The sequence below is a fragment of the Rhizobium sp. N731 genome (assembly GCF_001664145.1).
In the GTDB taxonomy this organism is placed as follows: domain Bacteria; phylum Pseudomonadota; class Alphaproteobacteria; order Rhizobiales; family Rhizobiaceae; genus Rhizobium; species Rhizobium esperanzae.
In genome coordinates this window covers 4,140,625-4,255,514 of the sequence record NZ_CP013601.1, presented here as the reverse complement: position 1 = coordinate 4,255,514, position 114,890 = coordinate 4,140,625, and the positions used below count along the sequence as shown (strand labels likewise).

Here is a 114,890-nt window from a genome sequence, read left to right as displayed (position 1 = left end):
CCAGGCGAACGAGATCGCCTCGCGAAGGAAGGGCGACGCTCGAGGTCTTGATCCGGATCGGCGGCAGGGCAACGCCGTCGAGCGAAACGGCGACGGTGCAGACCGCGCCACCGAATTCCACCTCGACAACCCGTCCGCCGTAGTCGCGATCGCTTTCATCGGCAACGACGCGGATCTGCTCGGGCCGCAGCATGATTTCCGCCTTGCCCTGACGGCTGCCTTCGACGGCGACATGGCCGAGGGCGCAGTCGGCAAGGCCGTTCCTTATAATGGCCGGAAGCAGCACGGCATCGCCGAGGAACAGCGCCGTCTCGCGATCCCTGGGATGCAGATACAGGGTTTGCGGTGATCCCGCCTGGATCAGTCGCCCTTCCCTGAGAACCGCGACCTGATCGGCAAAACTCAGTGCCTCTTCCTGATCGTGCGTTACGAGAACGGCGGTAATGCCGGCCGCCTGCAGGACACGCGCGACAGCCTTGCGCATGTTTTCCCGCAAGCCGGTGTCGAGCGCCGAGAAAGGTTCGTCGAGCAGCATCAGCCGCGGCTTGCGGCCGAGCGCGCGGGCGAGCGCCACGCGCTGCTGTTGGCCCCCGGAAAGCTGATGCGGGCGCCGCGCCAGCATGCCGCGGTCGAGCTCGACCATATCGAGCAGTTCGGCGATGCGCTGGTCACGATCGGCAGCACCCCGTTCGAAGCCGAAGCCGATATTCTCAGCCACGCTCAAGTGCGGGAACAGCGCGCCATCCTGGGAGACGATGCCGATGCCCCGTTTGTGAGCCGGCACCGCCGCCGGGCCATCGGCCAGCACGTCGCCATCCAATGTCACCCTGCCGGCATCGGCTTGCTCGAAGCCCGCGATGATGCGCAGCAGGGTCGTCTTGCCCGAGCCGGACGGCCCGATGACGGCGGTGCGGCTGCCGGCCTGGACATCGAGCGAAATATCCTTCAGCGCCTGGACGGGCCCGTAGCGCTTGCTGATGTTTTCGATCGTAAGCAGCGTCATTAGCCGGCGGTCCGTTTCGATTGCGTAAAAAGCGTCAGGGTGAGCGGTAGCGACAGCACGACCATCATGAAGGCGTAAGGGGCGGCCGAGACATAATCGATCTCGCTCGTCAGCGACCAGAATTTCGTCGCCAGCGTATCGACGCCGTTTGGCGAGAGCATCAGCGTCGCCGTGAGTTCGTTAGTAATGCCAAGTGCGGTCAAGGCGATGCTGGCAGCGGCGCCCGGTGCGGCAAGCCGCATGGTGATCTGCCGCACCGCCTGACCCGGGGTGCGGCCGAGGCCCATCGCGGCGCGCTCCAGCTCCACTGGCGCCTGAGCGATGCTGGCGCGTAAGCCGACCATGGCACGGGGCAGGAAAAGCATCACATAAGCGACGACCAGCGTTGCGAAGGTCTGATAGAGCGGCAGCACGAGACGCACGGTGATCGTCACCAGCGCCAGCGCCACGACGACGCCGGGCAGCGAGCCGACATAATAGTGGCAGGCTTCGAGCACGCGCTGGAAACGGCCGGGCGCGCGCACGGAGAGCCAGGCCATGGGGGCTGCGGCAATCGTCGCCAGCACGCCGCCGGCAAGAGCGAGCGCCATCGTCTGCAGGAAGGCACTGCCGACCTCGATGCGCCAGATCTCGCTGCCGCCGAGATAGAGCCAGCGGCCGAGTGTCATCAACGGCACGCCGAGCGTCAGCACCGCCAGGACGACAGGCAGCAAGATGGCCGGCACCACGAACCAGCCGAGACGCCGGCGATCGGCCGGACGCGGCGAGCCAGGGCCGACGCGGGCATAACGTTCGTTGCCACGCAGCAGCACTTCGAGGCCGAGCAGGAAAAGACAGCAGGCAACGAGCACGCCGCCGAGCATGTTGGAGGCCGGGCTGTTGTAGGAGGATTGGAACTGGTCGACGATCGCGGTTGCGAAAGTATCGAACCGAATCATGACAAACAGGCCGTATTCCGACAGCAGATGCAGCGCAATCAGCAGCGAGCCGCCGCAAATGGCAAACCTCAACTGCGGCAGCACGGTGCGGAAGAAGACGCGCCAGGGGTCGAGGCCAAGGGAGGCGGCGGCATCCTCGATGGCCGGATCGAGACGGCGTAGCGCTGCGGCAACCGGCAGATAAAGGAATGGATAGTAGGCGATGATAGAAACGAAGACGCCGCTCTGCAGCCCGCGCATGCCGGGAATGAGGCTGACCCAGGCATAGCTGTGCACGAAGGCCGGCACCGCGAGCGGCGCGATCGCCAGCCAGGCCCAGAGCCTCGCGAACGGGATATCCGTTCGTTCGGTCAGCCAGGCAAGCGTCACGGCCAGGGCGATCGACAGTGGAATGGTGGCCGATTCCAGGAGAACCGTATTGATGAGGAGTTCGCCGACACGTGGCCGGAAGACGAGCGTTTTCACCGTTTCCCAGCCGACATCGTAAGTGATCCAGCCGATGAAGCCGAGCGGCACGAGACTGAAGATCGCGATGACGGTCGCGAGAAGCATCACGGGCGCGTGCGGCATGCGCCGGCGCGGCAATAGCATTCGCGGAGCCTTCGGCGCGACCGGCGCCTGATTGCCGGCTACGAAAAATCTGTTGTCCTGCAGCAAGGCCGGTGCCTTCATACGCTGAAAAAGGAAGGCAACCGTCTTGGAAAGACAGTTGCCCGATCCCGTCATGCCCTAAGGTTTTCTTGAGCCAAAAGCAATAGTTTTGGCTGCTGCAAGCCTGCGGCAGAAAGCCCGAAGCCTCTCCCGCGTAAGTGCTACAATACGTAGAAAGCCTAAATCAGACCTGCCGCCGTCATCAATTCCACGACCTTCTTGCTGTCCAGCGTCGAAGCTTCGACCTTCGGCGCATTGAGGTCGGCAAGCGGAACGAGCTTGTCGTTGGAAGGAGCGTCCTTGCCGACGGCATATTCATAGGACGTGCCGTTCTTCAGGACCGTCTGGCCTGCTTTGCTGGTGACGAATTTCAGGAAAGCCTGCGCTTCCTTCATGTGCTGTGTGGACTTCAGGACGCCGCCGCCCGAAACGCTGACGAAAGCGCCCGGATCCTGGTTCTTGAAGTAATGCATGCCGACATTCTTGCTGTTCTCGCCGGTCTTCGCCTGATCGCCGAACCAGTAGTAGTGATAGATGACCGCGCCTTCGACTTCTCCAGCATTGACGGCCTTCATCGCGACGCTGTTACCCTTGTACGGCGTCGCGTTGTCCTTGAGGCCCTTCAGCCATGCCTTGGTGGCGTCTTCGCCCTTCAGTTGCAGCAGGGCGGCGACGATCGCCTGGAAGTCGGCGCCGGCTGGCGCTGCACCCCAGCGGCCCTTCCAGGCGGGATCGGCGAGGTCGAGAAGCGACTTCGGCAGCTTGTCTTCGCTGAGCTTCGTTTTGTCATAGGCAAAGACCGTCGTGCGGGCGGCAATGCCGGTCCACATGCCGTCGGCAGGACGATACTGCTCCGGAACCTGATCCAGTGTTTCCTTTTCGACCGGGGCGAAGAGGCCGGCGCCGTCGACCAGCGTCATGGCGGGCGAATTCTCGGTCAGGAAAACATCGGCGGGGGATGCGTCGCCTTCCTGAATGATCTGGTTGGCGAACTGCATGTCGCTGCCCTGGCGCATGGTCACCTTGATGCCTGTCTCCTTGGTGAAGGCATCGATCCATTCGCGGCCCAGGCTTTCGTGCTGCGCATTGTAGACGACGAGACCTTCATCCTGCGCATTGGCGCCGCCTGCGAGCACCGTGGCGGAGAGAAGCGACGCGGCGAGCGTCAGCACATGGGAAAAACGGTTAAAAGCAATAGTCATGATGGCCTCCATGGCGATGTCACCCAGACGGGATAAGAGGCGTATATTTTTCTTGACTGGCTATTTCAAGTTTCGTCGCCGAGAAAAAAGCATCACGATATCTTGACCCGATAATTCAGATCGCCAGGAATAAACTCGATGGTGCCAAAAAGGCGACGCTCTGCCAGCGTCGCCCTCGTTTGCTGACAAAGTCTGCTCCGTCGTGCTCGGCTTTGTGCCGAGCATCTAGCCACCGCAGTTTCTTTTCAGAAAATCGTCTATTTTCAGATGTTTAATTGCCGTCGCAGATCCTCGGGCACAAGGCCGAGGATGACGTCGCGGTTTTTGAGTGGTTTGTCAGCAGCCAAAAGGCGATGCTCTGCCAGCGTCGCCTTTCCAGCGATTTTGCTCATTCGACGTCGAACTTGACGCCTTGCGCGAGCGGCAGTGTGCTGCCGTAATTGATCGTGTTGGTGGCGCGGCGCATATAGGCCTTCCAGGCATCGGAGCCGGATTCGCGTCCGCCGCCGGTCTCTTTTTCACCGCCGAATGCGCCGCCGATTTCGGCGCCCGAAGGCCCGAGGTTGACGTTGGCAATGCCACAATCCGAGCCTCGCGCCGAGACGAAAGTTTCGGCCTCGCGCATGTCGTTGGTGAAGATCGACGACGACAATCCCTGCGGCACGGCATTGTGCAGCGTCAGCACCGCGTCGAAATCGCTGTATTTCATGACGTAGAGAATGGGCGCGAAGGTCTCGTGCTCGACCGGGCCGGTCTGATCCGGCATTTCGACGAGCGCCGGGCGAACGTAGAAGGCATCGGCCGAACCATTGTCGACGCGTTCGCCGCCGGTCACCTTGCCGCCGGCCGATGCCGCCTGACCAAGGGCTGCCTGCATCTTCTCGAAAGCCTGGCCGTCGATCAGCGGGCCCACCAGTGTGCCTGTTTCGAGCGGATTGCCGATGGTAACGGAGCCATAGGCCTTCTGCAGGCGCGGCACCAGCTGGTCGTAGACGCTTTCATGGACGAAGAGACGGCGCAGTGTCGTGCAGCGCTGGCCGGCCGTTCCCATGGCGGAGAAGGCGACGCCACGCAGCGTCAGGTCCAGATCGGCGCTCGGGCAGACGATGGCGGCATTGTTGCCGCCGAGTTCGAGAATGGCGCGGGCAAAACGCTGCGACAAGCGCGGGCCGACGGCGCGGCCCATGGCGGTCGAGCCCGTGGCGGAAACGAGCGGGATCTTCGGGTGGTCGACCAGCACCTCGCCGACTTCGCGGCCGCCGATGATCAGGGTCGACAGATTGGCTGGCGCCTTGCCGCCCTCGGCGACGAAGCGCTTCAGGGCCTTTTCGAACAGCGCCTGCACCGCAAGGGCGGTCAACGGCGTCTTTTCCGAAGGCTTCCAGACGGTGGAGTTGCCGCAGACCATCGCCAGCGCCGCATTCCAAGACCAGACGGCGACCGGGAAGTTGAAGGCGGAAATGATGCCGATCGCGCCGAGCGGGTGCCAGCTTTCCATCATCCGGTGTTCGGAGCGTTCGGTGGCGATCGTCAGGCCATAGAGCTGGCGCGACAGGCCGACGGCGAAATCGCAGATGTCGATCATCTCCTGAACCTCGCCGAGGCCTTCGGAGGTGATCTTGCCGACTTCGATCGAGACGAGGCGGCCGAGCGCCGTCTTGGCGCTACGCAGCTCCTCGCCGAGCAGGCGGATCAGTTCGCCGCGCTTTGGCGCCGGCACGGAACGCCATTCGAGGAACGCCTTGTGCGCCTCTTCGATCGCCGCTTTCGTTTCGGAAACGGAATGTTCTCTGAGCCTGCCGATTTCCTTGCCGGTGACGGGCGAGGAGACAGACAGCGTGCCGCCTTGATAGCGGCCGGCATCGACGCCGAGTTCGGCGAGCAGCTTGGCGGTTTCGGTGGCGAGATCGAGGACGGCGATGGTCATTGTCGTGTTTCCAATCTTATTGTTCTCAGAAGCGGGCATCGGCGAAATGGGCGACCTGAGCGCCGGCTTCGTACCATAGTTCCTTGAGCGCACGGAAGCTCGGCTCGGTGGGTGACGTCAGCGGCAGCGGCAGATCGGCCTCGGCAAGCCGGCCGAGAATATGGTCGGCCAATGTGCGGCCGAAGACCGTGCCGGGGGCTATGCCGCGGCCATTATAGCCCGAAAAGCCGATGACGTTCGGGGCGAATTTGTGGAAGCGCGGCAGCGCATTGTCGGTCATGCCGATCTGGCCATACCATTCGCATTCGAATTCGACATCGCCGATAATGGGAAAGAGCCGCTTCAGCGCACGTTTGGCCCAGCCCTTATGTACGGCAAGGCCGGTATTGCGCAGCGCTCCGACGCTGCCGAAAACAAGGCGTCCAGCCTGATCCATGCGGAAGGAGGAGAGAATATCCTTGGTGTCCCATGCGCCTTCCCGCCCCGGCAGGATCGACTGACGCAGATTGTGGCCGAGCGGCACGGTGGCGAAATTGAAATAGGGCAGATAGACCTGCTCGTTGCGCACCTGCTCGAAGGGGCCGGTGCTGTAGGCATCGGTCGCGACGATGATCCAGTCCGCGCTGACTTCGCCGCTTTCCGTCTTCACGGTCCAGCGGCTACCGCGACGCTCGGTTGCGATGACGGGGCTCGATGTATGGATGGCGACGCCCGCCTTGACGGCGGCATGGGCGAGGCCGCGCGCATAGGCAAGCGGCTGCAGCGTTCCGGCGCGCAGATCGAGCAGTGAGCAGGCATAGGCCTCGCTGCCGGTGCGCTTGGCCGTTTCAGCCGCATCGAGCAGCACGACGGGCGCGCCGCGGGCAGACCATTGCGCCGCACGCTCCTCGATCTCCTTCAGCCCGTCGGCGCCGACGGCGCAGTGCAGCGTGCCGTTACGCTCGAGTTCGCAGGCGATCCCATGTTTGTCGATCAATTCCATGACGAGCTTCGGCGCGTTGCCGAGCAATTCGAGCAGGCGTTCACCATGGACGGGCCCGAGTATGCCGGGCAGGTCGTTGGGCATCACCCACATGCCGGCATTGATCAGGCCAACATTGCGCCCAGCACCCCCGAAGCCGATCTCCTTCGCCTCCAGCAGCACCACCTTCGACCCGGCTTCGGCTAGATGCAGGCCGGAGGACAGGCCGGCATAGCCGCCGCCGACGATGACGACGTCTGCCGACACCGCGCCTTGGAGAGGCGAGGTCGCCGGTGGTTCGCCGGCGGTCTTTTCCCAGAGGCCGTGGGAGCGCGGATCATTCAGCATGGCATAGTCCGACCGGATTGAAACCGGACTACTCTAGCGCATAAGAACAGGTGTTGAAGCGGCGATTTCACGCAACGGTCCTCAGCTGCAGGCCCGCGACCCCGAGCGCCTCCATCGCGGCCTCCAGCGATGCGGCCTGCCGTTCCGCATAAAGCGCCAGTTCGTCCTGAACGGTTGCTCCAAGTGCGGTCTCGAAGGCATCGCGGTTCGAGCGCGTCGCATAATTCTGCTGCTGGTCGGTGCCGAGATTCGACTGGAAAATGCCGGCCGCGCTGACGGGCAGGAAGTCTTCGTAGACGATCGGCGCAAAGGCGAGGTAGCCCTTGGCAACAAGCGCTTCGGCATCGCGCGGCAGTGTCCCGGCGACCGAGGCGGCGATGCCCGCAGGCGTGGCGGAATAACGGAAGAAGGCGAGATCCTGCCTGCGCAGTTCATCCCAGCTGTCCGGCAGCGCCTTGAAGCGCTCGGCCAGTTCCTGGTCATAGGCGCCGGCTTTGGCGCCGCCGGCGCCGACCTGAACTTCGCCGCGAACCGAGGCAAGCAGCCGGTCGTAGAGCGCCCGGCCCTTGGCCGTCAACGCCACGCCCCGCTGCTCGATCTCGCCGAAGCGGGCGGTGTGCGTGCCCTGGACCGCACCTTCATCACCTGAGAAGACGATCGCCTCCTCCAGCGCCTTGAAGCTCGTCTGCCGCAGCAGGATGTCGCACTGCCGGCGCGGCGGCCCTTCGATGACGGCTTTCGGGGTAATGCCGCGTTCCGGCATGCGGGCCTGCACCGCATCGATATCGAGCGTGCGCGGCGTCAAGTGGTTGATGTGCGGGCCCTTGAAGCTGACGACGTCGGCGATCAGCCGATGGGTATCGTGCAGGCGCTTGTAGGTTTCGGCGTTGACGGTGGCTTCGCCGTGCCAGCGAAAGGTTTCGACCGCCTCGGCAACGAATTCGCTCGCTTCCGCTTCCGTGAGACCGCCATTCTGCTCATGACGCTCGATCAGCGCGATGGCGCGCGGCGTATAGATGCGTCGCGCTGCCAGAATGGCTTCGGCTTCCCCGCGCAGGCTTTCATCCTCGATCAGTTCCAGGCGCAGCAGCGAGGTGAAGACGCGGAACGGATTGATGTTCAGCGCCGCCTCGTCGATCGGCCGGAAGCAGGTGGAATGAACCGGCACGCCGGCAACCGAAAGATCGTAATAACCGACCGCCTGCATGCCCATGACGGCAAACAGCCGGCGGATGGTGAAAAGCTCTTCCGCCGTTCCGAGGCGGATGGCGCCGTGGCGCTCGATATCGATGCGCTCCAGTTCGCCGGCGTTGGCGAGGCGTTCGCGCAGAGCGGGATCCTTTTCGAGGCAGCCGGCATTCACATCCGCCACCAGTTCGATCAGCGTGCCGTATTGCGGCACCTCCGTCCGATACATCTGCGACATCGCCTCGGTGAAAAGCGATCGGATATGGTCTGTGGAAACGAAGGCGTGCGGCATCTTGGAAAAACTCCGGCTCATTCCGTTTTTGCAGGATGAAACTCTTTACAATCACGGGAAACCCGAAAATATCGACATTTCGGAAATAGCTCATTCTGAAACGGAATGATCATGCTCGCTTCAAGACGTTTTCTGCCGTCGATTTCACATCTCGCCGCCTTCGAGGCGGTCGCCCGCACCGGCAGCGTGACGGCGGCGGCGCGCGAACTCGATCTGACGCAGAGCGCCGTCAGCCGCCAGGTCAGCGCACTGGAGGAGCAGCTTGGCGTCGAGCTCTTCCTGCGCGAACGCCAGACCATGCGGCTGACGCTCGCCGGCGACGGCTATTCCCGCGAGATTCGCGAGGCGCTGCGGCGCATCTCGAGCGCTTCCTTGAACCTGCGCGCCAATCCGCATGGCGGCACGCTCAATCTCGCCATCCTGCCGACCTTCGGCACGCGCTGGCTGGCGCCACGCCTGGGCCGCTTTCTTAGCACCAATCCCGGCGTGACCATCAATCTGGCGACCCGGCTTTCGCCCTTCGACTTCCGGCTCGATTCAATCGACGCCGCGATCCATTTCGGCCACGCGCACTGGCCCGGCGCGGAACTGACCTTGCTGATGTCGGAACGCACGGTGCCGGCCTGCAGTCCCGATTTCCTGAAGCAGCACAGGATTTCGCGCCCAGAGGATCTGCTTGCCGTTCCGCTTCTGCATCTGACGACGCGCCCCGATGCCTGGGAACAATGGTTCGCCGGCAATGGCGTTTCCTTCGAAAGCGTGCACGGCATGCTCTTCGATCAGTTCGCCACCGCAGCGCAAGCGGCGATCGCCGGTCTCGGTGTCGCCCTGTTGCCGACATTCCTGATGCAGGAAGAACTCAGGCGCGGCGATCTCGTTGCCGCCGTCGACCGGGAGATGGAGAGCCGGGAGCGCTATTATCTTGCGTGTCCCAGCGAGCGCGCCGATTATGCCCCGCTCGCCGCCTTTCGCGACTGGATCGTCGCGGAAGCGACGGCCGGAGCGACCACGTGAGGAACGGCTTGCATCCGCATGGCGCTTTCGACCATTATGCGGGCCAAACAACGTTGCAGGAAATTTCCATGAAGCCGATCTTCGTCCAGCTCCAATGCGCCCCCGGCAAGACCTATGAGGTCGCCGACGCCATCTACCAGACCGAGCTGGTCTCGGAGCTCTATTCCACAAGCGGCGATTACGACCTGCTGTTGAAGGTCTATATCGAGGAAGGCCAGGATATCGGCAAGTTCATCAACGACAATATCGCCAATATTCCAGGCATCGTCCGGTCGCTGACGACGCTCACCTTCAAAGCCTTCTGAACTCCCGTCAGACACGATTAACCCTGTTGCGAAGAATCGCTTCCGCAGGACGTTGCTGAACCCACGCCTTAACGCCTGAGATATCTGGTCGTTGCTATAAATCCGCGCCAACACGAGTTTGGCACGCGCAGCGATAGGTGGAAAATGGCGATCATCGAGGCAGATAGTGGGCGCGAGAATCCGCAGCCGCAAACGGCTCCGCTGATCGTCCATGTCGTGCGCCAGTTCCTGCCCAATCGCGGCGGCCTGGAAGACGTCGTCGCCAATCTCAGCCGCCAGACCCTCCGGCGTGGCTATCGTGTCCGCGTCGTTACGCTGAACTCGCTGTTCACCGCGCCTGAAGATAAGCTGCCGGCTTGCGAGAATATCGACGGCATCGAGGTGGTGCGCATCCCGTGGTCCGGCAGCAGTCGCTATCCGTTGGCGCCGCAGGTTTTTCGTCATCTCGGCGACGCCGATCTCGTGCACGTCCATGCCATCGACTTCTTCTTCGATGCGCTCGCCTGGGGCCGGCTGCTGCACGGCAAGCCGATGATCGTCACCACCCATGGCGGTTTCTTCCACACCCGGAAATACGCGGCGATCAAGAAGATATGGTTCCGCACGCTGACCCGCGCCTCGGCGAGGGCCTATCGCCGCGTGGTCTGCTGCAGCGCCTCCGATCTCAAGCAGTTTTCCGAGATCGTGCCGGACAGCGTGCTGATCGAGAATGGCGCCGATATCGGCAAATTCGCCGACACCGCCTCACGCCTGGCAAGGCGCCGCGTCGTCACCATCGGTCGATTTTCGGTGAACAAGCGGCTGGACCACCTGCTCGACGCGATGGCCGTTCTGAAGAGCCGCGATTCGGAATGGCATCTCGATATTGTCGGAGCCGAATCCGACCGGAATCGGGTGGATATCGAAGGCAAGATCGAAAGCCGGGACCTGACCGGCCGCGTCACCCTGCATGTGTCGCCAGACAATGATACTATCCGCCGCATCATCACCGCAGCCTCGCTCTTCGCCTCCGCCTCGGAATATGAAGGTTTCGGCCTGGTCGCGCTGGAGGCGATGAGCGCCGGCCTGCTGCCGGTGCTGAACGCCAACGATGCCTTTCAAACACTCGCCGACCGACATGCCGTCATCAGGCTTGCCGATTTCACCAGTCCGGAAACTGCCGCGACGGCCATGGAATCGGCTTATGCCGACCTTGGGTGCCGACCGCACGCCCTTCGCTCGGAGCTCCTTGACGCTGCGCGCGGCTATTCCTGGGATATCGTCGCCGGGCGTTACATCGATCTCTACAGATCGCTTGATATCGCCACTGCGGAAAGACTCTGATCCTGCCTAATCGAACACCCGCTTACGCTCTCGCCAGGCGAATGATCTCGTCGAGGACGAATTTGCGCGATTGCGGCGGCGTCAGATTGTGGTCCGCATCCGGCAGCATGAGCAGCCGCACGTTCGGGTAGCGGGAGAGCCTGGCGCCGCGCGGGCCGAAATGGAAATAGACATGATCGAGACCGACGTCGCCTTCGCTGTAGATCAGCGTCAGCGGCACCTTGCGCCTGCCGAACAGCGCGAAGGACTGTCGGACCTCGCGGGCGATATGGCGCCGGTCGGGAAGCAGTTCGAGCAGCGGCGCGACGAAGGGCGACAGTCGCCGGCCGCCGGCGATGACGATATTGCGCAGCGCCGACACCACGTCCACCTGACCGCGCAGCAGCCGCTTCAGCGTGTCGAGCCGCGCCAAGCGCTGACCGTAATCGTCGAGGCTGCGGGGAACGGAGACGACATGCTCGCGGCGCACCGGCACCTTCGGATCCCAGTAATAGACGAAGGGATTGATCGAGACGACCGCCTTCAGCCGCTCGTCGGCGACGCCGGCGCGGAAGGCGACATAGCCGCCGCTGCAGCGGCCAGCGACCATGACGGGGCCGGCAACGACGCTTTCGAGCAGATCGAGCGCGGCGATCGCGTCGTCGGTCTGCGTCATCGAATAAAGCACCTGCTCCGGCGCATCCGGCCGCGGCGGGCTGTCGCCGACATTGGCGGAATCGAAGCGCAGCGACACGACACCGTGGCGCGCGAGTTCGCGCGCCATGTCTACCGTCGTCCGCCCCCAGCCGGCATGCCGGTCATAGGCGGTCGACAGGAAGAGCACGGCATTGCCCTTGATCTCGCCGAGCGGCCGGCTGACGACACCGACCAGATGATCGTGACTTCCGAAACGCACCGGCGTTTCCAAGAAGCCTTCGCCGGCAAGCGGCGTGGTTTCGATCGCTGCCGGCGAATGAGCGGCCGATATCTCCGCGGTCGCCGTCTTCAGCCAATCCGTCAGAAACTCGACGACATCAATGGGTGTCTTGGCGAAGAGCGGATTGGTGACGAGCTCGTCATAGCCGTCGAACACTTTCTGCTCGACATTGGCGCCAAGCGCCTGCAGCGCATCGGCAAAGCCGGTATCCTCGGCCCTGACCGGACGTTCGAGGATCAGGTAGCGGGACGCCGCGAGCCCCTGCGGCGCGGCGATGTTGAGCTTGCCGAGCTCGGCGGCGATCTCTTCCGGCATGACAAGCCCGGCGATCTGCACCTTTGCAGCCTGCACGTGCTGCTGGCCGAGGCCGAGATCGGCGTCGATGATCTTCGACCACATGTTGAGTTCACGCATATAGGCGCGGCCGCTCAGCACCGGTGCCAGCATGACGAGGCTGTCGACGCCCTCGATCGAGGAGCCGATGCGCTGGGCAAGGGTTGCGCCAAGACCTTGGCCGATCAGGATGATGCGGTCGCAGCCGGTCAGCGATTTCAGCTTGGCGGCCGCCGCGCGGATCGAGTTTTCCCAGGTTTCCAGCCTTGCCGGCAGCGCACCGAAATCGAGCGCATCGCCGGTGCCGCGGTAATCGAAGCGCAGGCTGGGTACGCCGATATCGGAGAAATGTTCGGCCGCGACGCGGAAGAACTTGCGGCTGCACATTTCCTCGAAGCCCCAGGGGCTGACGAAGAGCACCGCGGCCGAGCGTTTCCCGGCTTCAGGATTTTCCGGCATGAACAGCCCGATCGTGCCATCGAAGACCACGGGCAGGGCGGCGTTGCGGCCGGCACCTTCAGCCGATTCGAGCGAAAGTTCGCCGGGCGCGACCTTGGCGCGGTCGGGATCGCCGGGGCGCCCCGGCGCAATGAAGTCGATCACGCGGCCGACCGGCCGCCGCAGCGCCGACGGCATCTTTTCGACAATGGAGCGCACGACCTCGACATCCTCGACGGGCACCGCGCGCAGCACGCGGAGTGCGGCGAAATGTGCGAGCGTGCCGGCGATGATCGCGAAGATAAGACCGATCGGGCCATGGACGAATTCCAGCACTGAAATCGCCGCGCAGGCGCACAAGACGGAGGCGAGCGTCACCTTCGTCAGGCTTGCGTAGAGACCCGAAAGCTGGGACCCGAATCCTGTCTGTCTGATCATCATCACCGACATCGCAACGAACACGAGAATGCGCACGATTGCGGCCCCCTCGGCGGCAAGCCTAGGTACGATCAGTAAACAACCCGCTACCATGAGGAGGCCACCTATCACACTGATGTTCAGGCGGGAGCGGGCCTTGTCCATCGACAGCAGATAGAGGCTGAGGATCTGCATAAAGGTGTAGGCGGGAGCGACGAGCGCGAGCAGCGCAACCACCGTGCCGCTGCGGCGGAAGGCTTCCCCGAACACGACGAGCACCAGTTCGCTGGAGATCGCGGCCAGCCCGAGGCTCATCGGCAGCACGATATAGGCCATGCTGCGGGTGACGGCGGCGAAGACCTCGACCGGCAAGGTCGAATCGTCGCTGCTGTGCCGCCGTTCGGAATAATAGGGCAGCAGGCTGCCGGTCATCTGGATCGGCAGTTGCAGCGCGATGTTGGCGATCGACAGGCCGACGGCATAATAGCCGACCATCTCCACAGACCAGAACTGCTGCAGGAAGAGCAGTTCGAGCCGGTTGAGGAAAATGGAATCGATGATGAACTGGATCGACAGGATGATGGAGGAGGAGGCGAGGTACTTGAGTGAAACCCCGCACCAGTCGCGCCGTGCAAGAAGGATCGGCATTGTGGCGAAAAACAGCACGAGCTGGCCGAGCGCATAACCGACGAGAACGCCTTCGACCCCGTAGAGGACGGCGCCGACGGCGACGCCGGCGAGCTGTAGGGTAGAGACGGCGACGGTCAGTTTGAAGAAGCTGCCCAGCCTCTTTTCGCCGATCAGGTAGAATTTGACGAAAGATCCGATCGCCTGGACGAAGAACAGCACGCCAGTGACGAGCGCGACGGAAGGCGCGGTTTTCGCCCAGTGCATCTCCTCGGACGTCAGGAAGAACAGGGCGTAGAGCGCCAGCAGCAGCACCGTCGAAAACATCATGAAGCTGACGAGGATGGCGGCAAAGCCTCTCCGGCGTCCCGCGTCATAGCCCTCCGCCGAAAGCTGCGGCAGGGTCTTCAGCAGCGTGATGCTGGAGCCGAGCTCGGCGATGGAGGCGCCCGTCATCACCAGCCACAGCGAGAAGGCGACGATGCCGTTGGCCTCCGGTCCAAGCAGGCGCGCGGTGATGATCGAGGAGACGAAGCCCGTCAGCAGCAGCAGCATGCCTGCCGCCGCGTTCATCACCGAATTTGCGATAATACCCTTCGACATCTGTCCATCCGCAGGATCAGCCTAAAGCGCGTCGCGATCTTTCAGATTCGCTCCTCGCGCTTTAGGTTTTTGTTTTTACGCATGTCGTTATCGCAAAACCGCTGCACACTTTTGCGCAACATGCTTTGCAGCCGCATGCCCGTCATCACTAATGCGAAAATGTTAAAATAAAGCGGAGTGGCAACCTCACCTTAGCTGGCCTGCATCGCCGCCAGCTTCTGGAGCGCCTTCTCATAACTGTTCTCTGCGAGGTAGCGCAGCAGGAACTCCCGTGCCTTCCCGGCCTTCTCCCGTGCTCGCTCGGGCGCACGGAAGATATCGCCGAGATGCGTGGCCGCGATTTCAGGGGAGGGATCCGCCCAGACCGCGCCCGGCAGCCCCGCAAATTCTGGATGAGAATCGACGACGGGAATGAGGGGAGAGGCGACCAGCCAGCTGTTCTCAGGATCGCAGAAATCTTCCGTGCCCGACCAGGCGGTTGAAATGACCGGGGTGCAATGCATGATCGCCTCGGCTACCGTCAGCCCGAAACCTTCCGAGCGATGCAACGAGAGATAGGCATTGGAAGAGCGGATAAGGCCGTTGATCTCGGCGTTCGAGAGCTTGTCGGTGATGATCCTGATGCGGGGATCGCCGGCGATCGAAGCGATCAGTTCGCGCAAGCTCTCATCCTTGTCGATGTTGCCGCTGGCCTTCATCAACAGGAAGGCGCTCGGGCGTTCAGCGCTGAATAGCCTGAAGGCTTCGATGACGGCTTGCGGGTTCTTCCGGTTGATCGAGGAACCGGCGCTGAAGATGAAGCTGACGAGAAAGGCGTCCTTGTCGATGCCGAATTTCTCCCGCATGCCCTCTGCCGCCGGCTTCTCGGTTACGGGATGCGGAACCACGATGACGGGCGCCGCCGTCAGCGGTGCAATCGTCCGCCTGGTGAATTCCGAGGGCACGAAGACGGCATTCATGTAACGCAACCCGTTGCGCCACTCCGCCGGCACGACTTCAAGCTCCCAGGCGAAATAACCGATGTTGAAGGCACGGGTGAATTTGGTGACACCCATCTTCAGGATGGCGCGCGGCAGCATCGGCGGATTGAGATGCCAGATACGGCTTCCCGGCGGTTCGGTCGAAAGGTGCGACGACGCCCAGCCGGCAAAGGATTTTTCGTCCGGGTGCGTGCTGACGTCTGAGAGCGAAATCGCCCGTCCCGCTTGGGAAAGCGCCCCGGCACAGAGCCTTGCCGATTCACCGACACCAACGGGCATCGAGAGATAGCCGACGATTTCGACCGGCTTGCGCGGGTTGAAGGCGAGGCGCGACCGCGGGATCAACTGCTGCAGGATATGGGCGCGTAGATAGCGGTATACCGTTCTCAAATTACGATCTTTCGGTGAGCTTGCATCGTTCCCTGCGAGCCTCAGCCCGTGAGCCCGATGCGGCGCGAACTGCCTAGACTTCTGATTTCGCCCGTCGGCGGAACATCGCTCTCAGTGCCGGAAAGCGCGGAGAGCTTCACGCGCCGCACCCGGCCGGGAGCAAGGTGGAACCAGTCGTCGTCGGCCCTGTAGCCTTCGACGTCGATATGCAACGATTGCGCCAGCCGGTCGGTCCTGAGATCGATGACCCAGCTGTCGCCGTCTCTGCCGAGTGACGCCTCGATGCTGGCGTCGTGCAGTGCTTTTCCGCGTCCGCAGGGGAAATGGAAGCTCTCGGCGAGAACGGCGTCATCGGCGAGGGATCGCAGGCGCGCCACACTTGCATCATGCGCCGGCGGGCCGAAACGGAAGGCATAGGTCGTATCGAAGAAGGCGCCGAACAGCGCGGTCGAGGCAAGACGTTCCGCGCTTCTTGCCGCCAGCTTGAAAGCCATGTTGCCGCTGACGACCTGCTGTTTTCCATCACGCAGGCAGACGACCTCGAGTTCCAGATCGAGGTCGGTGTCCGTCTCGTTGACGACATGCACGTCGAGACCGTTGGTTCCCTCATCGGTGAAGACCGCCTGAACCGGCCGGAAGGCACGTCGCATCGCATACCAGACAGGTTTCGGCTCGCCGGTGGAATCGATCACGCCCCAGCCGGGGCCGGGCAGCAGGTCCTGCAGCGTCCAGACCAGCCCTCCGTTGCAGCCGGAGCCCTTGCGCCGCCATTCGGCGAAGGTCTCTTCGATCACCTCGCCGGTCACGGCACGGGAAAAGTCGAGATAGCGTTCCTGATCTTCGCGGCGCAGCCGGGCCGGGTCGAAATCGTAGAGAAGTTCGAGATAAAAGTCGCGAACATCATCGAAATCCCACGATGCGCTGCGGTCGCGGGGCACCCGCGCCTTCCACTGCGCGCTATGGACGGCGGGCACGTCGAGATGGCGCTGCAGCGTCCTTTGCTGCGGCACATGCGCAAACGCGAGGCTTTCGGAGGCAAAGCGCACATCGGCGCGGCGGGCATCGGCAATCGGCCGCATATAGGCGCCGACGCCGTAATAATGCGCAATGCCGGCATTGGGCGAAAAGGGCATCGCTCCGCCGTAGGGCGAATTCGGCACATAGGGCACGTCGGGACGCATGCGAGCGGCGATCGCCGGGATGATTTCGTCGGTCACCGGTCCACTCCAGAATTCCATGGGCAGGCCGAGCATTGCCGCCTGCTGATGGATCTCGCTGCCGCCGCAGAGAACGGCAAGGGAAGGCGACGCCTGGACGCCGTACAGGAATTCCTCGATCTCGGCATGCACATGGCCGAGAAAGGCCTTGTCGTTGCGCGGATAGTCGAAATTGGCGAACATGAAATCCTGCCACACGAGCAGGCCGAGCTCGTCGCAGAGCGCAAAGAAATCGGGCGTCTCGTAAACCATGGTGCCGCCGATGCGGATCATGTTCATGCCGGCTTGGCAGGCAAGCTGCAGGAACGGCTCATAATCCGCCCGCCCGCCCGGCAGCCGCGCAATATCGGCGGTCGTCCAGACCGCGCCGCGGCAGAAGACTCGTTCGCCGTTGATAAGGAGCGCGAAGTCTTCGCCATCTGCACCGCGGTCGACGTCGATGCGCCGGAAGCCGGTGCTACCGAGCGAATATTCTTCGCCGTCGGAAACCAGCGTCAGATCATAGAGGCGCGGAGTGCCGTGTGTATGCGGCCACCAGGGCTCGATGTCGGACAGCTTGAGGATAGCCGAGTAATGATTTTCGCCGATCTTCTCGAAGGGCTGTTCCATGCCGCCGCAGCGCAGCAGCATTGCTGGGCCCTCGGCATTGTTATGCAAGGAGACGCTCAGCCGGCCGACGCCGCTCTCTTCCAGGACCGCGCCGATGGAGACATTATCGATCGATATGGTATCGCGTTGCGCCAGTGAAATTGGCCGCCACGGCCCGACCGCATGGATATCCGGGCACCAGCCCGGCATATGGCCGAGCAGTGTCGTGCGGAAATTCTTCAGGCCCGCCGGCGTGATCATCTGCGGCCGCCAGCGCGCCCGCGGGCCGGGTTCGGACAGCCGGGGGCCGAGCGCCCGGAAGCAGAGCGCCAGCTCGTCGCCGCCCGAAAGCGTCACCGGGAGCTCATGCGCCGTGAACATGCTTTCGGAAAAGAGGATTTCCTGACCGTTGAGGAAGACATTGCAAATCGTGGCCAGCCCGCCGAAACGCAGGATGGCTTCGCCGGGCTCGGCATCAAAAAGCCGGCACAGGTACCAAGCGTCCTTCATATTCAGCGGTTCGGGATTTTCCCGGTCGAAGAGCCCGGCTTTTTCAAGCGCTGCCGCAACGGTGCCGGGAACGGGTGCAGGAATAAATTGCGCGGAAAGAGGAATATCGTGCGGTACGGCGCAGGCGCCCGGCTCCGTCAGGATCAGGTTCCAGCCTTCGGAAAGCATGCTTTCCCGGGCTCCGATGCTTGCCAAACGCCCCCGCATTGTCTGATCTCCGGCCTCAGATTCGCTCCGCAAGCGATGCCATCATGGAATCCCATGCATCGGCGGCCGGATCAAGGGCTGCCTGCAGCGGCTCGAACTTCCTGCGGGCGATAGCGCGGGCAAGCTGGAACTGCACGGATTTCGCCGCGTCGGAAATGCGCCGGGCATCCTCGGCGGCCGCCGCGAATTCGGTTGAGGACAGCCAGGTCAGATAATCAGCCGCCAGCTCGAAATTGGCGCCCGCCTGACGGAGCGTGTTGAAGGCATATTTGTGGAAGAAACCGAACGGCCGCTCCGCCACCGCTTCCACCTGTTGCGGGAAGACGCGGGCGAAGGCGCGGATCGGGTTTTGGCGGGGGCGCCTGGCGAAGTGAAAACCGGCAAGCCGCCGCGCGGTCGCGCGAAGATGCGCTTCGTCGGCGGGCTTTTCCGGAAGCCGCGCAAATTCCGTATAGGGCAGAAACGGCGGATCGCTTTCCGTCAGCTGCAGCTGGAACAGCCCGTCGAAATCCTCGCCCCCGAGCTGGAAATAGCCTGCATTGTGAAAATATTCGACGCGCTTTGCCGCAACATCAAGCCGGTTGATCGCAACCGTCGTCTTGCCGTGCTCCTGCCGGTAGGCGGTGCCGCGCGTATCCGGCATATAGAAGGAATCCATCTCGATCAGGCAGAGACGACCGCGCGCGGTCTGCACTTCGACATGCCGTTCGACGCGGTCGTAGATCGCAAGCTCGGTCGCGCGGATGCCGTAGAGCGCTTCGAGATCTTCGAGCGGCACTTTGAAGAAGGTGAACTGGTCGCCCTCGAAATCCTGCGCCAGGGTAAAACCCAGCATCGCCTCGGGGGCGACGCCCGATGTCGCCAGCACTTCGATCCAGAGATCGACATAGCAGTTGGTTTCCGGCCATGCACGTTCGCCGGAATGCAGCGCGTGCTGCCGGTAGGTTTCCGGGCTGATTCCCGGGAAGACCGATGTCATCGCCGTCATCAGCCCCATAGCGTTTTCCGTACGCTGACTGGCCATTCCTTTACGTCGAGGCCATGGTGGTGGAAGAGGGCGAGCGCGATACGCTCCAGGCCGAAGCCGACGCAGGCGGTATGCGCGACGCTGCCGTCTTCGAGGTTGAGGCCCCACTTCAGACCGAAGGAGTCCTGATGGTAATTGAAGCTCATGCAGGCGGTCGGCTTGGCTACTGAGGTAATCGGGATCAGCAGCTCGAATTTCAGGTTCTGGTCACGCTGATTGTTGACCATCATCTTGCCGGCACGGCCGAAGAACGGATCGTTGGCAACGTCGATGGTCACGTCGAGGCCGACCTGCTTCATCATCTCGACGCCGCGGTCCATCCAGCGCTGGCGGAAATCGGTGACGTGCTGCTCCGTTCCCATGCAGACATATTCGCGCATGCGGAACAGCTGCTGGCGGGCCGGATCCTTCGACGGTTCATGGCGGAAGCAGTAGGACTGCAGATCGAACAGGCCGCCCGTCTTCGGCAGGTTGCCGCGCTTGGCGACCGTTGGATAAAGCGGGTAGCAGGCGGCTGGCGTCAGCACGATATCGGTCGCTTGCTGGTCCTTGGTCCAGTCCTCGCCGACCTCCATGCATTCAAGCAGGCTCATATGATCGAGCTCGCTGCCGCAGAAGCTGTGCACCGTGCCGGCAAGCTGCGGAAAGCTCTTCATGTAACCGCTCTTTTCGAAGAGCGCACGGTTCATGCCGGGCGGGAAACGCATCGCCTCGGCGACGTCGGCACCGCCGAACCTGTCGATCAGCCGTTCGAAGGCGGTGATGACATCTTCGAACTGGCCGCTGCGGCCATAGAGACCGTCAACGCCGGTATCGATCAGCAGACCGGACTCGAAGAGCCGGTCGAGAAACGAGGTCTGCATATCCATGGCTTTACCCCAGTAGGCTAGTGTCCTGCTTATGGACGAGAAGCATGCTCGACGTGTTGCCGAGGATGCGGTCGTTCGAGATCATGAGCTGTGCGGAATGGGCGTCGCGCAGATGGCGTCCGAGGCTGAAGGGCGTGCCGTTCTTGTAGCCCATGATGCCACAGATCAGCATGGCGTGGTTGACGATCTCCAGGATCGTCTCGGAAGAAGCGATCTTGACGTTGTTCATCGCCACGGCAAAACCCATCGACGACAGCCGGTCCGGATCTGATTTGGCGTCTTCATAGGCCTTGAGCCCGGCCACCACATTGGATTTCACCATCTGTAGCAGGTTCGAGACCTCGGCGAGGCGCAGTGCGCCCGGCGGCTGGGCATCGGGGGCTTTGCGGGCAGCGGCGCGGACGAATGTCTGTGCGCGGGCGACCGCGTCGACCGCGATGCCGTACCAGACGCCGCTCCAGAGCAGATGTGAGGAAGCGAGCATGGATTGCGCGGCGATCTCGGCGAAAGGCTTCGGCAGAATTTGCCGAGCCGGCGCTTCGCCTTTGAAGAGGAAACCGTCGGAACAGGTGCCGCGCATGCCGAGCGTGTTCCAGGCATGCGTTTTTTCGAGCGTATACTGATCCTTGAGGAAGGCCGTCAGCACCTGATCGGAAGAGGCTGCCTGCGGATGGCTGCGCGAAGTGATGAGGATGGCGTCGGCATGCGAGCCGTAGGAAATGACGGTCGCATCCTTTTCGAGGCGGCAGGTATCGCCGTCGACCTCGATCGCACAAATGCTGTTGCGAAGGTTGCCGCCGATGCCACCCTCGGTCGTGGCCGATGCGATCAGCAACTGTTCGGCTGCGATGCGGCGCATGAAGCCGCAATGCCACTCGTTTTCGGCGCCGTGCTCGACGAGGCTCGACAGCTTGATATGGTGCATGGCGAAGACCATGGCGCTTGCGGCACAGGCCTGGCCCAGCATCGAGCACAATTCGGCGATTTCGGTGATCGAGGCCGATTCACCGCCGAGTTGGCGCGGCACCTGGATGCCGAGCAGCCTTTCGGCCTTCATCGCATCCACGGCTTCCTGGGGAAAGCGGCCTTCGACGTCGACGGCATCCGCATGTCTCGCCGCAACTTCGGCGACACGGGCGACCCTTGCGACAAGACCGTCCTCTATGATCTTGACGGAGAAGTTCATTAGGCGACCTTCCGACCATCCTGGATGATATCGACCGTCTTGGCGATGGCCGAGATGCTCGCGAAGGATTTGCGGTTCAGCAGATTGTCGGGAAATTCGATGTCGAAGGCCTCTTCGATGCCGAGCATGAGCTGCACCGAGGCAAAGGACGTCAGACCTGCCGCATAAAGATCGGCGTCGTCGGCGATCTGGTCGACCGACGTATGAAGTTTGCCGAATTTGGCTACGAGGTCGCGGATTGTCTTATTCATCCCATCACTCCAAGATTCTCATGATCCCGAACCGGCGTTCATCGCCTTGTCATGAGCGTTCTTTTAGTGCGGAAAACAGAACATTCCGCTAATTTGTTGGGTTAAAGATGATTGTTCCTCATAGTTAGGATTTTAGCGATCCTTCCGAAGGGGCGCGAATATTTATTTTATATCAACTGGCTAAGATCAATTCGGCGATAATGCTCGACACAGCTTCCGGCGCCGCGAGTACAGAAATGATACGGAAAGCCGCTAAGCCTCGTCAGTGGGCGGATAGCAATGCTCGCCGTCGCGGTAATCCGAAACGGAATAACAGCCGTCGCCCGTCGGCCGGATGCTGCTTCCGCTGACGACGGCCTTGCCGTGACCGCCCGGAATATCGAGGATGTAGGTCGGCTGGCAAAGACCGGAAATCCGTCCGCGCAGCGCCGCCACGATCCTCTGCCCCTCCTCGATCGTCAGCCTGAAATGGCTAGTGCCCGGCGCGAGATCGGGATGATGCAGGTAATAAGGTTTGACACGGGTCTCGACGAAAGCCTTCATCAGTTCGGCAAGAATTGCGGGATCGTCGTTGACACCCTTGAGTAGCACCGATTGGCTGACCATGGCGATTCCGGCATCGATAAGGCGCGCGCATGCCGCACGCGCTTCCGCCGTCAATTCTGTGACATGGTTGGCGTGCAGCGCCACATAGACTGTCTTGCCACTCGCTTTCAGCGCGGCGATGAGCGCCGCGTCGATTTTCTCCGGATCGACGACGGGAACGCGCGTGTGGAAACGCACGATCTTCACATGCGAGATATCAGCGAGCGCCTCCATGATCTCGCGGAGCCGGCGCGGCGAAAGCACCAGCGGGTCGCCGCCGGTCAGGATGACCTCCCAGATCTCCTGATGGCTCCTGATGTAATCGAAGGCTGCCTCCATCGCCGCCGCATCGAGCGTGCCGAGGCCCTGCGGCCCGACCATTTCGCGGCGGAAGCAGAAGCGGCAATAGACCGGGCAGACATGCACGGCTTTCAGCAGCACCCGGTCGGGATAACGGTGCACGATGCCTTCGACCGGGCTGTGAGCGTGATCGCCGATCGGATCGGCACGTTCTTCCGGCGCGACGATGAGTTCGGCGGTGTCAGGCACGAATTGCCGGGCGATCGGGTCGTTGGGATGGTTGCGATCGATCAGTGTGGCGATGGCAGGCGTCAGGGCAATTGCGTAACGGGCGGCCACCGCCTCGAGCGCTGCGCGGTCGGCAGGCGCGGCAAGCCCGGCCTTCACCAGATCGTCGACGTTTTTGACCGGTTTGACTGCATTCATCTTCCGTACTCCGCGACCGGCGCCCACAGCACCTGATCGATGCGCGACGCTCCCGTCGCCAGCATCACCAGCCGGTCGAAGCCGAGCGCGATGCCGCTTGCCTCGGGCATCAGCGACAGTGCCGAAAGGAAATCCTCGTCGATCGGATAGATCTCGCCGTAGATACGCGCCTTCTCGGCCATCTCGATCTCGAAGCGCCGCCGCTGTTCGCTTGCGTTGGTGAGCTCGCCGAAACCGTTGGCAAGCTCGACGCCGCAGGCATAGAGCTCGAAACGCTCGGCAACCCGGGGGTCGCGCGCCGAGGGACGCGCAAGTGCGGCCTCAGAGACAGGATATTCGTCGAGAATGGTGATGCGGCCGAAACCGAGATGCGGCTCGATCTTTTCGACCAGCACCCGGCTGAACAGATCGGCCCAGCCGTCGTCTTCGGCGACACGCATGCCGACGCGCTTGAGCTCGGCCGCCAGATGATCGCGATCGGTCGATCCGTCAGCAGCGACGGAAGCGAGAAGATCGATGCCGGCATGACGCTCGAAGGCTTCGGCGACACTGATCCGCTCCGGTCCCGCGAAGGGATCGCTCTCGGCGCCGCGATAGGCGAACACCGGCGTCTTTATCGTTTCTGCCGCCAGCGCCAGGATCCGCACGCAATCCATCATCAGGCTCTCGTAGCTTTCGCCGGCCCGATACCATTCGAGCATGGTGAATTCGGGATGGTGCAACGGCCCGCGTTCGCGGTTGCGGTAGACATGGGCAAAACAGGCGATGCGCTTCTCGCCGGCCGCAAGCAGCTTCTTGCAGGCGAATTCCGGCGAGGTGTGCAGGTAGAACGGCGCCGTCTGACCGTCCGTCGTTATCGCCTGCGTCGCGAAGGCATGCAGATGCGCTTCGTTGCCGGGCGAAACCTGCAGCACCGCCGTATCGACCTCGATGAAATCCTCGCGCGCGAAAAACCCGCGCAATGCCGCCTGAATCGCATTGCGCCCGATCAGGAACGGGCGGCGATCGGCGTGCACGGACGGGGTCCACCAGGGGGACACTTTGGCCGAAAAGTTCATTCCAAGCTTTCTTCGCCGGAGAAGTCGGTATGGGGGTGGCTATTTCCCGGATTTTAGGTTAGTTGCGCCCCCAAAGAAAAACATTTGCGTCTTGGGGCGTCTCGACAGTCCTCTACGACGCCGAAAGCCGAGTTACAAGGAAGTCTTATGGTCAAGGTCATCGCCTCTTCGGTCCGCAAGGGCAACGTTCTCGACGTGGACGGCAAGCTCTACGTCGTTCTCACCGCCCAGAACTTTCATCCGGGCAAGGGCACGCCGGTCACTCAGGTCGACATGCGCCGCATCGTCGACGGCGTGAAGGTCTCCGAGCGCTGGCGCACCACCGAACAGGTCGAGCGCGCCTTCGTCGAAGACGTCAACTTCCAGTACCTCTATGAAGATGGCGAAGGCTTCCACTTCATGAACCCGGCGACCTACGACCAGGTGGTCGTCAGCCAGGAAACCATGGGCGACCAGAAGGCTTATCTCCAGGAAGGCATGACCTGCATCCTGTCGATCCACGAAGGCATTCCGCTGGCGCTCGAACTGCCGCGCCACGTCACGCTCGAAATCGTCGAGACGGAACCGGTCGTCAAGGGCCAGACGGCGTCCTCTTCCTACAAGCCGGCCATGCTCTCCAACGGCATCCGTACCTCGGTGCCGCCGCATATCGATGCCGGCACCCGCGTCGTCATCGCGACGGAAGACAATTCCTACGTCGAACGCGCCAAGGATTGATCTCGGCAAGGGCTGCTTCTAGCAGCTACTTCTCGACGCATGCATGAATACGGGGCCGCCGTCTCGGCGGTTCCGAAGTCGAAGCAGCCTCGACCGGTATCGCGGCTACATCTGTCCCGCACATCCACCATCTGATATTGTCGGCTCATCCAACAGCGCTTTTGGAGGGGACCGATGGCGAATGTTGCCGCACTGGTTGGAACCTGGCGAATGATCTCCTGGACCCGAAAGGTCGTGGCGTCAGGTGAAGTGACCGACGCCATGGGGGCCGATCCCATCGGATATATCGCCTATCATGCCGATGGACGCATGATGGCGCTGGTCGTGAACCGTCATCGGACCGCGCTCAAGGGGCCGCGGCCCGCGGACGATGAAAAGATCGCGCTTTTCGATTCCATGCTGGCCTATTCCGCTTCCTACACGCTGGAGGACGATAGGGTTATCCACCATGTCGATGCGAGCTGGAATCCGGCTTGGGGCACAACCGACCTCATCCGTCCCTACATCCTCGACGGCGATAGGCTGGTGATCAGCGACGCGCCGGGAACAGACCCGACGACCGGCGAAGAAGTGATCTACCGGTTAGAATTTCGGAAAGTTTGAAGACGCCCAACGAGGTGCGCTCTCAGAGGTGCGGGTTGCGCGGCCGGTATTTCTTGACGAGCTTCTGATTGATCTCGGCTGCCCCCGGCATGTTGGCGCTGAGATAAACCGGCGCATTGCCTGACTTGGAAAGCTCCGAGGCGACTTCGGCAAAGATCGCGTTGATGATGGTCACCCCGACCGCCGTCGAGACGGGCCCGACCCGAAGTCCCGTTCCTTCAAGATCGACAACGGCATCACCCGGCGGCAGTCCGTTGTCGAGCACCACGTCGGCGACGTCGGCGAGCCGGCGGCGGCCATTGGCGATCGCTGACGAATAGGCGATCGAGGTGATGGCGATCACCTTCGCGCCGATGTCGCGGGCGTAGTCGGCGGCCTCGATCGGAGCGGCGTTCACGCCGGAATTCGATGCAATGATAATGACATCGCCTGGCTGCATGCCGTAACGCTCCAGCATCGGCCGCACCAGGCCCTGGGTCCGTTCATAGACCGAGCTGATCACCGCACCTTCGTGCAGCATGGCCGATCCGACAAGCACCGGCACAGTGAAGGCGAGCCCGCCGGCGCGATAGTGCACTTCTTCCGCCAGCATATGCGAATGGCCGGTCCCGAAGACATAAACGCGCTTGTCGCCGCGGGCTGCATCGAGGATCACCGACGCTGCCTGCGCCATCGCCTCGGCAAGCGCCTGCTTCAACGTCTCCAGCCGACCGATCAGATTGGAGAAATAGGCATCGGTGATATCAGTCATCCTACGTCTCCTTGAGGGTCAGGCCGCTTCGCCGGCAAGCCAGGTGGCGGTAACAGTCAGCGCGTCGGTGAGATGGACGAGATCGGCGCGCGCGCCCGGCGAGAGATGGCCGCGATCGGCAAGCCGGAGGAAACGTGCGGGATAAAGGGTCGCCATGCGCAAGGCCTCGGCGAGCGTTAGGTCGAGATAGGTGACGCCGTAACGGATCGTCGAGATCATGTCGACGTCGGAGCCGGCGAGCGTGCCGTCGGACAGCACCAGCTTCGAGCAGAAGCCGCCCCTTTCGCGCCGGACGGTGCGCCCGTTCAGCGTGAACGAATCCTTCTCGGAACCGACGAGCGACATCGCGTCGGTGACAAAGAACAGTTTGCCTTCACCGCGCTTGGCGCGCAGCGCCGTGCGCAAGGCCTTCGGATCGACGTGATGACCGTCGGCGATGATGCCGCACCAGGTGGAGGGATGATCGATCGCGGCGCCGACCAGGCCTGGCGCACGGTGCCCCAGCTGACTCATGGCGTTGAAGAGATGCGTGACGCCGCGCGCTCCGGCATCGAAACGTTCCTCCGCCGCCTCGCTAGAACAATCGGAGTGACCGATGCTGACGGTGACGCCCGCTTCCGCAAGTTCGCACACCTGAGCAACCGTCACCTGCTCGGCGGCAATAGTGACAAGCAGCGTGCCGATCGCCTCACGCGCCCGGATGAAGGCCTTGACGTCGCGGTCCTCGACCGGCCGCATCAATTCGGCCAGATGCGCGCCCTTGCGGGCCGGCGCCAGATGCGGGCCTTCGAGATGCAGGCCGGCAACGCCGCGGTTTTCCTTCACAGCCTCCTTCGCCGCCTCGATGGCGGCGTTGGTTGCCTCCGACGTATCGGTGATCAAGGTCGGCAGCAGCGACGTCGTGCCGTAGGGCCGATGCCCGCCGGCAATGATGTCCATCGACGTTGGCGACGGCTCATCGTTCAGCATTCGGCCGCCGCCGCCATTGACCTGCGCATCGATGAAGCCGGCCGACAGGACGCCGCCTTCCAGTTTGACCGTCTCGCCACCCGGCAGGTCGTTTCCTGCGACGATCGCCTCGACGCGGCCGCCCGCGACAATGAGCGCCCTGTCGTCATGGAAGCGCTCGCCATCGAAGATGCGGGCGCCAACGAAGATCTTGCGGGCCATCAGACCGTCTCCGTCACCTTGAGCAGGTTTGCCGGCCGGTCGGGGTCGAAGCCCTTGCGGCGCGTCACCGACTCGATCAGCCGGTAATAGACGAGCAGCGACACCAGGGGATCGATGAGGCCGTTGCCGGTCGTCGGCACCCGAAGATTGATCCCGGAGAGCGGCTGCGTGGAGAAGCCGACGGTGGTGGCGCCGAGCTTCTGCAGGCGTTCCAGCGCCTTGCCGTTATTGGCGAAGGCCGCGTCGTCAGGCGCGAAGGCGACGATCGGAAAGCCCGGCTGCACCAGCCGCATCGGGCCATGCATCAGTTCCGCCAGCGAAAAGGCCTCGGCGTGCAGACCGGAGGTCTCCTTGGCCTTCAGCGCCGCCTCGAGCGCGATCGCGAAGGCCGGACCGCGGCCGGCGGTATAGAGCGAGGTTGCATGGAACAGCACCTCCTCGGCTGCCGCCGTATCGATGCCGGCCGTCGCCGAAAGCGCCTCCGGCAGTTTTTCCAGCGCTGCCTGCAGGTCGGATGCGCCGCCGATCGCAGCCGTCACGCCGGAAAGGGCGGCGACGGAGGCGATGAAGGATTTCGTCGCCGCCACGCTCTTTTCGGCGCCGGCATTGAGGCCGAGGACGATGTCGGCCTGTTTGGCAAGCGGGCTGTCGGTGACGTTGACGACGGCGATCGTCGTTGCGCCGCCCTTCTTCGCCGCCTCCTGTAGGGCGACGATGTCGGGGCTCGCGCCCGACTGCGAGACGGTGAAATGCACGCCGCCCTTCAGGTGCAGGGCGGCACCGTAGACGGAAGCGATCGACGGGCCGACCGAGGCGACCGGAACGCCGCAGGTGATCTCGAACAGATATTTGAAGAAGGTGGCGGCGTGGTCCGAGGAACCTCGCGCCGCCGTCGTCACCACGCTCGGGCGGGCGGACGAAAACAGCCGGGCGATCTCGGCAAAGACCGGTTTTTCCTTTTCGAGAAGCGTGGCCACCACCTCGGGTGATTGGCCGGCTTCCTGCAGCATCAGCGACTGGTTCTCACTCATGGTCATCTCCAATTCTCAATTCGGCAACGAAATCATAGGCATCGCCGCGATAATGCGAGCGCGTGTATTCGACGACGCGCTGGTCTTCCAGGCGCGAGACACGTTCGATCAGAAGCGCCGGCGCGCCTGTTTCGACGTTCAGCATCGCGGCATAGGAGGCATCGAGCGTGACGGCGGTCAGCCGCTGCAGCGCACGCACCGGCCGATGGCCGCTCGCCGCCAGCGCATCGTAGAGCGATCCTTCGCCGCCGGCGTTCTCTCCCAGAAACTTGACCGGCACGACGGCGCGCTCGATCGCCAGCGGCAGGCCATCGGCGAGGCGCAGCCGGTCGAGCCTCAGCACCGGTTCGTCGCCGCCGAGGCCGAGCAGGAAGGATTCCTCCGGCGACGGCGTGTTGACCTCCCGCGACAAGATGCGTGCGGCCGGCAGACGCCCGCGCGAGCGCATGTCGGCGGAGAAGGAGGAAAGCCGCCAGAGCGACTGTTCCATGCGCTCCACCTTGCCGGATACGAAAGTACCGCTTCCATGGCGCGATTCCAGTGCGCCCGCCGCCAGCAGGTCGCGATAAGCGGTGCGCACGGTGACGCGGCCGAGCTTGAGAGCCTCGGCAAGGTCGCGCTCGCCGGGCAGCGCCGTGCCGGCTTTCAGCAAGCCCTCCTGAATGAGGCTGGTCAGCGCTTGCGCCAGCCGCTTGTAGAGCGGCCCGGCCAGCGCTTCGCCGCGCAGGCCGCGTCTATTGAGTTCAGCTACTAGACTGGTTCTATCCATGGACACGCAATAGAACCTATATAGAACCAATCGGCAAGCCTGAATCGCAAGACGCAGAAGAAAAAACCCTCTCCGGCAATCCGAAGAGGGTTCATAGCGGTCAAATTTGACAGCCGTGCGTCTCAGAGCATGCGCGCAAAAGTGTGGGGCGGTTTTGCGATAACGACATGCATAAAAGCAAAACCTAAAGCACGAGGAGCGAATCTGAAAGATCGCGAGAACGTTCAGCTCTTGCTGAAGATATAATCCGTTTCCTGGCGCAGCACCTCGCCCGGACGCAGGACCGCATTCGGGAAGCCCTCGTGGTTGATCGCATCCGGCCAGACCTGCGTCTCCAGGCAGAAGCCGGCGAACGGGCCGTATTTGCGCCCGCCGAGGCCGGGAGCCCCTGTATTGAGCTTGAAGCCGGCATAGAACTGCACGCCGGGCTCGGTGCTGCGCACTTCCAGCGACACGCCGGAATAGAGGCTGCGGGCGAGTGCCACAGTCCGCTTGGCGGTGCGTTCGCGGGACAGGCAGAAATTATGGTCGTAGAGCACCTGTTCGCTGCCGACGAAACGCTTCATCGGGGCCATCTCACGGAAATCGAATTCGGTGCCGGCAACGGGCCGGATTTCGCCGGTCGGCACTTGCTTCTCGTCGGTCGGAAGATAGTGATCGGCGGCGATCATGATGTCGTGGCCCAGCGCATCGTCGCGGCCGTCGAGATTGAAGTAGGCGTGCTGGCAGACATTGGCGAGCGTCGGCTGATCGCTCGTTGATTCGTAGGTGATCGACAGTTCGCCGTTGCCGTGCACCCGGAACGTCGCCTGGATGGTGCAATTGCCGGGATAGCCGGCGCGGCCGTCGGGATCGACGATCTTCATCACCAGGCGGTCGGCCTCATGCTCGACGATCGTCCAATTGCGCTTGGCGATATTGTCGCTGCCGCCATGTAGATGTGTGACGCCGTTTTCGTTCGGCTCGAGCTGATAGTCCTTGCCATCGAGCGTGAACCTGCCGCCGCCGACGCGGTTGGCGCAGCGGCCGGGCGTCGCGCCGAAATAGGCCGAATAGAGGGGATAGCTGTCGAAATCCTCGAAGCCGAGTTGAAGCGGCGCCTCATGGCCTGCTAGGCGCAGATCCTGGATGACGGCGCCCCAGGTGATGATCCTGGCCGTCAGCCCGCCGCCCTTGATGACGACGCGATAGACGGTTTCGCCCGCCTTCGTCTGCCCGAAAACTTCCCGCTCCAACTTCTCCGACATGATCGACCGTCCGTTCCTTTGCGCGTCCGATAAAGACGCGCGGCGCTATAGGGTTCCGGACCGGAACCTGCCCGCATTTGTTCCAAATCGCAACCGGGCAGGTCAGAAAGAAATGCCGTTCAGAGATCCATGCCGATCTCTTCGACGTCATAGGGCGTTGTCTGGTAAATCTCGTTGATCCAGTTGCCGAACAAGAGATGCGCGTGGCTGCGCCAGCGGTTCTGCGGGGCAAGCGTCGGATCATTATGCGGGAAGTAATTGTGCGGCATCTTGATCGGCACGCCGGCATCGACGTCGCGGAAATACTCGTCGGAAAGCGAGGTGGAATCATATTCGACATGGTTGAACATGTAGAGCCGCCGGCCCCTCTTCTCGTGCACGAGGCACACGCCCATCTCGCTGGATTCCATCAGGATTTCCAAGCTTGCGGATTTCTCTATGTCTTCGCGGCGCACCTCGGTCCACCGCGACACCGGCACCTCGAAATTGTCGGAAAAGCCGTTCAGATAGATGGAAGCTGGCTTCAGGTTCCGGTGGCGGTAGACGCCAAAGGCCTTTTCCTTCAGCTCATATTTCGGAACGCCGTGGAAGTGATAGATCGCCGCCATGGCGCCCCAGCAGACGTTCATCGTCGAATGGACGTTGGTCTCGGTCCAATTGAAAATCTCCTGCATCTCTGCCCAATAGGTCACGTCCTCATAGGGCAGAAGCTCGATCGGCGCTCCGGTGATGATGAAGCCGTCGAACTTGCGCTGCTTCACCTCTTCCCAGGTCTGGTAGAAGGCGAGCAGGTGATCTTCGGATGTGTTCTTGGCCTTGTGGCCGCCAATGCGGATGAGCGACAACTCCACCTGCAGCGGCGAAGCGCCGACGAGACGGGCCATCTGCAGTTCGGTCTTGATCTTGTTGGGCATCAGGTTGAGCAGGCCGATCTGCAACGGTCTTATATCCTGACGGATCGCCATCGTCTCGGTCATCACCCGCACACCTTCCTGAACCAGGGTTTCGAAAGCGGGCAGCGTATCGGGGATCTTGATGGGCATCTGCGGTCAACTCGATCAAAAATAAAAAACCGGCGGCGAAAAAATCGCTACCGGTCCGCACGCGGCCCTTTAGCGACTTTTTTAACGTGGCTGCAAGCCGGCCGGCCAAATCACCACGGAGTGCCTTAATTAGTCCCAGTTGAGCCGCGAATCAACTCCGAATGCATGCGGGAGCGGCACGTCAAGAATCATCACACTTTAATGACTGATAGAATCTGTTGATAGACCGGTAACGCCACCATGTTAATAATGACAGTATGGGCGGTGTTGGAAAAGCGTGATGGCAGATAAGATCGAAGGGAGGCCGGGCATCCGGAAGCAGGATAGAGTAGGGTATGATTTCAGCCTGACATATCGCCTCGGGGTGATGTTCTCAGCATTCTGGAATTCGCAAGTGCGTGGCAAGGTGCTGTTTCTGGCGACCGTGCTGATCCTCGTCATCCTGGCGACGGCCTATGGCCAGGTCATCCTCAACGAGTGGAACGCCCCCTTCTACGATTCGCTCGAGCGCCGCGATCTCGGCGAGTTCTTCCACCAGCTCGAAATCTTCGCAATGATTGCCGGCACGCTGCTGCTGCTCAACGTGCTGCAGGCCTGGCTGAACCAGATGACGGCGCTCTATATGCGCGAGGGCCTGTCGCGTGATCTCGTCGACCAGTGGCTGAAGCGCAAGCGGGCGCTGCGGCTCGCCTCGAGCGGCCTGATCGGCGTCAATCCGGACCAGCGCCTGCACGAAGATTCCCGTAACCTCGCCGAAAGCACGACGGGACTCGTGCTCGGCCTCTTGCAGTCGACCATCCTTCTGGTGAGCTTCATCGGCGTGCTCTGGGAGCTGTCGAGCGGCTTCATCTTTCGCATCAGCGGCCACAGCTTCTCCATACCGGGCTATATGGTCTGGGCGGCGATTTTCTATGCCGCTTCCGCCTCAGTGCTGAGCCAGGTCGTCGGCCGCAAGCTGGTCAAGCTCAATGCCGACCGGTTCTCGAAGGAGGCCGAGCTGCGTTTCACGCTGATGCATGCCAATGAGAACATGCCGGCCATCACCGTCGCCCGCGGTGAGGAGAACGAGCGCCGGCGCATCAATACCGACATCAGCTCGGTACTGAGGGTCGTCAAGCGGCTCGCCATGGCCAATACCAATCTCACCTGGGTTTCGGCCGGCTACGGCTGGCTGGTGATCGTCATTCCGATCATCGTTGCCGCACCCGCCTATTTTTCCGGCGGCCTCACCCTCGGCCAGCTGATGATGTCGGTCGGCGCCTTCAACCAGGTCAATACCGCCTTGCGCTGGTATGTCGCCAATTTCGGCCCGATCGCCGAATGGCGTGCCACGCTGATGCGCGTCACCGACTTCCGCCAGGCGCTGCTCGACATGGACGAGGACTTTGGCGTGAAAGGCAGCATCGCCTATGAAAACACCGCCGCCGACAGGCTGACGCTGAAGGATGTGGTGATCAATGCCAAGATTGGCGAAGACATCGAGGAATGCGGCGGTTTTCGCCTGCGTGAAACCGATATCGTGATCAAGGCCGGCGAAAAAATCATGATCAACGGTGATCATAGCGTCAACCGCAAGCTGCTGTTTCAGGCCTTGGCCGGGCTCTGGCCGTGCGGCAGCGGCACGATGGGTCTGCCGCCGATCGACGACATGCTGTTCGTTCCGCAGATCGCCTATATTCCGGGCGGCACGCTGCGCGAGGCGCTTGCCTTCCCCGAAAGCCCCGATGCCTACGAGCAGGCTGCCGTCGAGGCGGCCCTTGAAAAGGCCGGCCTGCACTCTCTGATCGCAAGGCTCGATACCCGCGCCCGCTGGGACAAGCTGCTCGACGGTGATGAACAGAAGGCGATCGGCTTCGCCCGCCTGCTGCTGGTGCGCCCGCGATGGATCATCTTCGACGAAGTGCTCGAGGGCATGGAGCCGGAATGGCAGGAAACTATGTGCAGCGTGCTGACTTCGATGCCGGAAACCGGCATGATCTATATCGGCCGCTCTGAAACCTATCTGGAGGCGCTGCAGCCGCGGGTGCTGCATCTGCAGGCTCTGCCTTCGAGATCCGAAGAGCCGCAGCAGCAGGTCGTCCAGACCGGCGCCAGCGCCAGTGCCGGCGCAGCCGCCGTGCCCGCGCCGGCGCTTTAGAGCTGCCCCAATCGTCTGGCTGAATCTTTGCCCGCACAGATGAGGCGAGCGGTTGAGTGCGAGAGTCTCAGCCTTCCAGCTCTTCCCGCAGTATTTCGAGCTCCAGCCACTCCTCTTCCATCTTGGTCAGGCTGGAACGCAGCTTTTCCATCTCGCCTGCAAGCCGGTTGAAGGCAGCGGGGTCGCGTGTGAAGAGACTGGGGTCGGCCATGACCAGTTCGCGCTTGGCGATCTCGGTCTCGGCCTTGGCCATCTCCTTCGGCAGATTGTCAAGCGCGAATTTCTGTTTGAAGGAAAGCTTGCCCTTCGAGACTGCGCCGGAAGCGGTTGTCTCCTGCGTCTTCGGTTTTTCTGCCGCCTTCTCGGCTTTCCTGCGCTCTTCGAGTGCGCCCTTGCGCTGCGCCAACATGTCCGTGTAGCCGCCGGCATATTCGATCCATCGGCCGTCGGGCGCATCCGGCACGGCGGGCGCGATCGTCGAGGTTACGGTGCGGTCGAGGAAGTCACGATCGTGGCTGACGAGGATGACGGTGCCGGGAAAGCTGGCGACGATCTCCTGCAGGAGGTCGAGCGTCTCGATATCGAGATCGTTTGTGGGTTCGTCGAGAATCAGGAGGTTTGCCGGGCGCGAGAGGATGCGCGCCAACATCAGCCGGGCGCGCTCGCCGCCGGAGAGGCTCCTGATCGGCGTGCGCGCCTGTTCCGGTTGGAACAGGAATTCCTTCATGTATCCGGTGACATGGCGCTGCTCGCCGTTGACGAGCAGGTTTTCGCCGCGCCCGTCGGTCAGGTAGTTTGCAAGCGTATCCTCGGGATCGAGGTCCTCGCGCTTCTGGTCGAGGGTGGCGATCTCCAGGTTGGTGCCGAGTTTTACCGTGCCGCTATCCGGCGAAAGCTGGCCGGTCAGCATTTTCAGGAGTGTTGTCTTGCCGGCGCCGTTCGGCCCGACGAGACCGATGCAATCGCCGCGATGCACGCGGATCGAGAATGGTGTGACGATGGCCCGGTCGCCGAAGCTCTTGGTGATCTTCTCGGCCTCGATGACCAGCTTGCCGGATTCCTGCGCGTCCGAAACCGTCGCCTGCACCGTGCCTTGCGGTCCCTTGTGGCCACGATATTGCGAACGCATCGACTGCAACTCGCCGAGGCGGCGCATATTGCGTTTGCGCCGGGCCGTGACGCCGTAGCGCAGCCAGTGTTCCTCGCGCTCGATCGCCTTGCCGAGCTTGTGCTGCTCCAGCTCCTCAGCCTCCAGCACTTGGTCGCGCCAAGCCTCGAAATGCGCGAATCCCCTGTCGAGGCGGCGCGAGGCGCCGCGGTCGAGCCAGACGGTCGCGGTCGAAACCTTCTCCAGGAAACGCCGGTCGTGCGAGATCAGCACAAGGGCGCTGCGGGTCTTCTGCAGCTCGCCTTCCAGCCATTCGATCGTCGGCAGGTCCAGATGGTTGGTCGGCTCGTCGAGCAGGAGAATGTCGGGCTCCGGTGCCAGCACGCGGGCAAGGGCGGCCCGGCGCGATTCGCCGCCGGAAAGGGTGCCCGGATCTTCCTCGCCGGTCAGGCCGAGATGCGACAGAAGATAGGTGACGCGATAGGGGTCGTCGCCCGGTCCCAGCCCGGCCTCGGCATAGGCCTGGACCGTGCTGAAGCCGGCAAAATCCGGCGCCTGTTCGAGATAGCGCACCGTCGATGACGGATGACGGAAGACTTCGCCGGACTGCGCCTCGACCAGGCCGGCGGCAATCTTCAGCAGTGTCGATTTTCCCGAGCCGTTGCGGCCGACGAGGCAGATCTTGTCGCCGGGCTCGACCTGCAGCGCTGCACCCGCCAGAAGCGGTGCGCCGCCGAAGCTAAGGAAGATATCGTCGAGTTTGAGGATGGGAGGGGCCAAAAATCAGACTCCGGAAAGATCATAGGGGCGGGCAAGCACGATCGCCCGGCCGCTCTCGAGCGAAAAGCGAACCTTGCCTTCCGCGACGTTGGAAATGGTGCGCGATGAGCCGAACGGCAGGTGGAAATCCGTGAGCGGATAACGCGCATTCTCGATCGAAAGTCCGGTCAGCGGACCAAATCCGGGCACGGAAAACAGGCTGCCTTTGGGAAGATCGAGCTCGATCGTGCCGGGAACCAGCGGCACTGCCTCTTCCTTGCCCGAGGTCAGCAGAACGTCGAAACCCTTTTCCGCCAGGCCGACAGCCGACAGCAGATGCTGAAGCGCATGGTCGGAGCGGTCGCCGCCGAGCGCGCCGGCGAGGATCAGCCGCCGCGCCCCACGCGCGATCGCTTCCGACACGGCGATTTCGCCGTCCGTTGCCGCCTTGGCTGCGGGATAGGGCTGCTTCGGCACATCGAGAAAACCCGCTTCGAGATCGGGGGGCGTCGAATCGAAATCGCCGACCCAGAGCTCAGGCATGACACCAAGCGCCATCGCATGCCGCATGCCGCCATCGGCCGCGATGAAGCGGCTGCCGCCGATCGCCTGGCGCAGGCGTTCCGTCAGGCTGAGTTCGCCGCCGAGCAGAATGGTGAAGGTGGATTGGCTCATGGGCATTGCCCTTAGCGCAAACGGGGGGGCGAGGGGAAGGGGCACCGACGGACGGCGCTTTCGCCTCAACCGGGCGTGTCCTTGTCGCGCGACAGAAAGATCGCCTCGTAGCCACCGATGAAACGTTCGAACAGCGTCGCGAAACGCTCTATATCCTCGCGTGGCCAATTGGAGACGATCTCGGAGATGATGGCTATTTTCTGCGCGTGGATCTCGGCAAGCAGCGCCTGGCCAGCGTCGGTGATGACAACGACGATCCGCCGCGCATCAGCCTGTGAGGCCTCGCGCCGCAACACATTGCGCCCGACCATTTCGGCCACGACCCGGCTGGCGCGCGACGGATCGATGCGCAGCATCTCTGCGATCATGCCGACAGTGACCTCGCCGGGCGGCTCAGCCCGCCGCACGGCGTCCAGCACGTCGAGATGGGAAAGCTCAAGGCCCGGTGCGGCACTCTGGATCGCCAGCCTGCCGATCAGCCGCCGCCCGGTCATCAGACGCATGCGCGCCATGCTCCTGCCAATGCGAGGCAGATTCTCATCGTCCGGCTCGGCCCGACTGTTGGACAGAATCTTCGTCAGCGTCTCATTCATGATGGAACCATAACAGAGCGGAGGTCAAAATTGAATATGCCGGGGTCACTTATGTGTCATTGACAATTACATGCTGATAGCACATAAAATAATTCGAACCCGGAAGTACGCCTCATGGACATGCAACCCGCGCCTGCGCCGCTCGTGACGGATCCTCGTCGCCGGCTTATCCTCTTCTTCTTTCTGATGACCGCCATGTTCATGGCGACGCTTGATAATCAGATCGTCTCCACGGCGCTGCCGACGATCGTCGGTGAGTTCGGCCATCTCGAGCGTTTCGGCTGGATCGGCTCGGCCTACCTGCTGGCGCTCAGCGCCGTCATGCCGCTCTACGGCAAGCTCGGAGATCTCTTCGGCCGCAAATATGTGATGATGACGGCGATCGCAATCTTCACCATCGGCTCCGCGGTCTGTGGCCTCGCCGTCTCGATGAACGCGCTGATCGCCGCCCGCGTGCTGCAGGGCCTCGGGGGTGGCGGCATCATGGTATCGATCTTTGCCGTCAACGCCGATCTCTTCGAGCCGCGCGAGCGGGCGCGCTATCAAAGCTATTCCAGCCTCGTGCTGATGGCTTCAGGCGCGATCGGACCCGTGCTCGGGGGAACGATGAGCGATCTCTTCGGCTGGCGTTCGATCTTCCTCGTCAACGTGCCGATCGGTTTCATCGTGCTCACCGGCCTTGCCTTCATGCTGCCCTACCGCAAGCCGTATCGGCGCCCGAAGATTGATTATGCCGGCGCGCTCCTGATCGCGCTGACGACGACGAGCATCGTGCTTGCCACAGACAGCAGCGAATTGTTCGGCTCGTTGATCTCACCACAGAGCATGGGGATTGTCGCCTTCGGCGCCGTCTGCGCCGTCGCCTGGGTGTTCGTCGAGCGCCGTGCACCGGAGCCGATCGTTCCCCTGCAGCTCTTCCGCAATTCGACCTTCAGCCTGCTGCTGGTAATATCGGTGATGGGCGGCGCCATCGCCATCGGCATGGTCAACTATCTCGCTCTCTTCCTGCAGACGACGACCGGCCTTTCGCCATCGGCCGCCGGCCTTCTCTTCATTCTGCTGACCGGTGGTCTCGTCTGCGGATCGCTGTCGGCCGGGCGTATCATCTCGATGACCGGCCGCTACAAACCCTTCGCCATCGCAAGCCTCGCCTGCAGCGCCATTGCCTTCGCGCTGATGTCGCAGGTCCATGCGGGAACTCCGATCGCTTTCATCGGCGCGATCATGATGCTGCATGGCATCGGCATCGGCCTTGCGCAGCAGGTCCCCGTCATCGGCGTGCAGAATGCCGCCCCCGCCCGCGAAGTCGGCGCCGCGACCGGCTCGGTCACGCTCTCGCGCATGGGCGGTGCCTCGATCGCCATATCAATTTATGGAGCGATCATCGCCTCCGGGCTCGGCAAGGTCGGCGCTCCCATTCCCGGTGTTGCCGATATCGAACAGCTGACGCCGAAGATGATGGCTGCCCTTCCCGAAGCGAGCCGCCAGGCCGTCGCGGATGTCTATGCCGCCGCCTTCTCGCCCCTTTTCATGACTTCCTGCGCCATTGCCCTGATCGGCCTTGCTGCCGCAATGACGCTGAAGCCCGTGCAGCTGCCGCGCACCGGGGAAACGAAGCGACCGCAATCGGCGGCGGCGGAAGCGGCGGAATAGTGGGCGGCATACGGGAATATTTCACCAGCAGACGTTCCATTATCGCGTAAATAAATTAAAAGTTGCGATTTTCTCGGAGAGCTGCCGTTTTCCAGCCTGTTGCTTCAATCACGCCGTTCTTTTTCCGTGCCGCCGACAAATCTATGCCTGGTGACGGAATTTTCGCCATAATTTCATCCGAGCGAAGGGAACCTCGATGCCTGAGGCTTGCTAAAATGCAACGGCGCCACAATTAAACAGAGTCTCGCTATGCAACCGATGCGTAAATCAGTTACAGCAACGACGTGTATCGGCCTAGCATGCGGCGCGAGATCAGGGGTGCGCACCTGTTGAGTTCCCCTTGCCAAGGCCGGTCCCCATCTGCGGCAAACCGGCAAAACAGCGACATGATGCGGAGAACCAGACTGGACAGCTTGACGACGTGGAAATCGCCCGCGCTTTCCAGTGATGCCATCTCTGCGGCGCGCCGCTTCGCCCGTCGCCTCACGCTGCTTTCAACCGTGGCAATGGCGCTGAACGGGTGTCAGTCGCTAATCGAACAGTCCTACCAGCCGAGCATCTCGCCTTCCTCCAATCCCCAGATCGTCGACGAGGTGCAGAAGAACGATCCGCGCGCGGCGATGGGCGCCCGCGAGCATCCGCGTATCGTGGCAAGCTACGGCGGCGAATATAAGGATGCCAGGACCGAGCGCCTCGTCGCCCGCATCGCCGGCGCGCTGACGGCGGTGTCGGAGAATCCGAGCCAGTCCTACCGCATCACCATCCTGAACTCGCCTGCGATCAACGCCTTTGCGCTGCCGGGCGGGTATCTCTACGTCACCCGCGGCCTGCTCGCTCTTGCCAACGACGCCTCGGAAGTCGCCGCTGTGTTGTCGCACGAAATGGGCCACGTGACAGCGAACCACGGTATCGAGCGGCAGAAGCGCGAAGAAGCCGAAGTCATCGCCAGCCGCGTCGTCGCCGAGGTCCTTTCGAGCGACATCGCCGGCAAGCAGGCGCTTGCCCGGGGCAAGCTCAGGCTTGCCGCCTTCTCCCGCCAGCAGGAGCTGCAGGCCGATGTCATCGGCGTGCGCATGCTCGGCGAAGCCGGCTACGACCCCTATGCCGCCGCCCGTTTCCTCGATTCCATGGCGGCCTACAGCCGCTTCATGTCGGTCGACCCGGAAGCCGACCAAAGCCTCGACTTCCTCTCGAGCCATCCGAACTCCGCCCAGCGCATCGAGCTGGCCCGCACCCATGCGCGCGCCTTTGGCCAGGAAGGGACGGTCGGCGACAAGGGCCGCGATTATTATCTCGACGGCATTGACGGCCTGCTCTACGGCGACAGCCCGGAAGAAGGTTACGTACGCGGCCAGACTTTCCTACATGGCGGCCTCGGCATCCGCTTCGACGTGCCGGTGGACTTCAAGATCGACAATAAGGTCGAAGCCGTGATGGCCACCGGCCCCAACGACATCGCCGTCCGCTTCGATGGCGTCGCCGACAACCAGAACCAGAGCCTCACAAACTACATCTCCAGCGGCTGGGTGACCGGTCTCGACCCATCGACCATTCAGCAGATCACCGTCAACGGTATGGAAGCAGCCACCGCGCGCGCAAGTGCCGACCGCTGGGATTTCGATGTCACCGTCATCCGCAATAATGCGCAGATCTTCCGTTTCCTGACCGCCGTGCCGAAAGGCAGCGACGCCCTCGAACCGACGGCCAATGTTCTGCGCGCCAGTTTCCGGCGCATGACACCGGCCGAAGCTGCCTCGCTGAAGCCGCTGCGCATTCGCGTCGTCACCGTCCGGCCCGGCGAGAACATCTCGACGCTTGCCGCCCGCATGATGGGCACCGACCGCAAGCTCGATCTCTTCAAGCTCATCAATGCCCTGCCGACGGGTGCGGCCGTTTCCCCTGGCGATCGCGTCAAAATCATCGCCGAATAAAAAAAGCCCGGCTTGCGCCGGGCCAGTCGGTGCTGCTGGAGGGTTAAGAAGTTCAAGCGTAGGCCGCCATATGGGGGTCGGCGCTGACCAGTGCGCTGCGAAGCTTTTCCATCGCCCGGCTTTCGATCTGGCGCACGCGCTCCTTGGAAATGCCGAGATCGGCGCCGAGTTCTTCGAGCGTGGCGCCGTCTTCCGCCAGGCGCCGGGCGCTGATGATCTTCATCTCGCGTTCGTTGAGATGTTTCAGCGCCGAGGCGAGCCAGACGCGGCGGCGCTCGCCGTCGATCATATTGGAAACCTGCTCGTCCGGCAGCGGATCGTCGCTGACGAGGAAATCCATCTTCTCCGCACTCTCGGAATCGCCGGAGACGGAAGGCGCCTGCAGCGAAGCGTCGTTGCCTGAAAGCCTGGCATCCATGGTCTGCACATCGGCGAGGCTGACGCCGAGAGCCGCGGCGATTTCCTGATGAATGGATTGCAGCGTCAGCTGCGTATCGCCTCTGGCGAGTTTGGCGCGCAGGCGGCGCAGATTGAAGAATAGCGCCTTCTGCGCCGAACTGGTGCCGCCGCGCACGATGGACCAGTTGCGCAGGATATAATCCTGGATCGACGCCCTGATCCACCAGCTGGCATAGGTCGAAAAGCGCACGTCGCGTTCCGGTTCGAAACGCGCGGCGGCTTCCAGCAGGCCGACATAGCCCTCTTGCACGAGGTCGCTCATCGGCAGGCCGAAATTGCGGAACTTACCGGCCATGGAGATAACCAGGCGCATATGCGCCATGGCGATTTGGTTGCGCGCACCGCGATCGTCGTGATCTTTCCAGCGGGTGGCGAGATCGTGCTCTTCCTGACGGGCGAGATAGGGGGCGGCCATCGCGATTTTGATCATGCGCCGATCTGCAGACATGTTCTTCATTTCGATCTCCCAAAACAGGCCTTCGCCCTCAAAATGAACAATAAAACTCACCTCCCGGAACATCGCTGTCCGGATTGAATGGGGTTCCGAATGCAAAAGGGCCTCACCCTGGACTTTTCAGGGAAAGGCCCTAGTTCTCATCATGTGCCGCTAAGACGGCTGGGTCGGACCTGTTTCTTCACGTTGCCGAACGGGCAATATTGAAAAGGCATGAGCCGCTCCTCACCGAATATTGACGGAATAGCAGTTCGCCCGACGAGCCAGCGCCCGACGAGCAGTCCGCAATTACGTGTAGTAAACGCGTCAGTCGGGAAAAAGTTCCAATAAAAAACCCGGCGCGAAGGCCGGGTTTTTTCATGGGAGAGACAGGCTTGCCTTAAGCGGCTTCGTCCTGCGAATCGTCTTCTTCGATCGCCTTGCCGCGCTTCGGACCCTTGTTGAGGTTGGTCTCGACGAGGCGGACAGCTTCGGTTTCCGACATCTTGTTGACAGCGGCGATTTCGCGCGCCATGCGATCGAGCGCTGCTTCGTAGAGCTGGCGCTCGGAATAGGACTGCTCGGGCTGGTTTTCTGCACGATAGAGATCACGCACGACTTCAGCGATGGAAATCAGATCGCCGGAATTGATCTTGGCATCATATTCCTGGGCGCGGCGAGACCACATGGTGCGCTTGACGCGCGCCTTGCCCTGCACAACCTTCAACGCACGATCGACGAAATCCGTTTCCGAAAGCTTGCGCATTCCGATGCTCATCGCCTTGGCGACCGGAACCTTCAGGCGCATCTTGTCCTTTTCGAAATCGATAACGAAAAGTTCAAGCTTCATGCCGGCAACTTCTTGCTCTTCGATAGCGGTGATGGTACCGACGCCATGAGCGGGGTAGACGATCGATTCACCGGTCTTGAAGCCGTGACGTGCTGTAGAAGGTTTTTTCTGCTGAGTCGTCATTCTATTCAAAAACTCCCTGTTACGCTTCCGGCGGCGGCCGGAGCCGGGTCAGTCAGGCCCGGTTGAGACGGTTGCATCCGTCGGGTGACTTCACTCTGGTCCCATCAGGCAAAAGCAAGGACTTCTTGCGCGCGATCTGGGGGACCCGGCGCTCAAAGCGTTGATATGTCACGGAAACCGCGTACGGATTGGTTTTGCTTTCGTGATGGTTTTGGGCATGCGTCATGCCACAAATGGAACAGTAGGCGAAACCTATCACAAAAATATGAGGAAATCAATAATTTGCTTCGTCTGAGTCATGCGGGCAACACAGATCACCCATATGCCAGACGCAGGATTTAAAACGTTTCACCGCATGGCCGCTCAAATCCGGCGGCCGAATCGCGCAACCGTCTTAGTCGCCGGAACCGGGTTTTTCGGAGAAGTATTTCTCGAATTTTCCGGTCTGGCCATCCATTTCCTTGGCCTCCGGCAACGGGTCCTTCTTGACCGTGATATTCGGCCAGATGCTGGCGTACTCGGTATTGATCTTCAGCCATTTGTCGAGGCCCGGCTCGGTATCCGGCTTGATCGCCTCGGCGGGACATTCCGGTTCGCAGACGCCGCAATCGATGCATTCGTCGGGATGGATGACGAGAAAATTCTCGCCTTCATAAAAGCAGTCGACGGGGCAGACTTCCACGCAATCGGTGTATTTGCACTTGATGCAATTGTCGGTCACGACATAGGTCATGAAGAACTCCAGGATTTCATGCGGATGGGGCCGGGCAACCTGGAACGTCGCGCCTATCCCCTTGCCGGGCGAAAAGCGTGGACAGGCTTGGCAGGCAAGCACGCTTCCGGCAAGTTGTCAGTGACCTATCGGCTTTAGCGCCGGATTTCAAGGATAAACGATCTGCAAAAGCCGCCACCACAGACAGAGTTTTCTAATCCTCGTCCGACATCAGCCTGTCGATTGCGCGTCTTTCCTTCTTGGTCGGACGGCCGGTACCGGTCGCACGGGTCGCTTGCTCAAACGGCGTGAGGCGTTTTGTCTCATCCGGCGGTGGGGATTGGTCGTCGTAGAGCAGGCGAGCCTCCTCATAAGGACCCCGCCGCTCCCCGGCGAGACGCACGACGAGGACGACGTCGCGCCGCTCCAGCGTCAGTTCGACGCGGTCGCCCGGCTTGACCATCTGGCTCGGGTGACTGCAGCGCTCGCCGTTGATGCGCACGTGCCCCGACTGGACATGGCTCTGGGCCAGCGAGCGCGACTTCACCATGCGCGTGAAGAACAGCCACTTGTCGATGCGCTGGCGCGAACCGCTTGCCGGCTGTGTCTCCCCGCCCATGATTACTTCTTCATCTGTTCCTTGAGAGCTGCGAGCTTGGCGAAGGGCGAATCCGGATCGATCGGCTTCTCCTTGCGCGGCGGCTTGGCCTCGAAGCGCAGCGGCTGGGCGCCGCGATTGTTGTTGCGGTCGTTACGGTCATTGCGATCGTTACGCTCGCCGCGGTCCTTCCGGTCGCCACGATCCTGACGATCACCGCGCGGCTGGTCCTTGCGCTCGCCCCTTGCCTGCTGCGGCCTGCCGCCGTCGCGGCCGCCACCGTCCTTGCCGCGGCCGTGGCGGTTGTCGCGCCCGTCGCCGCCACGGTTGCCCTCGCCGCCTTCACCACCGTTCGGGCGGCGATTGCGCTCGCCGCGCTCCTGGTTCTGGCCGCCCCGGCGTTCGCCATGGCCGCCGCGTGCTTGGCGATGATTGTCATTGCGGCCGCCGAGACGCCACAAAAGAACCGGCTTCGGTTCCGCCGGCTCGCCAGCTTCCCCGGAAGCGGCAGCCTCTGTCGAAGCGGTTGCCTCCGTCTCTTCGGCCGCCGCGTTGCCGTCGCTCGCTTCTGTCGCGGGGACGTCGGCCGCCGTCGAAGCTGGCTCGGCTGCGGATGGCTCGGAAGCAGCCTCTTCGGTCGCTCCGTCGGCATCGTCGTGATCGGCTTTTTCCGCCGCTTCTTCCGCGGATGTTTCCGCGGAGGCGGCGGGGGCTGAAGCTGCGTCCTGCGCCGCAAGATGGGCCGACGCCTCTTCCGCCTTCACGGCATCGGCGCGATAGCCGAGGCCCTTGAGGATCTCTTCCATGTCCTCGAGCGTCGCCCCGAGAATCGACAGCATCGCCGTCGTCGTCGTGAAACGGCGACCGTCATATGCGCCTTCCGGACGATTGCTCTGACCGGGCTTCCATTGCAGCAGCGGACGGATGATATCGGCGAGCCGCTCCAGAATGTCGATGCGCACGGCGCGCTTGCCGAGGAAACGGAAGCCGGCGAGCTTGTAGAACATCCGCTCGAAGCTCGGATCGGTGACGACCGAGGTGCGCCCGGCGGCCAGCACGGGAATGAGATCGCCGTAGCCTGGCTTGTCGAGACCGTCGTTCTTCAACGCCCAGAGCAGCGTGATCAGTTCGGCAGGTGCCGGCTTCAGAAGGGCCGGAACGAAGATATGATAGGCACCGAAACGTGCGCCGTAGCGGCGCATGGAGGCGCGAGCCTCCTGATCCAGCGACTTCACCTCCTCGGTGACGTCACGGCGGAAGAGCACGCCGAGATTTTCGACCAGCTGGAAGGCAAGGCCCTTGGCAAGACCCTGCAGGTCTTCGGCGCGCGACAGATCGTCCAGCGGCTTCAACACCGTGCTGATGTGATGATTGACGAAACGTTCGATACGGGCGGCGACGTGATCGCGGGCATTGCCCGTCAACTGCTCGTCGGCAAGCAAAATCACACGCGGACGCATGACGTGGTCGCTGCCGGAAAGCCGCGCCACCGGATCGCCGAGCCAACGGATCAAGCCATCCGAACCGATCGCCAGATCGCTATTGCCCGCGGCATGCAGCCGGGCCGCACGGGCCTCGAACTCGAGCGCGAGCGCCTTCTGCGACGCAGCCTGAACCGCCTTGGCATCCGGCCCATCCGTTCCCGCCACCGGGGTGAAACGGAATCCACTCAACTGCCCTACATGATGTCCTTCAACGAAGACATCGCCATTCACACTGATTTCAGCTTCCAGCATCGCATTCTCTCTCAGGCGCTTCATGAGCACAGATGTCCTGCGATCAACAAAGCGTTTCGTCAACCTTTCATGTAACGCATCGGACAATCGATCTTCGATTTCCCGCGTCTTTTCCTGCCAATGTGTCGGATCGGCAAGCCAGCCGGGCCGATTCGAAACGTAGGTCCAGGTCCTTATCTGCGCGATTCGCGCCGAAAGCGTGTCAATTTCCCCATCAGTTCGATCCGAGCGATGAACCTGCTCCGCAAGAAACTGCTCATTTACCGTGCCATAGCGCACGAGATCGGAAAAGAGGGTCGAAATAAGATCGGCATGTTGGGCCGGAGTGATACGCCGGTAGTCGGGCAGCGCGCAAGCCTCCCAGAGTTTTTCGACACGGGCTGGCCTGTCGGCGAGGTCCATTACCTCGGGGTAGCGCGAAAGTTGCTCGAGCGCCTGCTGGTCGACCGCCGGCAGCGCCCGCGTCAGCCCGGGCACGCGCGGCCCGGCCTCCAGGCTGGCGCGCAGCGACTGAATCGAGGAGAAGTCCATCTCCGTCGTGCGCCACTGCAGAACCTTGACGTTGTCGAATTCATGTCCCTCGATGCGCTGCACCAGTTCCTCGTCGAAGGGCGAGACCTGTCCGGTGACGCCGAAGGTGCCGTCCCGCACGTGCCGCCCGGCGCGGCCGGCGATCTGGCCGAGTTCGGCCGGATTGAGGTTGCGGAACTGGTAGCCGTCGAATTTCCGGTCCTGGGCGAAGGCGACGTGATCGACGTCGAGGTTGAGGCCCATGCCGATCGCATCGGTCGCCACCAGATATTCGACGTCGCCCGCCTGATAGAGCGCGACCTGCGCATTGCGGGTGCGCGGGCTGAGCGCCCCCAGCACGACCGCCGCGCCGCCGCGCTGCCGGCGGATGAGCTCGGCGATGGCATAGACCTCATCGGCGGAAAAGGCGACGATGGCGGAACGCTGCGGCAGCCGGGTGATCTTCTTCTGCCCGGCGTAAAGGAGATGCGAAAGCCGCGGCCGCTCGACGATCGTAATCCCGGGCAGGATGTGCTGCAGAATCGGCCGCATCGTCCCTGCACCCAGCAGCAGCGTTTCATCACGGCCGCGAAGGTGCAGGATGCGGTCGGTGAAGATATGGCCGCGCTCGAGATCGCCGGCGAGCTGCACCTCGTCGATCGCGACAAAGGCGGCTTTGGTCTCCCGCGGCATCGCCTCGACCGTGCAAACGGAAAAACGCGCATTGGGCGGCGAAATCTTTTCTTCGCCGGTGACCAGCGCCACGTTCTGCAAACCGACCTTCTCCACCACCCGCGTATAGACCTCGCGGGCCAGGAGCCTGAGCGGCAGGCCGATCACGCCGGTCCCGTGTGCGACCATGCGCTCGATGGCATAATGGGTCTTACCGGTATTGGTTGGTCCAAGCACCGCGGTCACACCGCGCCCGCTCAGAATCATCGGCTGCGAAGTCAGAGTCATGGTCCATGCAAGTGAGGCAAGCGCGCCCCGGGAAAAGTTTTGCCCTCTCGATGAGGCACAGAACACATGGACAGCTGCCGCCGCAAACGCAAGGGCAGATTTCAAAATGCGCCGGGGATTGCGACCCTTGCGAGTCGTCCAGGCGGTCCGAATTTCCGATTTGGAACAGCGTGAGAACGAATCAGAGACGAATCGCTGACTCCTGCTGATTCAGCTTTTGTTCACGGCTAAGTATTGATTTTGAATCACTTTTTCCTACTAAATGCTGAATCGCGGGACTCTCTCCTGTTCGCATTTTTGTCGCCGTGCCGGAGGTCTGTCATGCGCTTTTCGTCAAGTGAAAAATCCGCCGAAATTAACCCTTTGATCAAATCCGGAACGAATCGGCGACGAATCGCCGACTGTGCTGTTTTCCCCTTTCGTTCACGGCCATATTTGGTGGCGTCGTGATGGTCCGCCGCTAGATGCGGGGCAGCGGAAAGGTCTCGTCACGTCGGTGTTAATCTTCCGGCGAGCAAATTCACACAGCGTTAAGCCTGGCCCGCTTGCGCCGCTGGACCGATCAAAAACGGAACGAATCACCGACGAATCGAAGACATCCAGGCCTTCCCGCTTTGTTCACCGCAACCTATTGTATATAAACGCCTTTTTAACCATACGAGCGATTTGTCGGGGGTGACGGTTCACAAACCATGAATCGCCTTGCGTCCTAATTCACGCGCCCAACCGGGAACAAAAATCGCCAATGCGTGTTTCTTGTCCATCCAGATTGCGGATGAAATGAAGGAAAAACACCATGCTTGGCACGATACTTCTCGTTATCCTCATTCTGCTCTTGATCGGAGCCTTGCCAAATTGGGGTTATAGCCGTGGCTGGGGCTATGGACCTTCCGGCGGTTTGGGGCTAGTTCTCGTCATTATCATTATCCTTGTACTAATGGGCCGCATCTAAAGCCCGACAACCTGGGGAGTTACGACATGATGAAGAAGATTGTTCTTATTGGCGCGCTCGTGGGCGCTCTCGCATCCTGCACGGCGACCGAGCAGGGCACGGCGATCGGCGCCGGCACCGGTGCGGTCATCGGCGGCGCCGTCACCAACAGCTGGGGTGGTGCCGCTGTCGGCGCCGTTGCCGGCGGCCTGACCGGCGCTCTCATCGGCCAGTCGGTCGAACGCCGCGGCTACTGCATCTATCGCGATCGCTACGGCCGCCGCTACGAGGCTCGTTGCCGCTACTGACCGGCAAACGCATATCGGACTTCCCAACGGGCGCTTCGGCGCCCGTTTTTCTTTGCCGGCGGGTCCGTCAACGGGACGTTGACGATCGCGAGAGAGGCGAGGAACGTAGGCAGCGCAACATACCCTTTCTCCCCAGCGGGGAGAAGGTGCCGGCAGGCGGATGAGGGGGCTACACGGAACATCCCTCCCCCTATGGAAATCCCGGATGGGTGGGTGATTGGAAAGACCGGCGGCGCCGGCCCCCTCATCCGCCCTACGGGCCCTTCTCCACGAGGGGAGAAGAGGGAATCGAGAGGCCACGTGCTATCCCTTCGCCCCGTTTACGTGAAAAGGACGGGCCGAGACCAATGGTTCGGCCCTGTTGTTTCGAGTAAGGGGCTAGGTGGCTTTGCTCGGAGGATCTGCTGTCTTAAACGAAGAACTGCCCGCCATTGGCCGTCAGCGTCGAACCGGTGATGAAGCCGGCATCGTCGGAGACGAGGAAGGTGACGCAGCGCGCGATTTCTTCCGGTTCGCCGAGCCGGCCGACCGGGATCTGCGGAATGATGCGTTCATTCAGCACTTTCTCCGGCACGGCAAGCACCATTTCCGTCCCGATATAACCGGGGCAGATGGCATTGACCGTGATGTTTTTCGCCGCCCCTTCCTGGGCAAGCGCCTTGGTAAAGCCGAGATCGCCCGCTTTGGCCGCCGAATAGTTCGCCTGGCCCATCTGGCCCTTCTGGCCGTTGATCGAGGAGATATTGACGATGCGGCCGAAGCTGCGGTCGCGCATGCCGCTCCAGACCTGATGCGTCATGTTGAACAGGCCGGTCAGGTTGGTGTTGATCACCTCGTGCCACTGTTGCGGCGTCATCTTGTGGAACATCGCGTCGCGGGTGATGCCGGCATTGTTGACGAGGATTTCGACCGGCCCGATCTCTCGTTCGACCTTGGTGATCCCTTCACCGCAGGCAGCGTAGTCCGAAACATCCCATTTGAATACCGCAACGCCGGTGACGTCGTGGAAGGCATGAGCCTTCTCGTCATTACCGGCATAAGTGGCCGCAACCCTGTAGCCGGCATTTTTCAGCGCCATGGATATCGCCGCGCCGATGCCGCGTGTACCTCCGGTGACCAGAGCCACTCTGCTCATGTTCCGCTCCCCCTCTGTGTTTTCGCCACTCGTGGCGGCATTTCAATCAATGACGGATCGTATGCTATTAAAGTGCTTCAAAGCACATGGCGACGCCCATGCCGCCGCCGATGCAAAGCGTGGCGAGGCCCTTCTTCGCGCCGCGGCGCTTCATCTCGAACAGCAGCGTGTTGAGAATGCGCGCGCCGGAGGCGCCGATCGGATGCCCGATCGCAATCGCCCCGCCATTGACGTTGACGATCGACGGATCCCAACCGAGATCCTTGCTGACGGCGCAAGCCTGAGCCGCGAAGGCCTCGTTGGCCTCGACAAGATCGAGATCGTTCACAGACCAGCCGGCCTTTTCCAGCGCCTTGCGCGACGCCGGGATTGGGCCGGTGCCCATGATCGAAGGATCGACGCCCGCCGTTGCCCAGGAAACGATGCGGGCAAGCGGCTGAATGCCGCGCCGGGCCGCTTCCGCCTCGCTCATCAGCACGGCGGCGGCAGCGCCGTCGTTGAGACCGGAGGCATTGGCGGCGGTGACCGTGCCATCCTTGTCGAAGGCCGGGCGCAGCTTGCCCATCGCCTCGAGCGTCGCGCCGTGGCGGATATATTCATCGGAATCGACGGTCACGTCGCCCTTACGTGTCTGGATAACGTAGGGAATGATCTCGTCGGTGAAGCGGCCGGCCTTCTGCGCCGCCTCCGCCTTGTTCTGCGAGGCGACGGCGAACTGATCCTGGTCGTCGCGCGACAGCTGCCACTGCCGTGCGACGTTCTCGGCGGTGATGCCCATATGGTAGCCGTGAAAAGCGTCGGTCAGGCCGTCCTTGATCATCGTGTCGACCATCTTCATGTCGCCCATCTTCGTGCCGCTGCGCAAGTGCGCGGCATGCGGCGCCATCGACATGGATTCCTGGCCGCCGGCAACGATGATCCTGGCGTCGCCGGTGGCGATCTGCTGCATGCCGAGCGCGATGGCGCGCAGGCCCGAGCCGCAGAGCTGGTTGACGCCCCAGGCCGTCGTTTCCTTCGGAAGGCCGGCCTTGATCGCCGCCTGACGGGCCGGGTTCTGGCCTTCGCCCGCGGCCAGCACCTGACCGAGGATCACCTCATCAACCTCGCCGGCGTCGACGCCGGCGCGCGCGAGCGCGCCTCTGATGACGGCCGCGCCGAGTTCATGCGCGGGGACCGTTGCGAATGCGCCGTTGAACGAGCCGACGGCTGTCCGACCTGCGCTGGCGATGACGACGGATGAATTGCTCATGGGGAGGCTCCTCGTTTTTCGTCCCACTTACATAAGGGGAAACTGGCAAAGCTTTGAGCACAAGTCAAACGGGAAGACTGGCCGCCGCGATTTTTCGGCGGCAGCCGTCAAAGCCGATTCAGCTGATCTGTTAAAGGTTTGCCGCAACGCACAAAGAGATTGTCACCGGCCTTCTTTTGCGTTTACAGTCTGAAGTGGAGGAACATCCAAAAATCAGACGGGGGTTCAGGAGGCTGATATGGCGAAGAACGAGGGTCAGATAGTCATCAAGAAATACGCCAATCGCCGCCTATACAATACAGGCACCAGCACCTACGTGACGCTGGAAGATCTGGCGGAGATGGTGAAGAAGGGCGAAGATTTTACCGTCCAGGACGCAAAAAGCGGGGATGACATCACCCATTCGGTGCTGACCCAGATCATCTTCGAGCAGGAATCGAAAACCGGCAACACACTGCTTCCGATCTCCTTCCTGCGCCAGCTGATCACCTATTACGGTGACCAGATGCAGATGGTCGTGCCGAGCTTCCTCGAACATTCGATGCGCGCCTTCAGCGAACAGCAGTCCCAGATGCGCGAACAGGTAAACCGTGCCTTCGGCGAAACGCCGCTCGGCAAGAACCTGCAATTGCCGATGCAGATGGTCGAGGACCAGGTTCGCCGCAATACCGAGCTGTTTCAGCAGGCAATGCAGATGTTTTCGCCATTCATGACGCCGCCGGCGGCCAAGGAAAGCCGCAAGGCCGAGGCCAAGGATATCGACGAGCTGAAGGAGCAACTCCGCGCTCTCCAGAATAAACTCGACAACCTATAGACCGATAGAGACATCCCGCCCGGCGCTTCGGATCGAAACGGCAAAACCGCCGATCACATCGATCAGAGCGATCGTCATCAAAATGAAGAACACTTGCGTCGCAGCGTCCTGGACGAGCAGAAACTCGACCAGGAAGGCGATGAAGACCAGCATCGACAATATGTGGTTGAGCAGGTTGCCGGGCCCGGTTCGCGTTGCTTTCAGGATTTCGAAGAACAACACGATGAGGGCGACGACTATGAAGAGATCGCCGAGCGCCATGCTCCAGATCGCGCCCGAGAGCATCGACAGCACGATGATGTCGTGCTGCAAGGTTGCGATGCCGCCGCCGCCCATCAGGCCGAGCATCGCCAGATTGTAAAGAATAAACGGAATAATCATCAGCGGCATTGCGGCTACCATCGGCAATCTCCTTGCGCAGGAAGAATACTGCCGCAAACCGCTGCCCTACTGCAAGTCGTTGCAAATATTATCTTGCCGAAATGCAAAAGGCCGGCATGAAGCCGGCCTTGAAACTTGCGATCGGATGATCCAGATCGGAAATTACGCGCTTTCCTTCGGCGTCAGAACCTGGCGGCCGCGATACATGCCGGTCTTCAGATCGATATGGTGCGGGCGGCGCAGTTCGCCGGAGTTCTTGTCTTCGACGTAGGTCGGAGCCTTCAGCGCGTCAGCCGAACGGCGCATGCCACGCTTGGACGGGCTCGTTTTTCTCTTCGGTACAGCCATTTTTCTTACTCCACTTGCGGGCAAGACATTCCCACGGCCAGACTGGCGGCCGAAACGGACATGTCGCGATTTCGGAAATTTTGCGCGCTTATACATGCAAGGGGCGGCCTTGACCAGTCCCCATGCATATTTTTTGCGAAGCCGATGATTCGAGCCTCAGACCTCGTCTTCCGCCACGATCCACGGCTCGGCACGGGCGGCCTCTTCCCATTCCCGCCAGGCCGGATGCGCCTTCATCGTCTCCACATAGGTGAGTGTATCTTCCCGGCTGACGAGATCATAGACGTCGAACCGGTTGACCACAGGCGCAAACATCGCATCCGCGCCGCTGAAGGCGCCAAAGAGAAAGGGGCCGCCGGATTTCTGCAGAAGGTCTCGCCAGATCGTATCAATACGGCCAACATCGGCGTCGACGCCGTCAGGCAATGCGATCCCGCCTTTTGGCCGGCGAATATTCATCGGGCAGGCATTGCGCAGGGCTCGGAAGCCCGAAAGCATTTCCATCGAAACAGAACGGGCGAGCGCCCGTTCGGCACGGTCGCGCGGCCAAAGGCCGGCGTCCGGATAAAGCTCGGCGGTATATTCGATGATCGCCAGCGATTCCCAGATCTTCAAACCACCATGCTGCAGGACCGGAACCCGGCCGCTCGGCGATATCGCCTTGATATTGGGATTGCCGCCCGCGTCGTCGAAGGGGATCAGGACTTCCTCGAAATCGACGCCGGCGCCCGTCAGCGCCATCCACGGCCGGAACGACCAGGAAGAATAATTCTTATTGGCGATGTAGAGCGTCGGTCTGTCCATAGGCCTCTCCCGTTCAGGCATCGAAATCGAAGATCAACAGTTCGTGGAAATGGTTCATGTCCTCGAACACGCAGAACGCCGGCGGCGCAAGCTCGAAAACAGGGGCCTTACGGCGGATATCCTCGGCCACCTCGTTGAGCATTGCCTGCCATCGCGGCAAGGCTTCATCCTCCAGCCGCTCGATCACATAGGCGAAGGTGATGTGGAACTTGTAATCCATATGGTTGGGCTGGCGATAGCCGAGAAGATCGGCAAGCGCGTTGCGCCAGGCGCGCATGACCTTGCGGTCCTTCTCCGTCGCTCCGTCGACGAGCAGGCCCGACGGCCGGGCTTCGACGACGGCGACTTTGAAGGGCTCCGCCATCGAGAAACCTTCGAACCGCGCCGCCATGAGTTCGGTCATATCGTCGATCGGCGTCTCGAGAGGGAGGTCTATAGGCCAGCAGTCCTGCCGGCGCCTGGTCTCGATGACGCCCTCGAAAAGCGTCATGTGAAGGCTTGAGATCGGCGTGAAGAGAAATTGCGGCGCCTCGGGCATCGCCAGATATTTCTCACGCGCCTCGATCAGCGCCGTCAGCGTTCTTGAACCCTTCTCGGGGTGGCAGACGATAGTGTTGCCGGCTTCAGGCAGGAAGCCGCCGATCTTGCCATAGCGGCTGCCGAGATGGGAGGGTAGGTTTTGATTGTGCGTCTTTGAGTAAAGCAGAAGCTCGGGAGAAAAGGTCGGGGCGGTCACGGGCGACTCGGGGCTCTGGTTGGACTGCATTCGCCCATATGGCAGGACCAAGAATGTCAGATGACGCTCGCTGCTACTAACGACAAAGTCTGATCTCACTCATAGATGCACTTGATGTAGTCGCCCGACCCCTGCGCACGCCTCTCGATGACGCCGGCTAGCCGGCGAAGGCCTCGTCCGGGCTTGCCTGCTTTGCGGTCGATCGGGTTCGGCAGCGAAACGGCAAGCAGCGATGCCTGGCGCCGCGTCAGCTTCGAGGCCGGCACCTTGAAATGATGCTGGGCGGCGGCCTCGATACCGTAAATGCCGGGACCCCATTCGGCGATATTGAGATAGATTTCCATCAGCCGCCGCTTAGACAAGACGAAATCCGTGGTGACGGCGAGCGGAAGCTCCATCGCCTTGCGCACGAAGGAGCGGCTGTTCCAGAGAAAGAGGTTCTTGGCCGTCTGCATCGGGATCGTGCTGCCGCCGCGTGTCGCCTGACCTTTCAGCGTGTCCTCGACCAGGATGCGCATCTCCGCCCAGTCGACGCCGCCATGGAAACAATATTGTCCGTCTTCGGACATCATCACCGATTGCACCAGGACCGGAGAGATCTCGTCAAGCGACACCCATCGGCGGTCATAACCGCGCAGCAGCACCAGATCGCGCAGCATCAGCGTCGAGACGGGATGGATGAAGGGCAGCAGATACAAAAAGATCAGCACGTAAGGAAGGACGACCAGCGCCAGCACGGCAACAACGATGCGCTTCAGCACAGGCCGATTTTCGAACCATCGCCGACGGGCCGGCATGTCGGCGATATCCTCTGTCTCCGGCGCTATATCCAAAATGTCCCCAGTCCACTTCGCTCCCCTGTCGTTCTCATAACGCCTGTGAGCCGCTTATGCCAGAGCACATGCGGAATCTTGCGGTGGCCATCGACAATTCCGTTGCAAGCCCCCGTGCCGCATGCCAAACAGCGCCGATGGACGCGAACCGGGACACTTTCGAGACGAGGCTGAAGAACAACGCCCGCGAGATCGAGGCGCTGCTCCTCGCATTGCTGTCGACGAACGCCCTCTCCGACGAAATCGTCAGGCCCGACACCCTGCGCAGCGCCATGCATTATGCCGTGTTGAACGGCGGCAAGCGGCTGCGCCCCTTCCTGGTCGTCGAAAGTGCCGCTCTTCTCGGCGGCGATGCGCAGGCCGCCCTTCGCATAGGCGCCGCGCTCGAATGCGTGCACTGTTATTCCCTCGTACATGACGATCTGCCGGCCATGGACGACGACGACATGCGCCGCGGCAAACCGACGGTGCACATCAAGTTCGATGAAGCCACTGCGATCCTCGCCGGCGACAGCCTGTTGACCTACGCCTTCGACATTGTCGCAGCACCGGAAACGGCGCTTCCCGATGCCAGCAAGGCATCGCTGGTGCTTGCTCTTGCGCGCGCCGCCGGTCTCGGCGGCATGGCCGGCGGCCAGGCGCTCGATCTGGCGGCGGAAAGACAGGCTCCAGACGAGGCCGGCATTATCCGCCTGCAGGCGATGAAAACGGGCGCGCTGATCCGCTTCGCCTGCGAGGCTGGCGCCATCATCGCGGGAAGCCCGCAGGACGATCGCCGCCGCCTGCGCGCCTTCGGCGAAAAGATCGGCCTTGCCTTCCAGCTCGCCGACGACATTCTCGACCTGACCTCGGATGCCGCAACCATGGGCAAGGCGACCGGCAAGGATGCGGCCCGCGGCAAGGGAACGCTCGTGGCACTGCACGGCATGGAATGGGCCGAGACCGAGCTCCGCCGGCATGTCGCCGACGCCGAGGCGCTGCTGGCTCCCTACGGCGCGCGTGCATCGACCCTCATTGCCGCGGCGCATTTCATCGCCGACCGGAAAAGTTAGATCAGGCTGCCAATATTTCCTTGAGAGCAGACATCAGGCGGGCGCATTCCTCGTCCGTGCCGATGCTGATGCGCAGGAACTCCGAAATGCGCGGCTCGTCGAAGCGCCGGACGAGCACGCCACGCTCCCGCAGCTCGGCCAGAAGTGCCGCGCCCGATCGGCTCTCGTGCCTCGCGAAGATGAAATTCGCCTGGGACGGCAGCACTTGGAAACTCAACGCTTCCAACTGCCGGACAAGGTTTTCCCGGCTGGCGATGATTTTCCGCCGGCATGTCTCGAACCACGCCTCGTCTTTGATCGCCGCCGTCGCGCCGACCTGTGCCAGGCGATCGAGCGGATAGGAATTGAAGCTGTCCTTGACCCGCACCAGCGCCTCGATCAGATCCCGGTGCCCCACGGCGAAACCGACGCGCAGACCTGCGAATGAACGAGATTTCGACAAGGTTTGGATGACCAGCAGGTTGGGATAGCGAGAAATGAGCGGCACGGCGCTTTGCCCGCCGAAATCGACATAGGCCTCATCGATCACGACGACCACATCGGGATGGGCGGCAAGAAGCGCCTCGATCCCGGCCAGCGGCAGGCTGATACCCGTCGGTGCATTCGGATTGGGGATGATGATTGCCCCGCACGGTCTGTCGTAATCCGACAGCCGGATCCGGAACTGATGGTCGAGAGGTATCTCGATAGCCTCGATGCCATATAGCAGGCTATAGGTGGGATAGAAGCTGTAGGTCACATCGGGATAGAGAAGCGGCAGATCGTGGTTCAGCAGCGCCTGGAACGTATGGGCGAGAACCTCATCGGAGCCGTTGCCGACGAACACTTGTTCGGCCGTCAGCCCGAAACGGGCGGCGATCGCCTCGCGCAACTCGGTGGCGGCGGGATCGGGATAGAGCCGCAGACGATCGTCCGTCGCTTGCCTGATCGCCTCGATCGCCTTTGGGGACGGCCCGTAGGGATTCTCATTGGTGTTGAGCTTGACCAGACCGGGAATGCGCGGCTGCTCGCCCGCGATATAGGGCCGAAGCTTGCTGACGATATCAGACCAATACCGGCTCATTCGAACGCGCGGGCCTTCATTCCGCCGCCGTTCGCTGGCCGAAGCGCTTCTCGATATAATCGACGACCAGCGCCTCGAAATCGGCGGCGATGTTGGGGCCGCGCAGCGTCAGCGCTTTCTTGCCGTCGATGAAAACGGGAGCGGCCGGCGTCTCACCGGTGCCGGGAAGCGAAATGCCGATATCGGCATGTTTGCTTTCGCCCGGCCCGTTGACGATGCAGCCCATGACGGCGACGTTCAGCGCCTCGACGCCTGGATATTTCTCACGCCAGACCGGCATGTTCTTGCGAATGTCGTTCTGAATGTTCTGCGCCAGTTCCTGGAACACCGTCGAGGTCGTGCGTCCGCAGCCGGGACAGGCGGCCACGACCGGCACGAACTGCCGGAAGCCCATAACCTGCAGGATTTCCTGCGCCACCTGGACTTCGCGCGTGCGGTCGCCGTTCGGCTCGGGCGTCAGTGAGACGCGGATCGTATCGCCGATGCCGTGCTGCAGCACGAAGCCCATGGCAGCCGACGAAGCGACGATGCCCTTGCTGCCCATGCCGGCTTCGGTGAGGCCGAGATGCAGCGCATGGTTCGAACGTTCGGCGAGCATGGAATTGACGGCGATCAGGTCCTGCACCTGGCTGACCTTGGCCGACAGAATGATGCGGTTGCGCGGCAAGCCGATTTCCTCGGCAAGAGCGGCCGAAAGCAGCGCCGACTGCACGATCGCCTCCCGCGTCACCTGCCTGGCCGACAGCGGCGAGCCGGCCTCGGCATTCTGATCCATCAGCGCCGTCAAGAGATCCTGATCGAGCGAGCCCCAGTTGACGCCGATGCGCACCGGCTTGTCATAGCGGATCGCCATCTCGATGATCTCGGCGAACTGCTTGTCCTTCTTGTCCTTGAAGCCGACATTGCCGGGATTGATGCGGTATTTCGCCAGCGCTTCGGCACAGGCAGGATGATCGGCAAGCAGCTTGTGGCCGATATAGTGGAAGTCGCCGATCAGCGGCACGTCCATGCCGAGCCGCAGCAGCCGCTCGCGGATCTTCGGCACGGCGGCGGCACTCTCGTCGCGATCGACGGTGATGCGCACCAATTCCGAGCCGGCCCGGTGCAGGGCCGCGACCTGCGCAACGGTCGAATCGATATCGGCCGTGTCGGTATTCGTCATCGATTGCACGACGATCGGCGCGCCGCCGCCAACGATGACGCCGCCGACATCGACGGCGACGGAAGCGCGGCGCGGTTTCGGATCAAATTCGGCGGCTGACAACATGCAGAGTTCTTGCACCCCTAAAAACAGTGCCTTTCAGGTGGATCAAGCCCGGCTGCTTGTCAACCGCTTCCCATATCACTTTTGTTCCGGGGCGGCTCAGTGGCCGCCTCCGGAGACCCCATCGGCATAATGGGCCAGCTTGGAAAATATGAGAACGAACAGCAGCAGCACCGGCAGCGCCATGAAGACGACGGCAAAGCCGATGTGTTCGGCAACGAAGCCGATCACCGACGGCGCGACCAGCATGCCGGAATAACCCATGGTCGTGACGACCGAGATGCCGATTCCGGGTTTGAGGCCGGGAATATTGCCTGCAGCCGAGAAAGCGATCGGCACCATATTTGATATGCCGATGCCGCAAAGGGCAAAGCCCAGAATGGCGATCTCAGCGTCCGGCGCAAGGCTCGCAAGCAACATGCCGACGATGGCAAAGAGCGTGCAGATGCGTAGCGTCTTGACGCCCCCGAGGCGATCGCGCACCAGATCGCCGGCAAATCGCATGATCGCCATCGTCGCCGAAAAGGCCGCAAACCCAAGACCTGAAAGCGCCACCGACGCCCCCATGTCCTGCCGCAGATAGAGCGCGCCCCAATCCAGAACCGCGCCTTCCGGCACCATCGAGAACAGCGCCATCAAGCCGAGCAGCCACGGCAGCGGCACCATCGGCAGCCTCGTCTTCTCCTTTTTGGCATCGGGATGGGGCGGATCCGCAAGGATCATCGGCCATGCCAGAGCGAGGAAGATCGCCGCCAGTACGGTCGCGAGCTGCGCATGGCCGAGAACGCCGAGTTTAGCAATCACGATGCCGCCGAGGCCCGAGCCGATCAAGCCGCCGAGGCTCCAGAAAGCATGACAGGACGACATGATGGCGCGGCGCATGGATTTTTCGACGGACACGGCATTGGCGTTCATCGCCACATCCATGGCGCCGATGAAGCCGCCGAACAGGAAGAGCGAGATTGCCGCGGTAATCACATTCGGCGCGAGCGTCAGAGCCAGGAGCAGCGGCAGCACGCAGACGGCGGTTGCCCGAACAACGACGCGCGAGCCATGCCTGGCGATCTGCGCGCCGGCGATCGGCATCATGACCAGCGAGCCGACGCCGAAGACGATGATCATCAGCCCGAGCTCGAACTTGCTCAGCCCGAGACGCTCGGCAAAATCCGGGATCTTCGGCGCCCAGCAGCCGACGACAAAGCCGTTCATGAGAAAGAGCAGGGAAACCGCCGCCCTGCTTCTGGTAATGAAGCCGCTGCGGACCCCCGACGGCGCATTCACATGACTGTCCATTTTCGGTCTTTCCTCGCTATCGGGCTTGGGAGCACCCGTTTTCTAAACTCCGCGACGGCGGCTCAGTTCGTTTTTTCGGCGATAACGGTCCGGCAGCCGCGCTCGCGATAACCCGCAAGAATGGCGGGATCGGCATCGTGCTCGACGACCAGGCACTCGCAATGCGCAACCGGAAGGATGCTGTGGGGTGCAGCCGTACCGAATTTCTCCGAGGTCACCGCCGCCATAATCCTTTTGCTTCTCGATGCCGCAAACCGCTTGAACTCAGCATCCTCGAAACCGAAGGTCGTGATGCCGGCCTCGAGATCGATGCCGCAGGCGCCAAGAATGCAGAGATCGGGCGAAATCTGTTCCATATCCCGCAAGGCCTTGGCGCCGAGCGCGCCGCCCGTCTGCCGGTCCACCATGCCGCCGATCAGGATGACATTGACGGCTGGCTTGTCGATGAGCGCTGCGGCGATCACCGGCGCATTCGTCGCAGCCGTCAGTTCGAGTTCGGCAGGCAGGGCATTGGCAATCGCCAGATTGGTGCTTCCGGCATCGAAAAACACGCAGGAACCGGCAGCGATCTGCTTTGCCGCAGCCCGCGCCAAGGCCTGCTTGCGGTCGGCAGCAAATCCCACGCGCTGCGTCAGGCTTCCATGCGCCGGCGACACCGGCAAGGCGCCGCCATAGACCCGCTCGCAGAGGCCTGCCGCCGCCATCTCGCGCAAGTCGCGCCGCACCGTATCCTCGGAGACGCCGAATTCGAGCGCAAGTTCCGCCGCCAGCACCCGGCCGTTCAGCCGCAGCCGCTCGGAAATCACACCTTGGCGCTCTCGCAACAGAAAATCCTGCATGTTTTTACCGGATCGAAAGTTGAATGATATGAAACGTGCATAAACGTTTATGACTGTGCATGCAACATGCACGGTCACACGTTTTCCGGCCGGTTGAAATAAACGGTAAACGAGGGCTGGTTCGTGCAATTCGAGGCCCAGGCAACCGCCTGAGAAAAATATTTGCACTTGCTGCTTTTATTCGCAGTTTTCTTCGCTTCCGGCGCCCTAGTTTTCTGCGAACTATGGCGCATCCGCTAACAACCTCCCAAGGATGGATAAAACAATGAACTGGTTGAAAACCGTCGCCGCTGCTGCCCTCATTCAGGCTGCTGCCCTCCTGCCCGCTCATGCCGGCGAAAACCTTGCCGCCATCAAATCGGCCGGCGTCTTCAAGATCGGCACCGAGGGCACCTATGCGCCCTTCACCTATCATGACGAAAGCGGCAAGCTCGTCGGCTTCGACGTCGAGATCGGCGAAGCCATCGCCGCCAAGCTCGGCGTCAAGGCAGAATTCGTCGAAGGCAAGTGGGACGGCCTGATCGCCGGCCTCGACGCCAAGCGCTACGACACCGTCATCAACCAGGTCGGTATCACCGAAGCCCGCAAGCAGAAATACGACTTCTCCGAACCCTATATCGCTTCCAAGGCCGTGCTGATCGTTCGCGAGGGCGACGACAGCATCAAGACCTTTGCCGACCTGAAAGGCAAGAAATCAGCCCAGTCGCTAACCAGCAACTTCGGCAAGATCGCAACGGAATCCGGCGCCGAGCTCGTCGGCACCGATGGTTTCGACCAGTCGATCCAGCTTGTGCTGACCAAGCGCGCCGACGCGACGATCAACGACAGCCTGTCCTTCCTCGATTTCAAGAAGCACAAGCCGGATGCGCCGGTAAAGATCGCCGCCGAGCAGGAGAACGCCGATTATTCCGGCATCATCATCCGTAAGAACGAGCCTGAGCTTCTCGCGGAAATCAACAAGGCGCTTGCCGACATCAAGGCGGACGGCACTTACAAGAAGATCGCCCACAAATATTTTGGCCAGGACGTTTCCAAGTAAGCTCCATTTGAAAAGAAGTCCCCTCCCCACCCCTCCCCACAAGGGAGAGGGGCTTTAGCGAGGCGCCGCCTCATCTCAAAATAAACGTCTCGACTTGCAGTTCGGTCGCTATTTCGTGAGGGGCGAGAGCTAGATTAAGTCCCTCCCCCTTGTGGGGAGGGGTTGGGGAGGGGTATTCCGAAACACCACGACCCACCGACTGGAAAGAACACCCCTTGGCGCACTGGCTCCAACTGATGGCGGAATCGCTTCCCTCGCTCCTCTGGGCGGGATTGATCTTCACCATTCCGCTGACGCTGCTCTCCTTCACCTTCGGTCTGATCCTCGGCCTGATCACGGCGATCGCCCGTCTTTTCGGTCCGGCGCCCGTCGCGGCGATTGCCCGGTTTTATGTCTGGGTTATTCGCGGCACGCCACTGCTCGTCCAGCTCTTCGTGATCTTTTACGGCCTGCCGAGCATCGGCATTCTGCTCGACGCCTTTCCTGCCGCGCTGATCGGCTTCACCCTGAATATCGGAGCCTACAGCTCAGAGATCATCCGCGCGGTCATCTCCTCCGTGCCGAAGGGCCAGTGGGAAGCGGCCTATTCGATCGGCATGAGCTGGCGTCAGGCGATGAGCCGAACGATCCTGCCGCAGGCAGGCCGCGTCGCCGTGCCGCCTCTGTCGAACACCTTTATCTCGCTGGTCAAGGATACCTCGCTTGCCGCCGCCATCACCGTGCCGGAGCTCTTCCAGGCGGCACAACGCATCGTCGCCACCACCTACGAGCCGCTGATCCTTTATATCGAGGCGGCGCTGATCTATCTGGTCCTCAGCTCCGTCCTCTCGCAGCTGCAGGTGCGGCTGGAACGTCGTTTCGCGCGTTATGGCGGCATGCTGGAGGCAAACGCATGATCGAGCTTTCCAACCTCGAGAAGCGCTTCGGCGATGCCGTCATTCTGAAGGATATCAGCATTCGCATTCCCGAGGGCAGCGTCACCGCGCTCGTCGGGCCGTCCGGTGGTGGCAAGAGCACGTTACTGCGCTGCATCAACCTGCTCGAGATCCCGACATCGGGCGCGATCCGCCTCGGCGAGGAAGAGCTTTCCTTCGCGCCCGGCAAACGCTTGGGCTGGCAGGCGATCCAGAAAATCCGCCGTCAGACCGGCATGGTCTTCCAGAATTTCCAGCTCTTTCCGCATCAGACCGCGATCGAAAACGTTATGGAAGGTCTGGTCACGGTGCTGAAGTGGCCGAAGGAGAAAGCGCGCGAACACGCCATGGAACTGTTGACCAAGGTCGGCATGGCGCACAAGACCGATGCCTGGCCCTCGACCTTATCGGGTGGTCAGCAGCAACGTGTGGCAATCGCCCGGGCCCTTGCGCCGTCGCCACGGGTGCTTCTCTGCGACGAGCCAACCTCGGCGCTCGATCCGGAACTCTCGGCGGAGGTGGTCGATGTACTGGGCCAGCTTGCCCGTGAAGGCACGACGATGGTCATGGCCACCCATGATCTCCGGCTCGCCTCGAAAATCGCCAATGACGTCGTCTTCCTGGAGGCTGGAAGCGTGGTGGAAACGGGCAGCGCGAAAGCCATTTTCAGCGCGCCCAAGCGCGAACGCACCAAGCGTTTCATCTCAACGATCAACGCCGCCCATACTTACGATATCTGAAACGTCTCACGTGAATCGTGATTCACGTGAGACGCTTTGCTTCTCGGCGAACTGCCCTCAGGCTGAGGTGACGACAGAACGCGCTGCCTTCAACGCGTTGCCCCACCAGCTGAGCTGATCGAGCTGGTTCTTGGCCGCCTCGTTGAGGTGCGGGTAATCGCCAAGGTTCTTGCCTTCCTTGAGCACGCTCAGATATTCGCTGAAAGCGATGTGCACGCCCGTTTTCACCGAGGCGGCGCCCATTTCCACGAAGATCAGCCTCAGATGCTCGACGGCGCGCGCACCGCCGACGCCGCCGTAACCGACGAAGGCGACCGGCTTCTGGATGAACTCGCCGAGATCGATAGCGTTCTTCAGAACCGCCGTTGGCGCATGATTGTACTCGGCGACGGTGAATATGTAGCCGTCAAATTCGCGCAGCTTCTTCTTCCAGCGCTCGGCGGTGTCGCTTTCCGCCGTGGTGGCGCGCTCTTCGCCAAAGAAATGCATGGGATAGTCGAGAAGATCGAGAACCTCGACTTCCAGATCGGAGCGTTGGCCGACGAGCCCGGCAATCCATTTTGCCGGATGTTCGGCAAAACGGCCAATACGAGTGCTGCCGACAATGACGGCGATCTTCAATTTGCTCATGAAATCGTTTCCTGATTGATCTTGGGAGGGGCAGGCAGGCAAGTCTACGAAAAAGCCTCCCCGCCGGGCAAGGCGAGGAGGCTATTCGCCTTTCGAAAAAGCCGGCCTTTTAACAGCCTGGCTCTACACAATCGGGTGATCAGCCCGACCTGGCAAGGAGGGCGGACGAAACCTTTCGTGCCGTTCGCTCATCCGCCGTAAACCACAAGCAGGTCCTTCGCATCGATCTGGTCGCCGGCCTTGACCAGCACTTCGGCAATGGTGCCGTCCTTTTCCGCATGGATCGCGGTTTCCATCTTCATCGCCTCGATGGAGACGAGCACGTCACCGGCACTGACGGCTTGGCCCGGCGAGGCGAAGACGCGGCTGATGACGCCGGGCATCGGCGCGCCGACATGGACGGCGTTGCCGATCTCGGCCTTGCGACGCACGGCCGCCCCGGTCGCCCCATGGGCCCGGTCGGGCACCTTGATGCGGCGCGGCTGGCCGTTGAGCTCGAAGAAGACGGTGACCATGCCCTGGCTGTCGGTGGCGCTCATCGCCTGGTTGACGATGACGAGCGTCTTGCCCTTTTCGATATCGGCAAACAGCTCCTCGCCGTCCGCCAGCCCATAGAAATAGGCCGGCGTCGGCAGCACCGAAACCGGGCCGTAGGTATCGGAGGCAAGCGCAAAGTCGGTGAAGACCTTCGGATACATCAGATAGGAAGCGAATTCGAAGTCGCTGACCGCGCGCTCCAGTTTTTTCTCGATGACCTTGCGTTCCACATCGAGATCGGCCTCCTTGAGCAGTGAGCCCGGTCGCACCGTATAGGGTTTTTCGCCCTTCAATGCCTTCTTCTGCAGCGCTGCCGGCCATCCCGACGGCGGCTGGCCGAGATCGCCCTTCAGCATCGAGACCACCGATTCCGGGAAGGAGACTTCGCGCTCGGGGCTGACGACGTCGGCGACCGTCAGGTCCTGGCTGACCATCATCAGCGCCATGTCGCCAACGACCTTGGAGGAGGGCGTCACCTTGACGATATCGCCGAACATCTGGTTGGCGTCGGCATAGGCCTGCGCCACCTGGTGCCAGCGGGTTTCCAACCCTAGCGAGCGGGCCTGTTCCTTGAGGTTGGTGAACTGACCGCCCGGCATTTCATGCAGATAGACCTCCGATGCCGGCCCTTTGAGATCGCTTTCGAAGGCGGCATACTGGTTGCGCACCGCTTCCCAATAGAAGGAGATGCGGCGGATCCATTCCGGATCGAGGCCGGGATCGCGCTCGGAGCCGGAGAGCGCCTCGACGATCGAGCCGAGACAGGGCTGCGAGGTATTGCCGGACAGCGCATCCATTGCCGCGTCGACGGCATCGACACCGGCTTCGACGGCGGCAAGAACCGTTGCCGCCGAAATGCCCGAGGTGTCATGCGTGTGGAAATGGATCGGCAGGCCGGTCGCTTCACGCAGCGCCTTGAACAGAACCTTGGCAGCAGCCGGCTTCAGAAGGCCCGCCATATCCTTGACCGCAATGATATGGGCACCGGCCTTCTCAAGCTCGACGGCAAGGTTGGTGTAATATTTCAGGTCGTATTTCGGGCGGGCGGAATTGAGGATATCGCCGGTGTAGCAAATCGCCGCCTCGCAGAGCTTGTTCTCCTCGGCAATGGCATCCATCGACACCCGCATGTTCTCGACCCAGTTCAGGCAGTCGAAGACGCGGAAGAGATCGATGCCGCCCTTGGCCGCCTGGCGGACGAAGTATTTGACGACATTGTCGGGATAGTTGGTGTAGCCCACACCATTGGCGCCGCGCAGCAGCATCTGCAGGAGCAGGTTCGGCGCGCCCTCGCGGATCAGCGCCAGGCGCTCCCACGGATCTTCCGTAAGGAATCGCATCGAGACGTCGAAGGTGGCGCCGCCCCAGCATTCGAGCGACAAGAGGTTCGGCAGCGCATGCGCATAGGTGCCGGCGATCCTGGCGATGTCATAGGTGCGCATGCGGGTGGCGAGCAGCGACTGGTGACCGTCGCGCATTGTCGTGTCGGTCAGAAGCACCCGCTTCTCGTTGCGCATCCATTCGCCGAATTTCTGCGGGCCGAGCGTGTCGAGCAGCTGCTTCGTGCCGTCCTTCACCCCGTTGCCATTGGCATAGGGCACCACCGGCCTGGCAGCATTTTCCAACGGCTTCGGCCTGTCCTTGGCCTCGGGATGGCCGTTGACGGTGACGTCGGCGAGATAGGTCAGCAGCTTCGTCGCGCGGTCCTGGCGCTTGACCTGCTGGAAGAGCTCCGGCGTCGTGTCGATGAAGCGAGTCGTGTAGCTGTTGTCGCGGAATTTCGGGTGGCCGATGATCGCTTCGAGGAAGGTCAGGTTGGTGGCGACCCCGCGGATGCGGAATTCGCGCAGCGCCCGGTCCATGCGGGAAATGGCTTCCAGCGGGTTCGGCGCCCAGGCCGTCACCTTGACGAGCAGCGGATCGTAGTAGCGGGTGATGATGGCGCCGGAATAGGAGGTGCCGCCGTCAAGGCGGATACCGAAGCCGGAGGCCGAACGATAGGCGGTGATGCGGCCGTAATCCGGAATGAAATTATGCTCCGGATCTTCCGTCGTCACGCGGCACTGCAGGGCGTGACCGTTGAGACGGATGTTTTCCTGCTTCGGCACGCCCGATTGCGGCGTGCCGATGGCAAAGCCGTCAAGAATATGGATCTGCGCCTTGACGATATCGATGCCGGTGACGACTTCGGTCACCGTGTGCTCGACCTGAATGCGCGGATTGACTTCGATGAAGTAGAATTTGCCGGTATCGGCATCCATCAGATATTCGACGGTGCCGGCGCCGATATAATTGGTCGCCTGCGCGATCTTCAGCGAATAGGCGGCAAGCTCCTGGCGCTGCGCTTCGGTGAGATAGGGTGCGGGCGCCCGCTCGACGACCTTCTGATTGCGGCGCTGAACAGAACAGTCGCGCTCGAAGAGATGCACGACATTGCCGTGGGTGTCGCCGAGGATCTGGCTTTCGACGTGGCGGGCGCGCTCGACGAGCTTTTCGAGATAGACCTCATCCTTGCCGAAGGCGGCCATCGCCTCGCGCTTGGCTTCCGTCACTTCCTTGGCGAGATCGGCCTCGGAACGGATGACGCGCATGCCGCGACCGCCGCCGCCCCAGGAGGCCTTCAGCATGACAGGGTAGCCGATTTCGGCCGCCATCCTGGCGACTTCCTTCATATCGTCCGGCAGCGGTTCGGTCGCCGGCACGACCGGGACGCCGACCGAGATCGCCAAGTTGCGCGCTGCGACCTTGTTGCCGAGCTGGCGCATCGTATCGGCTTTCGGACCGATGAAGATGATGCCGGCCTTGTTGCAGGCATCGACGAATTCCGGGCTTTCCGACAAGAGGCCGTAGCCAGGATGGATGGCGTCGGCACCGGAAAGCTTGGCGACGCGGATCACTTCGTCGATCGACAGATAACTTTCGATCGGCCCGAGATCGCGGGCAAGATGCGGACCGCGGCCGACCTGATAGCTCTCGTCCGCCTTGAAGCGGTGCAGCGCCAGCTTGTCCTCCTCCGCCCAGATCGCCACCGTTTTTATTCCAAGCTCGTTGGCCGCGCGGAAGACGCGAATGGCTATTTCGGAGCGGTTGGCAACGAGTATCTTGGATATGGGCAAAACGGTCTCCTCCGTCGTTCAGACACGGGCATGCTGCACCCGCGAAGAAAATTCTTAACTTCTTGTCACGGGAAGTTCAATTTCTCTTGCGACTGCGAAATGCACTTTCTCGCCATGCCAGGGGCGTCGGCCGACAGTATGCGGCGATTTCAGCGAGATGGATAGAAAAAGCCTAGCTTATCAGACCGTGGCGGAAGGCGAGCGCCACTGCCTGCTGCCTGTTCTTTGCCTTCAGCTTGGCCTGCAGACCGTTCATGTACCAGTCGACGGTATGGTTTGAGATCTTCAACATTTTGCTGATCTCCATCGACGTCATGCCTTCGGCAAGATAGTGGAGGATTTCCATCTCGCGCCGCGTCAGCGGCGTCTCGGTCGGCAGCATCGTTTCCAGCGCCTCGGCCTCGCCTTTCAGGTCAAGCAATCGCCAGAAGGTCTTGCGCGCCACGGCCTCGAGCAGCGCGATTTCCACCGGCGACAAGTCGATCGGCTTGCCGCCGAGGCTGAGACTGCCGAGAATGCCGTTGCGCCCATGAATCGGAAAGAGATAGCCGTCCTCCAATCCGTGGCCGAAGGCATCGACCATCATCTGCTCCATGCGGCGCTGATGCGCATCACCGTCGAAGGCTGCCATGCTCTCCCGCCAGCGGAAAGGCCGTTGCGCATGCGCGAGATAACGCACCATCGGATCGATCCGGACATATTTTTTTGCGGCATATATCTGTAGCCATTGTTCCGGCCAGCGGCCGGCAAGCGGCGCAGCGCGCAGTTCGATCTTCTGTTGCGCCGGGTTTTGCTGCAAATGTCGCAGCAGACCGTAATACTGGAAACCGGAACCGTGGAGGACCTGCTCGAGTTCGGTGACGACGGCGTCCGGATTTGGGCACTCTTCCAGAATGACAAGCAATTGAATTAAAGAATTAATATTCACAAATAGCGCCCTTTGCCCGCACCTGATGCCCGCATCGAGGCCGTTGGCGGCTGTTCAGATTGGTCGCGTAACGGTCTTCTTCAAAAAATGCAGTCTCTAATTTAATGCTGCGCTAAACATTGATTAAAATGCAAGCGCAAATTGTCGCCAGATATAATCATGGCGGAATTCGGGCGCCAGACCCCGCGCCGAAAAATCTGAGGAGCCCGAGAGCGCCCCTCTGTTCTATCCTATTGAGGCGGCTTCAAATTCGTCGCAGCTGTGATCGTGCAATCAAGTTCACCACTTGGCGGGCTGAATTCCGAATTCTCCGTTAATCGCCGGTTCAGGTAGCCTTTTGTAGCATCCCATCATTCCCGTTTTCGCAGATGCACAAGAGGTTAGACGTGTCGCTATTCAAGGTCTATGCAAGAGCTCTGCGCTATCTTGGCGCTTACAAGCTCCGCGTATCCCTGGTCGTTATCGCCAACATTGTTCTGGCGACCATCACCATTGCGGAACCGATCCTGTTCGGTCGCATCATCGATGCGATATCGGGCAAGGGCGAAGTCAAACCCATCCTCTTCATGTGGGCTGGTTTCGCCGTGTTCAATACTGTCGCCTTCGTTCTGGTATCCCGCGAGGCCGACCGGCTTGCTCATGGCCGGCGGGCAACGCTGCTGACGGAAGCCTTCGGCCGCATCATTTCCATGCCGCTTGCCTGGCACCATCAGCGCGGCACCTCCAACGCGCTGCATACGCTGCTGCGTGCCTGCGAGACGCTGTTCGGCCTCTGGCTTGAGTTCATGCGCAACCACCTGTCGACGGTCATTGCGCTGTCCCTGCTGGTGCCGACGGCAATGTCGATGGACTTGCGCCTCTCCGCCGTGCTGATCGTGCTTGGCATCGCCTATTGGCTGATCGGCCGCGTGGTCATGAGCCGCACCAAGGATGGCCAGGCTTCGGTCGAAAACCACTACCATACCGTCTTCTCGCATGTCAGCGATTCGATCAGCAACGTCTCCGTTCTGCATAGCTACAACCGTATCGAAGCGGAAACCAAGGCGTTGAAATCCTTCGCCAACCGGCTGCTCGAAGCGCAGTATCCGGTGCTCGACTGGTGGGCGCTCGCCAGCGCGCTGAACCGCATGGCCTCGACCATCGCGATGATGGTGGTTCTGATCATCGGCACGATGCTTGTCCAGTCGGGCGAGCTGCGCATCGGTGACGTCATTGCCTTCATCGGCTTTGCCAACCTGCTGATCGCCCGTCTCGACCTGATGCGCCAATTCGCGACGCAGATCTTCGAGGCCCGCTCCAAGCTGGAGGATTTCTACACGCTCGAAGACTCGGTGCGCGATCGTGAAGAGCCAGCCGGCAACAGCGAGATCAAGAACGTCAAGGGTGCGGTCGAATTCCGCGACGTCTCCTTCGGCTTCGGCAACAGCTCGCAGGGCCTGCACAATGTCTCCTTCTCGGTGAAGGCTGGCCAGACAGTCGCCATCGTCGGTCCGACCGGCGCCGGCAAGACGACGCTGGTCAACCTGCTGCAGCGCGTCTATGACCCGCAGGGCGGCCAGATTCTCGTCGACGGCACCGATATCACCAAGGTGACCCGGAAGTCGCTGCGTCGCCATATCGCTACCGTCTTCCAGGATGCGGGCCTACTGAATCGCTCAATCAGCGACAATATCCGCCTCGGCCGCGAAGGTGCGAGCGAGGAGGACATGCGCCGTGCGGCCGAAGCCGCCGCCGCCGCCGACTTCATCGAGACCCGTGAGGATCGTTACGAAACTCATGTAGGCGAACGCGGCAACAAGCTGTCCGGTGGTGAACGTCAGCGCATCGCGATTGCCCGCGCCATCCTCAAAGACGCGCCGATCCTGGTGCTCGATGAGGCAACTTCGGCGCTCGACGTCGAGACCGAAGCCCGCGTGAAGGCAGCGATCGACAATCTGCGGCAGAACCGCACCACCTTCATTATCGCCCACCGCCTCTCGACGGTCCGCGAAGCCGATATGGTGCTCTTCCTTGATGATGGACGCGTCGTCGAGCAGGGTGGCTTCGATGAGCTCAGCCACAGCAATGGCCGCTTCGCCGCGCTGCTGCGCGCCAGCGGCATCCTGACGGACGAAGAAGTCCGCAAGGCCCACACCACCGAAGCCGCCTGAGCGCTTCGAGTTAAAGAATAAGGCCGGAAGGGCAGACGCTCTTCCGGCCTTTTGTTTGGCGATGTTTATACGCCACGCTTTAGGACTTTGCTCCCCCAAAACCGCTGCGGACGATATGCATTAGCCACATGGCTGTAAGTCATAACTGATTGATCCGCCCGCTGTTCTTCCCTAACCTCGTGCTGTGCCTAAGCACAGGAGAAAACCCATGAAGGTCCTACGCATCGTCGCCAATGTCCAGGCGCCCGACATCATGGCCGCCAAAAGCTTCTATCAGGATATTCTCGGGCTTGATCTCATGATGGATCTCGGCTGGATCGTCACGTTCGGCGCGAATACGTCCATGAAGGTTCAGCTCAGTGTCGCCAGCCAAGGCGGCTCCGGGACTCCGGTGCCCGATCTCTCCATCGAGGTGGATGATCTCGATGCTGCTTTCGAGGCGATGTCTGCTGCCGGCGTTCCGATCGAATACGGGCCGGCCGACGAGCCCTGGGGCGTCAGGCGCTTCTACGTGCGCGATCCTTTCGACCGGCTGGTGAATATTCTCGTTCATAAACGTTGAGCCGGCGGCGTTACAGCGCAGCGCGTCTTTTCAGACGCGCGAAAGGCGCTGCCATGCCGTGGTGCTTTTCGATGCTGATTTCGGGCGCCCGCTAAGCCCGTCGCTCTTCAATCAGACCGGGGATTCCTATTTCCGATTGGTCCGGCGATAGGTATTCGCCGCTCCGCCGACTCGCACAGGCACAGGGACGGCGGCAATCTCCGTCACGAGCTTGTGCTTGATCTTGCCCAGCTGGCGCTTGTGCTCGAGATAGTAGGCATAGGCGAATTGCGTCGCGATGCCCACGATCACGAAGAGCGGGCCAACCAGCGGATCCTTGTTGGTGATATAAAGCACGACCTGGCCGATCATGGCGAGAATCGTGCCGGCGACGAAGATGTTCAGCGAATGACGGCCGAGGATCGTCAGCGGGTGTCCGGCGGGGCGCCGCAGGATGCGCGAGAACGCCGGGATGCTGATGATGAGATAGGTCAGCGCCAGCACATGCAGCAGCCGCGGCAGCGACAGGAAAGTCTTGTCGAAACCAGTGATGACGGTGGGCAGGCCGAGCGCTGCCAGCGAATTGCCGAAAATCCACAGATGGCCGGTGACCCAGACGAAGGATAGCAGGACATAGAAGGCGGCAGCCGCAAGCAGCAGCGGATGCCGCGGGATCGTGCCGCCGCGCTTGATATGCAGGATCGAAACAATTCCAATCGAAAACAGGAACTGCCAGGAGAGCGGATTGAGGAACCAGTAGCCCTCTATCAGCAAATTGTGCGGCGCCACCTCGTAAATGCCGGCCAGCAGCCAGACCGTGCCGGAAACGGCGAGCGCCAGAAGCGGGCTTCGCTCGTTGAGGAGCAGGATGATCGGCACCATCAGCAACAATGCGCCATACATCGGCAGGATATTGTTGTAGCCGATCTGGTGACCGAGCAGCAGCAGCGCCGGAACGCCTTCCTTCAGGTTCATCAGAACCGCCAGGATATTGATCTCGACCAGCAGCCCCGGCCGGTGGAACAGCCACGCACCACAAATGAAGAGCGCCAGCGTCATGAAGGTGGTGATCATATGCGCAAGGTAGAGCGTGAAGGCGCGCCGCGCTGCCTTGGTCGCCGTCTTGATGCGGCCGCCCGGCTTGAAGCGGGAACCGTAGGCGAGGCCGACGGCGATGCCGGAGATCAGGACGAAAGCCTCGGCGGCATCGGAAAAACCGAAATTCTTCGTCGTCACATATTCGAAGACCTGTCCGGGAACATGATTGATGAAAATCATGATCAGAGCCAGGCCACGCAGCACGTCAAGCCTTGTATCGCGCCCCGTCGCAGCAGCGGATGAGGAACTGCGCTCGGTGCCGATGGCCTCGGTCAGCGTGCTTGCCATATGGTTTCTCCTGTTATCCGATTTTGCAAACGCGACGGCGGCCAAAAGGGTTCCCTTTTGGCCGCCGCGAATCGCCGTGTTCTTCAGCGTGGAGAACGCTGTTATCCGAGCGGATATCCCTCTTCGGGATCGGTGACTTCGCTGCCGTTGATCGACAGAGTGTAGCCGCTGGCATTGGACGCTTTTGAGACCGAAATGCGGTATTTGACGCCGCCCCGCTCCACCTCCGCCGCAAAACCGTCCCATTCCGACGGGAGCGACGGACGCACGTGGAGCCGGCCTTCCTTCAGCCGGATACCGAGGATGCCCTCCACCGCGGCCCGGTAAAGCCAGCCGGCCGATCCGGTATACCAGGTCCAGCCGCCGCGCGACGTATAAGGCTCATGCCCATAGACGTCGGCTGCCACGACATAGGGTTCGACCCGGTATTGTTCGGCCGAAGCCTTGTCGAGCGCATGCGTGATCGGATTGAGGATCTGGAAGCAGCGCAGCGCGTCGTCGCCCCGCTTCAGCTCCGCGAGCGCCATCACAACCCAGGTCGCGGCATGGGTATATTGCCCGCCGTTTTCACGCACGCCCGGCGGATAGGCCTTGATATAACCGGGATCCCTGGCGGAATTGACGAAAGGCGGCGTGAACAGCCGGATGATGCGCGCCTCCTCGTCGACCAGTTGGTCAAGCACGGCATCCATCGCCTTTCCGGCACGAGCCGGGTCGCCTTCGCCGGACAGAACGCTCCAGGATTGTGCGATGGAGTCGATCCGGCATTCCGGGCTCTCCTTGGAGCCGAGCAGCGCGCCGTCGTCAAATGTGCCGCGGCGATAGTAGCTGCCGTCCCACGCCGCGGTTTCGAGCGCCTTCTTCAATTCGGCGAGATGGGCCGACCAGCGCTCCGCTCGGGCCGTATCGCCCCGTTCTTCGGCATAGGGAATGAAGGCGCGCAATGCACCCGCCAGGAACCAGCCGAGCCAGACGCTGGTGCCGCGCCCGCCGATGCCGACGCGGTTCATGCCGTCGTTCCAGTCGCCGCCGAGGAAGAGCGGCAGACCATTCGCGCCCTTGCGGGCGATGGCGAGATCGAGCGCCAGGGCCGCATGTTCGTAGACACTCGCCTTGTCCTCCGAAATCTCCGGCTTGTAGAACGAGTCGTGCTGACCTTCGAGAAGAGCGGGGCCTTCCAGGAAGGCAAGCTCCTCGTCGAGCACGCTCTTGTCGCCGGTGACGCTGCAATAATGTTGGATCGCGTAGCTCAGCCACACGACGTCATCCGAAATCAAGGTGCGAACGCCCGCACCCGTTCCCGGCAGCCACCAATGCTGAACGTCGCCTTCGCGGAACTGCCGCGAGGCGGCATTCAGAATCTGCCGCCGGGCGATCGAGGGTTCGTGCATCAGGAAGGCCAGCGTATCCTGCAACTGGTCGCGGAAACCGAAGGCGCCGCTTGCCTGATAGAAGGCGGTGCGGGCCATGATGCGGCAGCCGAGGCTCTGATAGGGCAGCCAGGTGTTGACGAGATTGTTCATCCCGCGATCCGGCGTCGAGATCTGCAGTCGGCCGGTGAAATCGTGCCAGAAGGCGCGGTTGGCCTCGACCGCATCCTCGAACGAAGACTTGCTTATATCGGCGATCAGGGCGCGCGCTTCTTCTTCCGTCGGCGTATCGCCGAGGAAGAAGGTGACGTCGCGCTCCTCGCCGGCCCCGAGTTCGATGTCGATCGCCACAGCCGCAGCCGGATCGCCATCCAGTTCGGTGATGCCCGAAAGCGGAGCTGCGGAGGTGACGGCCTGAGGCATCTGGATCGTGCCCGCCTTGCCGATGAATTCGCGCCGGCTAGCCGAGAAGCTTGAAAACGTCTCGCTCGCCGCGAAGAAGGCGGTTCGGTTGGAAAAATCGATGCTGTAGGGATTGGTGGCAAACAGCGCCCCCGTCTCCTCGTCATGCCTCGACAGAATGAAGGGCGCCGTGCGTCCCGAATTGTTGCCAAGAACCCATTCGACGTAACCGTAGAGACGCAGCTTACGGTCGGTCGAACCGGTGTTGCGCAGGCGCAGGCGCTGCAGTTTCACCGGCTTCTCGCGGTCGATCGTCTGCGTCAGCTCGAGCGCAATTTCGTGCTGAACGGTGGAGAAGACCGAATAGCCGAGCCCGTGGCGGGCTTCGAAACGAATGTCCGGCCGACGCGAAAGCGCTGCGAACGGCGTCATGACAGCGCCGCTTTCGAGATCGGCCAGATAGAAGGCCTCGCCCGATCGGTTGACCACCGCATCGTTCGACCAGGACGTCAGCTGATAATCGCGCGAATTGACGCTCCAGGTGAAACCTGCGCCTTCGGCCGACACGTGGAAGCCGAACCTGTCGTTGGAGATGACATTGATCCAAGGCTGCGGCGTCGCATGACCTCCGGGCAAGCGAATGACATATTCGCGGCCGTCGCGGGTAAAGCCGCCAATGCCGTTCCAGAAGTCGAGGTCGCCTTCCTCCTCGATGGCAACGGCGGGCACCACGGGCGGCGGCACCGGTGCAATGCGCTTGACCGGTACCCTGTTGCGCTCGACGCGCTCCATCTCCTGCAGTTCGTCCTTCGACGGCGCAAAGAGGGCGACGGCGCGGTTGATCTGGTCGACCACCTTGCCGTTCTTCGCATGCAGGGTGACGCGGGAAGCCGCGATCAATGCCTTGTAAGTGTTCTCCTCCATCAAGTCCTTGCGAACCGCGAAAATATGCTGGCGCAAGCCGTCGGCCTGGCCCATGCGGCGTACGTTCTCGCACATGGCGTCGAGCGCGTGTTGCATGTCCTGCGCATAGGAAGAGGCGCGTTCGTTCATGATAACGAGATCGGCGGTGACGCCGCGCGAGCGCAGATATTCCTGCGCCAGCAGTGCCTCGCGGGCGATATCGAGATCCATGTCGTCGTTGACGCGCAACGTGAAGATCGGGAAGTCGCCGGAGATCGCCAGCGGCCAGAGCGCCGATTGCGATTGCAGGCCGGCCTCGACCGTCGCCTCATCCTTGCGCAGCTGCATGTCGGGATAGACGAGGTAGCGCCCGAGATGCTGGAAGGCGGCCGCCTGCTGGGAGGTGACGCCGACATGGCGCATCTGCACCTGCGTGCGCGTCCAGGCCTGGACGAGCTCATGGTTGAAGGCGTCGGGATGACGGTAGCGATTGACCGCCTTGTCGACCTCGTCGCGGCTTGGCGCGGCGATCGTCCAGAAGAACACGCTGACCTTCTTGCCGGCCGGCACCCGCACCGTGCGGCGCAGCGACATTACGGGATCGAGCGTGAAACCGTCGCTGCCGGAAAGCGTGGCACCCGGATCGAAGGCCGCTGCATCGGCGAGGCTGCGGCCGCGACCAATGAACTTGCGCCGGTCGGTTTCGAATTCGGTGTGACGGGTGTCGCCGGCATTGTCGACGATCAGATGCGCGATGCTGATGTTCGGCTCGTTCGGGTCACGCTTGTTGCGTTCGGCGCGGATGACGTCGCCGCGCTTGCCGATCTCGGTCTTGACGAACATGCGGGCGAATGCCGGATGCGCATTGTCGGTATCGTCAGAGGTGATCACCGGTTCGAGATAGGACGTGACTTCGATGAAACGATCTTCCGTGCCCATGTTGAGCAGTGTGACGCGACGGGCTTCCGCATCGTGCTCTGTGGCGATGATGCACTCCACCTCGCTCGTCAGATCTCCGACCGTCTTGATGAACTGCGCCTTCTCGTCGGCGAATTCGACCTTGATCTTTTCGCCCTCGACACCCTTCGGCTCCGCTGTCGCCGACCACCATTCGTTGGTGGCGGTATCGCGCAGGAAGATGAAGGTGCCCCAGCGGTCTTCGGTCGGATCGGCCTTCCAGCGGGAAACGGAAAGACCGTTCCAGCGGGAATAACCGGCGCCCGTCGCCGTCAGCATCATGGAATAATGGCCGTTCGACAGGAACACGAGCTCGCGGTCGCGCGAAAGGGGATCGCTGATCTTCCTGATTTCCGGCCGCATGAGATCCTCCTGGATGCTGGCCGGCGTATCGGATTCATGCTTGCCGCTCATGACGGGAATGTCGCGCGGCGCCTTTTCCTGCAGCAGAAGCTCCGCCGCCTCGATCACCGGATCGGAGTGGAAAAGCTCGCGCAGATGGCCGTTGAAGGCGACGTTGGCGACGGCCGCGATCGACATGCCGTGATGGTGGGCATAATAATTGTAGACCACCGCGCATTTCTTGCCTTCCGGCACGCGCGTCGGTGTGAAATCGACCGCGTCGTGGAAGCCGAACTTGCCGAGCGCGCCGACCTTGCGCAGTCTCTGCAGGTTTTCGAGCGCGCCGGGCGGGTCGTACTGGCTGGCCAGCAGCGAAGCATAGGGGGCGATGACGGCATTGTGGCCGAGGCCGCGCTTGAGACCGAGCGTCGGCACGCCGAAATTCGTGTACTGGTAATTGAGGTTATGGTCACGAGCATTGAAGGCCGCTTCCGAAATGCCCCACGGGATACCGAGCTTGCGGGCATAATTCATCTGCTCGACGACGACCAGATTGTTCGTCTGGTTGAGAATACCTCCGCCACGCTCCTGCATGACGAGCGGCGGCATCAGATATTCGAACATCGAGCCGGACCAGGAGACCAGCGCGCCGCGTGAACCCACAGGCACGACCTGGCGGCCGAGACGGTACCAGTGTTCCGTCGGCAGATCGCCCTTGGCGATGCCGAAGAGGCTGGTCAGGCGGCATTCCGAGGCGAGAAGGTCGTAGCAGGCCTGGTCGAGCTCGCCGCTTTCGACGCGGTAGCCGATCGACAGCAGGCGCCGTTCCGGCCGGAACAGGAAGCCGAAATCCATCGAAAAGGCGAGATCGCGGGCCTTGTCGCGCAACGCCACCAGGCGCGGCCTGAGCGCATCGACCTTGGAAAGATCGAAGGTGCTGTCTGATATATGCGCCTCGCAGACCTTCACGAGGGATGCCGCCCATTGGGTGACTTCCTCGCTCTGCTTCGACTTGACCTCATGGTCGAGATTGGCGGCGAGCTTCTCGATGTCGCGTGCGAGAACGGCAAGGTTTATGATGCGGATCGAGGCGAATTCGTGCTCGCGCTTGACGGCGGCAAGCGCATTCTGGAAGCCGACGATGCGCTCTTCCAGGCGCCGGCGCAGCGGGCGCACGGTCTTGCGGTCGTCGGGCAGGTCCGCCAGCACTTCGCCGAGGATGCCGGCCGTGTCGCCGACACCGTCGAGATTGCCCTGCATGTGGGCCGACGGCGCCTCGGCCCAGTTGCGGCAGGCCGAAGAAATGGCGATCAGATGGCCGGCGAGATTGCCGCTGTCGACGGCTGAGACGTATCGCGGCCCGAGCGTCTGCAGCGTATCGGTATGATACCAGTTGAACAGATGGCCGCGGAATTTCTCCATCTTGTCGATCGTCGCGATCGTCTGCTCCAGGCGTTCGAGTGTCTCCTCAAAGGAGAACCAGCCGAAATGCCGGCCGGAAACGACGGAGAGCAGGTAGACGCCGATATTGGTCGGCGAAGTGCGCGCCGCGACGATGACATGCGGCGTTTCCTGGATATTGTCCGGCGGCAGATAATTCTGCTCGGGGGTGGTGAAGGTCTCGAAATAACGCCAGGTGCGCCGGGCGATCTTGCGCAGCTCGCTCGAGACGGAATCGGCGACCTCGAGCCGGTCCTCGGTCTCGGCCGACTGGCTGACATACCATGCGACGACAGGCGAGAGGATCCATAAGAGCGCGAAGGGGATGCCGACGAGGAAGGCGTTGCCGCCGGAAAGGGCTGCGAAACCGAGCGCCAGCAGCGCCAGTACCGGCGCATGCCACATCTGCTTGTAATAAGAGGCGAGGGTGCCCTGCCCGCCGGCCTGGACGCTGGCGGCGGTCCGCCACTGCAGCATCAGCTTGCGGCTGACGAACAGCCGGTAGAGCGAACGGCCGATCGCATCCGCCATCATCGCCACCGAATCGGCGATGAAGACGATTCGCAAGGCGACCTGCGCATTGGCGGCGGTAATATCCGACCAGACCGTATAGAGATGGGCGCGGGCGACGATATCGCTGGTGCGCGGGATGATGCCGTTGATGAGCGACAGCGTCGGCGCCACGAACAGGCAGAAGATCAAGAGAATCTGCCAGACGAGCGCGCCGAGCGGACCCATGAAATACCAGCCGAGAACGGAGGCGAAGAACCAGGCGATCGGGGTCAGCGAACGGCGCAGATTGTCGAACATCTTCCAGCGGCCAAGCGCGGTCACGCCATATTTCGGATTGAACATATAGGGCAGGAGCTGCCAGTCGCCGCGCGCCCAGCGATGCTGGCGCGAGGTCTCCACCTCGTAACGGATCGGGAAATCCTCGACCAGTTCGAGATCGGTGACGAGCGCACAGCGCGCCATCGAGCCTTCGAGAAGGTCGTGGCTGAGCACCGAGTTCTCCTCGATGCGGCCCTTCAGCGAGGCTTCGAAAGCATCGACATGATAGAGACCCTTGCCGGTGAAGGTGCCTTCGCCGGCCAGATCCTGGTAGACGTCGGACACGGTGAAGACATAGGGGTCGAGACCGCGATTGATCGAGAAGACGCGCTGGAAGACCGAGGCATCCTTGCCCGTCGTCAGCGACGGCGTGACACGCGGCTGCAGCACGCCGTAGCCGTTTTCGACGCGTCCGGTCTTCGGATTGATGACCGGGCGGTTGATCGGATGATAGAGCTTGCCGACGAGCTTGGTGACGGCATCGCGCATCAGGCGTGTGTCGGCATCGAGTGTCATGACATATTGCACATTGGCCGGAACGGTGTTGGCGCCGGGCAGATAGGTCGTGTCGCGGTCGCCGCGCAGCAGCATGTTCAGCTCATGCAGCTTGCCGCGCTTGCGCTCCCAGCCCATCCACACACCTTCCGAGGGATTGTAGAGGCGGCGGCGATGCAGCAGGTAGAAACGCGTCTTGCCGTCATAGGCATAGCGGGCGGAAAGATTGGCGATCTCGCGTCTTGCATAATCGAGAACCTCGAGATCGGCAGGCGTTTCCTCGGCATCGCTGTCGGGCCAATCGCTGAGCATCGCGAAATAGATCTCTCCACGCGGATTGGCGAGATAATGAACTTCGAGATTGCGCACCTGATCGTCGACGCTGTCGCGGTTCGAGATCAGGCAGGGCACGACGAGCAGTGTGCGCGCATCCTCCGGAATGCCTTCCTTGAACTCGTAGCCGACGAGGCGGGCCGGGGTGACGAAGAAGGACAGCAGGGTATTAAAGAGACCCGTTGCGCCCTCCGAGGCCGGCAATGAGAACATGACCAGCAGGATTGCGATTTCGATGGCGCCCATTCCGGCACTTGCCATGAACCTGCCGACGATCGCCATGGCGATGATCGTCAGCAGCATGACGGGCAGCGCGATCGACAGCCAGTTGAACCGGCGCACGGCGCGCACGAAGTGCTGGGTGATTGTCGGGCGATAATTCGCCCGCGCCTCGAGCTTCGGGCGTTGCGCGCCGGACAGGAAACCGCCGACATTCGGCTCATGCTGCTGCGGCTCGTCGGAGGCCTTGGCGGCCTCCGTCATGTCGAGCGCCAGCTGGGCGATTTGCATTTCGGTCAGCGGCGAGCGCTTGGCCAGTTTCTCGATCTGCTTGCGGTATTTGTTGCGCGAGCCGGAATCGAGGATGCCGTAATCCGAATGCTCCCAGAGCAGCTTGTCGACATGGCTGACCTGCTCGACCCAGACCGACCATTCGGTATCGTCGATCTCGCGCAGGCTGCGGATGATGTTGCCCATCGTCACGTTGCCGGAAGAGAGACGGCTGTGTTCGGCGGTCGTCGCCTCTTCGGTATTGCGACCGAGCTCTTCCAGGCGTTCATCGAGCCAGGTGATTGCCAGGCTCGACGTCTGTGAGCCGTCACGCAGGCGATAGAGGAACTGCGTCGAGAAGGTATTGTCTTCGGCAAACGGTTCCAGCGTCTTCAGATAGGCGGCAGCCTTGGCCGGATCGGTCAGGCGCACCAATTCGTCGGCCGCTTCGTTGGCGCGGCGGCGCAGGCGGCGGCTGGTTTCGACACGGCTCGAAATGCGGCGAAGGTTTTCCACCAGCACATAGCGCACCAGCGAGGGCAGGGCCCAGAGTTCACCGATCCTCAGCGTCTCGCTGGTCTGGAAGCCGTCGACCAGCGCCGTCAGGCTTTCCTGCGAGATCGTGCTGTGGGTATGGGCAACGTAGAGCCAGGCAAGCACCAGCGTGCGCGGAATGTCGACGCCGCCGACACGCATGGTCGGCAATTCGCGGTAGAAGCGGCGGGGAAAGTCGCGCCGTACCTCCTGGATCGCCTCTTCGACGATGTAGTGATTGTCCAGCAGCCATTCCGCCGCCGGCGTAATCGTCTCTCCGGCCTCGACGTCGGTTGCCGTGGTGCGGTAGACGCGCAGAATTTCCTTCTCGTTTTCCTTGTGGCGCGCGAAGAAATCAAAGGCGGCGAAAGCCGGCAGCTTGTCGACGCCGTTGACCGCGACGGCTTCGCCCATCGCCTTGATGTCCTCGATGGAAAGATAGGTCGAGCGGATCGAATCATTGTGATCGATCTGCTTCGTATCGGAGTCGCGCGGAAGGCTCGGAGAAAGATTGGCAATAGACATGGGTTCGGTTCTGGATCCAAACAAAGTTATGGCTGTTTTGCTCAGCCTTTTGCACTGCTTATCATGACTGCTACATGAACGGGGCCCGATTCTTCGAAGATCGATGAGACCGGAGTGAATGACGTCTGCGCCAAGCGATGTAACCGGGCGTAGCCTTGGTCCAGCGCGAAGGTCGATCAATACCCTCTCCGCAAAACCATGGCGAAAAGTTGGACACTCTCGCGATAATTCAAGTCAAGAGTCGTGAGCCGAACGAGCCGGCGCGCTTGCGGCACAAGGCTGAGCGCCGAGCTTGTCGCCACCTTGCGGAATGCAGGAGCTTTTCGATAAGAGGAAGGTTCGCCAGATCATCGTCTGGCCGCGCTTGATCGGGCTTGCTCAAGCGCGGAAACGCGCCGCATGAATGGGCGCACGCAGCCCCGGCACGTGCCGAGGCCCATCATCTGCCGACTATCCGAGGACGCCGCAGACCATTGCCACCACGAACAGGAATGCCGCGGTGAAGATCGTCCCATGGAGCACCGTCTGAAGCCTGTGGCGCGTCGCGTGCGGCTTCTTGGTGGCTACCGAACCATAGTGGTTCACGTGAGTATGCGAAATACCCAGCTCTGCCATGTGTCGCCTCCGTTGTTCTCGTGCGGCCGGTTGTGCGGCTCGCTGTTATATTTCTTATTCCCTATAAGGTAGGTAGAGATAAATTTCCGTCCAGAGCGAGCGGAAGAGAAAATTCAACCGCTCTTTAGCAGAGCGTGCGCCATGCCCAGATCAATGAGCGCTCGATGGCGTTCTCGTTCTGCTGCAGATCGGAGGTCTCGGTCCCGATCAGGCGCCGGTCCTGTTCCGCCGGCATGGAGACCGTAATCTGTTCCTTGCGATCAGCCCTCACCGGAGGATCGAGATAGCCCATGGTCATCCCACCGAGAAAGAACATGCCTCGACCTCCATCGATCACGAAAGCTAACAATCGTTAACAGGATCATGACAGAAGCGGGGCGGCTGTCAATAGTCTAGTCGAATGGTCGTCTTTTAAGGGAACATTATCCTTAACGCCGCCGCCGGCCTTTTCTTTTCAATGGCCTGAAATGATTGCCTTTCAGGCTTTGACGAAACCCTTGCTCGCGATCATCAAATTTTTCGTGTAATCCTCCTGGACCGCGCCCCGTGCCAGTTCTTCCGAGCTCAACCGCTCGACGACGGCGCCGTTGCGCATCACCGCGAGCCTTTCGCACATGTGGGTGATGACGCCGAGGTCATGGCTCACCATGACGAAGGTAAGCTTGCGGTCGCGGCGGATCTGTTCGAGCAGGTTCAGCACCTCCGCCTGCACCGAGGCGTCGAGCGCCGACGTCGGCTCGTCGAGCAGCAGGATCGACGGTTGCACGATCAGCGCCCTAGCGATCGCCACACGCTGTCGCTGACCACCGGAAAGCTGATGCGGGTAGCGGAAACGGAAACCATTGCCGAGACCGACCTCGTCGAGCGCGCGGGCAATGCGCTTGTCCCTATCGGTAACGGCGTGGATCGCAAGCGGCTCGAGCAGCAGCCGGTCGATCGTCTGGCGCGGATGCAGTGAGCCATAGGGATCCTGGAAGACCATCTGCACGCGCCGATAGAAGGCCTTGCTGCGCTTTGAACCTTTCAGCTCTTCGCCGTCGATGCGGATCGCGCCGCCGCTGATCGGCGCGAGTCCGGCAACGGCGCGCAGCAAGGTCGATTTGCCCGATCCGGATTCACCGACGAGGCCGAAGGATTCACCGCGCTGGACGCTGATGCCGACATCCTTCAGCGCATGAAAATCATCGTAGACGACACTGAGATTGTCGACATGGAGGGCTGCGCTCATGCCGCCCACTCCGGCTTGCGGTCGAGCACCGGCAGTGGATGGCGGTTCGCGCCGATTTCCGGCATGCAGTTCAGCAGTCCCCGCGTATAGGGATGCTCAGCATGTTTGAGATCGGCGGCCGCGAGCTCTTCGACGATCTTGCCGGCATACATGACGATGACGCGATCGCAGAAGGAGGAAACCAGCCTCAGATCATGGGAAACGAAGATCAGCCCCATGCCGCGTTCGGAGACCAGCCTGTCCATGATCCGAAGCACATCGAGCTGCACCGTTACGTCGAGCGCCGAAGTGGGTTCGTCGGCAATCAACAGTTCAGGCCCGGCAATCAGCATCATGGCGATCATGGCGCGCTGTCCCATGCCGCCCGAAACCTCGTGCGGGTGCAGGTCGAAGACCCGTTGGGGATCGCGGATCTGCACCGCTTCCAGCATGGCGAGCGCCCGTTCGCGCGCTTCCGCTTTGCCGATCTTCTCATGGGTGCGCAGCGTTTCGCAGATCTGCCGTCCGATCGTCATGACGGGGTCGAGCGAATATTTCGGATCCTGCAGGATCATGGCGATGCGCTTGCCGCGCAACCTGCGCCTTTCGCCGGCAGACGCCTTGAGGAGATCGATGCCGCTGAAATCGAGCCTGTCGGCCGTGACGATGGCGTGTTTCGGCGTCAGCCCCATGATCGCCCGGCCAGTCTGCGACTTGCCGGAGCCGGATTCGCCGACGATGCCGAGCCTTTCCCTGCCGAGCGTGAAGGAGACGCCGCGCACGGCCTCGATCAGGCCGGTGCGGGTGGGATAACTGACCTTGAGCTTGTCGACCGTCAGAAGTGTCGTCATTGGCCGCTCTCCTTCGGATCGAGCGCGTCGCGCAGGCCGTCGCCCAAGAGGTTGAAGCCGAGGCTGACGATGAGGATGGCTATGCCGGGCATGGCCGCGACCCACCACTGATCGAGGATGAAGCGCCGTCCAGAGGCGATCATCGCGCCCCATTCCGGCAGCGGTGGCTGTGCGCCGAGACCGAGAAAGCCGAGGCCGGCCGCCGTCAGGATGATGCCGGCCATATCGAGCGTCACGCGCACGATCAGCGAGGAAATGCAGAGCGGCATGACATGACGCACGATGATGCGGAACGGCGAGGCGCCCATCAGCTTTACCGCCGAGATATAGTCGGAACGCCGGACCGTTAGCGTCTCGGCCCGAGCGATGCGGGCATAGGGCGGCCAGGAGGTGATGGCGATGGCGATGACCGCGTTCTGTATCCCGGGGCCGAGAGCGGCAACGAAGGCGAGCGCCAATACCAGCTTCGGAAAGGCAAGGAAGATATCGGTGATGCGCATCAGCGTCGCATCCACCCAGCCGCCGGCATAACCCGAGACCGTGCCGACGATCAGCCCGATCGGCGCGGAGATGATGGCGACGAGCACCACGACGAACAGAGTCAAACGCGATCCGTAGATCAACCGCGAATAGATGTCGCGGCCCTGATCGTCCGTGCCGAGCAGGTAGCCGGCCGTTCCCGGCGGCAGCAGGCGGGCATTGCGGAGATCGCCGACGACGGGGTTGTGCGTGGCGAGGAGATCCGCGAAAGCGGCGACGAGGAGCAGGGCGATGATGATCAGCAGGCCGACGACGGCGAGCCTGTTGGCCGTGAACTGCCGCCAGGTGACGTAAGCGCGGCCGAGGCGGGCCTGCCTGCGCGATTGCGGCCGGTCGGAAAGCAGCCATTCGCGGCGGCTCATCGCAGGAGAGGGGCTGGCAGGAGCCGTCATCGATTTCGCGTCCTCGGATCGAGCGTCCGGTAGAGAAGATCGGACAGAAGGTTGATGCCGATGAAGATCGTCCCGATGACGATCGTGCCGCCGAGCACGGCGTTCATATCGGCGTTCTGCAGCGAATTGGTGATGTAGAGCCCGATGCCCGGCCAGGAAAAGACGGTCTCGGTCAGCACCGATCCTTCGAGCAGGCCGGCATAGGAAAGCGCGATGACGGTGACCAGCGGCACGGCGGCATTGCGCAGCGCGTGGCCCCAGATCACCCGCGTTTCCGAAAGCCCCTTGGCGCGCGCGGCCACGATATATTCCTGCGAAAGCTCGTTCAGCATGAAGCTGCGGGTCATGCGGCTGATATAGGCGAGCGAGAAATAGCCGAGCAGCGAAGCGGGCAGGACGATGTGGCGGAAGACATCGTAGAAGACATCCCATTGCCCCTGCCAGGCGCTATCCAGAAGATAAAAGCCGGTGATCGGCGTGAACGTATATTCGAAGACGATGTCGATGCGGCCGGGGAAGGCCACCCAGCGCAGCTGCGCATAGAAGATGACGAGCGAAATCAGCGCCAGCCAGAAAATCGGCACGGAGTAACCGACGAGGCCGATGACGCGCACGACCTGGTCGGCGATGCTGCCGCGGCGCACGGCAGCGAGAACCCCGAGCGGCACGCCGACGCAGGCGCCGATCAGCGTTCCCAACGTCGCGAGCTCGATCGTCGCCGGCATGACCCGGCGGATGTCGACCATGACAGGATTGGTCGTCAACACCGAGTTGCCGAAATCGCCGGACAGGATGCCTTTGATATAGATGTAGAACTGCTGATAAAGCGGCAGGTTGAAACCCATCTCCTGGCGCACCCGCTCAACGACGTGGGTAGGAGCGCGGTCGCCGAGGATGGCAAGCACGGGATCGATCGGCACGACGCGGCCGATGAAGAAGGTGACGGCCAGCAGGCCGAGATAAGTGGTGACGGCGGCGAACAGGAACCGTCCCAAAGCCTTCGCGAAGGCGCCGGCACGGCCCTTGCGGGGCCGCGCCTCCCGTGTGGTTTCGATGGTGCTCACGCCGTTAATCCGCCGGTTTATTCCTTGGCGATCGGACCGACGAAGTTGGTGTCGAAGCTCGGCCCCAGCTTGAAGTCCTTCAGGTTCTTCCGATACCCGGCGACCTCGGTCTGCTGAAAGATGATGACGAAGGGGCTGTTGGCAAGGAACTTCTTCTGGACGTCCTGATACATTGCCGCACGCTTGGCATTGTCACGTTCGAGAAGTGCGGCCTTGGCTATCTTGTCGAGTTCCGGCGTCTCCCAGGTGTTGCGCCACGCGAGCGTCTTCACCGTGCCGGCATCGGAATTGTCCGGATTGCTGGTGAAGGTATCGGCGTTGGAATTCGGGTCGAAATAATCGGAGCCCCACTGGCCGATATACATGTCATGGGTACGGGCGCGGTATTTGGTCAGCGTCTGCTTGCCGTCGCCGGGGATGATTTCCAGCTTTACGCCGGCCTGCGCCAGCGTCTGCTGCATGGATTCGGCAATACCTGTCACCGGCTGCGTATTGCGCACGTCCATCGTCACCGAGAAGCCGTCCGGAACGCCAGCCTTGGCAAGCAGCTCCTTGGCCTTGGCGACGTCGAGCTTGTACGGGTTCTCGTCGAGCGCGCCGAGTTGGCCCTTCGGCAGGAAGGTCTGGTGGATCTCGCCGATCCCCTTGATCAAGGTCGCGCCGATCGCATCATAGTCGACCAGATATTTGAAGGCTTCCTGGACCTCGGGCTTCTTCAGGTTCTCGTTCTTGTTGTTCAGGCTGACGTAGTAGATCGTGCCCTTCGGTGCGCTTGTCGTTGCGAGATCGGCATTCTTGGACACGGCGTCGATATCGCCGGGCTCGAGATTGCGGGCGATGTCGATATCGCCGGCCTCCAGCGCCAGCCGCTGGGCCGAACTTTCCTTCATGTAGCGGTAGATGACGCGGTTGAGCTTGGCCTTGTCGCCGTAATAGTTGTCGTTGCGCTCGAGCACAACGACTTCGTTGGCCCGCCATTCGCGCAGCTTATAAGCGCCGGAGCCGGCATAACCGGTTTTCAACCATTCATTGCCGAAATCATTGTCGTATTTGTGCTCGGCATCCGGCGTCACCGCTTTCACATGTTCCATCACCAACTTCTTGTCGACGACGGAAGCGACGGTCGCCGTCAGGCAGTTGAGCACGAAGCTCGGCGCATAGGCCTTGTCGACGGTGAAGACGAAGGTGTTGGCGTCAGTCGCCTTGGCCTTTTCGGTGACATTGTCGCCGGTCAGGCCGAACTGGGTGAGGATGAACGCCGGGCTCTTGTCGAGCTTGACGGCGCGTTCGAAGGACCAGGCGACGTCTTCGGCGGTGATCGGATTACCGGAGGCGAATTTCATACCGGGTTTCAGCTTGAACGTATAGGTGAGACCGTCATCCGAGACGCTCCAGCTCTCGGCAAGATCACCCTTCACCTTGGATGTATCGGCAAGATCGAGGCGGACGAGCAGGCTGTAGCTGTTGCTGGTAATCTCCGCCGTCGAAAGCTCGAAGGCTTCGCCGGGATCCATGGTGATGATGTCGTCGATGGCCAAACCTTCGACCAGCGTGTCTTTGGGCGTTTCGGCAAAGGCGGCGGGTGCCGTCATCATCAGGAGCGAAAGGGCGGCTCCTGCGGAAAGCAGGCGGAAATTGCGGCTGAGCTTGGTGATCATCATGGTCTGTTCCCCTGTTCTTGATTGATTACGAAGCGTTTTGTCGGTCATATCCCATTAAAACTATTGTCCGTTTTCAGAGTATCCAGAGGCACGTGGCACTTTAGGCGCGGTCCTCTCGCCAAGCTTGCGCCAGAATACGAAGCCAATTTTCACGGGCAAGTTTCGTCAGGTCGGCTTCACCATATCCAACCTCCCGGAGAGCGGCAATCAGCTTCTGATTGCCGGCCGCATCGCCGATTTCCTCAGGAATGGTGGCGCCGTCGAAGTCCGATCCCAGCGCCACGCAATCAATGCCGATGCGGTTCACCAGATAGTCGATGTGGCGGATCATGTCGGCAAGCGGCGTATCGCTGTCCGAACGGCCGTCGTCACGCAGCATGGCCGTCGCATAATTGATCCCGACGAGCCCCCGGCTTTCGCGGATCGCGTCGAGCTGCCTGTCCGTCAGGTTGCGCGCGACCGGCGTCAGCGCATGCGCATTGGAATGGCTGGCGACCAGCGGCTGGTCCGTCGTCTTCGCTACGTCCCAGAAGCCTTTTTCGGTGATATGGGCAAGGTCGATCAGGATACCGAGGCGATTGCACTCCCGCACCAGCTCGAAACCGGCCTCGGTCAGGCCGGGCGCCGTATCCGGCGACATCGGGAAGGCGAAGGGCACGCCGTGACCGAAGACGTTGTGCCGGCTCCAGACCGGGCCAAGCGATCGCAGTCCCGCTGCATAGAATACTTCGAGAGCCGAAAGATCGGGGCCGATCGCTTCGCAGCCTTCCATATGCATGACGGCGGCAAAGATGCCGTCCTCCATGGCGCCGCGGATGTCCTTCACCGTCCGGCAGAGCCGCCAGGCGCCTGCCTGGTCGAGCCGCAGCGCGATCGCCGCCATTTCGGTGGCGATGGCGAGGGACGGCAGCGGATCGAGAGCGGCCGCCATCGGTGTGATGTAGCAGCCATCGGCATCCGGATCGGCGAAGACAAGATCGCCCGAAGGAATGTAGATGGCGCAGAGGCCGCCGGAAAGACCGCCCTCTTTCGCCCGGCGCGCATCGATATGGCCGGTCGTCGTGCCCTCTGCGAATTCCGCGATCGGGTTGCTGCCGTCTTTTGAATGGGTCCAGAGTCGAAGGAGAACGTCGTTGTGGCCGTCAAATACGAATTGCATCTGTCTTCCTGCGCTGCCCGAACGGGCCAATAAGCGGCAGAATAGAAAAGATGACGAAATTCGCCACCTCTTTTTTCGGTCATCTGCATCGTGGAGCATCACCAAAAAGGAAACGGGGGCCGAAGCCCCCGCAAAATTATCAAATCACATGGCCGTCGTCAGTGCTTGCGGCGCTTCTTCTGTCTGTAGACGTCGATGACGACGGCCGCGACGATGATGAAGCCTTTGACGATCTCCTGGTAATAGGCGTCGATCCTGAGGAAGGTGAAGCCCGAGGTCATGACGCCGAGAATGATGGTACCGATGACGGTGCCGGTGATGCGCCCGACGCCGCCGGTGAGCGAGGTGCCGCCGATGACGGTCGCAGCGATCGCGTCCAACTCATATCCGACACCCATGCTTGCCTGCGCGGTTTCCGCGCGTGCCGCCGTGACGATGCCGGCGAGACCAGCGAGCAATCCAGCAATCACATAGACTTTGACGAGGTGCGCTTCGATGTTGATACCTGAAACGCGGGCGGCCTGGGGGTTCGCGCCGATGGCGTAGGTGAACTTGCCATAGCGGGTGTAGCGCAGCGCGATATGGAAGATCAGTGCAACGACGAGGAAGACGACAACCGGCCACGCCTTCGTTCCAATGAAATGAAACTGCTCGGTGATGCCGGAAACCGGCTGTCCCTTCGTATACCACTTGGCAACACCCCTGGCGGAAACGAACATGCCAAGCGTTGCAATGAACGGCGGGATCTTCGTATAGGCGATGAGCGCGCCGTTCGCCAGACCTGCCGCCGCTCCGATCAGCAGACCGATCATGATGGGCACGAGCGCCGGAAGATCGGTCAGCGAAGGGAAGACGGCCCGCCCCCAGGTGGAGGACTGAGCGAAACTTGTTGCGATCATTGCCGTCATGCCGACGACCGAGCCCGATGATAGATCGATGCCGCCTGTTATGATGACCTGCGTGACGCCGACGGCGATGATGCCGATGACGGAGACCTGCAGGATCATGATTGTCAGGCGCTGCGAATTCATCAGGAAGCTTTGGCCGATGAACATCCAGCCAAGCGCTTCATAGATGAGCGCGATGCCGACAAGCACCAGGAAGATGCTGAGTTCCGGCGGCATACGCCGCCGTCTCTGCCGGGTTGCGAGCGGGGCCGTACCCTCTGCTGCCTTGGTACTCATATCAAACCTCCCTTAGGCGATCGCAAGCTGCGCATTACCGCGCAGCCAGCTCCATCACCTTGATCTGCGTTGCTTCATCGCGATTGAGGAAACCGGTCACCAGGCCCTCATGCATGACCATGATGCGGTCGCTCATGCCGAGAACCTCGGGCATTTCGGATGAGATCATGATAACTGCCACGCCGTTTCGCGCCATTTCCGTGACCAGCCGATGGATTTCCGCCTTGGCACCGACATCGATGCCGCGCGTCGGCTCATCGAGGATCAGGATCTTCGGATGGGTAAGCAGCCAGCGCCCGATCAGCACTTTCTGCTGATTGCCGCCCGAAAGGTTTTCCACCCGCTCGTAAAGATTGGGGGTTTTCACGCGCAGCCTTTTTGCCATGTCTTCGCAGGTTGCCTCGAGTGCGCCCTGCTGCACGAAACCACCCTTGACAAATTTGTCCTGCAGGACGGCGATCTGCATGTTTTCCAGAATATCCAGGATCAACAGGCAGCCGGTGTCTTTGCGATCCTCCGTCAGGAATGCCATCTGGTGACGGATGGCCTCGGTCGGCGAGGAAATCGTCACCGGCTTGCCGAACAGTTCGATCGTCCCGGAGCTTGCCGGTGTCACGCCGAACAGCGTTTCGGCGACATTCGACCGTCCGGAGCCGACAAGACCTGCCACACCGAGAATCTCGCCGGCCCTGACCTCGAAGGAAACATTGCGGAAGACGCCTTTGAGACAGAGGTCCTTGACGGAGAGCACGACCTCGCCGATCGGCACCTCTTCCTTCGGAAACATCTGGGTGATCTCGCGCCCGACCATCATGCGGATGATGTCGTCGCGGGTGACGTCGGTCGAGGCATGCGTGCCGATATATCGGCCATCGCGGAACACGGAAAACTCGTCGGCGATCTCGAAAAGCTCGTTCATCTTATGGGTGATGTAGACGATGCCGATGCCCTGGGACCTGAGATCGCGGATGATACGGAAAAGATGCTCGACCTCGCGCTCCGTCAGGGCCGAAGTGGGTTCGTCCATGATGAGGACATCGGAATTATAGGAAACCGCCTTGGCGATCTCGACCATCTGCCGGTTGGCGACCGAGAGGTGCCGGACTTCGATATCGGGATCGATATCAATATTGAGCCGCGCAAACAGCTCCTCGGTCATGCTGTGCATTACCCCATGGTCAATGAAACCGAAGCGGTTCTTCGGTTCGCGGCGGATCCAGATATTTTCGGCAACCGTCATGAACGGCATCAGGTTCAGTTCCTGATGGATCATGGCGATACCGTTCTCCAGCGCATCGAGCGGAGATTTCAGCTGGATCTCGACCCCTTTGAGGCGAATATCGCCCTTATCAGGCGTATAGATGCCGGCGAGAATCTTCATCAATGTCGATTTGCCGGCGCCGTTTTCGCCCATCAACGCATGCACGGAGGCGCGCTTCAGCCGGAACTGCACGTCATCGAGGGCGACGACACCGGGAAATTCCTTGCGAACGCCCTCGGCGCTCAGCAGATATTCCGCATTCGGAACTGCGCCGCTCGCACGCACGGCGGCCATGGTTGTCGGGCTGACGGCCATATCATCTCCTCCAAATACGGACAGGCGGAAAGGATGCGGGCAGAGCCCGCATCCTGTTGGCACTCGTCTCAGTTCTTGGTGACGAAGTCCTTGACGTTTTCAGGCGTGACGAGCTGGAAGGGAATGTACACCTTCTTCTCGGTCTTTTCGCCCTTGGCGATCTTGAGCGCCGTGTCCAGAGCGCCCTTGCCCTGGCCGGCCGCGTCCTGGAAGACGGTGACGTCGAGATCGCCGGCCTGCATGGCGGCAAGCGCGTCCTGGGTGGCGTCGACGCCACCGATAACGACCTTGCTCATATCCTTGCCGGCTGCCTTCAGTGCCTGGATGGCGCCGATCGCCATTTCGTCGTTGTTGGAGATCACCGCGTCGAACTCGATGCCGCTGGAGAGCCAGTTGGTCATCAGGTCGGCGCCCTGGGTGCGGTCCCAGTTGGCCGTCTGCTCTTCGACGATTTCAAGGCCCTTGCATTCATCGGTCTTGACGACGTCGTGGACATCCTGGGTGCGCATGCGGGCAGCCTGGTTGGAAAGCTCGCCCATGATGACGACAGCCTTGCCCTTGCCGCCGAGAATACGGCAGATTTCCTTGGTTTCCAGCGTGCCGGATTCCTGCTCGTTGGAAGCGACGAAGGCCTGCTTTTCCGGAAGCGTGTCGACGTTGACCGGCTGGCGGTTGACGTAAACCAGCGGAATGCCGGCATCGGCGGCAAGCTTGGACATCGCCGTCGTCGCATCGGTATCGACAGGGTTGACGATGATTGCATCGACCTTGGAGGCGATGAAATTCTGGATCTGGCTCTGCTGCTTGGAAACGTCGTTCTGCGCGTCTTCGACCTGCAGCGTCACGCCGGAAAGCGTCTTTGCATAATCGGTCATGCCGTTGCGCAGAACGGTCAGGAAGTTGTCGTCGAACTTCGCCATCGACACGCCAACCGTTTCCGCGTGGGCGGCCGTCGACATGACGAGCGCCATCGCAGTGCCCAGGATAAACTTTTTCATTTTTACTTCCTCCACAAAGCGGTGCCCGGCTGCACCCTCCTCACGCCGGAGCTCCAGGCATCTGCCCTGAAGCCGCAATTTGCTGCGCCGCCTCTCCCGCGACGTTCCGAAAACGGAACAAACAAACCGTAAAATTTGTTATGCGGAATATTCATTCCATTTTCTGGGAGCGACGTCAAGTCTCTCTTTAGCGGCACTCGGGATATTGATGGGGCAATGCAAGGGAATTGCGCGTGGCACATGCGTTCGGCGGCATTGCGCACGAAGTGGGCAGCCTCCATCTATGGAATGGTCGAAGACAGGCTCACCGCCGCAGGCCCTTCGACATCCGCCGCGGCCGCCCATTGAAGATTTTGGAGACAGGACTGATGTCCATTTCGATCTATCGCCTTACCGTTCCGATGTTCCAGCGCGGCCTCGCCAGCCTGAAGACCTATCTCGACAAGGCTGAAGCCTATGCGAAGGAAAAGAATATCGATCCCGCCATACTCGTCTGCGCCCGGCTTGCGCCCGACATGCTGCCGCTCGCCGGCCAATATCAGCGGGCCAGCGACAGCGCCAAGTTCACGCTCGCTCGTCTGACCGCAACCGACGCGCCGAAGTTCGACGATAACGAGACGACGATCGAGCAGTTGCGTGAGCGCCTGGCAAAGACCGACGCCTATCTCGCCACCTTCTCGGCGCAAGCGCTGGAGGGCGCGGAAAGCCGCCAGATCACTCTGCCGGGCAAGAGCGGCATCGTGCTGCAGGGTGACGAATATATCACCACCTTCGCCCTGCCGAACTTCTACTTTCACGTCGCCACCGCCCACGCCATCCTGCGCAACCAGGGCGCACCGATCGGTAAGCGCGACTATCTTGGTTGATTCAGGGCAATTCCAGCAAAAGCGCACAGCGGGTCTTACTGGAATTGCGTAAAATAAAGCGGGCGTTGCCGTCATTCGAAGAAGACGGAAATGCTCTACCGGGGTCGGTGCGTCACCGGCCCTTTTTCCGTCAGCTCGGTATAGGCAAGCGTCTGGTCGAGATGCCGCGCTCTCAGCGAGAGCAACTTCTCGGCATATTCAAGTCGGATCGCTGCATAGGCCGGATCCGCCGCGACATCGTCGAGCTCCATCGGATCGTCGCTGAGATTGAAGAGCAGCGGCGGCAGTGCGGCAAAGTGCACATATTTGAACCGATCGTCGCGAATCACGGCGAGATTGCACTGGTTCGGCCTCAGCCCGAAATGCCGTTCCGCCTCACCTTTGGCAATGTCGCGGAAATCGAATTCCCAGAATATCGCGTCGCGCCAGCCTTCCGCGCGCTCGCCCCTGATGAACGGCATCAGCGACCGGCCGTCGAGCCCGTGCTTTGGCTCGATGCCGAGCCTTTCGCAAAGCGTGGGAAAAATATCCGCAGCGCTGGTGAAATCGTCAACGATCCTGCCGGCCGCAGCGTTTGCGGGATCGCGGATTATCAGCGGGATATGGTAGCTGCCATCGTAGAAGCCACCCTTGCCGAGCGTCCAGTGATCTCCCGCCATCTCGGCATGGTCCGAGGTGAAGACGACGAGCGTATTCTCCCAGGCGCCCGCATCCTTCAGCGCCTGCCAGATCCGGCCGAGCTGCGCATCGACCTCTGAGATCATCCCGTAATAAATCGCCCGGATCGCCGCGAAGTCCATGCTGCTCCAGGCGCTGAGCGGTCCTTGCGTCCCGGGAATGAAGCTGCCCTTGTCGGAGAGCGGCAAGGCGTAGGCGAGATAGGGATGAGCTGTCTGTTCTGCTTCGGGGTTTTCCGCACGCGCAAAGGCCGGCCCGTCACCCGGCTTGTACATTCGGTTGAACGGCGCGGGCACGGAAAATGGCGGGTGCGGACGCAAGAAGGAGACATGCGCAAACCACGGCCGGTCCTGTTCGCCCATCCAGCGAATGAACTCGCCCGCCAGGAAGGCGGTCTGGGTCTCATCGCTGGAATAGGCTGGCGCAGCATCGGAAATTTCGCCGGCTTGCGCACCGATGGGGATATGGATGTCGCGGCTGACGGCGTTCAAATGGCCACGTGACCTGAGCCATGAGAGCCATTGCCGCTCATGCTCGGGCAGGAGTTGGCGAGCGGTAAAACCCGGCAACACGCCTTCATAGGTGGTCAGATGCGGGTCGGCCGCATCCATGCCGCGCGGATCGGGCGCCGTGTCGGTATAGCCGAACAGCGTCGGGTCGTATCCCGCCCGCCGGGCCGCCAGAGCCAGATTGTCGAAGCGCGCGTCGAGCGGCGAACCATTGCGGCAGACGCGGTGATTCATCTGATAAAGGCCGGTATAGAGCGTGGCCCGGGCCGGCGAGCAGGGGGCCGCCCCGGCATAATGCTGCCGGAAGAGCGTGCCTTCGCGTGCCAGCGCATCGATTTCAGGTGTTTTCACACAAGCATGACCGACCGCCGATAGGCAGTCGCCACGCCATTGGTCCGCGGTGATCAGCAGAATATTGGGCCGGCGGAGCTTCTCAAGGCGTTTCGGCTCAATGCTGCTTGGCTCAATGCTGGTTTGATTTTGCATGCCAGTTCCAGGCGGAACTTATGATCTCGGATAGATCGTACTGCGGCACCCAGCCGAGCACGTCGCGCGCCTTGTCGTTGTTGGCGACCAGCGTATGCGAATCCCCTTCGCGCCGGCCGATATATTCGACCGGGAAAGGCCGGTTCGATACGTCCTCGATCGCCCCGAGCAATTCCCTGACCGTCGTGCCCGTGCCGGTGCCGAGGTTGAGCGCGACGGAATCGCCGCCCTTCAGCAGATATTCGACGGCGCGCACATGCGCGTCGGCAAGATCCAGCACATGGATGTAGTCGCGCACACAGGTGCCGTCGCGAGTCTCGTAGTCGCTGCCGAACACCTTGAAACCCTGGCGACGGCCGAGGGCGGCGTCGATTGCCAAAGGAATTGCATGCGTTTCCGGCTGGTGCCATTCGCCGATCCGCCCTTCGAAATCAGCACCGGCCGCATTGAAATAACGCAGCACCACCGAGCGCAGGCCCTTGTACCGGTCGTAGTCGGCAAGCGCCTGTTCGACGATATATTTCGTCCGCCCGTAGGGATTGATCGGCACCTGGCGGTGCGTCTCGTCGAGCGGTACGCTCTGCGGCAGGCCATAGGTGGCGCAGGTGGAGGAGAAGACGAAGGCGTTGATGCCGGCCGCCTGCGCTGCCGAAAGCAGCGTCAAAGTGCCGATCACATTATTTTCGTAGAAGGAAACCGGATCCTTGACCGATTCGCCGACCTCGATCAGTGCAGCGAAATGCAGGATGGCCGCCGGCTTGTGCTTGGCCAGCACCTCGTCCAGCCGGGCACGATCGCGAATGTCGCCCTCTTCCGCCGGCCCCCATTTGACGAACTCGCGATGGCCGTTTGAAAAATTATCGAAGACGACGGGCCTATAGCCCTTGTTCGCCAGGTCGAGGCACGTATGCGAGCCGATATAACCGGCGCCGCCGACCACAAGAACCGTTTCACCTGCCATGCACCACCCTTAATCATCAGTGAGAGATGGAAGAAACCTAGACGAGATAGACGTCAATAAAAAGAAGGAACTGCGATCGGCACGAGCGGACAATACGTCAAAATGCCGAAACCGGCGGGTTTGCGATTTGGCCGAAACGGCGAAGTCGATCAATTATTCGCGTGATTTGCACGACCGCCCGATTTAAGCGGCTTGTATCATCGGGCGATGATCAACGATCCGCAGCAATCAGCCAGGGAGAACGGGAATGAGGAAGGCATTGATCGTCTGGGGCGGCTGGCAGGGCCACGAGCCGGAACAATGCGCCCACATCGTCGCCGATCTCCTGCGCGAGGACGATTTTGCGGTGGAGGTGACCGGCGATCTCGGCATATTCGGCTCTCCGAGCCTGGCCAAGGCGGATCTGCTGGTGCCCATCATCACCGGCGGAACGCTGGAAAAGCCCCATGCCAGCGCCCTGGTCGAGGCCGTGCGCGGAGGTCTCGGGCTTGCCGGCCATCACGGCGCGCTCGCCACCTCCTTCAAGGAAAGCGCGCCGTTCCGCTACGTCTCCGGCGTTACCTGGGTCGCTCATCCCGGCAACATCATCGACTTCCGCGTCGCTGTTACCCGCCAGGACGATCCGATCATGGAGGGCATTCCCGACTTCGACTACCATTCGGAGCAATATTACCTGCATTACGATCCCACGGTCGAAATCCTGGCGACCACCACCTTCACCGGCGCCTACGATCCGGCGGCGCGCAATGTGGTGATGCCCGTCGTCTTCAAACGCCATTTCGGCGCTGGCCGCATCTTCTATTCCGCTCTCGGCCATGTCGCCGCCGAGTTCGACCATCCCTATATGCCGCTCATCCTGCGGCGCGGCCTCGGCTGGGCTGCCCGCCAATAGTATCAGGACGACACATTGCCGCCTCCGGGCGGGGTGACTGCTTCAATCTGACAGGAAAAGGTTTTAACGCGCCGCTTTCAGCTGCAGGTCGTGCTCGACGGCGGGGACCCGCATCAGCCGCCCGGCCGCCTTCAGCTTTTCGATAAGGTCGTTTCCGTCGGGCGAGGCTTTGGTCAATTCCAGCTGCTCGAATTCCTTGAGCGCCTGCATCCAGTGGCTTTCACCGCGGCCTTCCGGCCTGCCTTCGGATTCCCACAGCGAATAAGCGCGCTGGCTGACCCAGGCGTCCCTATTGTGACTCATAACAAACCCCAGCGGAAAAATTGCAGGCAAATATCGATAGGTTCAAGGTTGCCAAAACCGGCTTTAGGAGTGGTTACGAGGGAGCGTTATTTTTTGGCTAACGGGCAACACCGCTTCGAAGGCATGGCACCTCGCGTCGCGCCTGCGGCCGTCTGTGCATCCATCGCAAGAAGGTCAACATCTCAGTCGTCACGACCGGTCAGAGGCTCGGCTTCACGCAGCTCGACGGCCGCATTTGGCTTGTAAGCTTCTTGCGCCACGATCTGGGATATATCGATTCGGAACAGAGGGCACTGCAGACCAGCGACAACCCATTCGGCACGAGGTTGTACCTATGTCCTAGGACAAACTGTTACCTGTGTCTCGGGATAGACCAAGAGAGAAACTGGAGCGGGCGAAGGGATTCGAACCCTCGACCCCAACCTTGGCAAGGTTGTGCTCTACCCCTGAGCTACACCCGCTCAATCCGCATCGGTCCGGGGTAGTCGTTGGACCGTGGGCGCCGCCTCGTGGCGACGGGCGCTATATGGCCTAACGGATTTTCAATTGCAACAGGGAAATGACGGAGAAGCGAAGAAAAATTGCGATGTTCGCACAAGCGGCGCGGAAAGGCCGCAAAACGGGGGCAGAGCGTCGGTTGCGAAGATTGCCAAACATTGTGGACGGACTTAATCAGGACGCCTCGACTTTTCCCTTACGCGCCGATGGATCGCCCAATGCCCGAAAATGCCCCCAAGACACGAGAAGAATTGTTCGCCTTCCTCGACGGGCTCGGCATCGCCCATAAGACAGTGGATCATGCGCCTGTTTTCACCGTGGCCGAATCGGTTGCGCTGCGCGATGAAATCCCTGGCGGCCACACCAAGAATCTGTTCATCAAGGACAAGAAGGACAGGTATTTTCTGCTGACCGTGGAGGAGAATGCCGAGGTCGACCTCAAGCAGGTGCACACAATCATCGGCGGCTCCGGCCGGGTTTCCTTTGGCAGGGCTGAGAAGCTGATGGAGTATCTCGGTGTCATTCCCGGGGCGGTCACCGCCTTCGGCGCGATCAACGATCGCGAAGCAAAGGTCACCTTCGTGCTCGATGCCGATCTGATGGAAGAGAAGATCGTCAACTGCCATCCGCTCACAAACGATGCGACGACATCGATTGCGAGCGGCGACCTCATTCGTTTCATGGAAGCGACCGGACATAAGCCGCTTGTCTTGAAAGTGACGTCCTGACATACGATTTTAGCGCTACAATGATGCCGGCAGGATCGGCGCGGCGGGAGATACCTATGAGCGGCAGCAACAACCCCTATAACGGTTCCTTCGGAAATCAGATGTCGGCAACGGCAAGCTTCGGCGCTCAGCCGGAAGCGGCGGCTGCGACCGGCAGCTACATCACCGACACGACGACTGCGAATTTCGGCAAGGACGTTATCGAGGCGTCGCGCAATCAGCCGGTGCTGGTTGATTTCTGGGCGCCCTGGTGCGGTCCCTGCAAGCAACTGACGCCAGTCCTGGAGAAGGTGGTCAACGAGGCCAAGGGCCGCGTTCGGCTGGTCAAGATGAACATCGACGACCATCCCTCGATTGCCGGCCAGCTCGGCATCCAGTCGATTCCTGCCGTCATTGCCTTCGTCAACGGCCGTCCGGCCGATGGCTTCATGGGCGCGGTGCCGGAAAGTCAGATCACTCAGTTCATCGACCGTATTGCCGGGCCTGCCGGTGCCGATGAGGCGGCCGAAATCGAAGCCGTGCTGACTGAGGCGGCGGAGCTGCTCGCTGCCGGCAATATCAACGAGGCCGCGCAGCTCTACGGCGCCGTCATGCAGGCCGATCCCGAGAATGCCAAGGCGCTTGCCGGAATGGCCGAATGCCTGATCGCCGCAAACCAGCATCAGCGGGCGCGGGAAACGCTGACTGATCTGCCGGAGGAGCTTGCGAAGGACGCCGGCATTCAGGCGGTGCTGAAGAAGCTCGACCAGATCGAGGAGGCGCGCAAGCTCGGCGATCCCGTGGCGCTCGAGCGGGAGCTGGCGACCAATCCCGATCATCACGAGGCGCGGCTGAAGCTCGCCAAGATCCTCAATGTCGAAGGCCGGCGGGAGGAAGCCGCCGAACATCTGCTTCTCATCATGCGCAAGGATCGCACCTTCGACGATGACGGCGCCCGCCGGCAACTGCTGCAGTTCTTCGAGGTCTGGGGTTTCAAGGATCCGGCGACGGTTGCCGCCCGGCGCAAGCTTTCGGCGATGCTGTTCTCTTAAGATGAATATTCGCCCCTTGCGTTTTTGGGCGGGGGCACCACATTCTCGTCAGGACGGGCATGCCCGTCTGCCAGAATGCGGGACGGTTTCATGCAAGTCGGTAATGCCAGATACCTGAAGCCGGGCGATCTGCCTGATGCGATCGCCGTCTTCCCCCTGACCGGGGCCCTCCTCCTGCCCGCCGGGCAGCTTCCCCTCAACATCTTCGAGCCGCGTTATCTGGCGATGCTGGATGCAGCACTTGCCGGAAACCGGCTGATCGGCATGGTCCAGCCGGCACTCGGCGAACATGAGGACAAGGGCGGCGAGCACAATCTTGCCGCCGTCGGCTGCCTCGGTCGCATCACCTCCTTTGCCGAGACCGGCGACGGACGCTATATCGTGTCGCTGACTGGCGTCTGCCGCTTCCGGCTCCTGGAGGAGAAGGTGACCAGCGATCCCTTCCGCACCTTCCGCATCGCACCCTTCATTGCCGATCTCTCGGCTGAGAACGAGGAGGAGGCGGTCGACCGCATGGCGCTGCTGACCGCCTTCAAGGCCTATCTCGATGCCAATAAGCTGGAGGCCGACTGGGAGAGCGTCGAGCGGGCCAGCAACCTGACGCTCGTCAATTCACTCGCCATGATGTCGCCGTTCGGGCCGGCTGAAAAGCAGGCGCTCCTGGAGGCGCCGGACCTGAAGACACGGGCCGAGACGCTGATCGCCATTACCGAAATCGTGCTGGCGCGGGTCTTCGGTGACTCCGATACGGTTCTGCAGTAGACTGCGGCCATGGACGAAAAACTGAGCCGCGTCGATCCGAAACTGCTGGAGCTCCTGGTCTGTCCGCTCTCCAAGGGTCGGCTTTCCTATGATCGCGAACATAATGAGCTCGTCTCGGAAAAGGCGCAGCTTGCCTATCCGATCCGCGACGGCATTCCGATCATGCTGGTGTCCGAGGCCCGCCGCCTCGACGAATAGCCTCGCCGAATTTGGCTAAATCGTCTGGCCGGCCAGCAGCCGCGGATTATCCTTTGCCGCTGTTCCGGCCGCCTGGCTGATGAAGAAGGATTTGAGGCGCGGCAGCCGGTCGACGATGCCCAGACCGACATCGCGGGCGATACGGATCGGCATTGCGTCGTTAGAGAAAAGCCGATTCAGCACGTCGGTCGTCACTCCCATACGGAAGGTGTCGAAGCGCCGCCAGGTCTGGTAACGCTCGAGGATGTTGATCGAACCGATATCGAGGCCGAGGCGGTCGGCCTCGACGATCGTTTCGGCGAGCGCCGCCACGTCCTTGAAGCCGAGATTGAGGCCCTGTCCCGAAATCGGGTGGATACCGTGCGCGGCGTCGCCGGCCAGCGCCAGACGCGGAGCGACAAAGGAGCGGGCAAGCGTCAGGCCGAGCGGAAAGGCGCGTTTGTCGCCGATGACCTTCAGCGCTCCGAGCTTATGGCCGAAGCGGCGTTCCAGTTCCTCCTCGAAGATCAGATCGTCGGCGGCAACCAGCCTGTCGGCATCATGCGTGCGTTCCGTCCAGACGAGCGAGGAGCGGTTGTTCCGGAGCGGCAGGATGGCGAAGGGGCCGGCCGGCAGGAAATGCTCCTCGGCACAGCCGTCATGCGGCCGCTCATGTTCGACGGTCGCGACAATGCCGGACTGGCCGTAGTCCCAGGTGACGGTCCTGATACCGGCGAGATCGCGCAGTCTCGAGCGCACGCCGTCGCAGGCAACCACCAGCCGGGATTCCAGGGTGCTGCCGTCCGAAAGCGTGACGCCGGCATGGCTGTCGTGGGTTTTGAGTTCGGTCGCGCTCAGTCCGTGGCGTATGTCGATACCGAGCCGTTCGCAGGCGCCGCGAAGCGCTGCGACCATGGCGACATTCGGAATCATGTGAGCGAAAGGCCGGCCTTCGGCCACTTCGCCGTCGAAGGTCAGGAAAACCGGGCGGACCGGATCGGAGGTTCGGGAATCGGTCACGATCATCTTGGTGATCGGCTGAGCTTCCGGCTCGATCTCGGTCCAGATGCCGAAGATTTCGAGCATCTTTGCGGCGGCAGCGATGACGGCGGAAGCGCGCTCATCGTTTTTCCAGACATGCTCGGGTGCGGCTTCGACCACCGAGACTTTCAGATGCGGTGCTGCCTGCTTGACCGCAACGGCAGCGGAAAGGCCGACATAGCCCCCGCCCACAACCAGCATATCAAGCATCACGCCGCTCCCGTACCTTGTGCCTCAGATGTGATCTATATAGATCATCGCAACTTCACTTCCTACCGCCGGGAGACATACAAAATGACGCGCGAAACAAACGGACCGTCGGCGATGGAGAGGCTGCTTGCGACGCTCGACCTGGAGCCGATCGAGGTCGATATCTTCCGTGGACGCAGTCCGCAGGCCGGCTGGCAGCGGGTCTTCGGCGGCCAGGTCATCGGCCAGGCGCTGATGGCGGCGCAGCGCACCATCGAGGCCGAGCGCTTCGTGCACTCGCTGCACGCTTATTTCATGCGCCCCGGCGATCCCTCGGTGCCGATCATCTACCAGGTGGAGCGCATCCGCGACGGATCGAGCTTCAACACTCGGCGCGTCGTTGCGATCCAGCACGGCAAGGCGATCTTCGCGCTGTCGGCTTCTTTCCAGGTGGAGGAAGCGGGCTTCGACCACCAGATCGCCATGCCCGAGGTGGCGATGCCCGAAGAACTGCTCGGCGAACAGCAGATCAAGGAGCAATATCTCGCGCATGCGCCGGATGCGATCCGGAAATACTGGGAGCGCGAGCGGCCGATCGAGATCCGCCCCGTCTCGTTGACCCATTATTTTTCCGACAGGAAGCTCGACCCCCGGCAGGACGTCTGGGTGCGCGCCACCGGTCCGGTTCCCGATGACCGGCTCTATCAGGCTGCGGTGCTTGCCTATCTCTCAGACATGACACTGCTCGATACATCGCTTTATGCCCACGGAACGTCCATCTTCGACCAGAGCCTGCAGGTGGCAAGTCTCGATCACTCCATGTGGTTCCACCGGCCCTGCAAACTCGACGACTGGCTGCTCTATACGCAGGACAGCCCCTCGGCGTCGGGCGCCAGGGGATTAACCCGCGGGAGCCTGTTCACGCGAACGGGTGTGCTGATCGCCTCCGTCGCGCAAGAAGGATTGATTCGGAAAAAGGCAAATGAATAAATAACAGGCATATTTGCAAATTTGCGCATTATTTGTGCGCTTATTGCTCGGTCAATTGCCTGTTTATTGGCACTGCTAATTATAGCATTTATTTTTCAATAGGTTAACTTCGGCTTCGAATCTGGCACGTCCTTTGAATGTATATCGCCGGTCGCTGTTCAGGAACGTCAGCGGCAAGGAGAGTCGGCTCCGCGCCGAGGATAACGAAGGATGGGAAACCAGATGAAAATTGTGATGGCTATAATCAAGCCGTTCAAACTCGATGAGGTCCGCGAAGCCCTTACGGCGATCGGCATTCAGGGCCTGACCGTAACCGAAGTGAAGGGCTACGGGCGCCAGAAGGGACATACCGAAATCTATCGCGGCACCGAATATGCCGTCAGCTTCCTGCCGAAGCTCAAGATCGAAATCGCGGTTGCATCGGAACTTGTCGACAGGGCGGTCGAAGCCATCGCGGCGTCGGCCAAGACCGGCCAGATCGGTGACGGCAAGATTTTCGTCTATTCGATCGACCATGCCGTGCGCATCCGTACGGGCGAAACCGATTCAGAAGCGCTGTAAGAACGGCAGATCAAGGAGCTTTTTCCAATGTCAATCTCGAAGTTTTCTTCCACCTTAGCGCGCGTTGGCGCAGCATCGGCCGCGCTTCTTGCGCCGGCCGTCGCTTTTGCGCAGGAGACTGCCGCGCCAGCCGCTGCCGCCGCTGCTCCTGCCTTCACCATGGACAAGGGCGACAATACCTGGATGCTCGTCTCCTCGGCGCTCGTCCTTCTGATGACCATCCCCGGCCTTGCGCTTTTCTACGGCGGTCTCGTGCGCGCCAAAAACATGCTCTCCGTGCTGATGCAGGTCTTCATGATCACGGCTGTCGTGTCGCTGATCTGGGTGACCTACGGCTATTCGCTCGCCTTTACCGACGGCGGCTCGCTGAACAGCTTCATCGGCGGCTTCTCCAAGGCCTTCCTTGCCGGCGTCAACACATCGTCGCTCGCCGAAACCTTCTCGAAGGGCGTCGCCATTCCGGAATACACATTCATCGTCTTCCAGATGACTTTCGCCTGCATCACGCCCGGCCTGATCGTCGGCGCCTTCGCCGAACGCGTCAAGTTCTCGGCAGTCATGCTCTTCGTCGTGCTGTGGGTCACCTTCATCTACTTCCCGATGGCGCACATGGTCTGGTTCTGGGGCGGCCCGAGCTCCTACAGCGCACCGGCCGGCCTGATCTTCTCTTACGGAGCAATCGACTTTGCCGGCGGCACGGTCGTCCACATCAATGCCGGTATCGCCGGTCTCGTCGGCGCCATCATGCTCGGCAAGCGCACGGGCTATAAGAAGGAAATCATGGCTCCGCATTCGATGACGCTGACCATGGTCGGTGCCTCGCTGCTCTGGGTCGGCTGGTTCGGCTTTAACGCCGGCTCCAACCTCGAAGCCAATGGCTACGCATCGCTTGCGATGATCAACACCTTCGTCGCGACGGCTGCCGCCGCGGTGTCCTGGTGCATCGTCGAAAGCCTCGCTCGCGGCAAGGCCTCGATGCTGGGTGGTGCTTCCGGCGCTGTCGCCGGTCTCGTCGCCATCACCCCGGCGGCAGGTTTTGCCGGTCCGATGGGCTCGATCGTTCTCGGCCTCGTCGTCTCGCCGATCTGCTACTTCTTCGTCGACGTCGTGAAGAACAAGTTCAACTATGACGACAGCCTCGACGTCTTCGGCGTCCATTGCGTCGGCGGCATCATCGGCGCTCTCGGCACCGGCATCCTCGTCAACCCGGCGCTGGGCGGTGCAGGCATCGTCGACTATTCGACGGCTGATTTCGCCGCCACCTATGCCGGCACGGCAACCCAGGTCCTGAACCAGGCGAAGGGCGTTCTCACGACCCTCCTGTGGTCGGGCATCGGTTCGGCGATCCTCTACAAGATCGTCGACGTCGTCATCGGCCTGCGCGTGAGCGTCGAAGCCGAGCGCGAAGGTCTCGACCTTTCGACCCACGGCGAAGCCGCCTACCACGCCTCCTGATCATAAAGTTTGCGGCGCCCGGCAGACGGGCGCCGCTTCATGGCCCGTCGCGGCCTATCGAACCATAAGCCGCATTTGGCCCGGACCTTCCAAGGTTCGGGCTTTTTTCTTTTCTGGGGTGGATGCGCCTCCCGGCACGCATGGTTAACATCGCTTTAACCCCGTTCTGGTTAGGTAGAGCGGACGCATTTTGGCATGGCGAAGCTTCGGTGATTCGCATGCCCTCAGGCAGTGGACGGGTTAGACACATGGCAAGAAGCACGTCGCCGGCGATGGATGGCCGTCCGGATCGGTTCTCCTTCTCGGCATTCATGCTGCGGCAGATCCAGGCGCTCATCGGCTTTGCGATCTTTCTGCTGCTGGCGTTCTGCGTCGCGGCACTGGCGACCTGGAACGTCGCCGATCCGAGCTATTCCTACGCCACCGCCAACCTGCCGACGAATATCCTCGGCTACAGCGGCGCTGCCTTTGCCGATATCGTCATGCAGTTCCTCGGGCTTGCCAGCGTCGTGTCGATGCTGCCGATCGTCGCCTGGGCGCTGACGATGATCTCGGGCCGCAGCTTCAACCGCATTCCCGCCCGCATCGGCGCCTGGCTTGCCGGTTCGATTCTGTCTTCCGCCGTCATCGGCTGTTTTCCGCCGCCGCTCACCTGGCCGATCCCGAACGGTATCGGCGGCGTCGTCGGCGACATGATCCTGCGCTTTCCCGCACTCTTCGTCGGCGCTTATCCCACCGGCACCTTCGCCATGGCCGTTGGCTGCATTTTTGCTGTGCCGACCGCGTGGATGATGCTCTTCGCGTCAGGCCTCGTCGGCCGCAGTGACGCCGATGACGAAATCGAGGACGATTACGTCGAGACAACAAGCAAGGCGCGGGTGGTCGGAGACGAAGACGAGGACGAGGACGAATCGCGCTGGGTTGCGCTCAGCGGGGCCATGACGCATGCCTGGTTCATGAGCCAGGGCCGGCTGCGCCGGCTCTTCGGCATAGGACCGCGCCAGCGACGCCAGGGCGATTTCGAGTCGCCTTATGATTTCAACGACGATGAATTCGGCACGCTGAACGAACCGGTCCGCGCCAAAGCGCCGGCCGTCCGCGGCGAGCGCCTGGAGCCATCGATGGAGCCGTCAATGGCGGCAAGGGCGGCTTCGCCGCGGCGCGTCGTCGCTGCGCCGTCGCTTTCCATCGATGACGAGGATGAGAACGACGATCCGCCTTTCGATGCCGACATGCCGCCACGTCCGGCCGACATTCTGCCCGACGACGATGACGACGACTGGATGATCCGTGCGCCGGCAAAAGCCACCGCCAAGCCGGAGCCTCGCGTTGTCCCGGCGATCACGCGTCCGAAGCCCGGCGCCCGTGTCGAGCGGGAAGCGCAGGGCTCGTTCATTCGTCCCGAGGGTTTCCAGCTGCCGTCGATGCATCTGCTCGCCGAGCCGAGGAACGTGGTCCGCGACTCGACGCTGTCGGCCGACGCGCTTGAGCAGAATGCCCGCATGCTTGAGGGCGTGCTCGAAGATTTCGGCGTCAAGGGTGAGATCATTCACGTCCGTCCGGGCCCCGTCGTCACGCTGTACGAACTGGAGCCGGCGCCCGGCATCAAATCGTCGCGCGTCATCGGCCTGGCCGACGATATCGCCCGCTCGATGAGCGCCATCGCCGCCCGCGTCGCCGTGGTGCCGGGCCGAAATGCGATCGGTATCGAACTGCCGAACCAAACGCGCGAGACCGTCTTTCTCCGCGAATTGATCGCGTCGCGGGATTTCGACGGCAGCAAGGCCAAGCTCGCAATGGCGCTCGGCAAGACGATCGGCGGCGAAGCCGTCATCGCCGACCTCGCCAAGATGCCGCACCTGCTCGTTGCCGGCACCACCGGTTCGGGCAAATCGGTCGCCATCAATACGATGATCCTGTCGCTGCTCTACCGCATGACGCCGGAACAGTGCCGGCTGATCATGATCGACCCGAAGATGCTCGAGCTCTCGGTCTATGACGGCATTCCGCATCTGCTTTCGCCTGTTGTCACCGATCCGAAGAAGGCCGTCGTCGCGCTCAAATGGACCGTGCGCGAGATGGAAGAGCGCTACAAGAAGATGTCGAAGATCGGCGTGCGCAACATCGACGGCTTCAACACGCGCGTCGAACAGGCACTGTCGAAGGGCGAAGTGATCTCGCGCACGGTGCAGACCGGCTTCGATCGCCACACCGGCGAAGCCATGTACGAGACCGAGGAATTCGACCTCAAGCCGATGCCCTATATTGTCGTCATCATCGACGAGATGGCCGATCTGATGATGGTCGCCGGCAAGGACATCGAAGGCGCGGTGCAACGCTTAGCGCAAATGGCGCGTGCGGCCGGCATCCACGTGATCATGGCGACCCAGCGTCCGTCGGTCGACGTCATCACCGGCACGATCAAGGCGAACTTCCCGACCCGCATCTCCTTCCAGGTCACCTCGAAGATCGACAGCCGCACCATTCTCGGCGAACAGGGCGCCGAACAGCTGCTCGGCATGGGCGACATGCTCTACATGGCGGGCGGCGGGCGCATCCAGCGCGTCCACGGCCCGTTCGTTTCGGATGTCGAGGTGGAAGAGATCGTCTCCTACCTGAAGACGCAGGGCTCGCCGCAATATCTCGATGCGATCACCGCCGATGACGACGAGGATGGCGATTATGGCGGCGGCGGTCCGGCCGGCACGTCGAACCTTTCGGATTCGGAAGATCCCTATGATCAGGCCGTCGCCATCGTGCTGCGCGACGGCAAGGCTTCGACCTCTTACGTCCAACGCCGGCTTGGTATCGGCTATAATAGAGCCGCCTCGCTGATCGAGCGCATGGAGAAGGAAGGCATCATCGGGCCGGCCAACCATGCCGGCAAACGAGAAATCCTCGTGCCGACCGAGGGCGACATCCTCGACCGCTGAGACGAGCGCCATATATTTCTGATGTGGCCGCTTTGGCGGAAACACGGTGGCATCAACGCCGTTGCTTTTCGCGCGCCGATCGCAACGCCTTGAAGACGCCGCCTTTGAGCGGCATGCAGATCGCATAAAGGAGATTTAGATGCGTAACTCCGATTCCTTCCTCTCCGGCCTGGCGATGACGCGCCGCGATCTTCTCGGCGCTTTCGCCGTCGCTGCGATGGCGAGTGCCGTCCCCTTGAGCGCCATCGCACAGGCTGCAGCGCCCGCTTCCGGCACGGCGCAGGCAATCGCCGATCATTTTTCCGGCGTCACGACGATGCAGGGCGAATTCGTCCAGTTCGGTCCGCGCGGCGAACAGACCGGCGGCAAGTTCTTCATCCAGCGTCCCGGCAAGCTGCGTTTCAACTACGACGATCCGTCGCCGATGCGGGTGATTGCCGACGGCAAGAATGTCGCCATCGGCAATATGAAGCTCAAGACGTGGGATCTCTATCCGCTCTCGAAGACTCCGCTCAGCCTGCTCCTGGCGCAGCATATCGACCTTTCGGCCGGCATGGTGAAGGGCGTGAAGGAGGAGTCGGACCTGACGACCATCGCGCTCGGCAACAATACGGTGTTCGGAAACTCGACGATCACCATGATGTTCGATCCGAAGACCTATGATCTGCGCCAGTGGACGATCACCGACAACCAGGGCAAGGATACGTCGGTGATGATCTTCAACGTCAAGACGGGTGTGCAGTTCGACGACCGCGTCTTCCGGGTGCCCTATGAGAGCATTCCGGGCACGGCAGCCTCACGCGACTGAGTGGGTTTTCGGTTGATCGCCTGAGGCTTTTGCACGCTCCCGGTTTCCTCCTGTCCGCCTTTGTTCTAAAGCCCTTTCATGAAAGTGTGAAAGGGCAGGGGCATGGGCTTTTCGATCACCACCTGGAACATCAACTCGGTGCGGCTGCGCATGCCGATCGTCGAGCAACTCGTTCTCAAACACAGGCCTGACATTCTCTGCCTGCAGGAAACAAAGGTGCCGAACGAGCTCTTTCCGGCAGCACCTTTGCGGGCGATGGGCTACGATCACATCATCATCCATGGCCAGAAGGGTTATCACGGGGTCGCAATCGCCTCGCGCATTCCGCTGACGGAGGATCACCGACAGGATTATTGCGGCGTCGGCGATGCCCGCCACATATCGGCGGTGTTCGAGCGCGGCAACCGCCGTGTCCGGCTGCACAATTTCTACGTCCCTGCCGGCGGCGACGAGCCCGACCGCATGATCAATCCGAAATTCGGCCACAAGCTCGACTTCATTGAGGAGATGAAGCTCCTGACAGCCAATGGCGAGGCCAACACCTCCGCCATCCTGGTCGGCGACCTCAACATCGCACCGCTGGAGCACGATGTCTGGTCGCACAAGCAACTGCTGAAAATCGTCAGCCATACGCCCGTCGAAACCGACGGGCTGCTCGAGGTGATGAAGCGCGGCGGCTGGCTCGATCTCATGCGCCAGCACGTGCCGGCCAGTGAGAAGCTTTATACCTGGTGGAGCTACCGGGCCAAGGACTGGGAGGCTGCCGATCGCGGCCGCCGGCTCGACCATATCTGGTCGTCATCGGATCTCGGGCCGCATCTCCAGCGGATCGAGATCCTGAAAGAGGCGCGCGGCTGGGATCGGCCGTCGGACCATGTGCCGGTAACGGCGCATTTCGATTTCTGACGACAATCAGCTGAAGCGGTGAAATTGGCTTGCCGCCTTGGCTGCAAGCTCGGCGAGGTTGTCGCGGATGCGGTTTTCGATCAGACGGGCCGCATCGGGATATTCCTCGAGCAGCCGATGGAAGAGGGCGCGGGTGATGCGGATGATGCTGGTGTCCTCGCGCGCGATCGCGGTGAACTTGCGCTCCACCAAGGTGACCAGCGCCAGCTCCGAAATCAGTGTTCCCGGTCCGGCGACAGCCTCCGCCCGCTGCATGCCGTCGCTGCTCGTCGTGCTGAGTTCCAGGCTGCCGCTCAAGACGACGTAGGCGCTCTCGGCCGGCGAGCCTTGGCGGAACAGCATCTGGCCGGCGGCGATCATGCGCCGGTCGGCGCCGAAGGCGATTAGCCTCAGCTGGTCCTCGCTCATGTCCTTGAACAGCGGAAGCCGGGAAAGCAGATGAATGTCGTCGGTCAGCGCCATGCCGGCTTTTCGCCTTAGAGCAATTCCAGCAAAAGTGCCTGGCGGTTTTGCCAGGCAAAGCGTGAAACGCTTTTGCCGGGAACTGGGTGAAAACAAAGAGACAGAACATCTCCGCGATTCGGAAAAACGGAAACGCTCTAGGGTATGATCTTGTAGCCGCCGTTTTCCGTCACCAGAATTTCGGCGTTGGAGGGATCCCGTTCGATCTTCTGGCGCAGCCGGTAGACATGGGTTTCCAGCGTGTGCGTCGTTACACCAGAATTATAACCCCAGACCTCCTCGAGAAGCACGTCGCGGGTGACGACCTTCTGTTCGGCGCGATAGAGATAGCGGATGATCGCCGCTTCCTTCTCCGTCAGGCGGATCTTCTGGCCATTGTCGGTGGTGAGCAGCTTCTGGCTCGGCTTGAAGAGGTATGGGCCGACGGTGAAAGTCGCATCTTCGCTCTGCTCGTGCTGGCGCAATTGCACACGGATGCGCGCCAGCAGTACGGCGAAGCGGAAGGGCTTGGTGACGTAGTCGTTGGCCCCGGCTTCGAGGCCAAGGATCGTGTCCGAATCGGTATCGTGGCCGGTCAGCATGATGATCGGCGCCTTGAAGCCGCCCTTGCGCAGGAGCTTCACCGCTTCGCGGCCGTCCATGTCGGGCAGGCCGACATCCATGATCAAGAGGTCGACCGGCGTCGAACGGGCGGTCGCAACACCTTTGCCGGCGTTGGCTTCCTGAAGAACCGTGAATTCCTCATAAAGCGACAATTGCTCCGTCAGGGTCTGACGAAGGTCCTCGTCGTCATCCACCAGAAGAATGGTGCGTGCGGTCATGCCGTTGCGTCCTCAAAGTTACGTCCCCTAGTCCTACGCCAAATTGCAGCTTTGGCAAGGATCGGCCAGCGGGGCTGTTGCCGCGCAGGTTTTCATATGATTTCAATCAAGGCCTCAGGCAATGCAAGACATGCGAGAAAAATGGAAAAAGCAAGGCGGAGCCGGGGCATGCGGCCATCGACGATCGTGGTGCGCCCCGCGCCAGGGCGCAAGAGCCGCGCCATCGTCCGATTCGGGGCAATCACCGTCCCTGCCGCGATCGGTCGTTCGGGCCGTACCATCCTCAAACGCGAGGGCGACGGCGCCACGCCGATCGCCGCGATGCGGCTGATTTCCGGTTTCCGGCGCGGTGAACGGAACGGTCGACTCACCACTTCGCTTCCCATTCGCCGCATCCGCGCAGACATGCTCTGGTGCGACCAGCCCGGCAACGCCAACTACAACCGCCTCGTGCGGGCGCCATTCAGCGCAGGTCATGAGGAGATGCGGCGCAGCGACGGCCTCTACGATATCTGCCTTGTCATGGACTGGAATATTTCCTCGCGGGCGCGCCATCGTGGTTCGGCGATCTTCTTCCATCTCATCAGGCCGGGCTACGAGCCGACGGCCGGCTGTGTGGCTGTAAGCCTGCGTGACATGCGCCGCCTTCTGCCCCACCTTCGGAAGGGAACGATTGTCCGGGTCCTCTGATTGTCTTCAGGATGCCGCCGCCTATATGGTTCCGGTGACCGGACGCTCCGGCTGAAATGCGTTCCGGGACGTCCGCAGGTGCGGGCGCAATCCATGCCTCGTCCAATTCTTCAAGCTCCCGGAGATATATTGTGACCGCTCAACCCATCATCACTTTCCATGACGGACATTCCATTCCCCAGGTCGGTCTCGGCGTCTGGCAGACGCCGCAGGAGATTGCCGCCCCGACGGTGCGCACCGCAATCGCCGCCGGCTATCGGCATATCGATACGGCTTCGGGTTACGACAATGAAGAGGGCGTCGGCGAAGGCATCCGCTCCTCCGGCCTCGCCCGCAAGGATATCTTCGTCACCACCAAGCTCAGGAATACCGACCAGGGCTACGACAATGCGTTGCGCGCTTTCGACGGCAGCCTCAAGAAGCTCGGCTCCGACTATGTCGACCTCTATCTCATTCACTGGCCGTCGCCGCATCGCGGCCTCTACACCGAGACCTGGAAGGCATTCGTGCGCATCCGCGAAGAGGGCCGCGCCCGGTCGATCGGCGTGTCGAATTTCTATCCCGAACATCTCGAGCGCATCATCGGCGAGACCGGCGTCGTTCCAGTCATCAATCAGATCGAGCTGCACCCCGACTTCCAGCAGAGAGCGGCGCGGGAGGCGCACAAGAAACTTGATATCACCACCGAATCCTGGAGCCCGCTCGGCCAGGGCAAATTCCTCTCGAACAAGGTTATCGGCGAGATCGCCAGGAAACATCGGAAGACGCCGGCGCAGGTCATCATCCGCTGGCACATCGATAGCGGCCTCGTCGTCATCCCGAAGTCGGTGACGCCGTCGCGCATCGAGGAGAATTTCCAGGTGTTCGACTTCAAGCTCGATGCCGACGACATGGCCGCAATCGCCAAGCTCGACAGCGCCGGCGCCCGCATGGGACCGGACCCGATGACGGCAGCCTTCTGATCGCCGGTTGCGATCATCGCCGCCGATCGGCTGTCGACGCCGCAATAGAAGAAGCCGCCCGATGCGCCGAGACGCATCGGGCGGCTTTATCTTTCATTCCGTCGGACGCGTCAGTTCCACTCGCGGATATCGACGAAGTGCCCGGCGATCGCGGCGGCGGCGGCCATGGTCGGCGAGACGAGATGCGTGCGGCCCTTGAATCCCTGACGGCCTTCGAAATTGCGGTTCGAGGTTGAGGCGCAACGCTCGCCCGGCTTCAGGCGGTCGTCGTTCATGGCAAGGCACATGGAGCAGCCCGGCTCGCGCCAGTCGAAGCCGGCGGCCTTGAAGATCTTGTCGAGGCCTTCGGCTTCCGCCTGTTCCTTGACGAGGCCGGAACCTGGAACGATCATGGCGTTGACGGTCGAGGCGACGGTCTTGCCCTCGACGACCTTGGCGGCGGCGCGCAGGTCTTCGATGCGGCCGTTGGTGCACGAGCCGATGAAGACGCGGTCGACAGCAATGTCGGTCATCTTCGTGCCCGGCTTCAGGCCCATATAATCAAGCGCACGCCACTTGGAGGCACGCTTCGTTTCGTCCTGGATTTCATCCGGATTCGGCACGATGCCCTGGACGGAGACGACGTCCTCAGGCGAGGAGCCCCAGGAGACGATCGGCGGCAGTTCGGCGGCGTTCAGCTTGACGACGCGGTCGAAATGCGCGCCTTCGTCGGATTTCAGCGTCTGCCAATATGCGATCGCCTGTTCCAGCGCTTCGCCCTTCGGCGCGCGCGGCTTGCCCTTGATATATTCGAAGGTGATTTCGTCAGGGGCAATGAGGCCGGCGCGGGCGCCGCCTTCGATCGACATGTTGCAGATCGTCATGCGGCCTTCCATCGACAGCGAACGGATCGCTTCGCCGGCATATTCGATGACGTAGCCGGTGCCGCCTGCGGTGCCGATCTCGCCGATGATGGCCAGAACAATATCCTTGGCGGTGACGCCTGCCGGCAGCTGGCCGTCGACCTGCACCAGCATGTTCTTGGCCTTTTTCTGGATCAGCGTCTGGGTGGCGAGAACGTGCTCGACTTCAGACGTGCCGATGCCGTGGGCGAGAGAGCCGAAGGCGCCATGGGTGGAGGTGTGGCTGTCGCCGCAGACGATCGTCATGCCCGGCAGGGTGAAGCCCTGTTCCGGCCCGATGATGTGAACGATGCCCTGGCGCTTATCGTTTTCCGAATAATATTCGACGTTGAACTCGGCGGCATTCTTGGCGAGCTGCTCGACCTGGATGCGGCTTTCCTCGTTCTTGATGCCGAGATGGCGATCGGCCGAGGTCGGAACGTTGTGGTCGACGACGGCAAGCGTCTTTTCCGGGGCGCGGACCTTGCGGCCGGACATGCGCAGGCCTTCGAAGGCCTGCGGCGAGGTGACTTCGTGGACCAGATGGCGGTCGATGTAGAGAAGACAGGTTCCGTCGGCCTGTTCGTCGACCAGATGGTCGTCCCAGATCTTGTCGTAGAGGGTACGCGGTGCGCTCATGGCGGTAAGTCCGTTTTTGAAAGCTTTGGAAAATCGGAAAAAAGCGGATCGGGCTCCGCCGGCCGTCATTCGATCAACGAAGTCGGCTGTTGAGCGCACCGGAGACGCATGCGAAAAACCGCGCCGGCAGGCGATAGTGGTCCTGCAGCACGAAAATATGCGCGCCAGTGCATCTGAACTTGGATTCCATGGCGGTGGATATAGCGATTTTTGATCGAAACGGCAATTCGAATCGTGAGGCGCGTCCTTTCTGCATCCGAATGGACGCGAGCGCTTAGCGCCGCGGCATCTGCTTCATCTTCTTCTCGATCCGCCGCAGCGCCAGCGACAGGCCGATCGTCAGGATCAGATAGATATAGGTGACGATCGAATAGGTCTCGAAGAAGCGGAAGGAGCCGGAGGCATAGACCTTGCCCATCTGCGTGATGTCGGCGACACCGAGGACGGAGACGAGGGATGAATCCTTCACCATTGAGACGAAGTCGTTGGAAAGCGGCGGGAGGATGACCCGGATCGCCTGCGGGAAGACGACGAGCCGGAAGCGGCGGTAGCGCGACAGGCCGAGCGACTTTGCCGCCTCGATCTGGCCGATATCGACGGACTGGAAACCGGCGCGGAAGATCTCGGCAATGAAGGAGGAATAGCCGATCATCAACGCGATGACGGCCCGCCACATCAGCGACAGGTCGCGCACCAGGATCGGTTCCGTAACGCCTGATTTCACCAGGGGCGTGATCATGAAGTTATAGGCCGTGACGAAACCGGGCGCACCGACGAAGGCGACGTAGAAGAGCAGCACCAGCATCGGGATGCCGCGGATGATCTCGATATAGAAGCGGGCGATCTGGCGCAGCACGACGCTGTCCGCCAGGCCGAGCAGCGCGATGCCGAGACCGAGCACCGTTGCCAGGACAAAGGCGACGAGCGTCACGAACACGGTGACGCCGACGCCGTTCACCACGGTGCGGAAGACCTGGGTGTAAATGTCGTTTGTGATGATGACGACGGCGAGAACGATGCCGATCAAGAGAAGGACGGCCAGCCACCAGGGACGGTCGTCCTTCTCATGTCGCGGGGATGGTTGTGGAGCCATCTGCGATCTCTCGAGGGATTATTCGCCCATCTTGTAGTCGAGAAACCACTTCTTGTTCAGCGCCTCGAAGGTGCCGTCCGCCTTCAGCGCTGCGATGGCGGCATTGACGGGGGCGACGAGATCGGAGCCTTTCGGGAAGATGAAGCCGAAATCCTCGGTGCCGAGCGGTTCGCCAACCACCTTCAGGGCGCCGTTCGAAGAATCGACGTAACCCTTGGCGGCGACGCTGTCGGTGAGGACGAGATCGACATCGCCCGTTTTCAGGGCCTGCACGGTTGCGCCGAAGGTCTCGAAGAGCTTGATGCGCGGGTTCTGTTCGTTGCCGTCGAGGATTTCATAGACGGCGGTGTAGAAAGGCGAGGTGCCGGGCTGAGCGCCGATCAGGCCGTCCTTGAATTCACCGAAGGACTTGGCGTCGGTGAAGCGCTTCTCATCACCGCGCACCAGCATGAATTGCTGCGAGCGCATGTAGGGATCGGAGAAGTCGACCTTCTGCTTGCGGTCGTCCTTGATGGTGATGCCGGTCATGCCGATGTTGTACTGACCGTCGGAAACCGCCTGGATCATCGCGTCCCAGCTGGTGTTTTGATATTCGACCTTGAAGTTCAGCCGCTTGGCGATCTCGTTCATCGCATCATATTCCCAGCCGATCGCCTTGCCAGATTTCGGATCGACGAACTGCAGCGGCGGATAGGCATTCTCGGTGACGACGACGACGCTCTTGCCGCCGAGATCGGGCAGTTCGGCAGCCGATACGGCCAGGGGCGAAAGCACAAGGGCGGCGAAGCTTGCGAGAACGGTGCGACGAAACAGCATAGAACGGCTCCAAAATTGAACGGCAAAAATTGTCACGGATGACCTGCCGAAGGCAAGGCTGCCGGCTGCACGGTCGCGTAAAAAATAGAAAAGGCGATCCGAAGACCGCCTTTCCACAAATAGAATTTTGCGCAGATCTTATTCTGCGGCCTTCTCGGCTTCGGCTGCAGCAGCTGCTTCGGCCGCGGCCTTGGCTTCCGCAGCT

Annotated in this window: 98 protein-coding genes, 1 tRNA gene and 1 riboswitch (2 of these 100 only partly in view); of the genes, 31 read left to right on the top strand and 68 right to left on the bottom strand. The window is 61.6% G+C overall.

What is annotated here, in order from left to right; all coding sequences use genetic code 11:
• The 7 genes from AMK02_RS20555 to hglS form a co-directional block, all read right to left on the bottom strand.
• Positions 1 to 1,003 carry the 5' portion of an ABC transporter ATP-binding protein gene (locus tag AMK02_RS20555; RefSeq protein ID WP_064805692.1) on the bottom strand. Its footprint begins 35 nt before the window's first position, so the window shows 1,003 of its 1,038 coding nt (coding positions 1–1,003); it begins with the start codon at positions 1,001 to 1,003; its stop codon lies off the left edge, out of view.
• The gene (locus AMK02_RS20550; RefSeq protein WP_064805690.1) at positions 1,003 to 2,667 is read right to left on the bottom strand and encodes an ABC transporter permease; all 1,665 of its coding nucleotides are present in this window, start codon (positions 2,665 to 2,667) and stop codon (positions 1,003 to 1,005) included. Before AMK02_RS20550 ends, AMK02_RS20555 begins: the two co-directional genes overlap by 1 nt.
• Positions 2,668 to 2,771: 104 nt before the next feature.
• Entirely contained in the window at positions 2,772 to 3,794 is a 1,023-nt protein-coding gene (locus AMK02_RS20545) for an iron ABC transporter substrate-binding protein (protein ID WP_064806408.1), read from the bottom strand.
• A gap of 263 nt (positions 3,795 to 4,057) precedes the next feature.
• A complete protein-coding gene (locus AMK02_RS32475) occupies positions 4,058 to 4,186 on the bottom strand; it encodes a hypothetical protein (protein ID WP_257784641.1) in 129 nt (42 codons plus the stop codon).
• Entirely contained in the window at positions 4,183 to 5,721 is a 1,539-nt protein-coding gene (gene amaB, locus AMK02_RS20540; protein WP_064805688.1) for an L-piperidine-6-carboxylate dehydrogenase, read from the bottom strand. Before amaB ends, AMK02_RS32475 begins: the two co-directional genes overlap by 4 nt.
• 25 nt (positions 5,722 to 5,746) lie before the next feature.
• The gene (locus AMK02_RS20535; protein ID WP_064805687.1) at positions 5,747 to 7,030 is read right to left on the bottom strand and encodes an NAD(P)/FAD-dependent oxidoreductase; all 1,284 of its coding nucleotides are present in this window, start codon (positions 7,028 to 7,030) and stop codon (positions 5,747 to 5,749) included.
• Between the two features lie 67 nt (positions 7,031 to 7,097).
• Positions 7,098 to 8,531, bottom strand: a complete 1,434-nt coding sequence (gene hglS / locus AMK02_RS20530; protein WP_064805685.1) for a 2-oxoadipate dioxygenase/decarboxylase HglS — start codon at positions 8,529 to 8,531, stop codon at positions 7,098 to 7,100.
• A gap of 84 nt (positions 8,532 to 8,615) precedes the next feature.
• On the opposite strand from hglS, the gene AMK02_RS20525 reads away from it, so the two are divergent.
• The 3 genes from AMK02_RS20525 (at position 8,616) to AMK02_RS20515 (ending at position 11,152) form a co-directional block, all read left to right on the top strand.
• Positions 8,616 to 9,524 (top strand): LysR family transcriptional regulator, encoded by a 909-nt coding sequence (locus AMK02_RS20525; RefSeq protein WP_064805683.1) that lies wholly within the window; start codon positions 8,616 to 8,618, stop codon positions 9,522 to 9,524.
• A gap of 68 nt (positions 9,525 to 9,592) precedes the next feature.
• A complete protein-coding gene (locus AMK02_RS20520) occupies positions 9,593 to 9,829 on the top strand; it encodes an Lrp/AsnC ligand binding domain-containing protein (RefSeq protein WP_003567502.1) in 237 nt (78 codons plus the stop codon).
• Positions 9,830 to 9,973: 144 nt separating this feature from the next.
• Positions 9,974 to 11,152 carry a glycosyltransferase family 4 protein gene (locus AMK02_RS20515; RefSeq protein ID WP_064805681.1) on the top strand — a complete coding sequence of 393 codons (1,179 nt, stop codon included), beginning with the start codon at positions 9,974 to 9,976 and terminating at the stop codon, positions 11,150 to 11,152.
• Between the two features lie 22 nt (positions 11,153 to 11,174).
• On the opposite strand, the gene AMK02_RS20510 is transcribed toward AMK02_RS20515, so the two are convergent.
• The 9 genes from AMK02_RS20510 to epmA form a co-directional block, all read right to left on the bottom strand.
• The gene (locus AMK02_RS20510; RefSeq protein WP_064805679.1) at positions 11,175 to 14,486 is read right to left on the bottom strand and encodes an oligosaccharide flippase family protein; all 3,312 of its coding nucleotides are present in this window, start codon (positions 14,484 to 14,486) and stop codon (positions 11,175 to 11,177) included.
• A 191-nt stretch (positions 14,487 to 14,677) separates the two neighbouring features.
• A complete protein-coding gene (locus AMK02_RS20505; RefSeq protein WP_064805677.1) occupies positions 14,678 to 15,856 on the bottom strand; it encodes a glycosyltransferase family 4 protein in 1,179 nt (392 codons plus the stop codon).
• Between the two features lie 41 nt (positions 15,857 to 15,897).
• Positions 15,898 to 18,378 carry a glycoside hydrolase family 2 protein gene (locus AMK02_RS20500; RefSeq protein ID WP_064805675.1) on the bottom strand — a complete coding sequence of 827 codons (2,481 nt, stop codon included), beginning with the start codon at positions 18,376 to 18,378 and terminating at the stop codon, positions 15,898 to 15,900.
• Between the two features lie 16 nt (positions 18,379 to 18,394).
• On the bottom strand, positions 18,395 to 19,375 hold the full coding sequence (locus AMK02_RS20495; RefSeq protein WP_189637024.1) for a DUF1839 family protein: 981 nt from the start codon (positions 19,373 to 19,375) through the stop codon (positions 18,395 to 18,397).
• The gene (locus tag AMK02_RS20490) at positions 19,366 to 20,274 is read right to left on the bottom strand and encodes an amino acid--[acyl-carrier-protein] ligase (RefSeq protein WP_064805669.1); all 909 of its coding nucleotides are present in this window, start codon (positions 20,272 to 20,274) and stop codon (positions 19,366 to 19,368) included. The genes AMK02_RS20495 and AMK02_RS20490 overlap by 10 nt, the downstream gene beginning before the upstream one ends.
• A gap of 4 nt (positions 20,275 to 20,278) precedes the next feature.
• The gene (locus tag AMK02_RS20485) at positions 20,279 to 21,460 is read right to left on the bottom strand and encodes an acyl-CoA dehydrogenase family protein (protein ID WP_064805667.1); all 1,182 of its coding nucleotides are present in this window, start codon (positions 21,458 to 21,460) and stop codon (positions 20,279 to 20,281) included.
• A complete protein-coding gene (locus AMK02_RS20480) occupies positions 21,460 to 21,711 on the bottom strand; it encodes an acyl carrier protein (protein WP_064805665.1) in 252 nt (83 codons plus the stop codon). The genes AMK02_RS20485 and AMK02_RS20480 overlap by 1 nt, the downstream gene beginning before the upstream one ends.
• A 252-nt stretch (positions 21,712 to 21,963) precedes the next feature.
• Positions 21,964 to 23,022, bottom strand: a complete 1,059-nt coding sequence (locus AMK02_RS20475; protein WP_064805664.1) for a lysine-2,3-aminomutase-like protein — start codon at positions 23,020 to 23,022, stop codon at positions 21,964 to 21,966.
• Positions 23,019 to 24,080 carry an EF-P lysine aminoacylase EpmA gene (epmA, locus tag AMK02_RS20470; protein WP_064805662.1) on the bottom strand — a complete coding sequence of 354 codons (1,062 nt, stop codon included), beginning with the start codon at positions 24,078 to 24,080 and terminating at the stop codon, positions 23,019 to 23,021. The genes AMK02_RS20475 and epmA overlap by 4 nt, the downstream gene beginning before the upstream one ends.
• Positions 24,081 to 24,227: 147 nt before the next feature.
• Between epmA and efp the strand changes: the two genes are divergently transcribed.
• Entirely contained in the window at positions 24,228 to 24,797 is a 570-nt protein-coding gene (gene efp / locus AMK02_RS20465; protein ID WP_064805660.1) for an elongation factor P, read from the top strand.
• Between the two features lie 174 nt (positions 24,798 to 24,971).
• Complete coding sequence (locus AMK02_RS20460) at positions 24,972 to 25,400, top strand: lipocalin-like domain-containing protein (RefSeq protein ID WP_064805658.1); 429 nt, start codon at positions 24,972 to 24,974, stop codon at positions 25,398 to 25,400.
• Between the two features lie 22 nt (positions 25,401 to 25,422).
• Here the strand turns inward: AMK02_RS20460 and AMK02_RS20455 are convergent, their stop codons facing one another.
• The 6 genes from AMK02_RS20455 to metA form a co-directional block, all read right to left on the bottom strand.
• Positions 25,423 to 26,151: an SIS domain-containing protein gene (locus AMK02_RS20455; RefSeq protein WP_064805656.1), complete on the bottom strand. Its 729-nt coding sequence runs from the start codon at positions 26,149 to 26,151 to the stop codon at positions 25,423 to 25,425.
• A gap of 18 nt (positions 26,152 to 26,169) precedes the next feature.
• The gene (gene nagA / locus AMK02_RS20450) at positions 26,170 to 27,321 is read right to left on the bottom strand and encodes an N-acetylglucosamine-6-phosphate deacetylase (protein WP_064805654.1); all 1,152 of its coding nucleotides are present in this window, start codon (positions 27,319 to 27,321) and stop codon (positions 26,170 to 26,172) included.
• Entirely contained in the window at positions 27,321 to 28,352 is a 1,032-nt protein-coding gene (locus tag AMK02_RS20445) for an SIS domain-containing protein (RefSeq protein ID WP_064805652.1), read from the bottom strand. Before AMK02_RS20445 ends, nagA begins: the two co-directional genes overlap by 1 nt.
• On the bottom strand, positions 28,345 to 29,121 hold the full coding sequence (locus tag AMK02_RS20440; RefSeq protein ID WP_064805650.1) for a GntR family transcriptional regulator: 777 nt from the start codon (positions 29,119 to 29,121) through the stop codon (positions 28,345 to 28,347). The genes AMK02_RS20445 and AMK02_RS20440 overlap by 8 nt, the downstream gene beginning before the upstream one ends.
• Before the next feature lie 224 nt (positions 29,122 to 29,345).
• Positions 29,346 to 30,368, bottom strand: a complete 1,023-nt coding sequence (locus tag AMK02_RS20435) for an aldose epimerase family protein (protein WP_064805648.1) — start codon at positions 30,366 to 30,368, stop codon at positions 29,346 to 29,348.
• Positions 30,369 to 30,487: 119 nt separating this feature from the next.
• On the bottom strand, positions 30,488 to 31,411 hold the full coding sequence (gene metA / locus AMK02_RS20430) for a homoserine O-acetyltransferase MetA (protein WP_064805647.1): 924 nt from the start codon (positions 31,409 to 31,411) through the stop codon (positions 30,488 to 30,490).
• Between the two features lie 49 nt (positions 31,412 to 31,460).
• Positions 31,461 to 31,538: riboswitch (SAM riboswitch) on the bottom strand.
• A gap of 153 nt (positions 31,539 to 31,691) precedes the next feature.
• Here metA and AMK02_RS20425 point away from each other — a divergent pair.
• On the top strand, positions 31,692 to 33,548 hold the full coding sequence (locus AMK02_RS20425) for an ABC transporter ATP-binding protein/permease (RefSeq protein ID WP_064805645.1): 1,857 nt from the start codon (positions 31,692 to 31,694) through the stop codon (positions 33,546 to 33,548).
• Positions 33,549 to 33,615: 67 nt separating this feature from the next.
• Here AMK02_RS20425 and AMK02_RS20420 read toward each other — a convergent pair whose 3' ends face one another.
• Genes AMK02_RS20420 through AMK02_RS20410 form a run of 3 tightly spaced genes read right to left on the bottom strand, consistent with a single transcriptional unit; the run spans position 33,616 to position 36,683 of the window.
• Positions 33,616 to 35,436: an ABC-F family ATP-binding cassette domain-containing protein gene (locus tag AMK02_RS20420; protein ID WP_064805643.1), complete on the bottom strand. Its 1,821-nt coding sequence runs from the start codon at positions 35,434 to 35,436 to the stop codon at positions 33,616 to 33,618.
• A 3-nt stretch (positions 35,437 to 35,439) separates the two neighbouring features.
• On the bottom strand, positions 35,440 to 36,096 hold the full coding sequence (locus AMK02_RS20415; protein ID WP_170965842.1) for a thiamine diphosphokinase: 657 nt from the start codon (positions 36,094 to 36,096) through the stop codon (positions 35,440 to 35,442).
• Between the two features lie 59 nt (positions 36,097 to 36,155).
• A complete protein-coding gene (locus AMK02_RS20410) occupies positions 36,156 to 36,683 on the bottom strand; it encodes a MarR family winged helix-turn-helix transcriptional regulator (protein ID WP_064805640.1) in 528 nt (175 codons plus the stop codon).
• A gap of 114 nt (positions 36,684 to 36,797) precedes the next feature.
• On the opposite strand from AMK02_RS20410, the gene AMK02_RS20405 reads away from it, so the two are divergent.
• Complete coding sequence (locus tag AMK02_RS20405; protein ID WP_064805639.1) at positions 36,798 to 38,336, top strand: MDR family MFS transporter; 1,539 nt, start codon at positions 36,798 to 36,800, stop codon at positions 38,334 to 38,336.
• A 386-nt stretch (positions 38,337 to 38,722) separates the two neighbouring features.
• A complete protein-coding gene (locus AMK02_RS20400; protein ID WP_064805637.1) occupies positions 38,723 to 40,267 on the top strand; it encodes a M48 family metalloprotease in 1,545 nt (514 codons plus the stop codon).
• 52 nt (positions 40,268 to 40,319) lie between these two features.
• Here the strand turns inward: AMK02_RS20400 and AMK02_RS20395 are convergent, their stop codons facing one another.
• From AMK02_RS20395 to AMK02_RS20375, 5 genes are all read right to left on the bottom strand, one after another.
• A complete protein-coding gene (locus AMK02_RS20395; protein ID WP_064806404.1) occupies positions 40,320 to 41,183 on the bottom strand; it encodes an RNA polymerase factor sigma-32 in 864 nt (287 codons plus the stop codon).
• A 376-nt stretch (positions 41,184 to 41,559) separates the two neighbouring features.
• Entirely contained in the window at positions 41,560 to 42,132 is a 573-nt protein-coding gene (locus tag AMK02_RS20390) for a CarD family transcriptional regulator (protein ID WP_011427211.1), read from the bottom strand.
• A gap of 394 nt (positions 42,133 to 42,526) precedes the next feature.
• The gene (gene fdxA, locus AMK02_RS20385) at positions 42,527 to 42,865 is read right to left on the bottom strand and encodes a ferredoxin FdxA (protein WP_011427210.1); all 339 of its coding nucleotides are present in this window, start codon (positions 42,863 to 42,865) and stop codon (positions 42,527 to 42,529) included.
• Between the two features lie 193 nt (positions 42,866 to 43,058).
• Positions 43,059 to 43,463 carry an RNA-binding S4 domain-containing protein gene (locus AMK02_RS20380; RefSeq protein ID WP_064805635.1) on the bottom strand — a complete coding sequence of 135 codons (405 nt, stop codon included), beginning with the start codon at positions 43,461 to 43,463 and terminating at the stop codon, positions 43,059 to 43,061.
• A 2-nt stretch (positions 43,464 to 43,465) separates the two neighbouring features.
• Positions 43,466 to 46,648: a helicase-related protein gene (locus AMK02_RS20375; protein WP_064805633.1), complete on the bottom strand. Its 3,183-nt coding sequence runs from the start codon at positions 46,646 to 46,648 to the stop codon at positions 43,466 to 43,468.
• 796 nt (positions 46,649 to 47,444) lie between these two features.
• On the opposite strand from AMK02_RS20375, the gene AMK02_RS20370 reads away from it, so the two are divergent.
• Entirely contained in the window at positions 47,445 to 47,600 is a 156-nt protein-coding gene (locus AMK02_RS20370) for a DUF3309 family protein (protein WP_003543790.1), read from the top strand.
• A 26-nt stretch (positions 47,601 to 47,626) separates the two neighbouring features.
• The gene (locus tag AMK02_RS20365; RefSeq protein WP_009991900.1) at positions 47,627 to 47,887 is read left to right on the top strand and encodes a YMGG-like glycine zipper-containing protein; all 261 of its coding nucleotides are present in this window, start codon (positions 47,627 to 47,629) and stop codon (positions 47,885 to 47,887) included.
• A 409-nt stretch (positions 47,888 to 48,296) separates the two neighbouring features.
• On the opposite strand, the gene AMK02_RS20360 is transcribed toward AMK02_RS20365, so the two are convergent.
• Positions 48,297 to 49,022, bottom strand: coding sequence for a beta-ketoacyl-ACP reductase (locus AMK02_RS20360; protein ID WP_064805631.1), 726 nt, complete (start codon positions 49,020 to 49,022; stop codon positions 48,297 to 48,299).
• A 67-nt stretch (positions 49,023 to 49,089) separates the two neighbouring features.
• Positions 49,090 to 50,271 carry an acetyl-CoA C-acetyltransferase gene (locus AMK02_RS20355; RefSeq protein ID WP_064805629.1) on the bottom strand — a complete coding sequence of 394 codons (1,182 nt, stop codon included), beginning with the start codon at positions 50,269 to 50,271 and terminating at the stop codon, positions 49,090 to 49,092.
• Positions 50,272 to 50,509: 238 nt separating this feature from the next.
• On the opposite strand from AMK02_RS20355, the gene phaR reads away from it, so the two are divergent.
• Positions 50,510 to 51,085, top strand: a complete 576-nt coding sequence (gene phaR, locus AMK02_RS20350; RefSeq protein ID WP_064805627.1) for a polyhydroxyalkanoate synthesis repressor PhaR — start codon at positions 50,510 to 50,512, stop codon at positions 51,083 to 51,085.
• Here the strand turns inward: phaR and AMK02_RS20345 are convergent.
• The 5 genes from AMK02_RS20345 to mtgA all read right to left on the bottom strand — a co-directional run bounded on the left by AMK02_RS20345 (position 51,080) and on the right by mtgA (position 54,187).
• Positions 51,080 to 51,487, bottom strand: a complete 408-nt coding sequence (locus AMK02_RS20345) for a hypothetical protein (protein WP_064805625.1) — start codon at positions 51,485 to 51,487, stop codon at positions 51,080 to 51,082. The genes phaR and AMK02_RS20345 overlap by 6 nt on opposite strands.
• A 141-nt stretch (positions 51,488 to 51,628) precedes the next feature.
• Positions 51,629 to 51,814, bottom strand: coding sequence for a 50S ribosomal protein L32 (gene rpmF, locus AMK02_RS20340; protein ID WP_003543812.1), 186 nt, complete (start codon positions 51,812 to 51,814; stop codon positions 51,629 to 51,631).
• A gap of 156 nt (positions 51,815 to 51,970) precedes the next feature.
• Complete coding sequence (locus AMK02_RS20335) at positions 51,971 to 52,618, bottom strand: glutathione S-transferase family protein (protein ID WP_064805622.1); 648 nt, start codon at positions 52,616 to 52,618, stop codon at positions 51,971 to 51,973.
• 13 nt (positions 52,619 to 52,631) lie between these two features.
• Complete coding sequence (locus AMK02_RS20330; protein ID WP_064805620.1) at positions 52,632 to 53,354, bottom strand: DUF1868 domain-containing protein; 723 nt, start codon at positions 53,352 to 53,354, stop codon at positions 52,632 to 52,634.
• A gap of 95 nt (positions 53,355 to 53,449) precedes the next feature.
• Positions 53,450 to 54,187, bottom strand: coding sequence for a monofunctional biosynthetic peptidoglycan transglycosylase (gene mtgA / locus AMK02_RS20325; RefSeq protein WP_189636986.1), 738 nt, complete (start codon positions 54,185 to 54,187; stop codon positions 53,450 to 53,452).
• Between the two features lie 137 nt (positions 54,188 to 54,324).
• On the opposite strand from mtgA, the gene AMK02_RS20320 reads away from it, so the two are divergent.
• Entirely contained in the window at positions 54,325 to 55,239 is a 915-nt protein-coding gene (locus tag AMK02_RS20320) for a polyprenyl synthetase family protein (protein WP_064806400.1), read from the top strand.
• A 1-nt stretch (position 55,240) separates the two neighbouring features.
• Here AMK02_RS20320 and hisC read toward each other — a convergent pair whose 3' ends face one another.
• The 4 genes from hisC to AMK02_RS20300 all read right to left on the bottom strand — a co-directional run bounded on the left by hisC (position 55,241) and on the right by AMK02_RS20300 (position 59,698).
• On the bottom strand, positions 55,241 to 56,302 hold the full coding sequence (gene hisC, locus AMK02_RS20315; protein WP_064805618.1) for a histidinol-phosphate transaminase: 1,062 nt from the start codon (positions 56,300 to 56,302) through the stop codon (positions 55,241 to 55,243).
• A 16-nt stretch (positions 56,303 to 56,318) separates the two neighbouring features.
• Complete coding sequence (gene ispG / locus AMK02_RS20310) at positions 56,319 to 57,569, bottom strand: flavodoxin-dependent (E)-4-hydroxy-3-methylbut-2-enyl-diphosphate synthase (protein WP_064805617.1); 1,251 nt, start codon at positions 57,567 to 57,569, stop codon at positions 56,319 to 56,321.
• Between the two features lie 96 nt (positions 57,570 to 57,665).
• Positions 57,666 to 58,859: an MFS transporter gene (locus tag AMK02_RS20305; RefSeq protein WP_064805615.1), complete on the bottom strand. Its 1,194-nt coding sequence runs from the start codon at positions 58,857 to 58,859 to the stop codon at positions 57,666 to 57,668.
• A gap of 62 nt (positions 58,860 to 58,921) precedes the next feature.
• Entirely contained in the window at positions 58,922 to 59,698 is a 777-nt protein-coding gene (locus tag AMK02_RS20300) for a DeoR/GlpR family DNA-binding transcription regulator (RefSeq protein ID WP_064805613.1), read from the bottom strand.
• 265 nt (positions 59,699 to 59,963) lie between these two features.
• On the opposite strand from AMK02_RS20300, the gene AMK02_RS20295 reads away from it, so the two are divergent.
• The 3 genes from AMK02_RS20295 to AMK02_RS20285 all read left to right on the top strand — a co-directional run bounded on the left by AMK02_RS20295 (position 59,964) and on the right by AMK02_RS20285 (position 62,391).
• Positions 59,964 to 60,737: an amino acid ABC transporter substrate-binding protein gene (locus AMK02_RS20295; RefSeq protein WP_064805611.1), complete on the top strand. Its 774-nt coding sequence runs from the start codon at positions 59,964 to 59,966 to the stop codon at positions 60,735 to 60,737.
• A gap of 215 nt (positions 60,738 to 60,952) precedes the next feature.
• A complete protein-coding gene (locus tag AMK02_RS20290) occupies positions 60,953 to 61,633 on the top strand; it encodes an amino acid ABC transporter permease (RefSeq protein WP_064805609.1) in 681 nt (226 codons plus the stop codon).
• Positions 61,630 to 62,391, top strand: a complete 762-nt coding sequence (locus AMK02_RS20285) for an amino acid ABC transporter ATP-binding protein (RefSeq protein WP_064805607.1) — start codon at positions 61,630 to 61,632, stop codon at positions 62,389 to 62,391. The genes AMK02_RS20290 and AMK02_RS20285 overlap by 4 nt, the downstream gene beginning before the upstream one ends.
• Before the next feature lie 57 nt (positions 62,392 to 62,448).
• Here AMK02_RS20285 and AMK02_RS20280 read toward each other — a convergent pair whose 3' ends face one another.
• From AMK02_RS20280 to AMK02_RS20270, 3 genes are all read right to left on the bottom strand, one after another.
• Complete coding sequence (locus AMK02_RS20280; RefSeq protein WP_064805605.1) at positions 62,449 to 63,021, bottom strand: NADPH-dependent FMN reductase; 573 nt, start codon at positions 63,019 to 63,021, stop codon at positions 62,449 to 62,451.
• A gap of 188 nt (positions 63,022 to 63,209) precedes the next feature.
• Positions 63,210 to 66,674, bottom strand: coding sequence for a pyruvate carboxylase (gene pyc, locus AMK02_RS20275; RefSeq protein WP_064805603.1), 3,465 nt, complete (start codon positions 66,672 to 66,674; stop codon positions 63,210 to 63,212).
• Between the two features lie 172 nt (positions 66,675 to 66,846).
• Positions 66,847 to 67,602 carry a helix-turn-helix transcriptional regulator gene (locus AMK02_RS20270; protein WP_064805601.1) on the bottom strand — a complete coding sequence of 252 codons (756 nt, stop codon included), beginning with the start codon at positions 67,600 to 67,602 and terminating at the stop codon, positions 66,847 to 66,849.
• Between the two features lie 386 nt (positions 67,603 to 67,988).
• On the opposite strand from AMK02_RS20270, the gene AMK02_RS20265 reads away from it, so the two are divergent.
• Entirely contained in the window at positions 67,989 to 69,752 is a 1,764-nt protein-coding gene (locus AMK02_RS20265; protein WP_064805599.1) for a glucan ABC transporter ATP-binding protein/ permease, read from the top strand.
• Positions 69,753 to 69,960: 208 nt separating this feature from the next.
• The gene (locus AMK02_RS20260) at positions 69,961 to 70,314 is read left to right on the top strand and encodes a VOC family protein (RefSeq protein WP_064805597.1); all 354 of its coding nucleotides are present in this window, start codon (positions 69,961 to 69,963) and stop codon (positions 70,312 to 70,314) included.
• Positions 70,315 to 70,440: 126 nt separating this feature from the next.
• Here the strand turns inward: AMK02_RS20260 and AMK02_RS20255 are convergent, their stop codons facing one another.
• From AMK02_RS20255 to AMK02_RS20200, 13 genes are all read right to left on the bottom strand, one after another.
• On the bottom strand, positions 70,441 to 71,679 hold the full coding sequence (locus tag AMK02_RS20255) for an OpgC family protein (RefSeq protein ID WP_064805595.1): 1,239 nt from the start codon (positions 71,677 to 71,679) through the stop codon (positions 70,441 to 70,443).
• 101 nt (positions 71,680 to 71,780) lie between these two features.
• Positions 71,781 to 80,300, bottom strand: a complete 8,520-nt coding sequence (locus tag AMK02_RS20250; protein WP_064805593.1) for a GH36-type glycosyl hydrolase domain-containing protein — start codon at positions 80,298 to 80,300, stop codon at positions 71,781 to 71,783.
• Positions 80,301 to 80,750: 450 nt separating this feature from the next.
• On the bottom strand, positions 80,751 to 80,915 hold the full coding sequence (locus AMK02_RS31810) for a hypothetical protein (RefSeq protein ID WP_020922541.1): 165 nt from the start codon (positions 80,913 to 80,915) through the stop codon (positions 80,751 to 80,753).
• Between the two features lie 124 nt (positions 80,916 to 81,039).
• Positions 81,040 to 81,231, bottom strand: coding sequence for a hypothetical protein (locus tag AMK02_RS20245; RefSeq protein ID WP_064805591.1), 192 nt, complete (start codon positions 81,229 to 81,231; stop codon positions 81,040 to 81,042).
• Positions 81,232 to 81,393: 162 nt separating this feature from the next.
• The gene (locus AMK02_RS20240; RefSeq protein ID WP_064805589.1) at positions 81,394 to 82,143 is read right to left on the bottom strand and encodes an ABC transporter ATP-binding protein; all 750 of its coding nucleotides are present in this window, start codon (positions 82,141 to 82,143) and stop codon (positions 81,394 to 81,396) included.
• Positions 82,140 to 82,973: an ABC transporter ATP-binding protein gene (locus tag AMK02_RS20235; RefSeq protein WP_064805587.1), complete on the bottom strand. Its 834-nt coding sequence runs from the start codon at positions 82,971 to 82,973 to the stop codon at positions 82,140 to 82,142. Before AMK02_RS20235 ends, AMK02_RS20240 begins: the two co-directional genes overlap by 4 nt.
• Positions 82,970 to 83,905 (bottom strand): ABC transporter permease, encoded by a 936-nt coding sequence (locus AMK02_RS20230; RefSeq protein ID WP_064805585.1) that lies wholly within the window; start codon positions 83,903 to 83,905, stop codon positions 82,970 to 82,972. Before AMK02_RS20230 ends, AMK02_RS20235 begins: the two co-directional genes overlap by 4 nt.
• Complete coding sequence (locus AMK02_RS20225) at positions 83,902 to 84,969, bottom strand: ABC transporter permease (RefSeq protein ID WP_064805583.1); 1,068 nt, start codon at positions 84,967 to 84,969, stop codon at positions 83,902 to 83,904. Before AMK02_RS20225 ends, AMK02_RS20230 begins: the two co-directional genes overlap by 4 nt.
• A 17-nt stretch (positions 84,970 to 84,986) precedes the next feature.
• The gene (locus AMK02_RS20220) at positions 84,987 to 86,630 is read right to left on the bottom strand and encodes an ABC transporter substrate-binding protein (protein ID WP_064805582.1); all 1,644 of its coding nucleotides are present in this window, start codon (positions 86,628 to 86,630) and stop codon (positions 84,987 to 84,989) included.
• A 100-nt stretch (positions 86,631 to 86,730) separates the two neighbouring features.
• A complete protein-coding gene (locus tag AMK02_RS20215) occupies positions 86,731 to 87,789 on the bottom strand; it encodes a dipeptidase (RefSeq protein WP_064805580.1) in 1,059 nt (352 codons plus the stop codon).
• Between the two features lie 158 nt (positions 87,790 to 87,947).
• Complete coding sequence (locus AMK02_RS20210; RefSeq protein WP_064805578.1) at positions 87,948 to 88,973, bottom strand: ABC transporter permease; 1,026 nt, start codon at positions 88,971 to 88,973, stop codon at positions 87,948 to 87,950.
• Positions 88,974 to 89,007: 34 nt separating this feature from the next.
• Positions 89,008 to 90,549, bottom strand: a complete 1,542-nt coding sequence (locus AMK02_RS20205; RefSeq protein WP_064805576.1) for a sugar ABC transporter ATP-binding protein — start codon at positions 90,547 to 90,549, stop codon at positions 89,008 to 89,010.
• A gap of 68 nt (positions 90,550 to 90,617) precedes the next feature.
• Positions 90,618 to 91,547, bottom strand: coding sequence for a sugar ABC transporter substrate-binding protein (locus AMK02_RS20200; RefSeq protein WP_064805574.1), 930 nt, complete (start codon positions 91,545 to 91,547; stop codon positions 90,618 to 90,620).
• A 368-nt stretch (positions 91,548 to 91,915) separates the two neighbouring features.
• Here AMK02_RS20200 and AMK02_RS20195 point away from each other — a divergent pair, with 368 nt between their 5' ends.
• Positions 91,916 to 92,413, top strand: a complete 498-nt coding sequence (locus tag AMK02_RS20195) for a DUF1993 domain-containing protein (protein ID WP_064805573.1) — start codon at positions 91,916 to 91,918, stop codon at positions 92,411 to 92,413.
• 95 nt (positions 92,414 to 92,508) lie between these two features.
• Here AMK02_RS20195 and AMK02_RS20190 read toward each other — a convergent pair whose 3' ends face one another.
• Both AMK02_RS20190 and galE read right to left on the bottom strand, forming a co-directional pair.
• Positions 92,509 to 94,086 carry an alkaline phosphatase family protein gene (locus tag AMK02_RS20190; RefSeq protein ID WP_064805571.1) on the bottom strand — a complete coding sequence of 526 codons (1,578 nt, stop codon included), beginning with the start codon at positions 94,084 to 94,086 and terminating at the stop codon, positions 92,509 to 92,511.
• On the bottom strand, positions 94,064 to 95,047 hold the full coding sequence (galE, locus tag AMK02_RS20185) for a UDP-glucose 4-epimerase GalE (protein WP_064805569.1): 984 nt from the start codon (positions 95,045 to 95,047) through the stop codon (positions 94,064 to 94,066). Before galE ends, AMK02_RS20190 begins: the two co-directional genes overlap by 23 nt.
• 247 nt (positions 95,048 to 95,294) lie before the next feature.
• On the opposite strand from galE, the gene AMK02_RS20180 reads away from it, so the two are divergent.
• Entirely contained in the window at positions 95,295 to 95,939 is a 645-nt protein-coding gene (locus AMK02_RS20180; protein WP_064805567.1) for a ThuA domain-containing protein, read from the top strand.
• 63 nt (positions 95,940 to 96,002) lie between these two features.
• Here the strand turns inward: AMK02_RS20180 and AMK02_RS20175 are convergent, their stop codons facing one another.
• Together AMK02_RS20175 and AMK02_RS20170 are read right to left on the bottom strand one after the other, a co-directional pair.
• Entirely contained in the window at positions 96,003 to 96,242 is a 240-nt protein-coding gene (locus AMK02_RS20175) for a DUF2934 domain-containing protein (RefSeq protein WP_064805565.1), read from the bottom strand.
• Between the two features lie 386 nt (positions 96,243 to 96,628).
• Positions 96,629 to 96,703, bottom strand: a tRNA-Gly gene (locus tag AMK02_RS20170).
• Positions 96,704 to 96,958: 255 nt separating this feature from the next.
• On the opposite strand from AMK02_RS20170, the gene AMK02_RS20165 reads away from it, so the two are divergent.
• From AMK02_RS20165 to AMK02_RS20150, 4 genes are all read left to right on the top strand, one after another.
• Complete coding sequence (locus AMK02_RS20165) at positions 96,959 to 97,468, top strand: prolyl-tRNA synthetase associated domain-containing protein (RefSeq protein ID WP_064805563.1); 510 nt, start codon at positions 96,959 to 96,961, stop codon at positions 97,466 to 97,468.
• A gap of 56 nt (positions 97,469 to 97,524) precedes the next feature.
• A complete protein-coding gene (trxA, locus tag AMK02_RS20160) occupies positions 97,525 to 98,499 on the top strand; it encodes a thioredoxin (protein ID WP_064805561.1) in 975 nt (324 codons plus the stop codon).
• A gap of 75 nt (positions 98,500 to 98,574) precedes the next feature.
• A complete protein-coding gene (locus AMK02_RS20155) occupies positions 98,575 to 99,261 on the top strand; it encodes an LON peptidase substrate-binding domain-containing protein (protein ID WP_170965840.1) in 687 nt (228 codons plus the stop codon).
• A 9-nt stretch (positions 99,262 to 99,270) separates the two neighbouring features.
• Complete coding sequence (locus AMK02_RS20150; RefSeq protein WP_003567459.1) at positions 99,271 to 99,459, top strand: Trm112 family protein; 189 nt, start codon at positions 99,271 to 99,273, stop codon at positions 99,457 to 99,459.
• A gap of 15 nt (positions 99,460 to 99,474) precedes the next feature.
• Here AMK02_RS20150 and AMK02_RS20145 read toward each other — a convergent pair whose 3' ends face one another.
• A complete protein-coding gene (locus AMK02_RS20145) occupies positions 99,475 to 100,689 on the bottom strand; it encodes a ubiquinone biosynthesis hydroxylase (protein WP_064805559.1) in 1,215 nt (404 codons plus the stop codon).
• An 84-nt stretch (positions 100,690 to 100,773) separates the two neighbouring features.
• On the opposite strand from AMK02_RS20145, the gene tesB reads away from it, so the two are divergent.
• The 6 genes from tesB (at position 100,774) to AMK02_RS20115 (ending at position 108,321) form a co-directional block, all read left to right on the top strand.
• Positions 100,774 to 101,658: an acyl-CoA thioesterase II gene (gene tesB / locus AMK02_RS20140; RefSeq protein WP_064805557.1), complete on the top strand. Its 885-nt coding sequence runs from the start codon at positions 100,774 to 100,776 to the stop codon at positions 101,656 to 101,658.
• A 210-nt stretch (positions 101,659 to 101,868) separates the two neighbouring features.
• Positions 101,869 to 102,219 (top strand): P-II family nitrogen regulator, encoded by a 351-nt coding sequence (locus tag AMK02_RS20135; protein WP_003543684.1) that lies wholly within the window; start codon positions 101,869 to 101,871, stop codon positions 102,217 to 102,219.
• Positions 102,220 to 102,246: 27 nt separating this feature from the next.
• Positions 102,247 to 103,674 (top strand): ammonium transporter, encoded by a 1,428-nt coding sequence (locus AMK02_RS20130; RefSeq protein ID WP_064805555.1) that lies wholly within the window; start codon positions 102,247 to 102,249, stop codon positions 103,672 to 103,674.
• Positions 103,675 to 103,922: 248 nt separating this feature from the next.
• Positions 103,923 to 106,607 (top strand): FtsK/SpoIIIE family DNA translocase, encoded by a 2,685-nt coding sequence (locus AMK02_RS20125; protein WP_064805553.1) that lies wholly within the window; start codon positions 103,923 to 103,925, stop codon positions 106,605 to 106,607.
• Positions 106,608 to 106,746: 139 nt separating this feature from the next.
• Positions 106,747 to 107,415, top strand: a complete 669-nt coding sequence (locus AMK02_RS20120; RefSeq protein ID WP_064805551.1) for an outer membrane lipoprotein carrier protein LolA — start codon at positions 106,747 to 106,749, stop codon at positions 107,413 to 107,415.
• Positions 107,416 to 107,517: 102 nt separating this feature from the next.
• Entirely contained in the window at positions 107,518 to 108,321 is an 804-nt protein-coding gene (locus AMK02_RS20115) for an exodeoxyribonuclease III (protein ID WP_064805549.1), read from the top strand.
• A 6-nt stretch (positions 108,322 to 108,327) separates the two neighbouring features.
• Here the strand turns inward: AMK02_RS20115 and AMK02_RS20110 are convergent, their stop codons facing one another.
• Both AMK02_RS20110 and AMK02_RS20105 read right to left on the bottom strand, forming a co-directional pair.
• Positions 108,328 to 108,783, bottom strand: a complete 456-nt coding sequence (locus AMK02_RS20110; protein WP_064805547.1) for a cyclic nucleotide-binding domain-containing protein — start codon at positions 108,781 to 108,783, stop codon at positions 108,328 to 108,330.
• Between the two features lie 137 nt (positions 108,784 to 108,920).
• Positions 108,921 to 109,604, bottom strand: a complete 684-nt coding sequence (locus AMK02_RS20105; RefSeq protein WP_011427159.1) for a response regulator transcription factor — start codon at positions 109,602 to 109,604, stop codon at positions 108,921 to 108,923.
• A gap of 168 nt (positions 109,605 to 109,772) precedes the next feature.
• On the opposite strand from AMK02_RS20105, the gene AMK02_RS20100 reads away from it, so the two are divergent.
• Both AMK02_RS20100 and AMK02_RS20095 read left to right on the top strand, forming a co-directional pair.
• Complete coding sequence (locus AMK02_RS20100) at positions 109,773 to 110,294, top strand: L,D-transpeptidase family protein (RefSeq protein WP_064805545.1); 522 nt, start codon at positions 109,773 to 109,775, stop codon at positions 110,292 to 110,294.
• Positions 110,295 to 110,425: 131 nt separating this feature from the next.
• Entirely contained in the window at positions 110,426 to 111,256 is an 831-nt protein-coding gene (locus AMK02_RS20095) for an aldo/keto reductase (protein ID WP_064805543.1), read from the top strand.
• A gap of 110 nt (positions 111,257 to 111,366) precedes the next feature.
• Here the strand turns inward: AMK02_RS20095 and leuC are convergent, their stop codons facing one another.
• From leuC to rplS, 4 genes are all read right to left on the bottom strand, one after another.
• Positions 111,367 to 112,776, bottom strand: a complete 1,410-nt coding sequence (gene leuC / locus AMK02_RS20090; protein ID WP_064806397.1) for a 3-isopropylmalate dehydratase large subunit — start codon at positions 112,774 to 112,776, stop codon at positions 111,367 to 111,369.
• Between the two features lie 274 nt (positions 112,777 to 113,050).
• Positions 113,051 to 113,869, bottom strand: coding sequence for an amino acid ABC transporter permease (locus tag AMK02_RS20085; RefSeq protein ID WP_064805541.1), 819 nt, complete (start codon positions 113,867 to 113,869; stop codon positions 113,051 to 113,053).
• 18 nt (positions 113,870 to 113,887) lie between these two features.
• Positions 113,888 to 114,685, bottom strand: coding sequence for a basic amino acid ABC transporter substrate-binding protein (locus tag AMK02_RS20080; RefSeq protein ID WP_064805539.1), 798 nt, complete (start codon positions 114,683 to 114,685; stop codon positions 113,888 to 113,890).
• A gap of 138 nt (positions 114,686 to 114,823) precedes the next feature.
• Positions 114,824 to 114,890, bottom strand: partial view of a 50S ribosomal protein L19 gene (rplS, locus tag AMK02_RS20075; protein ID WP_064805537.1) — the 3' portion only. It continues 476 nt past the right edge of the window; the window shows 67 of its 543 coding nt (coding positions 477–543); its start codon lies beyond the right edge, outside the window — the gene reads right to left on this strand; the stop codon is at positions 114,824 to 114,826.

What these genes read in the sequence shown, in the direction of transcription:
- AMK02_RS20550 (WP_064805690.1), bottom strand. Translation starts at nt 2,667, where the DNA reads ATGACGGGATCGGGCAACTGTCTTTCCAAGACGGTTGCCTTCCTTTTT.
- AMK02_RS20545 (WP_064806408.1), bottom strand. Translation starts at nt 3,794, where the DNA reads ATGACTATTGCTTTTAACCGTTTTTCCCATGTGCTGACGCTCGCCGCG.
- AMK02_RS32475 (WP_257784641.1), bottom strand. Translation starts at nt 4,186, where the DNA reads ATGAGCAAAATCGCTGGAAAGGCGACGCTGGCAGAGCATCGCCTTTTG.
- amaB (WP_064805688.1), bottom strand. Translation starts at nt 5,721, where the DNA reads ATGACCATCGCCGTCCTCGATCTCGCCACCGAAACCGCCAAGCTGCTC.
- AMK02_RS20535 (WP_064805687.1), bottom strand. Translation starts at nt 7,030, where the DNA reads ATGCTGAATGATCCGCGCTCCCACGGCCTCTGGGAAAAGACCGCCGGC.
- hglS (WP_064805685.1), bottom strand. Translation starts at nt 8,531, where the DNA reads ATGAGCCGGAGTTTTTCCAAGATGCCGCACGCCTTCGTTTCCACAGAC.
- AMK02_RS20525 (WP_064805683.1), top strand. Translation starts at nt 8,616, where the DNA reads ATGATCATGCTCGCTTCAAGACGTTTTCTGCCGTCGATTTCACATCTC.
- AMK02_RS20520 (WP_003567502.1), top strand. Translation starts at nt 9,593, where the DNA reads ATGAAGCCGATCTTCGTCCAGCTCCAATGCGCCCCCGGCAAGACCTAT.
- AMK02_RS20515 (WP_064805681.1), top strand. Translation starts at nt 9,974, where the DNA reads ATGGCGATCATCGAGGCAGATAGTGGGCGCGAGAATCCGCAGCCGCAA.
- AMK02_RS20510 (WP_064805679.1), bottom strand. Translation starts at nt 14,486, where the DNA reads ATGTCGAAGGGTATTATCGCAAATTCGGTGATGAACGCGGCGGCAGGC.
- AMK02_RS20500 (WP_064805675.1), bottom strand. Translation starts at nt 18,378, where the DNA reads ATGCGGGGGCGTTTGGCAAGCATCGGAGCCCGGGAAAGCATGCTTTCC.
- AMK02_RS20495 (WP_189637024.1), bottom strand. Translation starts at nt 19,375, where the DNA reads ATGGGGCTGATGACGGCGATGACATCGGTCTTCCCGGGAATCAGCCCG.
- AMK02_RS20490 (WP_064805669.1), bottom strand. Translation starts at nt 20,274, where the DNA reads ATGGATATGCAGACCTCGTTTCTCGACCGGCTCTTCGAGTCCGGTCTG.
- AMK02_RS20485 (WP_064805667.1), bottom strand. Translation starts at nt 21,460, where the DNA reads ATGAACTTCTCCGTCAAGATCATAGAGGACGGTCTTGTCGCAAGGGTC.
- AMK02_RS20480 (WP_064805665.1), bottom strand. Translation starts at nt 21,711, where the DNA reads ATGAATAAGACAATCCGCGACCTCGTAGCCAAATTCGGCAAACTTCAT.
- AMK02_RS20475 (WP_064805664.1), bottom strand. Translation starts at nt 23,022, where the DNA reads ATGAATGCAGTCAAACCGGTCAAAAACGTCGACGATCTGGTGAAGGCC.
- epmA (WP_064805662.1), bottom strand. Translation starts at nt 24,080, where the DNA reads ATGAACTTTTCGGCCAAAGTGTCCCCCTGGTGGACCCCGTCCGTGCAC.
- efp (WP_064805660.1), top strand. Translation starts at nt 24,228, where the DNA reads ATGGTCAAGGTCATCGCCTCTTCGGTCCGCAAGGGCAACGTTCTCGAC.
- AMK02_RS20460 (WP_064805658.1), top strand. Translation starts at nt 24,972, where the DNA reads ATGGCGAATGTTGCCGCACTGGTTGGAACCTGGCGAATGATCTCCTGG.
- AMK02_RS20455 (WP_064805656.1), bottom strand. Translation starts at nt 26,151, where the DNA reads ATGACTGATATCACCGATGCCTATTTCTCCAATCTGATCGGTCGGCTG.
- nagA (WP_064805654.1), bottom strand. Translation starts at nt 27,321, where the DNA reads ATGGCCCGCAAGATCTTCGTTGGCGCCCGCATCTTCGATGGCGAGCGC.
- AMK02_RS20445 (WP_064805652.1), bottom strand. Translation starts at nt 28,352, where the DNA reads ATGAGTGAGAACCAGTCGCTGATGCTGCAGGAAGCCGGCCAATCACCC.
- AMK02_RS20440 (WP_064805650.1), bottom strand. Translation starts at nt 29,121, where the DNA reads ATGGATAGAACCAGTCTAGTAGCTGAACTCAATAGACGCGGCCTGCGC.
- AMK02_RS20435 (WP_064805648.1), bottom strand. Translation starts at nt 30,368, where the DNA reads ATGTCGGAGAAGTTGGAGCGGGAAGTTTTCGGGCAGACGAAGGCGGGC.
- metA (WP_064805647.1), bottom strand. Translation starts at nt 31,411, where the DNA reads ATGCCCATCAAGATCCCCGATACGCTGCCCGCTTTCGAAACCCTGGTT.
- AMK02_RS20425 (WP_064805645.1), top strand. Translation starts at nt 31,692, where the DNA reads ATGGCAGATAAGATCGAAGGGAGGCCGGGCATCCGGAAGCAGGATAGA.
- AMK02_RS20415 (WP_170965842.1), bottom strand. Translation starts at nt 36,096, where the DNA reads ATGCCCATGAGCCAATCCACCTTCACCATTCTGCTCGGCGGCGAACTC.
- AMK02_RS20410 (WP_064805640.1), bottom strand. Translation starts at nt 36,683, where the DNA reads ATGAATGAGACGCTGACGAAGATTCTGTCCAACAGTCGGGCCGAGCCG.
- AMK02_RS20405 (WP_064805639.1), top strand. Translation starts at nt 36,798, where the DNA reads ATGGACATGCAACCCGCGCCTGCGCCGCTCGTGACGGATCCTCGTCGC.
- AMK02_RS20400 (WP_064805637.1), top strand. Translation starts at nt 38,723, where the DNA reads ATGATGCGGAGAACCAGACTGGACAGCTTGACGACGTGGAAATCGCCC.
- AMK02_RS20395 (WP_064806404.1), bottom strand. Translation starts at nt 41,183, where the DNA reads ATGAAGAACATGTCTGCAGATCGGCGCATGATCAAAATCGCGATGGCC.
- AMK02_RS20390 (WP_011427211.1), bottom strand. Translation starts at nt 42,132, where the DNA reads ATGACGACTCAGCAGAAAAAACCTTCTACAGCACGTCACGGCTTCAAG.
- fdxA (WP_011427210.1), bottom strand. Translation starts at nt 42,865, where the DNA reads ATGACCTATGTCGTGACCGACAATTGCATCAAGTGCAAATACACCGAT.
- AMK02_RS20380 (WP_064805635.1), bottom strand. Translation starts at nt 43,463, where the DNA reads ATGGGCGGGGAGACACAGCCGGCAAGCGGTTCGCGCCAGCGCATCGAC.
- AMK02_RS20375 (WP_064805633.1), bottom strand. Translation starts at nt 46,648, where the DNA reads ATGACTCTGACTTCGCAGCCGATGATTCTGAGCGGGCGCGGTGTGACC.
- AMK02_RS20370 (WP_003543790.1), top strand. Translation starts at nt 47,445, where the DNA reads ATGCTTGGCACGATACTTCTCGTTATCCTCATTCTGCTCTTGATCGGA.
- AMK02_RS20365 (WP_009991900.1), top strand. Translation starts at nt 47,627, where the DNA reads ATGATGAAGAAGATTGTTCTTATTGGCGCGCTCGTGGGCGCTCTCGCA.
- AMK02_RS20360 (WP_064805631.1), bottom strand. Translation starts at nt 49,022, where the DNA reads ATGAGCAGAGTGGCTCTGGTCACCGGAGGTACACGCGGCATCGGCGCG.
- AMK02_RS20355 (WP_064805629.1), bottom strand. Translation starts at nt 50,271, where the DNA reads ATGAGCAATTCATCCGTCGTCATCGCCAGCGCAGGTCGGACAGCCGTC.
- phaR (WP_064805627.1), top strand. Translation starts at nt 50,510, where the DNA reads ATGGCGAAGAACGAGGGTCAGATAGTCATCAAGAAATACGCCAATCGC.
- AMK02_RS20345 (WP_064805625.1), bottom strand. Translation starts at nt 51,487, where the DNA reads ATGGTAGCCGCAATGCCGCTGATGATTATTCCGTTTATTCTTTACAAT.
- rpmF (WP_003543812.1), bottom strand. Translation starts at nt 51,814, where the DNA reads ATGGCTGTACCGAAGAGAAAAACGAGCCCGTCCAAGCGTGGCATGCGC.
- AMK02_RS20335 (WP_064805622.1), bottom strand. Translation starts at nt 52,618, where the DNA reads ATGGACAGACCGACGCTCTACATCGCCAATAAGAATTATTCTTCCTGG.
- AMK02_RS20320 (WP_064806400.1), top strand. Translation starts at nt 54,325, where the DNA reads ATGGACGCGAACCGGGACACTTTCGAGACGAGGCTGAAGAACAACGCC.
- hisC (WP_064805618.1), bottom strand. Translation starts at nt 56,302, where the DNA reads ATGAGCCGGTATTGGTCTGATATCGTCAGCAAGCTTCGGCCCTATATC.
- ispG (WP_064805617.1), bottom strand. Translation starts at nt 57,569, where the DNA reads ATGTTGTCAGCCGCCGAATTTGATCCGAAACCGCGCCGCGCTTCCGTC.
- AMK02_RS20305 (WP_064805615.1), bottom strand. Translation starts at nt 58,859, where the DNA reads ATGGACAGTCATGTGAATGCGCCGTCGGGGGTCCGCAGCGGCTTCATT.
- AMK02_RS20300 (WP_064805613.1), bottom strand. Translation starts at nt 59,698, where the DNA reads ATGCAGGATTTTCTGTTGCGAGAGCGCCAAGGTGTGATTTCCGAGCGG.
- AMK02_RS20295 (WP_064805611.1), top strand. Translation starts at nt 59,964, where the DNA reads ATGAACTGGTTGAAAACCGTCGCCGCTGCTGCCCTCATTCAGGCTGCT.
- AMK02_RS20285 (WP_064805607.1), top strand. Translation starts at nt 61,630, where the DNA reads ATGATCGAGCTTTCCAACCTCGAGAAGCGCTTCGGCGATGCCGTCATT.
- AMK02_RS20280 (WP_064805605.1), bottom strand. Translation starts at nt 63,021, where the DNA reads ATGAGCAAATTGAAGATCGCCGTCATTGTCGGCAGCACTCGTATTGGC.
- AMK02_RS20260 (WP_064805597.1), top strand. Translation starts at nt 69,961, where the DNA reads ATGAAGGTCCTACGCATCGTCGCCAATGTCCAGGCGCCCGACATCATG.
- AMK02_RS20255 (WP_064805595.1), bottom strand. Translation starts at nt 71,679, where the DNA reads ATGGCAAGCACGCTGACCGAGGCCATCGGCACCGAGCGCAGTTCCTCA.
- AMK02_RS20250 (WP_064805593.1), bottom strand. Translation starts at nt 80,300, where the DNA reads ATGTCTATTGCCAATCTTTCTCCGAGCCTTCCGCGCGACTCCGATACG.
- AMK02_RS31810 (WP_020922541.1), bottom strand. Translation starts at nt 80,915, where the DNA reads ATGGCAGAGCTGGGTATTTCGCATACTCACGTGAACCACTATGGTTCG.
- AMK02_RS20245 (WP_064805591.1), bottom strand. Translation starts at nt 81,231, where the DNA reads ATGTTCTTTCTCGGTGGGATGACCATGGGCTATCTCGATCCTCCGGTG.
- AMK02_RS20240 (WP_064805589.1), bottom strand. Translation starts at nt 82,143, where the DNA reads ATGAGCGCAGCCCTCCATGTCGACAATCTCAGTGTCGTCTACGATGAT.
- AMK02_RS20235 (WP_064805587.1), bottom strand. Translation starts at nt 82,973, where the DNA reads ATGACGACACTTCTGACGGTCGACAAGCTCAAGGTCAGTTATCCCACC.
- AMK02_RS20230 (WP_064805585.1), bottom strand. Translation starts at nt 83,905, where the DNA reads ATGACGGCTCCTGCCAGCCCCTCTCCTGCGATGAGCCGCCGCGAATGG.
- AMK02_RS20220 (WP_064805582.1), bottom strand. Translation starts at nt 86,630, where the DNA reads ATGATGATCACCAAGCTCAGCCGCAATTTCCGCCTGCTTTCCGCAGGA.
- AMK02_RS20215 (WP_064805580.1), bottom strand. Translation starts at nt 87,789, where the DNA reads ATGCAATTCGTATTTGACGGCCACAACGACGTTCTCCTTCGACTCTGG.
- AMK02_RS20210 (WP_064805578.1), bottom strand. Translation starts at nt 88,973, where the DNA reads ATGAGTACCAAGGCAGCAGAGGGTACGGCCCCGCTCGCAACCCGGCAG.
- AMK02_RS20205 (WP_064805576.1), bottom strand. Translation starts at nt 90,549, where the DNA reads ATGGCCGTCAGCCCGACAACCATGGCCGCCGTGCGTGCGAGCGGCGCA.
- AMK02_RS20200 (WP_064805574.1), bottom strand. Translation starts at nt 91,547, where the DNA reads ATGAAAAAGTTTATCCTGGGCACTGCGATGGCGCTCGTCATGTCGACG.
- AMK02_RS20195 (WP_064805573.1), top strand. Translation starts at nt 91,916, where the DNA reads ATGTCCATTTCGATCTATCGCCTTACCGTTCCGATGTTCCAGCGCGGC.
- AMK02_RS20190 (WP_064805571.1), bottom strand. Translation starts at nt 94,086, where the DNA reads ATGCAAAATCAAACCAGCATTGAGCCAAGCAGCATTGAGCCGAAACGC.
- galE (WP_064805569.1), bottom strand. Translation starts at nt 95,047, where the DNA reads ATGGCAGGTGAAACGGTTCTTGTGGTCGGCGGCGCCGGTTATATCGGC.
- AMK02_RS20180 (WP_064805567.1), top strand. Translation starts at nt 95,295, where the DNA reads ATGAGGAAGGCATTGATCGTCTGGGGCGGCTGGCAGGGCCACGAGCCG.
- AMK02_RS20175 (WP_064805565.1), bottom strand. Translation starts at nt 96,242, where the DNA reads ATGAGTCACAATAGGGACGCCTGGGTCAGCCAGCGCGCTTATTCGCTG.
- AMK02_RS20165 (WP_064805563.1), top strand. Translation starts at nt 96,959, where the DNA reads ATGCCCGAAAATGCCCCCAAGACACGAGAAGAATTGTTCGCCTTCCTC.
- trxA (WP_064805561.1), top strand. Translation starts at nt 97,525, where the DNA reads ATGAGCGGCAGCAACAACCCCTATAACGGTTCCTTCGGAAATCAGATG.
- AMK02_RS20155 (WP_170965840.1), top strand. Translation starts at nt 98,575, where the DNA reads ATGCGGGACGGTTTCATGCAAGTCGGTAATGCCAGATACCTGAAGCCG.
- AMK02_RS20150 (WP_003567459.1), top strand. Translation starts at nt 99,271, where the DNA reads ATGGACGAAAAACTGAGCCGCGTCGATCCGAAACTGCTGGAGCTCCTG.
- AMK02_RS20145 (WP_064805559.1), bottom strand. Translation starts at nt 100,689, where the DNA reads ATGCTTGATATGCTGGTTGTGGGCGGGGGCTATGTCGGCCTTTCCGCT.
- tesB (WP_064805557.1), top strand. Translation starts at nt 100,774, where the DNA reads ATGACGCGCGAAACAAACGGACCGTCGGCGATGGAGAGGCTGCTTGCG.
- AMK02_RS20135 (WP_003543684.1), top strand. Translation starts at nt 101,869, where the DNA reads ATGGGAAACCAGATGAAAATTGTGATGGCTATAATCAAGCCGTTCAAA.
- AMK02_RS20130 (WP_064805555.1), top strand. Translation starts at nt 102,247, where the DNA reads ATGTCAATCTCGAAGTTTTCTTCCACCTTAGCGCGCGTTGGCGCAGCA.
- AMK02_RS20125 (WP_064805553.1), top strand. Translation starts at nt 103,923, where the DNA reads ATGGCAAGAAGCACGTCGCCGGCGATGGATGGCCGTCCGGATCGGTTC.
- AMK02_RS20120 (WP_064805551.1), top strand. Translation starts at nt 106,747, where the DNA reads ATGCGTAACTCCGATTCCTTCCTCTCCGGCCTGGCGATGACGCGCCGC.
- AMK02_RS20115 (WP_064805549.1), top strand. Translation starts at nt 107,518, where the DNA reads ATGGGCTTTTCGATCACCACCTGGAACATCAACTCGGTGCGGCTGCGC.
- AMK02_RS20110 (WP_064805547.1), bottom strand. Translation starts at nt 108,783, where the DNA reads ATGGCGCTGACCGACGACATTCATCTGCTTTCCCGGCTTCCGCTGTTC.
- AMK02_RS20105 (WP_011427159.1), bottom strand. Translation starts at nt 109,604, where the DNA reads ATGACCGCACGCACCATTCTTCTGGTGGATGACGACGAGGACCTTCGT.
- AMK02_RS20100 (WP_064805545.1), top strand. Translation starts at nt 109,773, where the DNA reads ATGCGGCCATCGACGATCGTGGTGCGCCCCGCGCCAGGGCGCAAGAGC.
- leuC (WP_064806397.1), bottom strand. Translation starts at nt 112,776, where the DNA reads ATGAGCGCACCGCGTACCCTCTACGACAAGATCTGGGACGACCATCTG.
- AMK02_RS20085 (WP_064805541.1), bottom strand. Translation starts at nt 113,869, where the DNA reads ATGGCTCCACAACCATCCCCGCGACATGAGAAGGACGACCGTCCCTGG.
- AMK02_RS20080 (WP_064805539.1), bottom strand. Translation starts at nt 114,685, where the DNA reads ATGCTGTTTCGTCGCACCGTTCTCGCAAGCTTCGCCGCCCTTGTGCTT.